Source organism: Alteromonas sp. DYW1 (genome assembly GCF_059752595.1).
This window is the reverse complement of record NZ_CM186038.1, coordinates 2,623,985-2,739,327: the sequence shown is the minus strand read 5'-3', so window position 1 is coordinate 2,739,327 and position 115,343 is coordinate 2,623,985. Positions and strand designations below refer to the sequence as shown.

Annotated in this window: 105 protein-coding genes and 1 tRNA gene (2 of these 106 running past the window's edge); 88 read left to right on the top strand and 18 right to left on the bottom strand. The window is 45.9% G+C overall.

Going from position 1 to position 115,343, the window contains the following annotated elements; all coding sequences use genetic code 11:
* The 6 genes from lpxA to tilS all read left to right on the top strand — a co-directional run.
* Positions 1 to 701, top strand: the 3' portion of a protein-coding gene (gene lpxA / locus AC121Z_RS12285) for an acyl-ACP--UDP-N-acetylglucosamine O-acyltransferase (protein WP_498124312.1). 73 nt of this gene lie to the left of the window's left edge; the window shows 701 of its 774 coding nt (coding positions 74-774); its start codon lies beyond the left edge, outside the window; the stop codon is at positions 699 to 701.
* A gap of 3 nt (positions 702 to 704) precedes the next feature.
* The gene (lpxB, locus tag AC121Z_RS12280; protein ID WP_498124311.1) at positions 705 to 1,892 is read left to right on the top strand and encodes a lipid-A-disaccharide synthase; all 1,188 of its coding nucleotides are present in this window, start codon (positions 705 to 707) and stop codon (positions 1,890 to 1,892) included.
* A 3-nt stretch (positions 1,893 to 1,895) separates the two neighbouring features.
* Complete coding sequence (gene rnhB / locus AC121Z_RS12275) at positions 1,896 to 2,483, top strand: ribonuclease HII (RefSeq protein WP_498124310.1); 588 nt, start codon at positions 1,896 to 1,898, stop codon at positions 2,481 to 2,483.
* Positions 2,484 to 2,564: 81 nt separating this feature from the next.
* A complete protein-coding gene (gene dnaE / locus AC121Z_RS12270; RefSeq protein WP_498128240.1) occupies positions 2,565 to 5,984 on the top strand; it encodes a DNA polymerase III subunit alpha in 3,420 nt (1,139 codons plus the stop codon).
* Positions 5,985 to 6,025: 41 nt separating this feature from the next.
* Positions 6,026 to 6,982 (top strand): acetyl-CoA carboxylase carboxyl transferase subunit alpha, encoded by a 957-nt coding sequence (gene accA, locus AC121Z_RS12265; protein WP_498124309.1) that lies wholly within the window; start codon positions 6,026 to 6,028, stop codon positions 6,980 to 6,982.
* Complete coding sequence (gene tilS, locus AC121Z_RS12260) at positions 6,969 to 8,384, top strand: tRNA lysidine(34) synthetase TilS (RefSeq protein WP_498124308.1); 1,416 nt, start codon at positions 6,969 to 6,971, stop codon at positions 8,382 to 8,384. Before accA ends, tilS begins: the two co-directional genes overlap by 14 nt.
* Before the next feature lie 5 nt (positions 8,385 to 8,389).
* On the opposite strand, the gene AC121Z_RS12255 is transcribed toward tilS, so the two are convergent.
* Entirely contained in the window at positions 8,390 to 9,322 is a 933-nt protein-coding gene (locus tag AC121Z_RS12255; protein WP_498124307.1) for a GGDEF domain-containing protein, read from the bottom strand.
* A gap of 181 nt (positions 9,323 to 9,503) precedes the next feature.
* On the opposite strand from AC121Z_RS12255, the gene AC121Z_RS12250 reads away from it, so the two are divergent.
* Positions 9,504 to 11,447, top strand: a complete 1,944-nt coding sequence (locus AC121Z_RS12250) for a monovalent cation:proton antiporter family protein (RefSeq protein ID WP_498128238.1) — start codon at positions 9,504 to 9,506, stop codon at positions 11,445 to 11,447.
* 85 nt (positions 11,448 to 11,532) lie between these two features.
* Here the strand turns inward: AC121Z_RS12250 and AC121Z_RS12245 are convergent, their stop codons facing one another.
* Positions 11,533 to 11,781, bottom strand: a complete 249-nt coding sequence (locus AC121Z_RS12245; RefSeq protein WP_498124306.1) for a hypothetical protein — start codon at positions 11,779 to 11,781, stop codon at positions 11,533 to 11,535.
* A 211-nt stretch (positions 11,782 to 11,992) separates the two neighbouring features.
* Here AC121Z_RS12245 and tadA point away from each other — a divergent pair, with 211 nt between their 5' ends.
* Positions 11,993 to 12,502: a tRNA adenosine(34) deaminase TadA gene (gene tadA, locus AC121Z_RS12240; protein WP_498124305.1), complete on the top strand. Its 510-nt coding sequence runs from the start codon at positions 11,993 to 11,995 to the stop codon at positions 12,500 to 12,502.
* A 359-nt stretch (positions 12,503 to 12,861) separates the two neighbouring features.
* Here tadA and mltF read toward each other — a convergent pair whose 3' ends face one another.
* Complete coding sequence (gene mltF, locus AC121Z_RS12235) at positions 12,862 to 14,277, bottom strand: membrane-bound lytic murein transglycosylase MltF (RefSeq protein WP_498124304.1); 1,416 nt, start codon at positions 14,275 to 14,277, stop codon at positions 12,862 to 12,864.
* A 153-nt stretch (positions 14,278 to 14,430) separates the two neighbouring features.
* Here mltF and purL point away from each other — a divergent pair, with 153 nt between their 5' ends.
* On the top strand, positions 14,431 to 18,321 hold the full coding sequence (gene purL, locus AC121Z_RS12230; RefSeq protein WP_498124303.1) for a phosphoribosylformylglycinamidine synthase: 3,891 nt from the start codon (positions 14,431 to 14,433) through the stop codon (positions 18,319 to 18,321).
* A 355-nt stretch (positions 18,322 to 18,676) separates the two neighbouring features.
* On the opposite strand, the gene smrA is transcribed toward purL, so the two are convergent.
* Positions 18,677 to 19,288 (bottom strand): DNA endonuclease SmrA, encoded by a 612-nt coding sequence (gene smrA / locus AC121Z_RS12225; RefSeq protein ID WP_498124302.1) that lies wholly within the window; start codon positions 19,286 to 19,288, stop codon positions 18,677 to 18,679.
* Between the two features lie 122 nt (positions 19,289 to 19,410).
* Between smrA and AC121Z_RS12220 the strand changes: the two genes are divergently transcribed.
* Positions 19,411 to 20,811, top strand: a complete 1,401-nt coding sequence (locus AC121Z_RS12220) for a sugar porter family MFS transporter (RefSeq protein ID WP_498124301.1) — start codon at positions 19,411 to 19,413, stop codon at positions 20,809 to 20,811.
* Positions 20,812 to 20,817: 6 nt separating this feature from the next.
* On the opposite strand, the gene AC121Z_RS12215 is transcribed toward AC121Z_RS12220, so the two are convergent.
* Positions 20,818 to 20,893: transfer RNA gene (locus tag AC121Z_RS12215), tRNA-Arg, on the bottom strand.
* A 44-nt stretch (positions 20,894 to 20,937) separates the two neighbouring features.
* On the bottom strand, positions 20,938 to 22,140 hold the full coding sequence (locus tag AC121Z_RS12210; protein ID WP_498124300.1) for a flagella assembly protein FlgT: 1,203 nt from the start codon (positions 22,138 to 22,140) through the stop codon (positions 20,938 to 20,940).
* Positions 22,141 to 22,585: 445 nt separating this feature from the next.
* On the opposite strand from AC121Z_RS12210, the gene AC121Z_RS12205 reads away from it, so the two are divergent.
* Positions 22,586 to 23,017 carry an LPP20 family lipoprotein gene (locus AC121Z_RS12205; protein ID WP_498128236.1) on the top strand — a complete coding sequence of 144 codons (432 nt, stop codon included), beginning with the start codon at positions 22,586 to 22,588 and terminating at the stop codon, positions 23,015 to 23,017.
* Between the two features lie 156 nt (positions 23,018 to 23,173).
* Positions 23,174 to 24,049 carry a protease HtpX gene (gene htpX, locus AC121Z_RS12200; protein WP_498124299.1) on the top strand — a complete coding sequence of 292 codons (876 nt, stop codon included), beginning with the start codon at positions 23,174 to 23,176 and terminating at the stop codon, positions 24,047 to 24,049.
* A 39-nt stretch (positions 24,050 to 24,088) separates the two neighbouring features.
* Here the strand turns inward: htpX and flgN are convergent, their stop codons facing one another.
* From flgN to flgA, 3 genes are all read right to left on the bottom strand, one after another.
* Entirely contained in the window at positions 24,089 to 24,523 is a 435-nt protein-coding gene (gene flgN / locus AC121Z_RS12195) for a flagellar export chaperone FlgN (RefSeq protein ID WP_498124298.1), read from the bottom strand.
* A 22-nt stretch (positions 24,524 to 24,545) separates the two neighbouring features.
* Positions 24,546 to 24,881, bottom strand: coding sequence for a flagellar biosynthesis anti-sigma factor FlgM (flgM, locus tag AC121Z_RS12190; protein ID WP_498124297.1), 336 nt, complete (start codon positions 24,879 to 24,881; stop codon positions 24,546 to 24,548).
* A 120-nt stretch (positions 24,882 to 25,001) separates the two neighbouring features.
* The gene (gene flgA, locus AC121Z_RS12185; RefSeq protein WP_498124296.1) at positions 25,002 to 25,718 is read right to left on the bottom strand and encodes a flagellar basal body P-ring formation chaperone FlgA; all 717 of its coding nucleotides are present in this window, start codon (positions 25,716 to 25,718) and stop codon (positions 25,002 to 25,004) included.
* Positions 25,719 to 25,877: 159 nt separating this feature from the next.
* On the opposite strand from flgA, the gene AC121Z_RS12180 reads away from it, so the two are divergent.
* From AC121Z_RS12180 to flgL, 13 genes are all read left to right on the top strand, one after another.
* Positions 25,878 to 26,798, top strand: coding sequence for a chemotaxis protein CheV (locus AC121Z_RS12180; protein ID WP_498124295.1), 921 nt, complete (start codon positions 25,878 to 25,880; stop codon positions 26,796 to 26,798).
* A gap of 15 nt (positions 26,799 to 26,813) precedes the next feature.
* Positions 26,814 to 27,650, top strand: a complete 837-nt coding sequence (locus AC121Z_RS12175; protein WP_498124294.1) for a CheR family methyltransferase — start codon at positions 26,814 to 26,816, stop codon at positions 27,648 to 27,650.
* Between the two features lie 85 nt (positions 27,651 to 27,735).
* Entirely contained in the window at positions 27,736 to 28,140 is a 405-nt protein-coding gene (flgB, locus tag AC121Z_RS12170; protein WP_498124293.1) for a flagellar basal body rod protein FlgB, read from the top strand.
* Positions 28,140 to 28,565, top strand: coding sequence for a flagellar basal body rod protein FlgC (flgC, locus tag AC121Z_RS12165; protein ID WP_498124292.1), 426 nt, complete (start codon positions 28,140 to 28,142; stop codon positions 28,563 to 28,565). Before flgB ends, flgC begins: the two co-directional genes overlap by 1 nt.
* A gap of 15 nt (positions 28,566 to 28,580) precedes the next feature.
* Positions 28,581 to 29,267, top strand: coding sequence for a flagellar hook assembly protein FlgD (locus AC121Z_RS12160; RefSeq protein WP_498124291.1), 687 nt, complete (start codon positions 28,581 to 28,583; stop codon positions 29,265 to 29,267).
* 12 nt (positions 29,268 to 29,279) lie between these two features.
* The gene (flgE, locus tag AC121Z_RS12155) at positions 29,280 to 30,668 is read left to right on the top strand and encodes a flagellar hook protein FlgE (protein ID WP_498124290.1); all 1,389 of its coding nucleotides are present in this window, start codon (positions 29,280 to 29,282) and stop codon (positions 30,666 to 30,668) included.
* Positions 30,669 to 30,952: 284 nt separating this feature from the next.
* A complete protein-coding gene (gene flgF / locus AC121Z_RS12150; protein ID WP_498124289.1) occupies positions 30,953 to 31,696 on the top strand; it encodes a flagellar basal-body rod protein FlgF in 744 nt (247 codons plus the stop codon).
* Between the two features lie 43 nt (positions 31,697 to 31,739).
* On the top strand, positions 31,740 to 32,528 hold the full coding sequence (flgG, locus tag AC121Z_RS12145; RefSeq protein ID WP_100655855.1) for a flagellar basal-body rod protein FlgG: 789 nt from the start codon (positions 31,740 to 31,742) through the stop codon (positions 32,526 to 32,528).
* A gap of 15 nt (positions 32,529 to 32,543) precedes the next feature.
* On the top strand, positions 32,544 to 33,224 hold the full coding sequence (gene flgH / locus AC121Z_RS12140; protein WP_498128234.1) for a flagellar basal body L-ring protein FlgH: 681 nt from the start codon (positions 32,544 to 32,546) through the stop codon (positions 33,222 to 33,224).
* On the top strand, positions 33,221 to 34,339 hold the full coding sequence (locus AC121Z_RS12135; protein WP_498124288.1) for a flagellar basal body P-ring protein FlgI: 1,119 nt from the start codon (positions 33,221 to 33,223) through the stop codon (positions 34,337 to 34,339). The genes flgH and AC121Z_RS12135 overlap by 4 nt, the downstream gene beginning before the upstream one ends.
* The gene (gene flgJ / locus AC121Z_RS12130; protein ID WP_498124287.1) at positions 34,339 to 35,277 is read left to right on the top strand and encodes a flagellar assembly peptidoglycan hydrolase FlgJ; all 939 of its coding nucleotides are present in this window, start codon (positions 34,339 to 34,341) and stop codon (positions 35,275 to 35,277) included. Before AC121Z_RS12135 ends, flgJ begins: the two co-directional genes overlap by 1 nt.
* A gap of 6 nt (positions 35,278 to 35,283) precedes the next feature.
* Positions 35,284 to 37,407 carry a flagellar hook-associated protein FlgK gene (flgK, locus tag AC121Z_RS12125; RefSeq protein ID WP_498124286.1) on the top strand — a complete coding sequence of 708 codons (2,124 nt, stop codon included), beginning with the start codon at positions 35,284 to 35,286 and terminating at the stop codon, positions 37,405 to 37,407.
* Between the two features lie 11 nt (positions 37,408 to 37,418).
* Positions 37,419 to 38,642 carry a flagellar hook-associated protein FlgL gene (gene flgL, locus AC121Z_RS12120; protein ID WP_498124285.1) on the top strand — a complete coding sequence of 408 codons (1,224 nt, stop codon included), beginning with the start codon at positions 37,419 to 37,421 and terminating at the stop codon, positions 38,640 to 38,642.
* Positions 38,643 to 38,648: 6 nt separating this feature from the next.
* Here flgL and AC121Z_RS12115 read toward each other — a convergent pair whose 3' ends face one another.
* A complete protein-coding gene (locus AC121Z_RS12115; protein WP_498124284.1) occupies positions 38,649 to 39,605 on the bottom strand; it encodes a hypothetical protein in 957 nt (318 codons plus the stop codon).
* Positions 39,606 to 39,841: 236 nt separating this feature from the next.
* Here AC121Z_RS12115 and AC121Z_RS12110 point away from each other — a divergent pair, with 236 nt between their 5' ends.
* The 29 genes from AC121Z_RS12110 (at position 39,842) to AC121Z_RS11970 (ending at position 71,528) form a co-directional block, all read left to right on the top strand.
* Positions 39,842 to 40,681, top strand: coding sequence for a flagellin N-terminal helical domain-containing protein (locus AC121Z_RS12110; RefSeq protein ID WP_498124283.1), 840 nt, complete (start codon positions 39,842 to 39,844; stop codon positions 40,679 to 40,681).
* A gap of 429 nt (positions 40,682 to 41,110) precedes the next feature.
* Positions 41,111 to 41,953 (top strand): flagellin N-terminal helical domain-containing protein, encoded by an 843-nt coding sequence (locus AC121Z_RS12105; protein WP_498124281.1) that lies wholly within the window; start codon positions 41,111 to 41,113, stop codon positions 41,951 to 41,953.
* 465 nt (positions 41,954 to 42,418) lie between these two features.
* On the top strand, positions 42,419 to 43,246 hold the full coding sequence (locus AC121Z_RS12100; RefSeq protein WP_498124280.1) for a flagellin N-terminal helical domain-containing protein: 828 nt from the start codon (positions 42,419 to 42,421) through the stop codon (positions 43,244 to 43,246).
* Between the two features lie 906 nt (positions 43,247 to 44,152).
* Positions 44,153 to 44,992 carry a flagellin N-terminal helical domain-containing protein gene (locus tag AC121Z_RS12095; protein ID WP_498124279.1) on the top strand — a complete coding sequence of 280 codons (840 nt, stop codon included), beginning with the start codon at positions 44,153 to 44,155 and terminating at the stop codon, positions 44,990 to 44,992.
* Positions 44,993 to 45,029: 37 nt separating this feature from the next.
* Positions 45,030 to 45,506 (top strand): flagellar protein FlaG, encoded by a 477-nt coding sequence (locus AC121Z_RS12090; protein ID WP_498124278.1) that lies wholly within the window; start codon positions 45,030 to 45,032, stop codon positions 45,504 to 45,506.
* Positions 45,507 to 45,616: 110 nt separating this feature from the next.
* A complete protein-coding gene (gene fliD, locus AC121Z_RS12085; RefSeq protein ID WP_498124277.1) occupies positions 45,617 to 47,092 on the top strand; it encodes a flagellar filament capping protein FliD in 1,476 nt (491 codons plus the stop codon).
* Between the two features lie 11 nt (positions 47,093 to 47,103).
* A complete protein-coding gene (fliS, locus tag AC121Z_RS12080; protein WP_498124276.1) occupies positions 47,104 to 47,532 on the top strand; it encodes a flagellar export chaperone FliS in 429 nt (142 codons plus the stop codon).
* Positions 47,529 to 47,840, top strand: a complete 312-nt coding sequence (locus AC121Z_RS12075; RefSeq protein ID WP_498124275.1) for a hypothetical protein — start codon at positions 47,529 to 47,531, stop codon at positions 47,838 to 47,840. Before fliS ends, AC121Z_RS12075 begins: the two co-directional genes overlap by 4 nt.
* 1 nt (position 47,841) lies before the next feature.
* On the top strand, positions 47,842 to 51,384 hold the full coding sequence (locus AC121Z_RS12070) for a motility associated factor glycosyltransferase family protein (protein ID WP_498124274.1): 3,543 nt from the start codon (positions 47,842 to 47,844) through the stop codon (positions 51,382 to 51,384).
* A complete protein-coding gene (gene pseB, locus AC121Z_RS12065) occupies positions 51,377 to 52,375 on the top strand; it encodes a UDP-N-acetylglucosamine 4,6-dehydratase (inverting) (RefSeq protein ID WP_498124273.1) in 999 nt (332 codons plus the stop codon). Before AC121Z_RS12070 ends, pseB begins: the two co-directional genes overlap by 8 nt.
* Positions 52,372 to 53,520, top strand: a complete 1,149-nt coding sequence (gene pseC / locus AC121Z_RS12060; protein ID WP_498124271.1) for a UDP-4-amino-4,6-dideoxy-N-acetyl-beta-L-altrosamine transaminase — start codon at positions 52,372 to 52,374, stop codon at positions 53,518 to 53,520. The genes pseB and pseC overlap by 4 nt, the downstream gene beginning before the upstream one ends.
* Entirely contained in the window at positions 53,517 to 54,218 is a 702-nt protein-coding gene (gene pseF, locus AC121Z_RS12055) for a pseudaminic acid cytidylyltransferase (RefSeq protein ID WP_498124269.1), read from the top strand. The genes pseC and pseF overlap by 4 nt, the downstream gene beginning before the upstream one ends.
* Positions 54,215 to 55,213 (top strand): glycosyltransferase family 9 protein, encoded by a 999-nt coding sequence (locus AC121Z_RS12050; RefSeq protein ID WP_498124267.1) that lies wholly within the window; start codon positions 54,215 to 54,217, stop codon positions 55,211 to 55,213. Before pseF ends, AC121Z_RS12050 begins: the two co-directional genes overlap by 4 nt.
* Entirely contained in the window at positions 55,206 to 56,258 is a 1,053-nt protein-coding gene (gene pseI / locus AC121Z_RS12045; protein ID WP_498124266.1) for a pseudaminic acid synthase, read from the top strand. Before AC121Z_RS12050 ends, pseI begins: the two co-directional genes overlap by 8 nt.
* 3 nt (positions 56,259 to 56,261) lie before the next feature.
* Positions 56,262 to 57,275 (top strand): UDP-2,4-diacetamido-2,4,6-trideoxy-beta-L-altropyranose hydrolase, encoded by a 1,014-nt coding sequence (pseG, locus tag AC121Z_RS12040; protein ID WP_498124265.1) that lies wholly within the window; start codon positions 56,262 to 56,264, stop codon positions 57,273 to 57,275.
* Between the two features lie 5 nt (positions 57,276 to 57,280).
* On the top strand, positions 57,281 to 57,841 hold the full coding sequence (locus tag AC121Z_RS12035) for a GNAT family N-acetyltransferase (protein WP_498124264.1): 561 nt from the start codon (positions 57,281 to 57,283) through the stop codon (positions 57,839 to 57,841).
* Between the two features lie 8 nt (positions 57,842 to 57,849).
* Positions 57,850 to 58,092, top strand: coding sequence for an acyl carrier protein (locus AC121Z_RS12030; protein ID WP_498124263.1), 243 nt, complete (start codon positions 57,850 to 57,852; stop codon positions 58,090 to 58,092).
* 12 nt (positions 58,093 to 58,104) lie between these two features.
* Positions 58,105 to 58,833, top strand: coding sequence for an SDR family NAD(P)-dependent oxidoreductase (locus AC121Z_RS12025; protein WP_498124262.1), 729 nt, complete (start codon positions 58,105 to 58,107; stop codon positions 58,831 to 58,833).
* Between the two features lie 18 nt (positions 58,834 to 58,851).
* Positions 58,852 to 60,252 carry an AMP-binding protein gene (locus AC121Z_RS12020; protein ID WP_498124261.1) on the top strand — a complete coding sequence of 467 codons (1,401 nt, stop codon included), beginning with the start codon at positions 58,852 to 58,854 and terminating at the stop codon, positions 60,250 to 60,252.
* A 5-nt stretch (positions 60,253 to 60,257) separates the two neighbouring features.
* Positions 60,258 to 61,364: a LuxE/PaaK family acyltransferase gene (locus AC121Z_RS12015; RefSeq protein WP_498124260.1), complete on the top strand. Its 1,107-nt coding sequence runs from the start codon at positions 60,258 to 60,260 to the stop codon at positions 61,362 to 61,364.
* Positions 61,357 to 62,544, top strand: coding sequence for an acyl-CoA reductase (locus tag AC121Z_RS12010; RefSeq protein WP_498124258.1), 1,188 nt, complete (start codon positions 61,357 to 61,359; stop codon positions 62,542 to 62,544). Before AC121Z_RS12015 ends, AC121Z_RS12010 begins: the two co-directional genes overlap by 8 nt.
* Before the next feature lie 98 nt (positions 62,545 to 62,642).
* Positions 62,643 to 63,548, top strand: a complete 906-nt coding sequence (locus AC121Z_RS12005) for a nucleoside-diphosphate sugar epimerase/dehydratase (RefSeq protein WP_498124256.1) — start codon at positions 62,643 to 62,645, stop codon at positions 63,546 to 63,548.
* A gap of 25 nt (positions 63,549 to 63,573) precedes the next feature.
* The gene (locus tag AC121Z_RS12000; protein ID WP_498124255.1) at positions 63,574 to 64,545 is read left to right on the top strand and encodes an NAD-dependent epimerase/dehydratase family protein; all 972 of its coding nucleotides are present in this window, start codon (positions 63,574 to 63,576) and stop codon (positions 64,543 to 64,545) included.
* A complete protein-coding gene (locus AC121Z_RS11995) occupies positions 64,535 to 65,677 on the top strand; it encodes a DegT/DnrJ/EryC1/StrS family aminotransferase (protein ID WP_498124254.1) in 1,143 nt (380 codons plus the stop codon). Before AC121Z_RS12000 ends, AC121Z_RS11995 begins: the two co-directional genes overlap by 11 nt.
* Position 65,678: 1 nt before the next feature.
* Positions 65,679 to 67,523, top strand: a complete 1,845-nt coding sequence (asnB, locus tag AC121Z_RS11990) for an asparagine synthase (glutamine-hydrolyzing) (protein ID WP_498124253.1) — start codon at positions 65,679 to 65,681, stop codon at positions 67,521 to 67,523.
* A complete protein-coding gene (locus AC121Z_RS11985) occupies positions 67,520 to 69,022 on the top strand; it encodes a hypothetical protein (RefSeq protein ID WP_498124252.1) in 1,503 nt (500 codons plus the stop codon). Before asnB ends, AC121Z_RS11985 begins: the two co-directional genes overlap by 4 nt.
* A gap of 41 nt (positions 69,023 to 69,063) precedes the next feature.
* Entirely contained in the window at positions 69,064 to 69,558 is a 495-nt protein-coding gene (locus tag AC121Z_RS11980; protein ID WP_498124250.1) for an acyltransferase, read from the top strand.
* Positions 69,559 to 69,648: 90 nt separating this feature from the next.
* Complete coding sequence (locus AC121Z_RS11975; protein ID WP_498124249.1) at positions 69,649 to 70,509, top strand: class I SAM-dependent methyltransferase; 861 nt, start codon at positions 69,649 to 69,651, stop codon at positions 70,507 to 70,509.
* A gap of 2 nt (positions 70,510 to 70,511) precedes the next feature.
* Positions 70,512 to 71,528 (top strand): hypothetical protein, encoded by a 1,017-nt coding sequence (locus tag AC121Z_RS11970; protein ID WP_498124248.1) that lies wholly within the window; start codon positions 70,512 to 70,514, stop codon positions 71,526 to 71,528.
* Here AC121Z_RS11970 and AC121Z_RS11965 read toward each other — a convergent pair.
* From AC121Z_RS11965 to AC121Z_RS11930, 8 genes are all read right to left on the bottom strand, one after another.
* Positions 71,525 to 72,391, bottom strand: coding sequence for a sulfotransferase (locus AC121Z_RS11965; protein WP_498124247.1), 867 nt, complete (start codon positions 72,389 to 72,391; stop codon positions 71,525 to 71,527). The genes AC121Z_RS11970 and AC121Z_RS11965 overlap by 4 nt on opposite strands.
* A gap of 53 nt (positions 72,392 to 72,444) precedes the next feature.
* A complete protein-coding gene (locus AC121Z_RS11960; RefSeq protein ID WP_498124245.1) occupies positions 72,445 to 73,437 on the bottom strand; it encodes a class I SAM-dependent methyltransferase in 993 nt (330 codons plus the stop codon).
* A 181-nt stretch (positions 73,438 to 73,618) separates the two neighbouring features.
* Positions 73,619 to 74,650, bottom strand: a complete 1,032-nt coding sequence (locus tag AC121Z_RS11955) for a class I SAM-dependent methyltransferase (protein ID WP_498124244.1) — start codon at positions 74,648 to 74,650, stop codon at positions 73,619 to 73,621.
* A gap of 202 nt (positions 74,651 to 74,852) precedes the next feature.
* Positions 74,853 to 76,403: a glycosyltransferase gene (locus tag AC121Z_RS11950; protein WP_498124243.1), complete on the bottom strand. Its 1,551-nt coding sequence runs from the start codon at positions 76,401 to 76,403 to the stop codon at positions 74,853 to 74,855.
* Positions 76,390 to 77,880, bottom strand: coding sequence for a glycosyltransferase (locus AC121Z_RS11945; RefSeq protein WP_498124242.1), 1,491 nt, complete (start codon positions 77,878 to 77,880; stop codon positions 76,390 to 76,392). The genes AC121Z_RS11950 and AC121Z_RS11945 overlap by 14 nt, the downstream gene beginning before the upstream one ends.
* Positions 77,864 to 78,979 carry a DegT/DnrJ/EryC1/StrS family aminotransferase gene (locus AC121Z_RS11940; protein ID WP_498124241.1) on the bottom strand — a complete coding sequence of 372 codons (1,116 nt, stop codon included), beginning with the start codon at positions 78,977 to 78,979 and terminating at the stop codon, positions 77,864 to 77,866. Before AC121Z_RS11940 ends, AC121Z_RS11945 begins: the two co-directional genes overlap by 17 nt.
* A 6-nt stretch (positions 78,980 to 78,985) precedes the next feature.
* Positions 78,986 to 79,567, bottom strand: a complete 582-nt coding sequence (locus AC121Z_RS11935) for an acyltransferase (RefSeq protein ID WP_498124240.1) — start codon at positions 79,565 to 79,567, stop codon at positions 78,986 to 78,988.
* Positions 79,568 to 80,542 (bottom strand): Gfo/Idh/MocA family oxidoreductase, encoded by a 975-nt coding sequence (locus tag AC121Z_RS11930; protein ID WP_498124239.1) that lies wholly within the window; start codon positions 80,540 to 80,542, stop codon positions 79,568 to 79,570. It lies immediately after the preceding gene.
* A 284-nt stretch (positions 80,543 to 80,826) separates the two neighbouring features.
* On the opposite strand from AC121Z_RS11930, the gene AC121Z_RS11925 reads away from it, so the two are divergent.
* From AC121Z_RS11925 to metA, 34 genes are all read left to right on the top strand, one after another.
* Positions 80,827 to 81,906: a stealth family protein gene (locus AC121Z_RS11925; protein ID WP_498124238.1), complete on the top strand. Its 1,080-nt coding sequence runs from the start codon at positions 80,827 to 80,829 to the stop codon at positions 81,904 to 81,906.
* A gap of 110 nt (positions 81,907 to 82,016) precedes the next feature.
* Entirely contained in the window at positions 82,017 to 82,817 is an 801-nt protein-coding gene (locus AC121Z_RS11920; protein WP_498124237.1) for a flagellin N-terminal helical domain-containing protein, read from the top strand.
* Between the two features lie 144 nt (positions 82,818 to 82,961).
* A complete protein-coding gene (locus AC121Z_RS11915; protein WP_498124236.1) occupies positions 82,962 to 84,425 on the top strand; it encodes a sigma-54 dependent transcriptional regulator in 1,464 nt (487 codons plus the stop codon).
* Between the two features lie 125 nt (positions 84,426 to 84,550).
* The gene (locus AC121Z_RS11910; protein WP_498124235.1) at positions 84,551 to 85,489 is read left to right on the top strand and encodes a choice-of-anchor A family protein; all 939 of its coding nucleotides are present in this window, start codon (positions 84,551 to 84,553) and stop codon (positions 85,487 to 85,489) included.
* Positions 85,490 to 85,733: 244 nt separating this feature from the next.
* Positions 85,734 to 86,906: a sensor histidine kinase gene (locus AC121Z_RS11905; RefSeq protein WP_498124234.1), complete on the top strand. Its 1,173-nt coding sequence runs from the start codon at positions 85,734 to 85,736 to the stop codon at positions 86,904 to 86,906.
* A gap of 1 nt (position 86,907) precedes the next feature.
* Positions 86,908 to 88,257, top strand: a complete 1,350-nt coding sequence (locus AC121Z_RS11900; protein WP_498124233.1) for a sigma-54-dependent transcriptional regulator — start codon at positions 86,908 to 86,910, stop codon at positions 88,255 to 88,257.
* Between the two features lie 162 nt (positions 88,258 to 88,419).
* On the top strand, positions 88,420 to 88,746 hold the full coding sequence (gene fliE / locus AC121Z_RS11895; protein WP_498124232.1) for a flagellar hook-basal body complex protein FliE: 327 nt from the start codon (positions 88,420 to 88,422) through the stop codon (positions 88,744 to 88,746).
* Between the two features lie 11 nt (positions 88,747 to 88,757).
* On the top strand, positions 88,758 to 90,452 hold the full coding sequence (gene fliF, locus AC121Z_RS11890; RefSeq protein WP_498124231.1) for a flagellar basal-body MS-ring/collar protein FliF: 1,695 nt from the start codon (positions 88,758 to 88,760) through the stop codon (positions 90,450 to 90,452).
* A gap of 11 nt (positions 90,453 to 90,463) precedes the next feature.
* Complete coding sequence (fliG, locus tag AC121Z_RS11885; protein WP_498124230.1) at positions 90,464 to 91,504, top strand: flagellar motor switch protein FliG; 1,041 nt, start codon at positions 90,464 to 90,466, stop codon at positions 91,502 to 91,504.
* Between the two features lie 26 nt (positions 91,505 to 91,530).
* The gene (gene fliH, locus AC121Z_RS11880) at positions 91,531 to 92,307 is read left to right on the top strand and encodes a flagellar assembly protein FliH (RefSeq protein ID WP_498124229.1); all 777 of its coding nucleotides are present in this window, start codon (positions 91,531 to 91,533) and stop codon (positions 92,305 to 92,307) included.
* Positions 92,300 to 93,661 carry a flagellar protein export ATPase FliI gene (gene fliI / locus AC121Z_RS11875; RefSeq protein WP_498124228.1) on the top strand — a complete coding sequence of 454 codons (1,362 nt, stop codon included), beginning with the start codon at positions 92,300 to 92,302 and terminating at the stop codon, positions 93,659 to 93,661. The genes fliH and fliI overlap by 8 nt, the downstream gene beginning before the upstream one ends.
* Complete coding sequence (gene fliJ, locus AC121Z_RS11870) at positions 93,661 to 94,098, top strand: flagellar export protein FliJ (RefSeq protein ID WP_498124227.1); 438 nt, start codon at positions 93,661 to 93,663, stop codon at positions 94,096 to 94,098. The genes fliI and fliJ overlap by 1 nt, the downstream gene beginning before the upstream one ends.
* Before the next feature lie 157 nt (positions 94,099 to 94,255).
* Positions 94,256 to 96,238, top strand: coding sequence for a flagellar hook-length control protein FliK (locus tag AC121Z_RS11865; RefSeq protein WP_498124226.1), 1,983 nt, complete (start codon positions 94,256 to 94,258; stop codon positions 96,236 to 96,238).
* 78 nt (positions 96,239 to 96,316) lie between these two features.
* A complete protein-coding gene (gene fliL / locus AC121Z_RS11860; protein ID WP_498124225.1) occupies positions 96,317 to 96,832 on the top strand; it encodes a flagellar basal body-associated protein FliL in 516 nt (171 codons plus the stop codon).
* A gap of 12 nt (positions 96,833 to 96,844) precedes the next feature.
* Positions 96,845 to 97,903 (top strand): flagellar motor switch protein FliM, encoded by a 1,059-nt coding sequence (gene fliM / locus AC121Z_RS11855; protein ID WP_498124224.1) that lies wholly within the window; start codon positions 96,845 to 96,847, stop codon positions 97,901 to 97,903.
* Between the two features lie 15 nt (positions 97,904 to 97,918).
* A complete protein-coding gene (gene fliN / locus AC121Z_RS11850) occupies positions 97,919 to 98,335 on the top strand; it encodes a flagellar motor switch protein FliN (protein WP_100655798.1) in 417 nt (138 codons plus the stop codon).
* A complete protein-coding gene (gene fliO, locus AC121Z_RS11845) occupies positions 98,295 to 98,789 on the top strand; it encodes a flagellar biosynthetic protein FliO (RefSeq protein WP_498124223.1) in 495 nt (164 codons plus the stop codon). The genes fliN and fliO overlap by 41 nt, the downstream gene beginning before the upstream one ends.
* Entirely contained in the window at positions 98,786 to 99,541 is a 756-nt protein-coding gene (fliP, locus tag AC121Z_RS11840; RefSeq protein ID WP_498124222.1) for a flagellar type III secretion system pore protein FliP, read from the top strand. The genes fliO and fliP overlap by 4 nt, the downstream gene beginning before the upstream one ends.
* Before the next feature lie 9 nt (positions 99,542 to 99,550).
* Complete coding sequence (fliQ, locus tag AC121Z_RS11835) at positions 99,551 to 99,820, top strand: flagellar biosynthesis protein FliQ (protein ID WP_100655795.1); 270 nt, start codon at positions 99,551 to 99,553, stop codon at positions 99,818 to 99,820.
* A gap of 1 nt (position 99,821) precedes the next feature.
* Positions 99,822 to 100,604, top strand: a complete 783-nt coding sequence (fliR, locus tag AC121Z_RS11830) for a flagellar biosynthetic protein FliR (RefSeq protein ID WP_498124221.1) — start codon at positions 99,822 to 99,824, stop codon at positions 100,602 to 100,604.
* A gap of 6 nt (positions 100,605 to 100,610) precedes the next feature.
* The gene (gene flhB, locus AC121Z_RS11825) at positions 100,611 to 101,735 is read left to right on the top strand and encodes a flagellar biosynthesis protein FlhB (protein WP_498124220.1); all 1,125 of its coding nucleotides are present in this window, start codon (positions 100,611 to 100,613) and stop codon (positions 101,733 to 101,735) included.
* A gap of 281 nt (positions 101,736 to 102,016) precedes the next feature.
* The gene (gene flhA, locus AC121Z_RS11820; RefSeq protein ID WP_498124219.1) at positions 102,017 to 104,116 is read left to right on the top strand and encodes a flagellar biosynthesis protein FlhA; all 2,100 of its coding nucleotides are present in this window, start codon (positions 102,017 to 102,019) and stop codon (positions 104,114 to 104,116) included.
* 27 nt (positions 104,117 to 104,143) lie between these two features.
* Positions 104,144 to 105,529: a flagellar biosynthesis GTPase FlhF gene (gene flhF, locus AC121Z_RS11815; protein WP_498124218.1), complete on the top strand. Its 1,386-nt coding sequence runs from the start codon at positions 104,144 to 104,146 to the stop codon at positions 105,527 to 105,529.
* The gene (locus AC121Z_RS11810) at positions 105,526 to 106,392 is read left to right on the top strand and encodes a MinD/ParA family protein (RefSeq protein ID WP_498124217.1); all 867 of its coding nucleotides are present in this window, start codon (positions 105,526 to 105,528) and stop codon (positions 106,390 to 106,392) included. The genes flhF and AC121Z_RS11810 overlap by 4 nt, the downstream gene beginning before the upstream one ends.
* Entirely contained in the window at positions 106,389 to 107,120 is a 732-nt protein-coding gene (locus AC121Z_RS11805; RefSeq protein ID WP_498124216.1) for an RNA polymerase sigma factor FliA, read from the top strand. Before AC121Z_RS11810 ends, AC121Z_RS11805 begins: the two co-directional genes overlap by 4 nt.
* 36 nt (positions 107,121 to 107,156) lie before the next feature.
* Positions 107,157 to 107,540: a chemotaxis response regulator CheY gene (gene cheY, locus AC121Z_RS11800; RefSeq protein ID WP_100642107.1), complete on the top strand. Its 384-nt coding sequence runs from the start codon at positions 107,157 to 107,159 to the stop codon at positions 107,538 to 107,540.
* Between the two features lie 33 nt (positions 107,541 to 107,573).
* On the top strand, positions 107,574 to 108,320 hold the full coding sequence (locus AC121Z_RS11795; RefSeq protein ID WP_498124214.1) for a protein phosphatase CheZ: 747 nt from the start codon (positions 107,574 to 107,576) through the stop codon (positions 108,318 to 108,320).
* 12 nt (positions 108,321 to 108,332) lie between these two features.
* Positions 108,333 to 110,603 carry a chemotaxis protein CheA gene (locus tag AC121Z_RS11790; RefSeq protein WP_498124213.1) on the top strand — a complete coding sequence of 757 codons (2,271 nt, stop codon included), beginning with the start codon at positions 108,333 to 108,335 and terminating at the stop codon, positions 110,601 to 110,603.
* Positions 110,604 to 110,663: 60 nt separating this feature from the next.
* Positions 110,664 to 111,779, top strand: a complete 1,116-nt coding sequence (locus AC121Z_RS11785; RefSeq protein WP_498124212.1) for a protein-glutamate methylesterase/protein-glutamine glutaminase — start codon at positions 110,664 to 110,666, stop codon at positions 111,777 to 111,779.
* A 2-nt stretch (positions 111,780 to 111,781) separates the two neighbouring features.
* A complete protein-coding gene (locus tag AC121Z_RS11780) occupies positions 111,782 to 112,546 on the top strand; it encodes a ParA family protein (RefSeq protein WP_498124211.1) in 765 nt (254 codons plus the stop codon).
* A 6-nt stretch (positions 112,547 to 112,552) separates the two neighbouring features.
* Positions 112,553 to 113,320: a chemotaxis protein CheW gene (locus tag AC121Z_RS11775; RefSeq protein WP_498124210.1), complete on the top strand. Its 768-nt coding sequence runs from the start codon at positions 112,553 to 112,555 to the stop codon at positions 113,318 to 113,320.
* Positions 113,321 to 113,347: 27 nt separating this feature from the next.
* Positions 113,348 to 113,842 (top strand): chemotaxis protein CheW, encoded by a 495-nt coding sequence (locus AC121Z_RS11770; protein WP_498124209.1) that lies wholly within the window; start codon positions 113,348 to 113,350, stop codon positions 113,840 to 113,842.
* Between the two features lie 84 nt (positions 113,843 to 113,926).
* Complete coding sequence (locus AC121Z_RS11765; protein WP_498124208.1) at positions 113,927 to 114,367, top strand: DUF2802 domain-containing protein; 441 nt, start codon at positions 113,927 to 113,929, stop codon at positions 114,365 to 114,367.
* A gap of 96 nt (positions 114,368 to 114,463) precedes the next feature.
* On the top strand, positions 114,464 to 115,343 hold the 5' portion of the coding sequence (metA, locus tag AC121Z_RS11760) for a homoserine O-succinyltransferase MetA (RefSeq protein WP_498124207.1). It continues 47 nt past the right edge of the window; only the first 880 of its 927 coding nucleotides appear in the window; it begins with the start codon at positions 114,464 to 114,466; the stop codon falls past the right edge of the window.

The window sequence follows — 115,343 nt, the reverse complement described above, 5'->3', positions numbered from 1 at the left end:
GTTATATCGGGAATGATGTTGAGATTGATGATGATTGTATTATTGAATCTCACGTGGTTATCAAAGGCCCAAGTAAAATAGGTAAAGGCAACCACTTTTATCAATTCGCAAGTATCGGCGAGGCATGTCAGGATAAAAAGTACGCAGGTGAACCGACCCGCTTGGTGATCGGTGATAACAATATTTTCCGTGAGTCGGTCACGGTCCATCGCGGTACAGTTCAGGATCAAGAGTTAACCAAGATAGGCAGTAATAACCTATTGATGGTCAACGTCCATGTTGCTCACGACTGCATGATTGGTGATGACAATATTTTCGCCAATAACGTGACATTAGCGGGCCATGTGCACGTTGGAGATAGTGTTATTTTAGGCGGCTTAGCGGCAATCCATCAGTTTTGTAAAGTCGGTTCGCATAGCTTTGCTGGCGGCGGTGCAATTATTCTGCGTGATATCCCGCCGTTTGTAATGATCAGTGGCACCAAACATATTCCGCAAGGGATCAATTCTGAAGGTCTGCGTCGTCGTGGGTACAGCAAAGAAACTATCATGCAAATCAAACGTGCTTACAAAATTATCTATCGCGATGGCAATACAGCTGAGCAAGCAATAAATCTTCTAAAAGAAATGTCACTGCAAACGCCAGAAGTGGGTTTGTTGGCAGATTTTATCAAGCAATCTGAACGCGGCATTATTCGTTAACCAATGTCAGTGCCACTGCATATTGGCATTATTGCCGGCGAACCTTCCGGGGATGTGCTCGCCGCCGGCTTAATGCGGGAACTCAAAGCTCAGCATCCCCAGGTGCGATTTAGCGGTATCGGAGGGCGGCACATGCTGGCGCAAGGCATGCGGTCGTTGGTCGACATGGATGAGTTATCGGTGATGGGATTGGTGGAAGTCTTATCACGGATATCGCGCTTGTTAGCGGTCAAGCGCCAAGTGATTGAGCACTTCACTAGCGATCGGCCTGATGTTTTTATTGGTGTTGATGCTCCTGACTTTAATTTGCGCATCGAAACGGCATTAAAGCAAGCAGGGATCAAAACCGTGCACTATGTCAGTCCAACGGTTTGGGCATGGCGTGAGAAGCGGATCCATAAAATTGCAAGGGCGACAAACTTGGTCCTCGGCTTGTTCCCGTTTGAGGCAAATATCTACCAGCACTATGATGTGCCTTATCAGTTTGTGGGGCATACTCTCGCAGATACTATCCCCCTTGAGCCTGAACAAGCACCAGCACGGAAACTATTAGACCTGCCAGCGGATTCAACTGTACTGGCTGTAATGCCAGGCTCGCGGCAAGGTGAAGTTAATGCATTGCTCAACGACTTTCTAGCAACAGCATTATTGGTCGCGAGTCAATTAGATATGCATAAACCACTTGCGGTAGTTATTCCTGCCGCGAATGATGCGAGGCTGCAGCAGATAACGGGGATCGTAGACGATTTTAAGCTGTCACAGGATACTTCATCACTGGCGATCCAAATTGTGGACGGACAATCACGTGAATGCTTAATCGCGGCGGATGCGGTGTTAATCGCGTCCGGAACGGCGACGTTAGAGGCCATGTTATGTAAGCGGCCTATGGTTGTGGCCTATAAAATGGCCAAGTTAACACGTTTTATCATGGGTTATCTCTACAAGCCTGACTACTTCTCGCTACCGAATCTGTTAGCCGATAAGGCGCTGGTGCCCGAATTGTTACAAGCTGACGTTAATCCAGAAAATTTAGCCCAGCATTTATTACCCTTGTTTGGCGAGCAGGGTGACTCGCTAAAACAGGCCTTTACCCGTATTCATCAGAGTTTACGCTGCAACGCAGATGAGCAGGCAGCAACAGCGGTGTTGGATTTGGTAGGGTACGCCAAAAATCCAGGCGCGGAGGAATAATTGATGATAAACCAACGTATTGCTGGGGTTGATGAGGTCGGCAGAGGACCGCTCGTGGGTGACGTGGTGACCGCTGCGGTCATTTTGGATGCAAATAAGCCAATCGAAGGACTGACTGATTCGAAAAAATTGTCAGAGAAGAAGCGTCTCGTTTTGGCAGAGCAAATTAAAGCGCGTGCGTTAAGTTGGGCTATCGGCAGAGCTTCTCCGGCTGAAATCGATCGCTTGAATATTTTGCACGCGTCCATGCTGGCCATGCAGCGTGCAGTTGAGGCGCTACCTATTCAGCCAGACTGGGTGCGAGTCGATGGTAATCGCCTACCACAATGGCGCTATGCAGGTGAAGCTGTGGTTAAAGGCGACGCGATCCATGCAGAAATTGGTGCCGCGTCGATACTGGCTAAAGTAACGCGCGACGCAGAAATGCTTGCGCTGCATGAGCAACATCCGGAATTTGGGTTTGATAAACATAAGGGCTACCCAACCAAAGCGCATTTCGCTGCCATAGAACAATTCGGTGTATTAGACTGCTACCGAAAAAGTTTTAAACCAGTACAATCCATCCTTAGCCAATTGAAAGCAGGTAAATAATACATGACGCAGGCCGAAGAACAGTCGCATGCAATGACCACAGCGTCCTTTATTCATCTACGTGTGCACAGTGACTTTTCGATGATGGATGGGCTGAATAAGGTCAAACCTATTCTGGCTCGAACCAAAGATATGGGAATGCCGGCGATTGCGATCACCGACCAAATGAACATGTGTGGTTTGGTTAAGTTCTACTCCGAATCGCATGCGTTAGGGATCAAGCCGATTATTGGTGTGGATATTTGGTTAAACAGTTCCTTTATACCGGATCAGTTAGTGCGCTTAACCTTGTTGGCGATGGATGAAACGGGCTACAAGAATATTACCCATCTGATCTCTGAGGCCTACAAGCGGGGGTATTTACATAACCGAGCGGTTATTGATCAGCAGTGGCTAGCAGAGCATAGTCAAGGCATTATTGCTTTGTCTGGGGGACTACAGGGCGAGATCGGCATTGCATTGGTTAAAGGGAACCAAAGTCTTGCTAATCAGATAGCTGCGTTTTATCAGCAATACTTTTCCGATCGGTTCTATCTTGAGCTAACCCGCACCGGCAGAACGTCAGAAGAAGATTATGTGCACAGCGCGGTCGCCTTTGCTACGCAACAAGACTTGCCAGTAGTGGCCACCAATGAAGTGTGTTTTATCGATCAAGAAGGATTTGAACCACATGAAATCCGCGTTGCTATTCATGATGGGTACACGCTGGATGATAAGCGCCGACCCAAGCGCTACAGTTCCGAGCAGTATCTACGTTCACCGGCAGAAATGCAGGCCCTGTTTGAAGATATTCCTGAAGCGCTCGAAAATACGGTCGAGATAGCCAAGCGCTGTAATGTAACGGTTAAGTTAGGCGAATACTTTTTGCCGAAGTTCCCCACCGGCGGCATGTCGGACGCAGACTATCTGGTTAAAGTGTCGCGCGAGGGCTTGGAGAAACGTCTGGAGTTTCTGTTTCCAAACGAGCAAGAGCGCCTACAGAAACGCCCCGAGTACGATGAACGTTTGCAGATTGAATTAGACGTTATCAATCAGATGGGATTCCCCGGCTACTTCCTGATCGTGATGGAGTTTATTCAGTGGAGCAAGGACCATGATATTCCGGTCGGGCCAGGCCGTGGTTCGGGTGCGGGCTCGTTAGTCGCCTATGCCTTATCAATTACTGACCTCGATCCCCTTGAATTTGATTTGCTTTTCGAACGATTCCTTAATCCAGAGCGGGTATCGATGCCGGACTTTGATGTGGATTTTTGCATGGACCGTCGCGATGAAGTTATTGACCATGTGGCGCAAATGTATGGTCGTGAAGCGGTATCGCAGATCATTACTTTCGGTACGATGGCTGCGAAGGCAGTGGTGCGCGATGTTGGTCGGGTGCTGGGACATCCGTATGGTTTTGTTGACCGGATCAGTAAGTTGATCCCATCAGACCCAGGCATGACGCTGGCTAAAGCGTTTGATGTTGAACCGCGTCTGGGTGAGTTAGAGGCGAGTGATGATGAAGTCGCTGAACTCATGACCATGGCGCGTGTGCTTGAGGGAGTCACGCGGAATGCCGGTAAGCATGCGGGTGGGGTTGTAATCGCACCAACTAAAATTACCGATTTTGCGCCACTGTACTGCGATGACGAGGGCAATAATCCGGTCACTCAGTTTGATAAGAACGATGTTGAAACAGCGGGTTTGGTAAAGTTTGATTTCCTCGGTCTTAGAACCCTTACCATCATTCAATGGGCGATCGAAATGATCGGCGAAGTCGATGGTCAGAAAATTGATATCAGCGCCATACCATTAGTCGATAAAACCAGCTTTGATATGTTGCAGCGGGCTGAAACCACCGCAGTATTCCAGCTTGAATCCCGCGGCATGAAAGACCTGATAAAGCGCCTTCGGCCCGACTGTTTTGAAGATATTATCGCTTTGGTCGCATTGTTCAGACCAGGGCCTCTGCAATCGGGTATGGTTGATAATTTTATTGATCGTAAGCATGGCCGTGAGGCGATTTCCTACCCAGATGAAAACTACCAACACGAGTGTTTGCAGCCAATCCTAGAGCCAACCTATGGGATTATTCTTTATCAAGAACAGGTCATGCAGATTGCGCAGGAAATGGCGGGTTATAGTCTGGGGGGCGCGGACTTGTTACGTCGTGCTATGGGTAAGAAAAAGCCGGAAGAAATGGCTAAGCAACGTGAGGTTTTCGCTGAGGGCGCTAAGAACAATAACATTGACCCAGACTTGGCGATGAAAATCTTCGATTTGGTGGAAAAGTTCGCTGGGTACGGGTTTAACAAATCACACTCTGCCGCTTATGCCTTAGTGTCCTACCAAACCTTATGGTTAAAAGCGCATTATCCTGCTCAGTTTATGGCTGCAGTCATGTCGGCGGATATGGATAATACCGATAAGATCGTGACCTTAGTCGATGAGTGTAATCGCATGGGCTTGACGCTCTTACCACCCGACTTAAACAGTGGTCGCTACAAATTTACGGTTGATCCAGAAGGCCGGATTGTTTACGGCATCGGCGCGATCAAGGGCGTAGGCGAAGGCCCGATTGAAGCGATTATTGCAGCACGCGAGAAACATGGGCGCTTCACTGACCTATTTGATTTTTGTGCCAAGGTCGATATTAAAAAGGTGAATCGTCGGGTGCTGGAGAAATTGGTATTATCTGGCGCTATGGATAATCTCGGACCGCACCGCGCAGCCATTATGGCTTCTTTGCCAGAGGCATTGGCGGCAGCAGATCAACATGCACGTGCTGAGTCTTACGGTCAGTCAGATATGTTTGGCTTGTTGACCACTGAGCCAGATGATGTGAAGCAAGCCTTTGCAGATGTGCCACAGTGGTCTGAAAAGATTTGGCTGGAAGGGGAAAAGGAAACCCTCGGTTTGTATCTCACGGGTCACCCCATTAATCAGTACATTGAAGAACTTTCGCATTATACCGATGGTCGCTTGGTCGATTTAAAACCCACCGGCAGAGACGCTGTCGCATCAGCGGTCGGCTTGGTGTTGGGGGTGCGCGTGATGACCAATAAAAAGGGCAAACGCTGGGCAATTGTCACTTTAGATGATAAAAGTGCCCGCATGGATGTTAGATTTTTCCCCGATATGTATGAACAATACGAATCTATGCTGGAAAATGACAAAATATTGCTGGTAAAAGGACAGGTCAGCTTTGATGAATTCTCTGGGGGCAATACAATTACTGCCAGAGACGTAATGGATATCGTTGCTGCCAGAGAAACGAATTTGGGCGCGATATCGCTGCAAGTTGCTACCGAGTGGTGTAATTTCGACGCAGTGTCTACACTACATAAGATATTAGATAACTATCGTGGCGGCAGTTGTCCAGTCCACTTTATGGTGCACCACCCTGACGTAGAGGTCACGGTTGCTTGTGGTGCCGACTGGTATGTCACGCCAGACGATCAGTTACTGCATGAACTCAAGCAGTGTTTAGGCGAATCGTCTATTGCACTGGAGTTTCGGTAATTGGCTCAGGCTAACGACGCGACGATAAAACAGGATTTGGAATGAACTCACATTTTTTGGATTTTGAGCAACCTATTGCCGAACTAGAGGCAAAAATAAAAGAGTTGCAGTTAGTCAATCAGGACGGCGAATTTGACGTTAGTATTGAAGAGGAAATCACACGCTTACAAGAAAAAAATGTAGAGCAAACGAAGAAGATTTTCTCCAACTTAGGCGCTTGGCAGATTTCGCAAATTGCCCGTCATCCCAACCGCCCTTATACCCAAGATTATATCAATCGCTTATTTAGTGACTTTCAGGAACTTGCGGGCGATCGTGCCTATGCGGATGACAAAGCGATCGTTGGTGGACTAGCAGATTTTGACGGACAGCCGATCATGATCATAGGGCACCAGAAAGGACGTGATACTAAAGAAAAAATCAAACGCAACTTTGGTATGCCAAAACCTGAAGGCTATCGTAAAGCATTGCGTTTAATGAAGTTGGCTGAGCGTTTTGGTTTACCCATCATTACCTTCATTGACACCCCAGGTGCATACCCTGGTGTTGGCGCTGAAGAACGTGGCCAAAGTGAAGCCATTGCTAGAAATCTAAAGGAAATGGCTGAACTTAAAGTGCCGGTTATTTGCACGGTTATTGGTGAAGGCGGTTCAGGTGGCGCATTGGCGATCGGTGTAGGCGACCGAGTGAACATGTTGCAGTACAGCACCTATTCAGTTATCTCTCCGGAAGGCTGTGCATCAATTCTCTGGAAAAGTGCAGAAAAAGCGCCCATCGCTGCTGAGGCGATGGGGGTAAGCGCACAACAGATCCATGAACTGGGTTTGATCAATACCATTATTGATGAACCATTAGGCGGAGCTCATCGCGATTTTGATGGTGCCGCGGCGAACTTGAAGGCCACCATTAAGCAACAACTGGCGCAGTTGCAAGAATTGTCGACTGATGAGTTGCTCGAGCAACGCTATGAGCGATTAATGTCATTTGGATACTGCTAAGCTTTCAATTTCTCAACGCCTTCATGCTAGCCTTGAAGGCGTCTATACCGCCTACCTAGAGCAACTGCCTAGCGCAACACCGGTCGAGTCGATATGGCTGGGGTGTTCTGGAGGATTAGACAGTGTCGCCTTGCTTGAAGTGGCTGTTCCTTGGGCTAAAGCGCGTGACCTGACGCTCCATATTATCCACGTAAACCATCAACTTAGTCGGCATTCTAATGACTGGCAGCAGCACGTAGTTGAGTTGGCTAACGCTCATGCTTTAGCTGTGACTGTGGAATCTGTAAGTGTTCAACGTCAGCCCCGTAAAAGTCTTGAAGATGTAGCTCGACAGGCACGCTACAGCGTATTTGCGAAACAAGTGAAGCAGCATGGCTTGTTGTTACTGGCGCATCACCGCAACGACCAAATAGAAACGCTCATGATGCGATTTTTGCGTGGCAGCGGCCCCAAGGGACTAGCTGGTATGCAAGCCATGAGCAAGCGCACAGTGGGTGAGCAGACATTTTTTCTCGGGCGCCCCTTTCTGTCTGTTAGTCGGACCGAACTGGAAGATTACGCTGCACAACGGGATTTGACTTGGGTCGAGGATGAATCTAATCAAAACTCATGCTTTGACCGCAACTTTATCCGTAATGGTTTGTTTCCCATTATGGCCGGCCATTGGCAAAAACGCTGGGAGGGGATGCAAGTCGCAATGCTTCGTACATCTCAACTATGTGCCGAGCAGCAACAAAGTCTTGAATTTTTACTCGCGGAAAAACTGGCAGAGTCGAGTTGTGCTGGTGGCGCGTTGTCACGCACTAAGCTCACTGCATTACCACACCATCTTGCTAATAACTTATTGCGCTATTGGTTACAGCAGCACAAGATTGTTTTGCCTAGTCAGGCAATACTTCAGCAAATTCAACAGTTACTTTTAGTCTCAAACGATAGCCAGGGGCGGGTGACATGGGGTAGCAATGAAGTCCGCGTGTTTAAAGATAAGTTGTTTGCATTCGCAACGCCATATAAGGCCTTAGAATGCAATGTGGTCTGTACCGATGAGATACAGATAGCTGCGTTTGATGCCCTCGGCCTGAGTTTTAGTTGGCACATTAAGTGGTTATCCAATGCACTTGCGTTAACTGCGGGCACAGGAGTAAGTTTGGAGCTCAGCATGCCACACGTAACGGCGCGTGAGGACACACAACTTTGCATTCGCAACAACATTAGTGAGCATTATTTTACGTTGAATGCCCAGCAGAAAGCCAAACCGCTGAAAGTTTGGTTTAAGGAATGGGAAATACCGACATGGCATCGCAGTTCGGTACTTGGGGTATTTGCCAATCAACAATTATTGGCAGTGCTAATTGATGCGAATACGGTGCATGTGCATGCACGTGTAGCATCCTTTGACTAGCTTAATTATGCCGCTATGTTGACGCCGTTTTTATGCTGGGCTTTTACCCGGTATACAGCTTGGTCAGCTTTATAAAACAACGATTCTAAATTATCCCTGACGGTAGCAATAGCGCCACCAATGCTGGCAGTGATGTCATGTCCTCGCAGTAGCGCAGATTGACGTATGGCATCTAGGATCCGTTTTCCCACTCGCTCCAATTGCTGGTCATCCGCTGCATTAATCAAGCAACAGAATTCGTCACCACCAAAGCGGAAGGGTAAATCTTCATCACGCAATGATGCCCGCAATTGTTCAGCGACCTCTTGTAACACCTTGTCACCTTGCAAATGACCATGGGTATCATTGACCTGTTTGAAATTATCAAGGTCAACAACCAGTAGGCCGAAGGCCAAGCCGTGGCGCTCAAATTGACTGAATGCTCGTTGCAATTGTTGATCGAACCCGGCACGGTTAGTCAAACCCGTCAGAGAGTCCGTCGTCGCTTGATCAAGCAAACGCTGATAGGCGAGGGCATGGCCTAAGGGAATACAGAAGTGGGTATGTAAATCATGTAACACCTGCTGTTCGCTGATACTGAGTCGGCGCACAAAGGAATACTGGATTGCCGTCACCTTAGTATCGGTATGTTTCGCTTTGGCTGCGCACGGCAATACAATGTCAATCAGCTGATGTCCCTGCGTGCCCCAGCTATGTACCTTGTGTTCTTGGGTGAAAACTAGCCGTTTTAGCGGCAATTTCCCACCGAGATATTGATAATAATTTTCGCAGAGTTCGTCGAGTTCAATGGTCGCCAGCATGAGGTTGAGAAAGGCCGTGTACTCAATTGCATGAGTTAATGGTTGTGCATAGTCCTGCTCAATACTCAGCGTGGAGCTAAAAGGGTTGGCCTCAAGTCCATCTGTACGTTCGAGAATAGAAGAATAGGTAAAATCCACAGCTAACTCCAAAATAGGTATTTACAATTGTGTTAGTCCAGGCAATGCAATAGGCTTATGGTGTCAGCAATTTGACTAACCTCGGCCTTGACGTTGACACAAATAATACTCAGCAAGAACTGCGCCAAACCAAAAAAGGAGCTCCGTTTTGACCTCTGAATTTATCAATGTAATTGTCTTGATGGTCATTGCGGTAGTCCTTATTTGGTTACTTAAGCGTGTTGGTTTACCACCGATTTTGTCCTATTTGGTCGCGGGTCTTATTGCTGGGCCTAATGGGATTGCTTTGTTCACTCACCCTGAGCAAATGCATTTGTTAGCCGAGATCGGTATTGTCTTCTTACTATTTTCGTTGGGGCTTGAGTTTTCTTTACCCAAATTAGTGGCCATGCGACATATGGTGTTTGGGGTGGGTATTGGACAGGTAGGCTTGACCACAATTGCCTGTAGTCTCATCGCCCTTGGTTTTGGTCTCGAACTGAATGCCGCGGTTGTGATTGGCGGTATGATCGCACTGTCATCTACGGCAATAGTCATCAAGCAGGTGGCAGAGATGGGGATCTTACATAACCAGCGTACGCAATTGGCGATAAGTGTACTCTTGTTTCAGGATTTGGCAGTTGTTCCCTTTCTGATAGCGATTCCATTAATGTCCGAGCCTGCAGAAGGCGGATTCGCGATTGCAATGTCGTTAGCACTACTCAAAGGTGTCGTGGTTGTATTTATTCTCATGTCTGTCGGCAAGTGGGGTTTGCCACGTTTATTCCGCGAAATCGCTCAAGTCCGCACGGATGAGCTGTTTGTTTTAACCACTATCGTTGTCGCACTGTTAGCTGCGGGTTTGACTTATTGGTTTGGGCTTTCAATGGCACTAGGGGCCTTTTTAGCCGGCATGATGCTGAGTGAAAGCCAATACCGTTATCAATTAGAAGCCGATATCCGTCCGTTCAGGGATATGCTGATGGGGCTCTTTTTTGTCACGGTTGGGATGCAGCTCAATCTGAGTTTTCTACTTTCTCAGTGGCATTGGATTCTGCTTGCTACAGCTGCAATGCTGGTATTGAAGGTACTCCTCATGCAGTTGGCGTCTTGGGTTTTTAACGTTGCATCTCGGGATAGTTGGGCTGCGGCAATTAAGTTATGTCAAATGGGCGAATTCAGTTTTGTGTTAGCCACCTTAGCCGTTAGTCATCAAGTAATCTCGAGTGAAGTCGCATCATTTTTAGTCAGTGTGGGTATTTTAAGTATGGCAGTGACGCCATTTCTTATCGATAAAAGTATGGCCATTGCCATGCGGCTGAGTCAACGGAATTTGGTTTCTTCACTGAATAGCAATGGCGACACTAATTACTTAATTGATGGTGTTAGCAACCATGTCATAATTATTGGCTTTGGTCGGGTGGGGCAAAGCAGTGCGCGTATGCTTAAATTGGAAGGGATCAAGTATATTGCCGTGGACTTTGATCCTATTCGTGTACAAGAAAGCCGAGCGGCAGGCGAACCGATTATTTTTGGTGATGCTACCCAAAAAGATATTTTGATAAGCGCAGGTTTAGCGCAGGCTAAATTGGTATTGATCACCTTTGACCAACCCGATAAAGCGAAAAAGCTAATTGCCGTTACGAAGCAGCTGCAACCCGACATTACAACCATTGTGCGAACGCGCAAAGATAAGCAACTAAGCGTACTGTATGATGCTGGGGCGACACAGGTGGTGCCAGAGTTGCAAGAGGGTAGCTTAATGCTCATTTCCCAGTTATTGCACTATTCAGGGGTGCCGATGTCGCGGATCCTCAAACGGGTGCGGGCTGAACGTAAGGGGCGCTATGACCATATGCATGGCTTCTACCCTGGCGAAACCACTGAAATTAACCCTAACACGCAGGATAAACTGGAATTCTTACACCCTGTTATCGTGGCTCCTGACGCATACGCCAACGGTAAAACCCTTGCAGAATTAGATTTATCCCGCATCAGAGTGACTTTACGTGGTTTGCGGCGCGAGCAAACTGAGTATGAGAGGCCAGACCAAGACACGGTAGTACAAGCGGGTGATGTACTAATTGTGGCAGGCAAGCCGCGTCGTGTGGAACGGGCTGAGCGATTTATTTTGGAAGGGGGATAACCAGAGTCACTATTCTCTTAGCCCATCCCGACTAGGATCGGGATGGCATGCGTGATTTCTGTCGCTGCGGGCGCAGAGTTTTACGTTATGCTGCTCTATCCGAATCTTTACGCAGATTTTCAAATTGACGATTTAAGTCATATTTCTCATCAGTGACTATACGCTCTAGCACTTCGATGCGTTCCTGCATAGCGTCTAATTTGGCTCTTAACTCTGCATTTTCAGCGATAGTTGATTCATCTTGTTTCTCCTTTTTCTTAGTTTTCTTTGCTCCGGTCAAAGAAACAATAGTCCAGCATATAATTGCAACAATCGCTATGGCAGTCATGTTCATGAGATATTCCCTCGTCATCGAATAATTACAGTTTAGTGGTTAACGAGTATTTTGCCCAATTCCGCTTCATGCTATGGTGCGCAGATTAGACAATACTGATGTTTAATTTGCAAAACGCTTACCACAAATAAAATCCAATAAAAACATGCGGTTATGTTTTTTATTGCGAGATGTGGTAAAAATGGCTATAAAGATTTGGCAAAATTGACTAATGATTGAAGAAAATGACCACCAATATTGGATGCAAAAAGCATTACAATTAGCGCATCGTGCTCGGGATCTTGGTGAGGTCCCGGTGGGTGCTGTTGTGGTTAAAAACAATCAATTAATAGGGGAAGGCTGGAATCAACCCATTCAAAGCCATAACCCCGCCGCCCATGCCGAAGTCATGGCTATCCAACAGGCCGCGCGGCATTTACGCAATTACCGCATTCCTGATACCTCGGTATATGTCACTTTAGAGCCTTGCCCAATGTGTGCTGGCTTGATGGTTCATGCACGGATTACACACTTGGTTTTTGGTGCGTTCGATCGCAAAACTGGAAGCGCAGGTAGCCTTATGGATATTACGCGAGATAGCCGATTGAATCATCAAATAAGCGTACTTGGAGGCGTACTCGAAAGTGAGTGCAGTGCGCTGTTATCCGATTTTTTTCGCGAACGCCGCCAACAACAGAAAGCACTTAGACAGCAAATGCGAACGACTTTAACAGGCGATTGACCACTGCTGTACAAGCTCAGCGCGCACAAATTCGCGCCGACGGTGTAAGATTTTTTTCCGCATCCGTTTAAACATTTGCAAACGGCGATTGGTATTGCTCTGCAGTGATCTGCGTTTTAACGGTTTGTTTCTGCGCATAGAATGAAAACCTCCTTATTTATTCTCGTTTTTGGTCATTCTTCTTCAACCTCTACATAAGACTTCACTCGAACATTTTCAAGTTTGCCTATCAGGCTTAAGGTTAAGACCGTATTCAGCTGATTAAGTTCTTTCTACTATGGGGGGGATTCATTACAGTCTCATGACAGATGACTGCAGTGCAGTTGGATGCCGTTGGGCATAAAAGATAGCTCTAGCCCTTACTGCGCGGTGGTGTTCTTGGCAAGTTCGTCTGAGGTGGGGGGCTCGATCTTGTCGTCTTGATGTTGTTCTAACCATACGAGTGTGTCGTAATAACGGCGAATATTATCGACATAGTTTACCGCTTCGTCACCGCGCGCATATCCATAACGCGTTGTCTTGTAGTATTTTTTCTGCCGCAGTAATGGCAGGTGTTGCTTAACATCGACCCACATGTCTGGATTACCACCGGCGCGCTGAGTTAACACGCGGGCATCTTCCAAATGACCTAAGCCCACATTGTAAGCAGCTAACGCCAACCAAGTCTTATCGGGCTCTTGGATCCGTGCTGGAACGCGCCGCAGTAAACTGGCGAAATACTGCGCGCCACCGCGAATACTTTGTTCTGGATCAAGTCGCGAATCAACGCCCATATCCTCAGCTGTGGCTAGTGTCAGCATCATTAAACCTCGTACGCCAGTGGGTGAGGTTGCGTCTGCTTGCCAGTGGCTTTCTTGATAACTCATGGCGGCTAACAAACGCCAATCTAAATTACCCGCGTACTGCTGAAATAAGGGTTTTAGCGGCGGCAGGATATCCTCTGCGGCACGAATAAACTCGCGTGTATCAACATAATCAAAGTTTTGCACGTGCCCAAAGTATTTGTCTTCTAATACGGTGAACGTCCCGTTATCGCGAATGGTGCCAAAGTAATCAATCATGGCAGCGCGCAATGCGTCATCACCATCATCATTGATCGCCCATCCGATCCCTTGTTCTGGAGCAATGGTAAAACCAATACTGATCTGCGGGTAGCGGCGCCTCACGATAGCCAAGATATTTGAGTCCGCGATGGTATAGTCCAGCAATCCCTGCGCCACGAGCTCGAGTAACTCTTCAGCGTCGCGCTCGTCGGTTTGCTGCCATTGCAGCGTATCAGGTAAATCCAACTCAGCTAATGTTTCTGCATGACTGCTACCTTGGACTACGACTAGTTCACCATCCAGCTGAGCCACATTGCGTGGGCGCGTATTCCCCTGTAGGTAGACCAATTTTTGACTGACATCTTGATACGCTGGACCAAAACCAAATTGTTGTAAACGTCGAGGGGTCATGGAGATACCGGCAGCAACAATATCAATATGGTTATTAGCTAGCTGTGGGAAAAGGTCGTCGATGGAATAGTAGGGAAATACTTCTAATTCAACGCCAAGGTAGTCTGCAAAGCCTTTAGCGAGTTCGTACTCGAATCCCTCTTTTCCTGAAACGCCATTATAATATGTGGTTCGCCCATAATTAGTGCCAACCTTAAGCACTCCAGCATTTAAGATCCGTTGCAGAGAAGACACATTTGGTGGTTCTGCACACGCTGATATGACAAGCAGTAAAACGCTTATCACGAGCAATAACCTGTGCTTAACGACTAAATGTTGCATTAATCTTTTTTCTATCCTTTGCGACTTCACTCTTATCAACAAACGCCTTATCGGCTATACTCCGCGCCTACTTTACTCGTTATCACCAACGGCGGCATATTTGGGCTATTTAGCTAGCCTGATTTGCACCAAAACTGTCAGAGAAACCACTGTATGTTAGTACTGCACGGCGCTCCAGCACTTTCCGATTTTAGGTTGCAAAAAATCATTCAGCAACTTGCTCACCTCGGTATCAATGTAACATCTTTAAGCACCGAATGGGTGCATTTAGTCGAGGTTGCTAATGATTTGACTGAGGAGAAACAGCAAATCCTTAAGCAATTGCTGGTGTACGGTCCTAAGAATGCGGAAATCGATCGTGCAGGTGAACTATTTTTCGTGACCCCTAGAGTGGGCACCATTTCGCCATGGGCCTCCAAGGCAACTGACATCGCACACAATTGTGGCCTTACCGAGGTGACTCGTATTGAACGCGGTTGTGCATACTATGTGGTTACAGAAGAGTACCTTACAGCTGAACAACGTGATGTTGTTAAGCGAGAATTACATGACCGTATGACGGAAACCGTGCACGCGGATATCGATGATGCTGCTGCGCTATTTCAAACCGCCCAACCTGCGCCATTGAAAAGTATAGATATCTTAGGGCAGGGGAAACAAGCGCTTGAGCAAGCGAATGTTGACATGGGTCTAGCTTTGGCTGATGACGAGATTGATTATCTTTTTGCTAGCTTCACGGACTTGGGGCGCAATCCTAATGACATTGAACTGTATATGTTTGCACAAGCAAACTCAGAGCACTGTCGACATAAAATCTTTAATGCCGATTGGACTATTGATGGCGAACAGCAAAGAAAATCGCTGTTCAAGATGATTAAAAATACCTATGAGACACATCCTGATTTTGTGACTTCAGCGTATAAAGACAATGCTGCAGTCATGCATGGCTGGGAAGCGGGTCGGTTTTTTCCTGATGTTAATACCCATGAGTACAGTTTCCATCATGAAAATATTGATATTTTAATGAAAGTTGAAACGCATAACCATCCAACAGCAATTTCACCGTTTGCCGGCGCAGCAACGGGTTCGGGTGGCGAAATTCGTGATGAAGGTGCAACCGGTCGAGGCTCAAAGCCGAAAGCCGGCTTAGTGGGTTTTAGTGTATCCAATTTGCAATTACCTGATTTAAGTCAGCCGTGGGAAAAACCTTATGGCAAGCCTGCGCGAATTGTGAGTGCGTTAGATATTATGCTGGATGGCCCATTGGGTGGCGCCGCGTTTAACAACGAGTTTGGCCGTCCTAATCTCCTGGGTTACTTCAGAACGTATGAGCAAACGGTAAATAGCTTTAATGGCGAGGAAGTCCGTGGCTATCATAAACCCATTATGATTGCTGGGGGCTTGGGCAATATTCGTCGCCAGCATACTCAGAAAGGAGAAATTACGGTCGGAGCAAAATTGATCGCTCTGGGTGGGCCTGCCATGAACATTGGTTTGGGCGGGGGGGCTGCCTCGTCAATGGCTTCTGGTCAGTCAAGTGAAGATCTCGATTTTGCCTCGGTACAGCGTGACAATCCTGAGATGGAACGCCGTTGCCAAGAAGTTATTGATAAATGTTGGCAGTTAGGTGAAGGCAATCCGATCCAGTTTATTCATGATGTTGGTGCTGGTGGTTTGTCTAACGCTTTTCCCGAACTGGTCAATGACGGTGAGCGTGGTGGCCGCTTTGAGCTGCGCAATGTTGCGAGTGATGAGCCTGGTATGTCGCCATTGGAAATTTGGTGTAATGAGTCGCAAGAGCGTTACGTGTTGGCAGTAGCGCCAGAAAACCTCGAATTGTTTGAGCAAATTTGTGCCCGTGAGCGCGCGCCGTATGCGATTGTGGGTGAAGCCACTGAGTCTCGTCATTTGACGCTAAGCGATGCACACTTTAACAACAATCCTATCGATATGCCGTTGTCAGTATTACTGGGTAAGCCACCCAAAATGCATCGTGACGTGCAGTCAGCGCAAGTCCAGCCAAAGGCGTTTGATGTCAGTGATATTGATCTTTCAGATGCGGCAGAGCGCTTATTACAATTACCGACGATTGCTGAAAAAACCTTTCTAATAACCATTGGTGATCGCACGGTGACTGGCATGGTGGCGCGCGATCAAATGGTCGGGCCGTGGCAAATTCCTGTGGCTGATGTGGCTGTAACTACCAGCGCTTTAGATACTTATCACGGTGAATCGATGGCAATGGGGGAGCGCACCCCAATCGCGTTACTAAACCATGGGGCCTCTGCACGCATGGCGGTGGCAGAAGCACTTACAAATATTGCCGCCAGTAACATTGGTGATATCAAACGCATAAAGCTGTCTGCAAACTGGATGGCAGCTGCTGGTCACCCTGGGGAAGATGCGGGACTTTACGCAGCGGTCAAGGCTGTAGGTGAAGAGCTTTGTCCGGCCTTAGGGCTAACTATACCCGTGGGTAAAGATTCAATGTCGATGAAAACCCAGTGGCAAGAGAATGGTGAAAGTAAGGCGGTGACGGCACCGCTTTCATTAATCATATCTGCTTTCGGTGCGGTCAAAGACGTGCGTAAAACATTGACGCCGCAATTGCGCACTGAGTTTGGCGAGACGACACTATTATTTATCGACCCCAGCGCAGGACAGCAGCGTTTAGGCGCGAGCTGCCTTGCGCAAGTGTATGGTGAATTGGGGGATACACCAGCAGATGTTGACGACCCAACTCGCCTGGCTGGTTTTTTCAATGCAATGCAGGCTGTGGTTGAACAACAATTGGCGTTGGCCTACCACGATCGCTCTGATGGTGGTTTGTTTACAACGCTTGCAGAGATGGCTTTTGCTGGTCATGTTGGTATTGATATCAATATTCCAGCAAATCAACGTGCCGTAAATTGGTTATTCAATGAGGAAATCGGTGCCGTGGTGCAAGTTAAATCCGACGATCGCGTTGCGGTTATGGAGTTATTTGCGGCTCATGGTTTAGCTGATGCTGTCATTGAGATTGGTTCATTGAATACCGATGATCACATTAGGTTCAGTCAGCAAGGTCATGTGGTATTAGACAAATCACGCGGATACTTCCGTAAACTTTGGGCGAGCACTACCCATGAGATGCAGAAACTGAGAGACAATCCTACCTGCGCAGAAGAAGAATTAGCCATAAAAACCGATGCTAATGATCCGGGATTACATGCTGCTTTGACATACGATATTAATGAAGACGTTGCGGCTCCTTACATTCTTACAGGCGTTCGACCGCAACTTGCAGTGTTACGTGAGCAGGGAGTGAATTCACATGTTGAAATGGCTGCAGCGTTTACGCGTGCAGGTTTTGCAGCTGCCGATGTCCACATGAGCGATGTTCTGGCTGGCCGAGTTGATCTGGCTAATTTTAAAGGGTTAGTTGCCTGTGGCGGTTTTAGCTATGGTGATGTACTTGGTGCTGGTGAAGGCTGGGCGAAGTCTATTTTGTTCAACGCTCAAGCGCGTGATGCTTTTGCACAGTTTTTTGCCCGCAAAGATACCTTCTCGCTTGGGGTGTGTAACGGATGTCAGATGCTTTCAAACCTAAAGGCATTGATCCCAGGAGCGGATTTGTGGCCACATTTCGTTACCAACCGTTCTGAACGTTTTGAAGCACGCTTCTCAATGGTCGAAATTCTTGAGTCTAGATCAATTTTCTTTGACCAGATGACGGGCTCTCGCATGCCAATCGCTGTTTCACATGGTGAGGGAAGGGCTGAATTTGCCACGGATTCTGCACTGGCAGAATTGCAAAAGCAGCAGCAATTGAGCGCACGTTACGTAGACAATTACGGTAAACCGACAGAACAATATCCTGCAAATCCCAACGGGTCGCCACTCGGGGCGACGGCATTTACCAGTGCCGATGGTCGCGCAACAATTATGATGCCACACCCAGAGCGTGTATTTAGAACAGTAGCCAACTCTTGGCATCCTGACGACTGGCAAGAAGACAGCGCTTGGATGCGTATGTTCCGAAATGCGCGTAAATTTGTAGGATAATCCGTAAAAAAGCCCTGAAAACCAGAAAAGTGACATTTTTTTGATGATTTTGTCAAAAAAATGTCACGCTATGGTTGTTTTTTCATAAGCGTTTGTTCTAACATAGAAAAACTAAGGAACGTGCGCTCGGATGCAAAGTTGTAAGTTGCCGTTGGTAATGTTAGTCGTTAATTCGTAACAATAAGAGACGAAAATGAATCGTTCAAGCAAAGGTTTTGGCCTCACTGGCGTCGCGATAGCTGTCGCCGCAATGATAGTGATGGCAGTTTTCAGTACGTCAGCTCGTTCTCACGAGAATAGTGCAGCCTCACCCATTTTAATTCCAGTTCAATCTGAGTGCGCAATAGAATAACAATTATATCCGTTTCTGCTGTCGTTCCCGGTTTATAAGTTTTTGTTCAGGATGCTTCTTGAGTAATACATAGGTGGCTGCCAATCCGCCATGCCGAGGTTGCGCTGAATGGAATGCAATAACTTCATTAAGTTCGGCTAACCATTGATTAACGTAACTTTTGCAAAGTGCGGGAATAGGGTGGCTTTGTGCACCACGACCATGTTTCACCAAAATTGCTCGTACCCCCAATTGATGTAACCGAACGACCTCTTGATACAAGTGTGAGCGAACGTCCTCCATCCTTCGCTGCCGGAGATCAATCACACCCTCAAGCGAGTATTTGCCCAAGCGCAGGTTTTTGAATACACCGTCCTGAATACCCGAACGCTTGAAGCTAAGCATGTCATCTGGCTTGATCGCCTGGCGGAGTGAAACACTCAATGGATTGTTATCATTACTATCTACTTGCGCAAGTGCGGCTCGCTTTAATTGTTTGCTAAGTAGCTCATTACTGCGACGTTGTTGACGCACAGTAGCCGCGGCCGTATCGCCTTGACTTAAGGGCTTAATCTCTTCAAGAGAATCGCCCAACGCTTCAGCAAAGGAAAGGTTTTCTTGGTTGTTTGGATGCAAGTGAAAATTACCCTGTATTTTATCTGTGCAAGTGAATGATAGTTCGTTATTGTGTTGCTACGTTTGATCCAACGATAAAGTTTGCTGGTCTGTATAGCGACTCAACTAATATAAGGGTAAACATGCACGATCCCAACGTACAAGATAATCTCGGTTTTATTATTTTAATCAGCATTATTGCCACTCTGGGTGGATTCTTATTCGGTTTTGATAGTGGCGTTATCAATGGTACCGTCGATGGATTGCAACAAGCGTTTCAGTCTGAAAGTATTGCAACCGGCTTTAATGTTGCAAGCATGCTATTGGGTTGCGCTGCTGGGGCATTTTTGGCCGGTCGCTTAGCGGATCGCTATGGGCGGCGGAAAATGCTTTTGGTGGCAGCGATATTTTTCCTCCTCAGCGCGTGGGGATCGGGTATTGCTGACAGTTCATTGAGTTTTGTGCTTTACCGGATCTTAGGCGGTTTTGCTGTCGGTGCAGCATCAGTGATGACGCCAGCATATATAAGCGAAATTGCTCCCGCAGCCATTCGTGGTAAGTTGGCGACGTTACAACAGATTGCCATTATATGTGGATTATTTATTGCGTTTGTCAGCAACTATTTCATCGCAGATTTGGCGGGTGGTTCAACGCAAGAATTGGCCCTAGGGTATGCGGCATGGCGTTGGATGTTCTGGGTTGAAATGTTACCGGCAGCGTTATTCTACGTCGGCTTATTACTGATCCCAGAAAGTCCTCGCTTCTTGGTTATGTCTGGGGCTACCGATAAGGCAAAGGCGGTTTTACAACGCCTTTACGGGGCTCGTAGTGAAGCCTTGTATGCGCAAATCAATCAAACCGTTGAGCAGCAACAGCAGCCTAAACTCAGAGACCTAATCGATCCCAGTGTGGGTAAGGTGCGTCGAATCGTTTGGGTGGGCATTGGTTTAGCAACCTTTCAACAATTAGTCGGCATTAATGTGGTGTTTTATTATGGTGCGGTCTTGTGGCAGGCGGTTGGTTTCTCTGAATCAGATGCGTTGCTGATAAATATACTCAGTGGTGGCGTTAGTATCGCTGCTTGTGTAGCCACTATTCTGTTAATCGATAAGATAGGTCGTAAACCCATTCTTATGATTGGTTCAGTAGGTATGACCTTAACGTTAGCGCTGATGGTCTTTGCATTTGCCAATGCGCAAACACTTGCCGATGGTAGTCTAGCGCTGGGTGATTACGGCACTCTTGCGTTGCTCGCTGCGAATGCCTATGTGATGTTGTTTAACTTTTCTTGGGGACCCGTCATGTGGGTCTTGCTAGGTGAAATGTTTCCCAATCAATTGCGTGGTTCTGGTTTAGCGGTTGCGGGGTTAGCGCAGTGGGGTAGTAACTTCTTGATCACAATGACATTCCCGATCATGCTCGTGGGGATAGGACTGACCGGTGCCTATGGTTTCTATGCGGTGTGCTCTGCCATTTCAATAGTCTTTGTAGCGCGCTTGGTGTTTGAAACCAAAGGCAAAGCACTAGAAGATATGCACGGGTAGATTGAATGGCGTCCCCACCGCGACTCGAACGCAGATCTAAAGCTTAGGAGGCTCTTGTTTTATCCGGTTAAACTATGGGGACGCTGCACGCAGTATTATGCGGCAGCGCAATGAAAATCAAAACCCCTAAAGTTTTACTACGAAGTCGTTTGGTTGAATATCAGACAACAGAGAACCATCCGCTGCGGCAACAGTAGCGGTTTTACTGTATACCGACTGAACCACAACCGGTGTTGGGTGTAACACATGTTGGCGATAGGATTGTCCAAAGGGATCAACTAGTTGGCGAGTTTGGAAAATCTGCAGTTCGTCGCCGGGTTGCACCGCATGTTGTTGCCCAAGGTTGATTTGCAATTGATTGTTGGCGACTTGCAAAATTCGGCCGATTGAGCGTTCACAACTCAAAACTTCATCTAATTCCGCGACCAAATTGTTGAGCTCCTGCATGATCGACTTACCGTAGGGTGAGTCCCAAAATTCATTGCCAAAGACATCAACATCCGTGAACTTATCAAAAGTCCAAGGCGCCTGAGTGGCATAAGTTTGATCCATGATAATAGTCGAAGACATGGCATCGAAAACCCGAGCACGCAACACAAAATGGCGCTGGGCTCCGGTGTCTTGCCAAAATGCCCAACTAGAGGCAGGTCGATCAACGCTTAGGTCGTCAGCAGAGAGAGCTAATACATATTGGGCGTCGTTATTTTGCGCAAGTTGGAAGGCTTGGGCTTGAAGAGTCGAAATCTCCCAGTTGTAACGTGTTTGCACAATGGGTTGTAACCGCAAATGCATGGCCTGTTCAGCAATGAGTTGCGGAAGTTTATTTGGAATTGCCAGCGAAAGTTTATAAATTTTTCCGTCTTGCGTGTGCTCTGGGGTATTTATCGTCATTAACGAGGTCACCACTGACTTGCGATAAGATGAGGCGCTGCACTGCACTTGTTGTGGAAAAATGTCAGCACGGATGGATACAGTTACATAATCATCGTGATAGATCTCGTTGATTAATTCGAGTTGATTGACTTCACCCTGTGCGCGTATTTCTAAGTGGTCATCTTGCAACAGTCCGTTGGCAAGTTGTTGAATACTGGTTACTGACGCTCCAGCGAATAGTAACGCTTGCTTGATGGCTTCTTTGGTTGCCAGTTGTTTGGCCGTTACTTTATCTCCGTCAACGATCACAGCTTGTCCGCTGGCCTGATACCAGGCGGCATAACTTTGCCCCGGTAATGCCATAAATGTGACGCATACTAAAGTCAGCGTAACTCTCCAATAGTGCTTTGTGGCTTTGCGTAGCGCAACCCACAAATACAACCCTGCTGATTTCATAGTATTAACCTCATATTAAATGTGACGGTTGACACCGTACAAAACTCCGAGTGTCAAAGAAATGACTGCTTTGGCACTTAAAAGTAACCCAATCGTCCATTTCCGGTAACTGTGTAACTTCATATTCAAGGCCTGTGCCAATACATCAGATAAGGTAAAGTCGTAGCAACTGCACGTACGATATTTGGCTAGGTGTGAGGTAGTCCGCCAGCCAACACTTATAACCGTAGCGCAGGGGGAAAGGACGCGATGAGGATATGGAACTAAACGTTGAGAGTTCTAATTTTTTAGTTTTCTCCGAATTGGCGTAAATACTGCTTAGTATTTTTACCAACGGTCGATTAACGTTAACGCTAGATTATTCCGAGGAATGCGGCGGCTAAACTGATAAATGAGGTGGCAAGTGAAAGAGACTAGGTTTATCAAGCTGATTATTCTTGTGAGCATGCTCAGTCTATTGTCGGGTTGTTCAAGCCTGTTTACCAAGCACGTGGAGTGGGAAACGATCGAACCCGATGAGTATCCGGTGATCCGTGCTGTGGGATATGCGCCAATTGATGCCCAACAAGCGTCATCTGATTCAGGCAAGGTGTTAATGGCAATTAAAGCCTCAAAACTTGAAGCTTATCGCGAATTGGCAGAGCAAGTTTATGGGCAAAGGGTTGATGGGAATCAGTCGTTAAAAAACCTTGTCCTCGCTAACACCCAGTTACAGTCTTCCGTTGAAGGCGTTATCCGTGGCGCTCGCGTGGTAAAATCTTATCCCGTGGGTGATGATACGTACGCAACAGAAATGGAGCTGGATTTCAAAGAGGTCTATGACATTTATCTGTCGACCGCAAAGCCTAAGCGGATCAAAGACGTTAGGTATTATTAAGCACAAGGTCGACTATAGCGCAGAATACAGGCATGTTTAGTAAAGTCTGGAAACTTCAGCCGCCACTCTGACTATTAAAAATTTTGATTTCAATCCTCTTGGGTCAAAACTCGTACGCCCATATATATCTATAAAGTGAGCTCTTGAGGTGTTTACATGTTACGCATCGCCCTATTTATCGGCACAAATATCGCTATTTTGGCACTGTTAAGCATTACATTTTCATTGCTAGGCATTGATGGTCTCCTGCAACAAAATGGTGTCTCACTGGATCTCTCTGCACTGTTGGTTTATGCCGCAGTCATTGGTTTCAGTGGTTCGCTAATTTCGCTTTTCTTATCCAAATTTATGGCGAAAAAGAGCATGCGGGTGCAAGTTATCCAACAGCCCCAAAACCAAACAGAGCGATGGTTAGTGGAAACGGTTGCAAGGCAAGCTGAGCAGGCGGGTATTGCAATGCCAGAAGTTGGTATATTTCAGCATCCGTCACCGAATGCATTCGCGACAGGATGGAACAAGAACGATGCATTAGTTGCTGTCAGTACTGGTTTATTGCAAAGCATGAACAAAGCAGAGGTCGAAGCCGTTCTAGCTCATGAAGTGAGTCACGTGAGCAATGGTGATATGGTTACCTTGGCGTTGATCCAAGGTGTGGTAAACACTTTTGTTATTTTCCTATCAAGAGTGATTGGGCATTTGGTTGACCGGGTCGTTTTCAAAGTTGAACGTGGTCACGGCCCGGCGTTTTGGATTGTGTCATTGGTCGCTGAAATCGTTTTAGGGTTTCTCGCTATGGCAATTGTGATGTGGTTTTCTCGCTACCGTGAGTATCGCGCAGATGCGGGTGGCGCAGCGCTTGCGGGAAAGGCCAATATGATTGCTGCATTAACAGCGCTGCAACGGGACCACGCTGCCCCTGCGATACCTGAGAATATGGCGGCATTCGCGATTAATGCAGGCAAGATCCAAAAAATATTTGCCAGCCACCCGCCACTGGCAGAGCGAATTGCGGCGCTAAAACAAAGTTCATAATGACAGTTACGAAGGGGTGAAGTGCTGCGAAGCGTCGCGTTATGCACTGATCCCTTTACCTTTTGTACCACCGTGTGGTTTACCTGAACGATCGTAAGTCAGCGATTCTTTCGCGCGGGTTTCAAGCAATAAATGACGTAAATGCTCTAATTTTAGCTGGCCTTGCTCTACCGCTTTTTGATTAATAGACGTACGGAACTTACATTGTTCAAGCAGTGTTTGAGCTTCTTCAAGGTGCGCGTTAGCCGTTTCACTTAACGGTAATTTACCGGCTTTCTCGAGTTCTGCATGGAGTGCATTAATCTGCTCGTCTTTGGCTTGAATAGCATCGAGAGTTTGTTGCTTTTCATCGAGTAAATTAATTAAGCTCTCGGCGTCGCGAGAGCTTATTAAATGCAGTTCTGATTCAAGAAGAAGCTGAAGATGTTTGAGGTTGTGGAGTTGTTCTGTCAGTGCTTCTTCGATTGTAGACATATTTTGACTTTAATTTAACCAATTATCTGGAGCCAAAAATCTGCCCTTCTAATTTGGCGATTTTGTCAGCCAGCACTTCTGGATTCACACGATACTCACCATTCTGAATGGCTTTCTTCAAACGATCAACTTTTTCTTGATTGACTGGCGCTTCAGACGCACCTTTCTTCTGTGCTTGCGTGAGCTGCTGAGCAGACTGAGTTAGCGACACAGAGTCTTGACGCGGTGCGTTTTGCGCAACTGCTTGTTGTGCAGCCTGCTGAGCGGCATTCCCTTTGTTCTGAGTCTGCTGCTGAGCTACCTTCTGATTGTCAATGGGCGTTTTCGGCAACCCATTGTTAATGTTGTTAATAGCCATAATTAAAATCCACTACCTTTATATCCTCAGTCATGTTATCGGCGAGCACCCTTAATACTTTAACGAAATTTAGGGAAAAAATCTTTTTTCTCGCATCTATTTTATAACCGACTGATATCCTTATATTTCTACAGTTGCTTGATCCACACCTGCAACCTTAGCCAAGACGATTTTTTCTGATCTTCGGTTCATTACGGCTATAGTATCGCCAACGTTCCCGTCTTCTTGAGCAATGCCTTTGGTACTAATTTGCAGACCTTCAGCGCGCGCGCTCAACGTGATCAAATCACCTTTGCAAACAAAGCAAACCATATTCGGTTTAATTGGTTGATCAGGGCGTACTCGGTATTTAATTCTTGCACCCAGAAGCTGTTCAATATTGGTGAAGGTGCTAAAGCGCAACGACTTACTCGCTTTATCGGCAACTCGCAGGTTTTGTTGAGTCAAGATCGTCCCTGGACTCAGGGAATCGGCAGTAACCACAACCGGTTGAGTTAACTCAATTTTGGCATTTATAAACAAATACCATGCAGTCTCAGGGCAGCTGACTTTGACCGCAGCATAACCATTACTCATCGCATTGTCAGGAATCTCATAACTGAACGGAGATGCACATGGCTCTATATTCACTCGCTCATCAAGCGGAAATACATCAACCAGAATTGTCGAATTGTTGTCAGGCGCACCTTGCTGTTCGAGCACACGCTGAATAAAAGATTCGCTTTGTTGTTCGATCACCTGATGCAGTGATAACGTGGTTTCGGCAAGTGTAAAGTGACTCGCGGACGTGAAAAGTAGTGCAATTGCGACTATTTTTCTATTAATGAAATTTTTCATGTTCACTATCCAGCATTTTGACTATGATTAAAGATAATGCCTGCGACCCGGTTGATCATGTGTCAATTTACAGGCACATTTTTAAACCTTATGGGTTTGCAACCGATAATATGGTTTGTAACGCAACGATCGTGCCTAAATTTGACAAAGGGGTGATGTATGTCAGGAATTCTTGATTCGGTCAATCAACGAACACAATTGGTAGGCCAGAACCGGCTTGAATTACTGCTATTCCGTTTAAATGGGCGTCAGCGCTTTGGTATAAACGTATTTAAAGTACGAGAAGTGTTGCAATGCCCACCACTGACATCTATGCCAAAACTCAATCAGCTTGTGCGGGGTGTCGCGCATATCCGTGGTCAAACTATCTCAGTCATCGATTTGAGCATGGCAACAGGTGGTAAACGCATTGAAGATTTAAAGACTGCGTTTATCATCATCGCAGAGTATAACCGTTCAGTGCAGGGCTTTTTGGTTGGTTCGGTAGAACGTATTATCAACACTAACTGGGATGCCATTATGCCACCGCCTCAGGGCACCGGTAGGGCGAGTTACCTTACTGCGGTTACTGAAGTTGACAACGAGCTAATTGAAATACTTGATGTTGAAAAAATCCTGAACGAAATTTCGCCACTGAATACCGATGTTAGTGAAGAAGTTGCAGGGCATGTAGATGTGGGTAAAAGTGAAGGTAAGATTATTTTTATCGCGGACGACTCATCGGTTGCTCGAAATCAGGTTAAAAAGGCGCTAACCGCATTAGGGTTAGAAATAGAAGCTGCAAAAAATGGTCTTGAAGCGCTCAATCGGTTGAAAGAGATAGCCGCGGAAACGGGGGATGTGACTGATCGTGTAGGGGTTTTGGTTTCGGATATTGAAATGCCCGAGATGGATGGATACACCCTGACTGCTGAAATCAAAAATACGCCTGAGTTGCAAAAGCTTAATGTGGTGCTGCATACGTCACTGAGCGGTGTATTTAATCAGGCAATGGTACAAAAGGTTGGAGCTGACGATTTTATCGCTAAGTTCCATCCTGATGAATTAGCCACTGCCGTGCAAAAATGGCTGCGTGATTAGCGGAAATTAGTCACATTGAATGATCGCGAAGTTTCTCCGCGCAGCTACGAAAAGTTTCGTGCCTTTTTAGAAGCTGAAACCGGTATCGTGCTAGGAGACTCAAAACAGTACCTAGTGCGCAGCCGGCTTGTTGGCCTGTTGCATGATTACCCTGATTTGTCATTAGACGGTATCATTGATGTCACGATCCAGGGCAGCGATCGAGTGTTGCGCACGCGTGTGCTCGACTCAATGACTACCAATGAGACGCTATGGTTTCGTGATGCTTATCCATTCAAATTGTTAGAAAACTCTATCTTGCCAGAGCTCTCTGAGTCAGTGTCTAAGTTGCGGATTTGGAGTGCAGCGTGCTCAACCGGACAAGAAGCCTATTCGATCGCAATGACGGTAAAGGAGTTTCAAACGAAACGCCCCAATGCGTTTAAAAGTGGGTTTGAAATTATTGGAACCGACATTTCAGAGCGCGTAGTCAAGCAAGCCACTCTGGGCGAGTATAATGAAATGGCAATTTTGCGTGGTCTGCCCGATCATCTGCAAAAGAAATATTTTGATCGTGCACCCAACAACATCGTCAAAATTAAGCCTGAGATTGCTCGTCATACCCAGTTTAGAAATTTAAATTTATTAAGTTCCTATTCTGCGTTGGGCAAGTTTGATGTCATATTTTGCCGCAACGTGTTGATATATTTCTCAGCGGAAAATAAAAAGCAAATACTGCAACAAATTGCCGCTTGCCTCTCGCCGCATGGAAGCTTGATCCTCGGAGCGTCTGAATCTGCCACTGCGGTCGCAGACTTATTTAAGATGCAAAAAGAGCCTAATGGTTTGTTTTATAAAAAGAAAATCAGTTAGCCTTACATTTCAAACGGGTCTTTTAGCGACCTTAATTTAGATTGGCACACCCTTTGCTGTATCGAACTCAGAGTAGGAGTACGTTATGGCAATAAATCTTGACCGTCTTGTCGGTTTTCATCACAAAGCACTGCAAGTTAGAACTGAGCAGATGGAAGTTATTTCTGGCAACTTGGCGAATGCGAATACCCCAGGATACAAGTCCAGAGCGATTGATTTTAAACAAGCCATGAGCAGTGCTCGCAGCGATCAAACGCATAACTTAACAAAAACTCATGAAAACCACATAGACGGCAAAATGCAACCGCAATGGGACTTAAAGTTCCGCGTACCAACCCAACCGGATACCGGAGACGGCAATACTGTGGATATTCAACAAGAAAGAAATGCTTTCTTAGACGCGGGTATGCGCTACCAAGCAACCGCTGAACTATTAAGCGGAAAAATTAAGGGTATGAAGAAAGCCCTAAGTTCTGGAGGTCAAGGCTAATGGCAACCTTATTTAGAGTGATGGACATTGCCTCAACCGGCATGTCAGCAGAAAACGTTCGACTCAATACGACGGCAAGTAACATTGCGAATGCTAACAGTGTAAGTAGCAGCTATGAGGATACCTATAAAGCACGTCATCCTGTATTTGCAGCGGAGTTGCAGCGCGCCTCGCAGGAGCAGGGTTCCGGAACGAAAGTTAATGTGCTTGGTATCGTTGAAAGTCAGAAGCCGTTGCAAGTTGAGTACGCACCAGGCAACCCTATGGCCGACGAAAATGGTTATATCTATAAACCCAATGTCAACGTTGTGGAAGAAATGGCCAATATGCTTTCGGCATCTAAAGGTTACGAGACCAATGTACAAGTGGCTGATACCACTAAGCGTTTGTTCCGTCGTGTTCTGCAGATTGGTCAAGGCCGTTAATAGAGGATAATTATTGTGGATACGATCAAAAACACCGGTCTCAACTCACAGCTGTATTGGCAAGAAGAAACGGTGCCTGTGGTTGATGGTTCTGAGCAGACCCTAAAACAAGAAGATTTTTTCGCGTTGCTGACTGAGCAATTGTCTAATCAGGATCCGACTAAGCCGGTAGATAATGATCAGTTAGTTGCACAAATGACATCATTTACCACCGCAGATGGTATCAGTAAGTTAAATGAAAAATTTGAAAGTTTTTCGTCTTCTATGACTTCAAATCAAGCGCTACAGGCCTCCAGTCTAATTGGTCAAGATGTGCTAATCGCTGATAACAAAGGCTACATGGCAACTGCTGGCGAGGGCATATCTGGCGTGGTGGTCAACGATCGAACCGCACAAAACCTTGAAATTACTATTACCAATAGTTTTGGCGAGGTGATCAAAACAATTGATGCGGGCACGCAAGCGCCAGGTAACATTGAATTCAATTGGGATGGAACTGACTTGCGCGGCAATCCAATGCCGCCCGGCGAATATTTCGTGAGCGCGCAAGGTGAAGTGTTCGGTGAGGGAGTCGCTATTCCTACCGCGATTAATCGCCATGTGGCTAGTGTAAGTTTGGCTGGCAGCAGTCAAGGGGTCATTCTTAATCTGGATGGCGATATTAGTATCAAATTAGATGATGTCATTCAGATTGGCAGCTAATAGGAGAGAAGTATGTCTTTTAACATAGCACTCAGCGGTGTTGCCGCAGCTCAGCGTGACCTTGACGTCACTGCGAATAACATTGCCAACGTTAATACCGTCGGCTTTAAGGAATCACGAGCAGAATTTGGTGATGTATATGCCGCATCGCTGCTCTCTGGTGGGCGCACCAAGGTCGGTGATGGTGTCTTGACGCAAGAAGTTGCACAGCAATTTTCTCAAGGAAGTTTGCAATTTACCAATACGGCGTTGGATTTGGCTATCACGGGGAATGGTTTTTTTGCCACTGTGCCTGAGATTGACTCCCGTGACTTTTCATTTACCCGTGCAGGCCAATTTAAATTGGACTCAGATAATTTTGTGGTCAATTCGAATGGCGATAACCTACTTGGTTTCCCTGTTAACTCTGACGGTACCTCTGCATCGGTAGCCCTGAGCACCACGGTGCCGGTGAGGATCCCTGACTCATCGGGGTCGCCGCAACCAACCTCTGAAGTTGATTTACGCTTTAATCTTCCCGCTGGGGACCCAGCCAAAGACGTAACGGCGTTTGACCCTACTGATCCACTGACGTATAACGCGGCAACCTCGGTGACCATCTATGATTCTTTAGGTGATAGCCATGTAATGACTTACTACTTTATTAAAGATCAGGCGGCCGGCTCTAACGAATGGTTAATGGTAACTGCCGTTGATGACGTTTTGGTTAATCAAAGCGATACTAACGGGAATGAAGTATTGCCTGGTGCTGCGGTTAATGTTGCGGGGAACGGCGCCAATGCCGTATCGGCTGCACGCTTAACCTTTACGTCTGGCGGTGAATTTTTAGCCGTGCTCGGTGCGGACAACTTGGCGCCAGTTGCGCCACAGGCGAATAAATTACTGACTGCAGAGCTGGGTGGAACGATCTTAGCGAATGGTTCAGATGTTACACAGCGTATTGGCATTGACTTAAACTTTTCCGTCGGTGGACAAACGCCAGAAGAACCCACTCAGTTTGCTTCGGCCTTTGAAGTGACGTCACTAGAACAAGATGGTTTGCCGGTGGGTCGGTTAACCGGTATTGATATTGGTCCTGACGGCCTTGTGCGGGCAACATTCTCAAATGGTACTTCAGAACCTATCGTGCGTGTTGCACTCGTTCGCTTTTCGAATGAGCAAGGCTTGACCCAGCAGAGTAATACGCAATGGAAAGAAAGCATCTTGTCTGGCGAAGCGCTAGCCGGTGAGGCAACGACCGGCACATTTGGCGATATCAATTCATCTGCATTGGAGCAAGCCAACGTTAACTTAACCACAGAGCTTATCGATCTGATCATTGCACAGCGGAACTTCCAGGCTAACTCAAGAGCTTTAGAAGTTAATAACCAGTTGAATCAGACGATCCTGAATATTCGATAACCAATATAAACGCATATTGAACTAACGTGTGTTTCAATCAGGGGCTTTTCGTTAAAGCCCCTTTTTTGCGGATTATTGTTAATCCATTGTCGCTCCTACACATGCTACGGCAGACAATTAAACAGTGAAAACCGTCAATTTTTCGATGCTTAGCAATCCAGCACACGTGAGAGAACAACAAGCATCCGGTCCTGCTTCTGCTAACTAAATCACTCAGTCTACACATCTTGGCATCGCCTTTGCTTCAATCAAAGTTAATCAAGTTATTTCGTCAAGAGTTTGGCATGGATAAGTTCTTATATATTGCAGCAAGTGGCGCCAAGCAAGACCTCCTCGGTACAGCCGTTCGGGCCAATAATCTTGCCAATGCACAAACCACTGGGTTTAAAGCTCAGCTGGAGCAGGCAAGGGCGATGCCGTCATACGGCGAAGGTTTGCCGACTCGAGTGTTTTCCATGACGGAAAGTCCAAGTAATAACTACGACGATGGCGCCATGATCCAAACTAATCGACCACTCGATCTCGCGATCCAGGGAAATGGTTGGTTCGCAGTACAAGATTCGCAGGGTAATGAAGCTTATACCCGCGCAGGTAACATGCGCTTGAGTGCAGAAGGTATCTTAGAAGACGCCCATGGCAATGTAGTGGTTGGCGATGCCGGTCCAATTACCTTGCCTATCCCGCTCGACAATATCGATATCGCCGGTGACGGGACTATCTCATTGCGGCCGCTCGGTGCACCTGAAACGGTGTTAGAAGAAATTGGTCGATTGAAACTGGTTAACCCGGAATATCAGCAGATGCAACGGGGTACCGACGGCTTATTTCGATTAAAGGATGGCAGCATTGCGGATCAGGATGACAATGTGCGGATCCGCAACGGTATGCTCGAAGGCTCTAATGTTAATGCAATTGAAGAAATGGTGAGCATGATCACCTTGCAAAGGCATTACGAAATGCAAGTTAAATTAATGAAGAAAGCAGACGAACTCTCAATGCGCGGCAACATGCTAATGCGCATTATCTAAGTCGAATGATTAACGCAGAGCACTGCGTTTTGTGAGGTGAAATATGCATCCAGCACTTTGGATAAGCAAAACAGGACTCGACGCGGCACAAACTGATGTTTCAGTAGTGTCGAATAACTTGGCGAATGCCAGTACAGTAGGATTTAAGAAAGATCGAGCCATTTTCGAGGATCTGCTTTATCAAAATATTAACCAACCAGGCGGGCGCTCGTCGGCAGATACCGAGTTACCATCGGGATTAATGCTTGGTGCTGGTTCAAAGGTGGTCGCCACCCAAAAATCACACACCCAAGGCAATTTGCTAACCACCGAAAATGCCTTGGATATGTCGATTCAGGGCCGCGGATTTTTTGAAATCCTACAACCGGATGGCAGTATTGCCTACACCAGAAATGGTCAGTTCACGCTAAACGATCAGGGGCAAATTGTAACACCAGGCGCTGGCTTCTTATTGCAGCCTGAAATTGCTATCCCTGAAGATGCTCAACAAATCACTATCTCGCAGGATGGCGAGGTGTCGGCAACACTGCGTGGTCAAGCAGAACCGCAGGTCTTGGGGCAACTCAACTTATCCGACTTTATCAATCCCACAGGATTGCAACCCATTGGTCAAAATCTATTTGTTGAAACTGCGGTTAGTGGAGCACCAATCCAAGGTATCCCCGGATTAGAGGGGATTGGCACTGTGATCCAAGGTGCTTTGGAAACATCTAACGTCAATGTAACTGAAGAATTAGTTAACCTGATCGAGAGCCAACGTTTGTATGAGATGAACTCGAAGGTGATTTCATCGGTTGACCAAATGTTAGGTCAGGTCATTCAACAGCTTTAAGCTGAGGTAAAAATGATGCAGCGGATACTAGTGGTAGGTTTGATGCTTTTGCTCAGTGGGTGCTATTCCACAGCCGACACTCAAATTCGAGCAAATGATCCTTACTATGCGCCAGTCGTGCCTGATATACCCAAAGAAACCATTGTTGAAGACGGTGGATTATTTCATAGCAGTTTAGCGAATAGTTTGTATTCAGACGTAAAAGCGCGGCGAATTGGCGATATCATTACCGTCAATTTGCGGGAAAATACCAACGCAACAAAATCTGCCGGAACAACGACATCGCGGGAGTCAACGCTGGATCTGCAACCGATTGTAGGTTTGGGGGGGAACGCCGTAAATATAGGCAATGAGTCGATTCAACTGGGTATGGACTCATCCAATGAGTTTAATGGTGACGCACAAGCCAACCAAAGCAATAGCCTTAGCGGCAATATTTCAGTCACCGTGATTGAAGTTTTAGCCAATCAGAATTTACTGATCCGCGGTGAAAAATGGTTAACGCTTAACAACGGTGATGAATATATCCGCCTAACGGGCATTATTCGAACTGCTGACATCAGTCCTAATAATGAAATTGACTCAAGTAAAATTGCTAATGCGCGGATCCAATATAGTGGTACAGGGTCATTTTCTACCGCACAAAAGCAAGGCTGGCTATCGAAGTTCTTTTCTTCTGAGTGGTGGCCATTATGAGACTATTTATCCTAGTATTATTGGTTTGCAGCACCGTTTCGCCGTTCGCCATGGCCCAACAAGCTCAGCGTATTAAAGATTTAGCGAGTATCCAAGGTGTGCGTAGCAACCAATTAGTTGGCTATGGTTTAGTGGTGGGTTTACCTGGCACTGGGGAGCAAAGTCCGTTTACTGAACAAAGCTTTAGAACCATGCTAGCGAACTTTGGGATTGCCTTAGATCCGAATCAAAAGCCGAAAATCAAAAATGTTGCGGCAGTCGCTGTGCATGCGGAACTTCCACCGTTTATTAAACCTGGGCAAACCATTGATGTGACCGTTTCATCGGTCGGCGAAGCTAGCAGCCTACAGGGTGGGACGCTGTTACAAACCATGTTGAAGGGCCTAGATGGTAATGTCTATGCAGTTGCCCAAGGGAGCTTGGTGGTTAGTGGATTTGGTGCGCAAGGTGGGGATGGTTCACGGGTTGTCGTGAACACACCAACGGTCGGGCGGATTGCTAACGGAGCCTTGGTTGAACGTGCGGTTCCCAGTGGTTTAATGCAAGGCGATTTTCTTACGCTTAACTTACATAATCCGGATTTTTCCACAGCCAAAGCATTGGCAGATACGATTAATATGCGTTTGGGTGCTTCAGCACAGAATGGTTACAGTATCGCTACGCCACTCGATGCCGCATCAGTTAGGGTTAACGCGCCGCGCGATGTGGGTCAACGCGTTGGCTTTGTAGCAACCATTGAAAACTTTACTTTCGCACCAGCTGACGCGCCTGCGCGTGTGGTGATCAATAGTCGCACAGGCACTATTGTGATTGGTCGCGAAGTACGCTTATTGCCGGCTGCGATTACTCATGGTGGCTTAACGGTGACGATTGCTGAAAATCAGCAAGTATCGCAACCCAATGCATTAGCCGATGGTGAGACGGTTGTGACCACACAGTCAATTGTCGATGTTAACCTTGCTGATAGCCGCATGTTCAAGTTTGACCCGGGCGTTACTCTCGATCAGTTAGTGCGCGCGGTGAATGAAGTTGGGGCGGCTCCTGGTGACGTGATGGCGATTTTAGAGGCGCTGCAACAAGCGGGTGCGTTACAAGGTGAACTGGTGGTGATCTGATGGATAGCTCAGCGGTTAAATCACAACTTGATCTGGCCCGAAATGTCCATGATATGGGCAGTTTGAATCAGTTGCGTAGCGCAGCAAATAGTAATCAGGAAGGCGCACTAGAAGAGGCTGCTGCGCAATTTGAAGCTATTTTTATCAATATGCTGCTCAAATCTATGCGCAAAGCGCAGGAAGCATTAGCCGATGAAGATAGTCCCTTTAATAGCCAACAAGTTAAGTTTTATCGTGACATGCATGATCAGCAGTTAGCCACTGATCTTGCCAGTAACGGCACCTTGGGACTCGCTGATATTATCGTGCGACAATTAAGCAATGAGCATTTGTTGAACAACGCGGGTAGTCACCGCGGCGATGGTGATATTGCGAGTTATAATCGCCAGACCAGCCGCACAGTAGAGGCTGCACAGCGTAATTTCGAAGCACCGTCAATGGCCAGTAAACAAGCCGCTTTTGCATCACCACAAGACTTTGTTGCACAGCTGCTGCCATTAGCTCAGGAGCATGCAAAATCACTGGGACTCGACCCGAAAGCCCTGCTGGCACAAGCGGCAGTTGAAACGGGGTGGGGGCAACATATGATCCACGCAGGGAGCGGTGAAAATGCCCACAATTTATTCGGCATTAAAGCGGATAAACGCTGGCAGGGCGAGAAAGCTGCGGTGAAAACTCTGGAATACAATCAGGGCGTTGCTCAGCAACAACATGCCCAGTTCCGTGTGTATTCATCTTTTTCTGACAGTATGCGTGATTATGTAGAATTTGTTCAGCGCAATCCACGCTACGAAGCTGCGGTACAAAACACGCATGATGCCAATGCGTATTTCAAGCACCTACAACAGTCTGGTTATGCCACCGACCCCAAATATGCCGAAAAGGTGATGGCAGTGTTAAACAGCTCTGTTCTGCAAGACTTTAATGAGTCGGAGTAACCCTAAATGATCCGCAATACCGATTTGTTTTCGATTGCAACATCTGGCCTAAATGCCAGTAATCGTGCGCTCAATACCACGAGTAATAACATTGCTAATGTTAATACAGAAGGATACGTGCGCGAACGCACCGAATTTAAATCGCAGCTTGTGGGAGGTGTTGATCCAGGCACCACTGAGCGAGTCATTAATACCTTTGCACAGAATCAATTACGTCGCGATACAACTCAATTAGGGGAGTTCCAAGCGTATACGCAGAAAACAGATGCAATTAACAACGTATTGGCCAATGAAGCAAACAGCATTGCAGATGGACTAAGCCAATTTTTTGCGTCGTTACAAACCGCCGCTGACGATCCAACAAATTTAGCGAGTCGAGATCTGGTTCTTAGTGATGGTGAGGCACTCCTGCGACGGATGCAATCACTGTCAGATTTCATGCTGGCAAAAGAAAAAGAACTTAATTTAGAGTTCGAGTCGCAAGTTAATCGAGCCAACTCCTTGATCCAGTCGATTGGTGAACTCAATGCAGCGATTATCGTTGCCGAAGGAAATAATCGGTTTGATGATCCAGGCTCACTATTGAATGAACGCGATCTCGCTATCAATGAACTTGCCAGTTTAATGTCTATCGAGGTACGGGAAAGTCCCAATCAGAATGGTTCAAAAGTTGTTAACCTGACCAGCGGTGAATCATTGGTGCTTGAAGATGGTTCGTTCAATATTTTTCAGTTGGGTGGCGATGCAGATCCAACTTTTAAAGAGCTACAACTGCGGACTAGCTTTACTGGAGCGAAGCAAAATACCACATTAAACATATTTGAAGATGAACTCGGTGGCAGCATGGGCGGTTTGTTCCGTTACCGTGACGAAGTCTTGAATCCCGCGCAACGTGATGTGGGTCAACTCGCCTTAGCGTTTGGCGATGCTGTGAATGCGCAGAATCGCTTAGGTATGGATCTTGACTTGCAACTCGGGGCTGATATTTTTAATTTACCTGAATTTCAAGGACTAACCTACGCAGGAACTACACCGACGTTATCAATGGTTGGTCGGGTTACTGCTGGCGAAGGTGCAACCTTAACCGATGCTGACTATAAGATTACCGTAACCAGTGTCAGCGGCGGTGTTCCTGACGAAGTGACTGTCGAATTGATCAATCCTAATGGCACTCCAAAAGTCGATGAGAATAACAATCCGATTGTATTTACGGGCGTAACGATCAATGCAACAGGTTTCACTGAATTAGCTGGCGGTATAGAAATCGATTTCGATTCAACCTCAGGATATGCAGTGGGTAATGAATTTCTCTTACAGCCTACTCGCCGTGCTGCGTCAGACATTACCTTGGCCACTCGCAGAGCCGAAGACTTGGCTTTTGCACTCCCTATCCGGGTTGATTCTAACCTGAATAATTTAGGTGATGTATCACTGGTATCGACCAAGGTGACAAACACCGTGGTCGATAACACGCTAGGTAACGAAGCCTCTGCGTTTTTTGATAATGGCACTTTGCATACAGCAGCGCAGGCACCCGGCGGAACGGTGGGAGCCCCCGCTCAAATTGTGTTCACTTCGGCAACTGCGTATGAAGTACGAGACGGCGCAGGTAATCTGATCAATACCGTTACTGGTGTGACCGACTACAATAACCTATTAGAACAAGCGGCGGCAGCGCCGGGCTGGCCAGCAGCTTTTGCAGCGCTGGATGATTATCCTGGATACGATTTTAGTTTAGAAGGCCAAGCCTCGCCCGGTGATTCGTTTACCATAAGCTATAATACGGATGGGGTGAATGATAATCGCAACGGCTTAGCTATAGGTGCATTGCAACAGGCGAATACTGTACAATTGAGTAGCAATAGCAACTCGACACCGCGCAGTTTTCACGAAGCTTACGCATCCGTGGTGAGTCGTATTGGGGAGGATGCTGCCAGTGCCAATGTATCATTGCGGGCCGCAGAGGCGATGCATGCAGATTCAACCGAGTGGAATCAATCCGTGTCTGGGGTGAGTCTAGATGAAGAGGCAGCCAATTTGATCCGTTACCAACAAACGTACCAAGCGGCGGCAAGGATCTTAAGCACCGCACAAAGCTTGTTTGATACGATTTTGTCAGTCGCACGATAGGGTAACTAGGCATGAGAATTTCAACCAATCAAATTTTTGATCAAAACATTCGCTCTGTATTAGACAATCAGCGCGGTTTGAGCGATACCCAGCAACAACTCGCGACAGGCAAACGGATCAACAAACCCTCCGATGATCCTGTGGGAGCGGCTCAGGTTGTTCGATTAACCGAGCAATTGGACAAAATCACCCAGTATCAGCGTAACAACGATTTACTAACGAGTTCTCTTGAGCAGCAAGAAGCCGTCTTGCGTGGGATAAATGACGCCGTGAATCGAGCACGCGTTTTGGTTATTCAATCCGGTGCTGGTTATAGCACTCAAGCCGATCGAGAAGCGATTGCTTCAGAAATTGAGCAAATTCGCAATGAAGTTTTGGATTTGATGAATGCGCAGAACGCGAATGGCGAATATATATTTGCTGGGTTTCAGTCGGAGTCACAAGCCTTTGAGTTTAATCCTGCTGCAACGGGCAACAAAGTCGTATTCGTGGGTGATGATGGTACGAATAAGGTTCAGTTGTCGGATAGTGTTACCGTGCAAAGCACCTCATCGGGTAAAACGGTATTTGAAGATGTACTTGCCCGATACAACTTCACTGTTACTGGTAATGCGGGGATCACGGTTGACTCAGCAGCGGTGACACAGCAAGGCTCATTTGACAACTTTTTTGAGAAAAACTTCGATCCAGTAACACCGGCAAATAATGTTTTTCGCTTCACTGTACAAGCCGGGGATCAGCTACAGGTGACCAATGTTGGGACCGGCGCAGTGCTGGACACATTGGACTTTCAACCTGGTCAAAAGGTTAATTATCAAGGGATTGAGCTAGATATTGATGGTGCTGTCGGGGCGAATCTTGAAATCACGTTAGATACCCCACAAAAGAAGAACTTGGCAGAAACGCTCAATGATATGTTTTTGGCATTAACGAATGATAATTTTGCCGATACTGACTTTAAAGAAGCGATAAACGATGCTCTGGTTGGTATTGATAATGGGTTGGCGAAAATGGGTCTGGAAAACTCATCGTTGGGGGGACGTCTCAATGTAGCACAGTCAATCAAGGAAACTAATTTAGATTTGGAAATTGCCAATAAGTCGGCGCGTTCCGCGATTGAGGATGTCGATTATGCCAAGGCATCAGCCGAATTTGCTAAACAAGAAACTGCATTGAATGCGGCGTTGGCAACTTTTCCGCGGGTAACGAGTTTATCCTTGTTTGACTTCATTTAACGCTCGTCACGTTATTTTGATTGCTGCAAGGTATATCTCACTGCAGTTATCTTGATGACTTGAGTAGTAACTCACATACAGTGTACTACCTTTCAAGACTAATCCCGGATAACTATTGTCACCCGCACTGGGCAAATCCATTAGCGTTTGTAACAATGCCGTGGCTATATTGAGTTGCCATAACCGTGTAACCATCGTTTTCCCATTCCACGCACGCCCTGCCACAATAAAGTTTTGCTGATCCAATGGAAGCCAAACAGGCCCACCAATGTAACTTCCTAAATCAAACCATCGCCAGCGAGAATATGGCGCTCTTGCCACTCCAAGTTGCGCATGGAATGAGTCAGCATCGCGGCGCACCAGCGCGTACAAGCGGCCGTCATCAGCAATGTGTAGATCACTCTCATTGGGATATCCAAGGCTATGTTGGGCTAGGCTTAATATGCCTTGCTTGATTAAATGCATTTGGCGCATGGGGTTACCGGCATATAAATCAATGCGATTGGCCCGACGATTATAAGCCAGGCCAAATGCTTGGCTATTGGGTTTATCCCAACGGAGCCGCCACAGCCACCATGTATTAGGCCCTAAACTAACTGGACTAGACCAACTCAACCCGTTGGGTGAGCGCCAAACCAAATTGTCCGTGCGCAGCGTACGATTTTCACCATCGGTAAAGCGGGCATAAGCGAGCAAAATTAGCTCGCCGGTAGGCGCAACACTAAACTTAGGATCGCGTAAATCGGCACTGGGTAAATCGATGCTGTAACGCGAGATGAGCTTACCATCATAGTGCAGGTGTAAAATGACAATTTTACCGTCCCCACTCACATGATTGCTCGCTTCTCGAAAGCACAACCAAAGTTGTTGCTGGAATTCGATCAAGTCGGTAAATGCACTGTGGACTTGTCTGAAAGTGGTTCTTTTTAGCCACTGTAAAGAAAATTTTTGTACTTTTTTCACTCAAAAAATAGTCGTAAAACCAGTTAATTACCCTAATTATAGGTGGCAAAAAGTTGCCGCATGGGCAATTTTTTTACTTTTTTTATTAAAGGGATCGTATTGCACGTCGATACAGTTCACGAGAGAGCCAGTTCATGAATCCCGATTTAAGGGGCTCGTGTTCTACTAATTTGAACTAAATGTCGGGTCAAACCGAACGCCAGCGTGCGCTGGACTGAGAGTGTAGGAGTTTCCTTATGTCACTTTACGTAAATACAAACGTTTCAGCGTTGAACGCCCAACGTCAGTTGTATGATGTATCTAATTCGCTAAGTACTTCATTTGAGCGTCTATCATCGGGTTTCAGAATTAATCGTGCAGCAGACGATGCGGCTGGTCTACAGATCACCGACCGAATGACTTCACAGATCCAAGGTCTGAACCAAGCGGTGAGAAATGCCAACGATGCTATCTCATTGGTGCAAACCTCTGAGGGCGCGCTAGGTGAGACCACTGTTGCACTGCAACGAATTCGCCAGCTTGCTGTGCAAGCGCAAAACGGTATTAACTCTTCTGCTGACCGCTTGGCGTTGCAGAAAGAAGTATCGGCCCTTAAAACTGAAATTACACGTATCTCTACAGATACGCAGTTCAACGGCGTAGACCTTCTTACAGGCGGTTTTTCAGCCTCCTTCCTAGTCGGTGCAAACGGTGGTCAAACGATTTCTGTTAACTTGTCTTCAACCAACCTTCAGGGTGTGAATGGATTCAGTGCTGCAGGCCTAGGCCTTGCGGACTCAACCGTTGCCAACGTTGCTGGTGCTTCAGCGGTGTTGACTGCAGTTGATTCAGCATTGTCAGCAATTGGCGGGGCACGTGCCGACTTGGGTGCGCTTCAAAACCGCTTTCAGTCTACCATCCGTAACTTAAGCAACATTGCTGAAAACGTATCAGGTGCACGTTCACGTATCAAAGATACTGACTTTGCTTCTGAAACAGCTGAACTGACGCGTAACCAGATTATCCAGCAGGCAAGTACTACAGTATTGTCGCAGGCTAATCAGCGTCCTCAGACAGCGCTTCAGTTACTCGGTTAATAAATCCGAATTGCTGTTTGGTCATAGCGCCAGGAGGTAGTTTTGGTTTTGCATCAAACAGTCGGGAGTTTGCTCACTCTCTCCTAACGACGAGCACCAGGCCAGGTTTTCCTGGCCTTTTTTATTTTTTAACTAATTGAAATATAAAGAATAAAAAAATAAGTCAAATTTTTTTCTAAAGCATATTCAAATCTCAAACGATAACCAAATCAAAGGCACTCGCAGAAAATAATAATAACAGCGGGGCACTTTACGATTAGGTACCGACTAAAAACAAAAATACCGGACTTGATCAACTAATGACCGACAGCAAACAAGACTGGAAGCATTAGTCGTTACGTATCTGAGCGTTAGTTTCAGAACGTGAACACCAGACGTCAATAATAAAAATAAAGTCTGGCACTAAAAAATCGTTAGGAGATTAGTAACATGTCTTTATTCGTAAGTACGAATGTGTCGTCGTTGAATGCTCAACGACAACTATTCACATCAAACAATCAATTAAATACCGCGTTTGAACGCTTATCGTCTGGTTTTCGGATCAATAGCGCCAAAGATGACGCTGCGGGTTTGCAAATTTCGGATCGTATGACAACCCAAATTAAAGGGCTTGATCAAGCGGTTCGGAACGCTAACGATGGCATCTCGTTATCACAGGTCGCTGAGGGTGCAATGCAGGAAATTACCGTTGCACTACAACGGATCCGCGTATTAGCTATTCAGGCGCAAAACGGTATTAATACCTCAGCCGACCGCGTGGCACTACAAAAAGAAGTGACTGCATTGAAAACCGAGATCAGTCGGATTGCGCAAACATCGCAGTTTGCGGGTGTTGACTTATTGACCGGTGGATTTTCAGCTGCCTTCCTCGTTGGTGCTAATGGTGGTCAATTCATTTCCGTCAATATCTCGGCGGCACAAATTCCAGGTATCAACGGATTTAGTGCTACTGGATTGGGTTTGGATTCCACGCAATCGGTTGAAACAGTGCAAGGAGCGTCTGCGTTATTGACCATTGTCGATGGCGCTTTGTCGGCCATTGGTGGTGCACGTGCTGAGCTCGGTGCTATTCAAAACCGTTTTCAATCAACGATCAGAAACTTAAGTAATATTTCTGAAAATGCATCAGCGGCACGGTCGCGGATCCGGGATACTGATTTTGCTGTTGAAACAGCTGAGTTAACCCGTTGGCAGATCATCCAGCAGGCCAGTACGACTGTACTCTCGCAGGCCAATCAGCGCCCACAGCAAGCATTAAGTCTTCTGCAGTAAGTTATTGATTATGGAGATGATTATGCTTAGTTGGGTTGCTAACGGCGGGGGCAGTAGGCAACACGGTAAGTAAGAGAAAAACGGTCGGAAGGCAATATGTGGGGGCAGACTGCAACCGACCGGTAAGTAAGCAATTTTTTACAAGACAATGGGAGATAAAGGTAAGTTAAACAAATGCGTCTGGTTTAAGGCTGCCAACTGACAAGTATAACGCCAGGAGGTAGTGAGAGGTATGAGGTCTGGAACATCATACCTGCCAGTCAGCAAGAGCAAACGCTCTGTTTAGCTTAGTCTTTCGCTCGACATATGCCTAGCAAAAAATATCAACCTGACATTACATCAGGTGACATTATTGATAAGCATAGGTCGTGCCAATTTTAATTGATTGGTAATCCATTGTTTTCTTGAGGTTAATGTTTTTCAAGTAATGAAAAACAAATTTTAGAAAACGTTAGGAGAGAGACCATGACTATTTATGTCAATACCAATGTCTCGTCATTAAATGCACGCAGACAACTGATCGATTCGGGGGTTAATTTAACTACCGCATTCGAGCGGTTATCCTCAGGCTTTCGCATTAACCGAGCTGCAGATGATGCAGCCGGATTGCAAATCAGCGACCGGATGACCTCACAAATCCAAGGGCTTGACCAAGCCACGCGCAATGCCAATGATGGTATTTCACTTGCGCAAACCACTGAAGGCGCACTCGCCGAGGCCACCACAGCCTTGCAGCGGATACGCGTGCTGGCGATTCAATCCCAAAACGGCATAAATACCTCTGCTGACCGAGTGGCTTTAGAAAAAGAAGTGACTGCGCTGAAGAATGAAATCAGTCGCATTGCTGCCTATACTCAATTCGCCGGCGTTAATGTTCTGGATGGTACCTATTCAGCGGCTTTCCTCGTGGGCGCCAATGCCGGGCAAACCATTAGCGTTAACATTTCTCGCGCAGGTGGGTTTGGTGTTTCAGGCCTCACTAATGGTGCTCAAGTGTCGGTGCTGACGACAGCCTTGGCATCAGCTGCGCTAACAACTATTGATAGTGCGATTTCAACGATAGATGCAAAACGCGCTGATTTGGGGGCCATTCAAAATCGCTTCCAATCCACGATTAGAAATTTGTCGAATATTTCTGAAAATGTTTCAGCGGCAAGATCGCGCATTCGAGATACAGACTTTGCCGCCGAAACGGCAGAATTGACCCGCTGGCAGATCATTCAGCAAGCGAGCACAACAGTGCTTTCGCAAGCGAATCAGCGACCGCAGTCAGCATTGAGTTTATTACAGTAAAAAATAGCAAGAGAGGGTGGAACTGAGAGGCCAACCTCGCCAGGGATGGCGGCCGTAAGGCCAAGATACAGAAGGAATCAATTAAAACGCCGACTAACAGGACCGAGAGTGTAGAATTTATGGTTGAGAGGCCAGTTTAAAATCTACTAATAATCCTGCCAGCCGACTGAAACCGAATTTGCTCCATCTCCTAACGTGAGCAAGTTGGCCGGGTCTTATGACTCGGCCTTTTTTTATTATTGGCGCCAATGAATTGACATCAACGTCGGCTCTTTCGTTTAAGCATGCATTGTGCCAATTTTGTAGCTTCCTTGATTTATTAACCGGAAAACACTTTCTGGCCAACCTTTACAGTTTTAACTGCACTCTGTAGCTATACTCTTAGACCAATAAAGTAACTTACCAGGAAAGTATAATCGGCGAATCGCTTGTCGAAACGAAGTTGAGCAGAACAAAAAATCAATCTGCTAAGGTTCCTTTTTAACACCTTATTGGCATCAACTCAGAGCCCGCCTCTCGACCTTGAACAATGTTTAGATGTCAATTTAGTAGCAGATAAATGGGTTATGTGTCTGCGATTTCTTGCATTTTCAATTTCATCTTCACCTCTAAATTAATCAACTAAAGTGCCTGAAAACCGTTTCTTAAATCAGTTTTTAGAAAAACTTTAATACTAATTTTACATTTAAAAACAGATGGTTATATTTTTTTATTAAAAAATTAAAAAAAAAGCTAAAGACTCTTATGGATTGGCCGATAAAGATGCTGAGGGGTAATTTAATTACTAAATTGTTAAGCGTGTGGTAGCGCTTAACGCTCGAGGGAACTCTGGGTTTTGGCCTTGAGTTTAATGTGGAAGGAATAGCTGGTTCTCTCAAAGCAAGCTGTTTCCCAGGAGGTAAAATTATGACTTTATACGTCAATACAAATGTGTCCGCCATTAATGCGCAGCGTCAGTTGTTCAATTCTGGCCAAGCACTCAGCACTTCATTTGAACGTTTGTCATCAGGGTTTCGTATCAACCGTGCAGCCGATGATGCTGCTGGCTTGCAGATCACTGACCGACTCACATCTCAAATTCAAGGCCTGAACCAAGCGGTTCGAAACGCCAATGATGCCATCTCATTAACGCAAACTGCTGAGGGAGCACTGGGTGAAACAACGATCGCGTTGCAGCGGATCCGTCAGTTAGCCATTCAGTCACAAAACGGCATTAACTCATCTTCAGACCGGTCTGCATTGCAGAAAGAAGTATCAGCGTTGAAAAGTGAGATTACGCGGATCGCTACCGATACTGAGTTTAACGGCGTTAAATTGTTGAATGCAGGTTTCTCTGCCGCGTTTTTGGTGGGTGCTGAAGGTGGTCAAACTATCTCGGTGAACTTATCTGCGGGTAAGATCCAAGGTGCAACAGGCTTTAGTGCGGCAGGTTTGGGTATTACCGATACGTCGGTAACGTCTGCTTCAACCGCGTCTGCAGCGATCGGTGCAATCGATACCGCTATCTCTGCGATTGGTGGTATTCGAGCGGATTTAGGTGCATTGCAAAACCGTTTCCAATCGACCATCCGTAACTTAAGTAACATTTCGGAAAACGTGGCCGCTGCGCGTTCGCGGATCAAGGATACCGATTTTGCTGCAGAAACGGCTGAGCTGACACGGAACCAAATCGTGCAACAGGCGTCTATTTCTGTACTATCGCAAGCAAATCAGCGCCCGCAAGCGGCACTGTCATTGTTAGGATAGACTATACTGGTATGGTAAAGATTAAAGGAGGTTAATTGTGGAAGGTATTAATTCGCAAATTGGCCAGACTTTTGCTGTAACATCACTGACAAGCGCAGCTCAATCGACGCGGAACTTGGCGGCTGAACCGCAAACTCAGCAACCAGAGACGCCGAGTACTGAGTCGCGTGCGGCAGTGAATGATGGCAACTCACCTTTACAGCAGGCGAGAAATGAAGCTCAAGATAGTTTCTCCTCAGCCGATACTGAAAGAGGTGAGCAGCAATCTGATACTCAAGCAGTAGAGCAAGCGTCAAGAGAGATTGAGCAATTCTTACAATCGCAAAATCGCAACTTGAGCTTCTCGGTAGACCAAAGTACACAGCGGTCAGTAGTGACCGTAACTGAAGCGGAAAGTGGTGACGTTATTCGTCAAATTCCGTCCGACGAAGTGCTAAGACTTGCAGAACGACTCCGCGAGTTCCAGACCGACGTCGGCAGCAGTGTAGGGGTTCTGTTTAACAATCAGGTTTAGCCAGCAAAGGAAGTTTAAGCTTTCTGCTTGAGTGCCGTAGATCACCGTAGTGGGTGTTTTGCGGCTTCTTTGTTTTGGTGTGCTGAAAAGGTATGTGATCGAGGTAGGGTATGACAATTCAATCGTTAGGTGTAGGTTCTGGGTTAGCGCTCGATGATCTGGTAACACAGTTACTAGAGGCCGAGCGGAAGCCGAAACAAGACAGACTGGATGCGCGTGAAGAGACGATCGAAGCGCAAATATCCGGTTTAGGCCAAATCAAGTCCAAGCTCAAGGACTTTCAAGATTCGGTTGACGAGTTGCGTCGTGATAATGCGATCAACAAGCGAGAACCAACGATTACAAACCCAACAGAGGATGACGATACTATTTCTGCTGAAGCATCTAATAGTGCGTTGCAAGGCGAGTACTCCATTGCGGTTAAACAGTTAGCTAGCGGTAGTCGAATAGAAACTGCTGATGCGACTAGCGGAGGATTCACCAGCTCTACAGACTCGGTGCTTTCAGCTGGCAGTGGTTCACTTACTTTTAAGGTCGGTAGTACCGGCGATACCTTTAGTGTCAATGTGACTGCAGGTATGACGCTTGCACAGCTGCGCGAAGCGATTAATGCGTCAGATAATAATTTTGGGGTGAATGCCAACATTATTTCAACGGGTACGGCTGCTGGTGCCAAGTTAGTCTTTACTTCTGAAGTGACCGGCGCGGGGAATGACCTTGTGATTGTCAACGACAATAACTTGGCTGATTTAAACCGTGTGGCGACAACTGACTCAGCGGAATTAGCGAGTTACTTAAGCCCCATTAAAAGCGCACAAAATGCGATTGCCACGGTCGATGGGATAGAGGTCCAAAGTGCCTCAAACGAATTCGAAAACACAATTCAAAACGTGTCGTTTACCGCTAATGAGTTGTCTAGCTTTACCGAAACCACGGATCTCGTAAATTATCCCGATGGTAAAATTTATAATGCTTCTAAATTAAATATCGGATTCGATAAGACCGGTCTTGAAGAAAAAATCAATGACTTTGTAAAGAACTACAACAGCGTTATTGAAGAAATTAAAACACTGACTCGATACGGTGAGTCAGAGTTAGAAAAAGATGGCGCACTAGCGGGTGATTCACTGGTCCGAAGCATCCAAAGTGGGTTAGCTAATTTGGTTGGTGGTGCTGTGAACTCCTCTCAGCTTGGCGGATTGTTTAGCATTGGTATTGAAGTAGACCAAGATGGCAAGCTTGAAATTGGCGATCTGGATTTTGGTTTAGGTAGCGGTCAGGACCGCTTAAAAGACGCGCTAGAAGACAACTTTGATGAAGTCGCTAAACTATTTTCAAGTGAGGACGATGGGATTGCGACTCGCTTATACGACTACATCGAACAGTATACGTCTTTCAGTGGTATTTTGAGTACCCGCGAAAGAGCGGCGAAAGACGATAAAGATCAAGTGTTCGATGATCGTGAGCGGTTTGAGTTACGCATGTTAAGTTATGAGCAGGTTTTACGTGATAAGTATCTGAATCTAGATCAGACCGTATCCCGCTTAAATCGAACTGGGCAAGCATTACTGGCATCATTAGGTTAAGGAGACGTTAAATGGCTTTAACAGGTATTAATGCCTATAAAAAAGGTGGACTAAAGCAAAGCGTTGCGAGCGCAGATCCACACAAGCTTACCCTTATGTTAATGCAGGGGGCGTTGGATAAGATGGCTTATGCAAAAGGTTGTATGGAGCGCAAGGATTTTGCCGGACGTTCAGAGCATTTATCGCGTGCAACAGCAATTATTCTTAACTTACGTGACACGTTAGATATGGAAGTTGGAGCAGAAATTTCCGAAAATTTGTATGCATTATATGATTTTATGATTGGACGTTTGACCGACGCTAACGTTGAAAATAGCTTGCAGATTGTGGATGAAGTGATTAGCCTATTATCACCGATTCGTAATGCGTGGCTACAAATTCCTGAGGAAGCAAAACAGCAGGCGTATGAAGCCAAGCGTCAAAAACAACAAGCTGTGTGAATCTTAAAGCCTTAAATCACGCCTTAACTCCAGAGCCTCTTCGCACAATCAATGAAGCGATTAAAAACGTGTTGTGTGAAGAGGATATGAATAGCGAATCCTTATTGGCGCTCGTTGCTGAGCGTGATGATTATATCCAAACTTACCTTAATACGCTTGCAAACGAAGAACGAAAAGCATTTGCCTCCGCCGAGATAGAAATCAACAATCTCCTCATTGCACGAGTTGCAGAAATCGGCAAGAGCACGCTAATCGAAGCAACATCTCAAATTCGTAAGCGTAAAGCGGCAAATAAGTACCTCGAATAATATGCGGCAGCTTATTCAGTTCCACATCGACCAAGATAGTACTCGTCAACAGGCACATGAGAAGGCCTTTGCTGTTCAGATTGAAACCCTTTATCGCCGTAACCTCCGCGCCTTTGAACAATTCATTCCAGGAATGAAAAAAGAGCTTGAATCGGGTCCGCCGGAGCGCATGTCGTTGTTTGTGAATAAGCACGGTGAAGCTAACATTGTCGATTATACTAATGGGCGAGCCCTGTATGGTGAAGCGCCTCAAGTTGAATCGATAAAACATGTTGACGGTTTCATTAGAAACGCACTACGAGTTTCCTTAAGTGATCAGAATGACGAGAACTCAGAGCCGCTCGAGTGGCTTAAAGATTGGCAACCGTTGCCAGAGAAGGTCAATGTGTTGGTCATATTGGGTCTTGGATTAGGCCATGCTTTAGAGTATTTACTGCAACAACATGATGTATCGCATGTGGTGATTTATGAACCTAATCGCGATTATTTTAAGTGCGCCAATTTTGTCAAAGATTGGCGGGCGTTGTTAGCTTTGTGTCAACGAAAATCAACAGCGCTTTATTTTCAAATTGGGGAAAATGGATCTAACCTGCTAGATGATATCGCAGAGTTAGGCCAAGCAGCTAACTTTGATGAGTTCTATCTTTATAAGCATTACAACATGCCGGTGTTTGATGCGATTTGTCATCAACTGGTGAGTAAACCTTGGCATGCACTGATTAAAACTCGATTTAAATTTCAACATCACTATGGGTTTAATGATTGTTGCCCTATGTGGACGCCAGCGCCAGTCAGTGCAGAAATTGCTGCCTTTGATCAGTCATTTGAGCTATTTCAGAAAAATATCGCAGCTTTCCAAGAGTACTTTCCTGACATCGCAAAGCAATTTCGTGATTACACCCCAGTAAACTGGTTTCCTGTAAAATGCGCTGACGGTAGTTTTAATCTGTTAAATAATAAATCCCAGGCACTGTATTTTGATGCTGACTCGACCATGATTGCTGAGCAGGAGTTTGCGTTTTTCAGTCGCTATCCGAACAAGAATGGTCTCATATTAGGGTATACGGGAGAAAAGCTTAAGCACTACCACCATTATCAATTTGTCATCAAAACTGAAGCGTTAATTGAAAGCGTGGAGGAAGAAATCGCTGAGCTACCTGAGCAGGTAAAATCATTTATTTTATTTGGTATTAGTAACGCGCATGTTTTGCAGCAGTTACTTGCTCAGCATCAAGTGGAAAAACTGTTTATTTGTGAGCCCAGTCTTGATTTGTTTTATGCCAGTCTATTCAATTTAGACTGGGCAGCTTTATTACAACAACTCAATGAACAAAACCGGCATGTTTATATCAATGTTGGCGATGATGGCAGTAACCTAACAAAAGATCTGATCAAGCAGTTTTATTCGTTAGGCCCATATCTATTAGCCCAGACCTATATCTATCAAAGTTATGCCAATGAATTGATGGATAGTGCCCTGGTGAATTTACAAGAGCAGTTAAAGCTACTGCTGTCGATGGGCGATTACTTCGATCATGCATTTTACGGTATCAATCACACGCGTCAGGTTATTCAATCCGATGCGCCTATTTTACTGAATAATCCTGATAAGCGGCTTTCGGTCGACGAAAAATCCGTTCCTATAGTCTTGGTTGGCAATGGTCCTTCGCTTGATGAAAGTTTAGGTGCGCTAAAGGAAATTAGCGGTCAAGCAATTATTGTGAGTTGTGGAACGGCACTAAAGACACTTTATGAACATCAGATTACGCCCGACTTTCATTGTGAAATTGAGCAAAATCGATCTACTTTTGATTGGGCTTGCAGGGCAGGTAGCTTTGATTACTTGAAAACTATTTCGCTCATTTCATGTAATGGGATCCACCCGGATACCTGTGCGTTATACAAAGATATTTATCTATGCTTTAAAGAGGGTGAGGCTTCGACAGTTACTTGGTCGTCAGTGATCAATAAAGCAGCTTTGCATTTGATGGAGTTCGCTTTTCCAACAGTAGCCAATTTCGCGCTCGATTTATTTTCATCGTTTAATCCTTACTCCATATACCTCCTGGGGATCGATTTAGGTTATTGCGACCTTAAAAAACATCACTCGCAAAGTTCGGGATATTACGATGAAAATGGAGAAGAGTTATATGATTACGTTTCAAGTAATCACTCAGTCTTACAAATAAAGGGCAACTTTCAACCCTCGGTTTATACTAAGCACGAATTTAAAATTTCTAAAATGGTGATGGAAGAAACCTTACAGGCCAAGCATGTAGAGGTTTACAACTGCTCAAATGGGGCTTTTATACAAGGCACTATTCCGTTAAACATTGACCACATTTTATTGACCAATGAAAGTGAGCAAAAGCGAAATAGCATTGCAGCAATTAAAACTAAGTTGTTTAACAATGACTTTAATCAAACGGCACTGTCACGCTTTGATGCATTGTTGAATATTGATGCAATTGTTGCAGATCTAGACAAGATCATTACGCTCGTTAATGATGCTCTCAGGGAACCGATGGACGCTGATATTGATGCCCTTGTTGATGCTCAGCGTGGAGTGTTAGTTGATTCGGTGCAGCAAAATACATCGCTCATTTTTTACTACTTATACGGTAGTGTTAACTACGCCAGTGCAGCTCTTTCGAAGCTGAACTACTCAAATGATGCAGTGAAGGAAAAGTGTTTACCTGCTTGCTTAGAAGAATGGCGGACATGCCTGATATCGATCCAACAAATGTTTTTGCAAACCCCTTATAGGACCGATGAATCTTCATCTATGCGCTGGTTGCGGGTCACGTCGTTTGTGCGCAATTTTGTGATGCAAAAAAAGTATTTGTTGGTTACAAATTCTAATTCGTTTATTCAGGCACTAGATTTCCACCGTTCACTTCGAGGCTTAAATTATTCACTTGAGGTGGTTTCACTTCAGCAAGCGCTCCAAGAAGATATTGACGCTAGTATGTATGACAAAGTGATCTTTTATGTAACGGGTCAATTTGAGCACCAGGCATTTTGGCGAAAACTAGATGCTCAAAAAAGCCTTCTTAGTAGATATAATTCAGCCATTGTTGTATTGGATACGGTACCAAAAGGTGAGAAATTGCCGAGTATACCAAATGGCAATTACTTAGTGTTGGAGGGTAACATCGATCCAACGAGTACTCAGCCATACAGTCATGCACTAAATAATGCTTTTCATACCACAGCGCTTTTAAGCTACAGTAATGTTGGCAGCATCGTAATACCAAAGGTGATTACAAAGAATGGCATTGAATATGCTTTACCTGATACGGTTACCACCAAATCGAGAATAACTGCTTGGTATGAGTCAAAAAATTGGCTTACGGCCAACACCCTAACAGAGCCTTTTGCATGTCGCTTCGATGGATTTGGTGATTCGATGTATGAAATAGGGGCCAATGAGTTAAGAGCTAAAACCCTGGGTCTTAACATGACTTCGGATGAAATTATGGAGGCGCTTAAGCAAGCTGAAAGCAACACTCCATACATACTTCAGGACACTGAATATGTTTAATAACAAAAGTTTACTCATAACCGGCGGCACTGGGTCTTTTGGTAAGCGTTTTATTACGCATTTATTAGCAAATTACCAACCTAAAAAGATAATTGTGTACTCGCGTGACGAACTTAAACAGTTTGAAATGCAGCAAGTCTATAAAGCTCCCTGCATGCGCTTCTTTTTGGGGGATGTGCGCGATAAAGAACGTTTGAAAGCGGCCATGCGGGATGTTGATTACGTGGTACATGCCGCTGCGCTTAAACAAGTTCCTGCGGCTGAATACAATCCGAATGAATGTATAAAGACCAATATTAATGGCGCACAAAATGTGATTGATGCAGCGATAGCCACGAATGTGCGGCGTGTTATTGCTCTATCTACCGATAAAGCAGCTAATCCAGTTAACCTTTATGGCGCCACAAAATTGGCATCAGATAAATTGTTTGTTGCTGCCAATAACATCAGTGGCGCGTCGGGCCCTCGATTTGCTGTCGTCCGGTATGGCAACGTGGTCGGTTCCCGCGGTTCGGTTGTACCATTTTATCGCCGTCTATTGGCCGAAGGTTGCAAGGCATTGCCTTTAACGCATGAAGAGATGACACGTTTTTGGATCACGCTCGACGAAGGCGTCGACTTTGTTATTAAAGACTTTCAGCGCATGCAAGGTGGTGAGATTTTTGTACCCAAGATCCCATCAATTCGTATTACCGACCTTATTGAAGCAATGAGTGGTAGTAAAGACTACGATTTAGTCGGTATCAGACCCGGTGAAAAACTCCATGAGGTGATGGTACCTGAGGAGATGGCGCATCATTCCTATGAGTTTGACGATCATTACGTGATCACGCCAGCCATTAAATTTTTTGATAAAAACATTGACTATGGATCTAATCGCTTGGGAGAAAGCGGTAAACCGGTGACTGACAAATTTGAATATAACTCCGGCACCAATCCCCATTTCCTAACCGTTGAAGAACTACAAGCACTGGATAAAGTCACCGAATGATCCCGTACGGTAAGCATAGTGTCACGCAACAGGATATTGATGCTGTCGTAGATGTGTTGAAAAATAAATTTTTAACGCAGGGCGAGACAGTTCCAGCGTTTGAAGCGGCGTTGTGTGATTATACGGGAGCGGCGCATTGTGTGGCTGTGAATAGCGGAACGTCAGGTTTGCATGTTGCTTGCTTGGCAGCAGGAATTGGCCCCGGAGACTTGGTTTGGACTTCTCCGAATTCCTTTGTTGCATCAGCAAATTGTGCACGCTACTGTGGTGCAGATGTCGACTTTGTTGACATTGATCCACTGACGCGGAATCTCTCGGTAGCCGAATTGGAAGCGAAATTAGCGGTGGCCAAACAATTAGGTCGTTTGCCTAAAGCATTAATTGTGGTGCATTTTGCCGGACTGAGTTGTGATATGCAGGCGATCCATGCGCTTGCCCAGCCCTTAGGCATTTGTGTTATTGAAGACGCAGCACATGCATTGGGCGGGCAATATCAGGCATTACCGATTGGTCGTTGCCAATATTCTGACATGGCGGTGTTGAGTTTTCACCCAGTTAAGAGTATCACCACAGCGGAAGGTGGAGCTGTGGTAACCAATAACTCATCTTTAGCCAAGCGACTCGTGCTATTTGCTAAACATGGGATCACACGCGACCCAGCCGATATGACCGAACAACAGGGGGATTGGTATTATCAACAACTCTCTCTCGGGTATAACTATCGGTTAAGTGATATACACGCTGCATTAGGCATTAGCCAGCTAACGCGGTTAACCCACTTTATTGCCCAGCGCCGAGCGTTGGCGCATCGTTATCATCTTCTTCTACAAGAATTACCGTTGCAATTACCCATCCCAAATGCTGACGAAAATGATGAAAGTGCCTGGCATCTATACATGATTGAAGTGCTCGAGCATGAACGCAAGAACGTATTTGATGGTCTGCGTAAAGCGGGGATTGGGGTCAACGTGCATTATATACCGATCCACCTGCAACCTTATTATCGTGAACTGGGTTTTAAGCAAGGTCAATTTCCTAATGCCGAGTTGTTTTACCAGCGCGCTATTACTTTGCCGCTATATCCAGATTTAACTGAGGAACACCAGGACAAGGTTGTAAAGGCATTGCATGAGGTATTAGCGTGAATATAGCGATTATTCCCGCACGCGGTGGAAGTAAACGGATCCCGCGGAAGAATATCCGCGAGTTTTGCGGTAAACCTATGCTCTCCTATAGCATTGAGGCTGCCATAAAGAGCCAGTTGTTTGACGCTGTGATGGTATCAACCGATGACCAAGAAATCGCTGAAGTTGCTCGTCAATGGGGAGCAGAAGTGCCTTTTTTACGCCCCGCAGAGCTTGCGGATGATTTTACTGGCACACGAGCGGTCACCAATCAAGCGATGCTAGCCTATGCGGAGCAATTTACGCAGCCTGATTATTGCTGTTGTATTTATGCGACCGCCCCTTTTCTGCAAGCCAAATATTTGCGTGAAGGATATGAGCGATTGTCAGCAAATCCCAATAAGGCCTTTGCCTTTTCAGTAACGACTTTTGCTTTCCCTGTGCAACGCGCGTTAAAACGCGTCGGTGATGGGGTTACCAGTATGTATCCTGAATATGCCGCAACGCGTTCACAAGACTTGGACGAAGGCTTGCACGATGCAGGGCAATTTTATTGGGGAAGTTACGCCGGTTATTTATCGGATAAAGCCATGTTTTCAGAGCACAGTATTGCGGTGGAGTTGCCGCGTTACTTGGTGCAGGATATTGACACTGAAGAAGACTGGGCGCGCGCAGAGCTAATGTATCAAGCTTATATGAATAAAGAAGTTTCGTTATGACAGAACAAGCAAATCAAGCCCCCAAAATTCTGCTTATCCGCATGCTAGGATTGGGAGATGTTACCTGCATCGGACTGCCCGCGCTGCGCTACATAAAGCAACAAAATCCAACCGCAGACATTCATTTTTTGACGTTTGCAGCAGGCAAAGAAATCATCCAACTCGCTGAGCCTGATGTGCATGTCTTTGGTCTAGAAAAAGGCGAATGGCCGGATAATATCGTTTACGCTATGGAGACTTTTCTCGGCTTGGCTGAAACCATTGTGGGCGAGGGATATCAACAGATCATTAATCTTGATACCTGGTTTATGCCATGTTTCTTAGCGCGTTTTCTAAAAGATGCTGGCGAGCCGGTGAAGGGAAATATTATCGGCATGTCGGTCGGGGAGCTGATCAGTCAATTTCAAGCGCAGACGCTTAAGCCAGAATTTGTGAACGAGCCTGTGGCGTACCTGCAAAGCACTTGGTTTAGCATGCACCGTTGGAATACCCCATGGTGGCAAAATGGTTTGGCGCCGGATGGCGGATATCCAGAATTTTATCTTAAGACATGCTGTAGCTTTACAGGGATTGAGTTAGACATGCATATCGCGGTCGCAGCCGATCCCGCGCTTGAACGTTTGCGTAAACAAGGCCAGCCCATCGTGGCTCTGGCTTGCGACGCGCGGACACCAGAGCGTCACTATCCCTACGCTGATGAAGTTCAGGCATTGCTGGAAGCTAAAGGTGTGCATGTTTGGACAGGGTTTGACGGTTCAGTACCGCTTGCGCAAACCTTAGCGATGCTGAAAAGCACGGATTTGTTGATCACCGTTCCGTCGGCACCGCAATGGTTGGCAACAACAGTCGGTTGTCCGACACTCGTCATCACCGGGCAGGTTGATCCTCGTACATTAATGCCAGACTACGCCACGGATATGAGCGATAAACCCATCGAGCCAGAAATCCTTATTGACGGGATAATGACGATCTTGGAGGGAAATACAGATGCATGATGTTCGGATCAATAACCGGATCATTGGTTTCAGTGATGAGCCTTTCATTATTGCCGAGTTAAGTGGTAATCATGGTCAAGATTTAACTACGGCGATCGCTATGATTGATGCGGCAGCCGACGCCGGGGTAGATGCGATAAAGTTGCAGACCTATACCGCAGACTCCATGACCTTAAATGTTGAGAGTGATGATTTTATCATCCAAGAAACGGATAGTCTTTGGCACGGCGAACGTTTGCATGGGCTCTACGCTAAGGCAGCCACACCCTATGAATGGCACAAACTTTTATTTGAGCATGCAGCAAAACGCGGGTTGATTGCATTTAGTTCTCCCTTTGATGAACACGCCGTAGATTTTCTTAACGATTTAAACGTTCCGTGTTTTAAGATTGCGTCGTTCGAGTTGACTGACTTGCCTTTGATTGCCAAAGCCGCGAGTAAAGGCAAACCTCTGATCATGTCAACTGGGATGGCGTCGTTAGCAGAGATCGAAGAAGCCGTTAATACGGCTAAGAATGCCGGTTGTGACGATATTATTCTATTGAAATGCACCAGTACCTATCCCGCTGATGCCGGCAATACCAATCTACTGACCATTCCCCATATGCGGGACGCGTTCGGGTGCCAAGTGGGATTATCTGATCATACTCGTGGTGTTGGCGTGGCAGTTGCCTCTGTTGCACTTGGAGCGACGGTGATTGAAAAGCATTTTGTATTGGATCGCAATGCTGGTGGTGTAGATGCGGAATTTTCCTTGGAGCCCCATGAACTCAAATTGTTGGTTGAAGAAACCAAGCGTGCGTGGCTCGCGATGGGGCATGTCCGCTATGGTGGCGTGGTCTCAGAAGAGAAGTCAAAACAGTATCGCCGTTCTATTTATGTTGCTGAAGATGTGCAAGCTGGCGAAACGTTAGACCGCAGTAACTTGCGTATCGTTCGCCCAGCGTTTGGTTTACAACCTAAGCACTGGGAGTCGGTGCTTGGCAAAAAAGCTAAACAACCACTGCCCAAAGGGAAGCCACTGCACTGGGACGATTTCGAGTAATTTATGCGCTTTGTTTTTTTGGTACAAGCATCCACGCAAATGGGTCTTGGTCATTTGATGCGCTGTCAGGCACTGGCGCAACAGATCATTGCGGATGATATGGACGCGACTTTTTTACTTGACCAAACGACGCATGAATTCGCGTTAAGACGCCATGATTGGCAAGGGCAAATAATCAATCACGACTATACGCTCAGTGTTGCTGAGCAATACCGTGCATTTACGGATGGTACTTCAGGCCCCGTGGATTGGCTTATTATCGATGGCTATCAGTTTTCGGCGGCCTATTGTCAGTATTGGCGAGCAGCAGGGTTTAAAGTGGCGGTATTTGATGATGGCGTCAGTACTGAACCGCTCCAAGCTGATGCAATTATGAATGCTGCGGCGCAGCCAGATGCTGATCCGGCCCATTTGTATGGGGCTGAATTTCGACTGCTACGGCGTGAATTCGCAATGGTCACGCCGCTCCCTGTAGAGCAGCGTCATCATTTGACCATCAATTTCGGCGGTAGTGACCCTATGCAGTTGACCATTCCTGTCTTGCAAGGGTTAGAATGCGCAGGTTTTAGCGCGCCGATTAGAGTTGTCACCGGTGCCGCTTTCCCAGCATTAGACGCACTCACTAGCTTTATCCAATCAACCCAATTAACCATGCAACATGTGCATGATGCACAAGACATGGCTGACGTATGGAGCCATGCCAAGTTAGCGCTTTCCGCAGCCGGTGGCAGTCAGTTTGAACTTGCCGTATGTCGAACGCCCGCCGTAATCGTCGTGGTTGCAAACAATCAGATGGCTGCAAGTCACCAAGCGCAAGCTGAGGGATGGTGTAAAGTATTTGAGTTTCAGGGCCTATCAGGGGCAGAGCAAGAAAATTGGATAACCAGAATAGTGAGCACGATTGGTGAGCTTTGGTCACAACCAGAAAGGTTGGTCGAGATGCAACAAGCAATACCGAGTACGTATAATGCCAATGGCAGTGTGCACGTATTAAATGCATTAATGGCGTTGAGCTGATGCGTGTGGATAAACCTTTAACTGGATACCAGGTGATCCTGCGTAACGTCGAAGCTAGTGATCTTGAGCAATTAAGAGAGTGGCGTAATAGCGAACATGTAAAGCGATTTATGCTAACCACCAACACGATTACTCACGAACAACAACAGGCCTGGTTTGAGCATATTGGTCGCGCGAAGAATCAAATCCATTTCGTAATCGAGTATCGTGGTGAGGCTATTGGTTCATGTAATATTAAGACTCGCGGGCAAGGCGTCGATATTAATAGTGCTGAACATTTTGAGTTGGGCTTATATATTGGCGAGCCACGTTTTGCCAGTAATCTGATCGCTTTTTCGCCGACGTTAGTCATGAACGACTATTGTTTCAGTGAGTTAAATGCAAAAGTATTACATGCTGTCGTAAAGTCAGATAATGTGGCCGCATTGCGCTATAACGAGCAATTGGGGTACACGGTGACTCAGCGAGGTGAATTGGTTGATTTGATTTTGACCGAGGATAACTATACCGATCAGAGTAAAACGTTAAAGGCACTACTCAACCGGCCGCCGCGAAATAAAAATTAAGGGGTATCATGGCAACAAATCAACAAGAACTAACGGCTGTTTTTGCTAACGCGCTTGGTATCGATGCGGGGCAGGTGTCTGATGCATTGACCTACAATACGATCCCTGAATGGGATTCAACCGCGCATATGATCCTAATTGCAGAGCTTGAAGATAAGTTCGATATTATGTTGGATACCGACGATATTATTGATATGAGTTCGGTCGCTAAAGCCAAAGAAATTCTGCAGAAATATGACGTAACGTTTTAACGGGAGTGCCACTTGTTACATAACAAAGTGATACTGGTAACTGGCGCCAATAAAGGCATTGGCTTAGCGATAGCGCAGACCTGTGTGCGGTTAGGCGCAATTGTGTTGTTGGCGGGCCGCAATGAAGTTGAGTTAGATCTCGTCGCTGAACAGTTAGGTGAAAACGCCATTGCGATGAGTTATGAACTCAGCGATGAAGCCCAAGTCAAAGCGGCGTTTGCGCATATAAAACAACATATTGGTCATATTGATGGCTTGGTGAACAATGCCGGCAATATGCATACCGGAGCGTTAGCGATGACCCGGCTATCCGACCTGCAACAGCAACTGGAAATTAATACCGTGGCCGCGTTTCAGCACATGCAACTTGGGGCCCGCCTGATGACGCGTCAGGGTGCAGGTAGTATTGTGAATTTGTGTTCTATTGTGGGTGAGCAAGGGGCTGCTGGTCAAACGGCATATGCTGCCTCAAAAGCGGCGCTGTCTGGGATGACAAAATCGTTAGCCAAAGAATTAGCGAGTAATAATATTCGCGTGAACGGCGTAGCTCCTGGCTTTATTGACACCGCCATGACTGCCGACTTTAACCCTCAGCAACGGCAATCGATACTTGATTCCATTCCTTTAGGACGGGCAGGGCGTCCGCAAGATATTGCCGATTTGATCAGTTTCCTTCTGTCCGATCACGCGAGTTATATCACCGGGCAAATTATTGGTGTCGACGGTGGTATGCGTTTATAGAACCGGAGGAGGTTAGGGGTGTTTTTTGATGCGTTAATTCCTGCGCCGGATAAGCCAGCCTTAATTACTATCAGCGCAAGCGCAGATAAGTCATTGCTGCACACTCAGCATAGTTATGCAGACCTCATTGACGCAGTGCAACAAGCACAAGAGCGCCTAGCTCTACAGTTTCCGCCTGCAAATAGCAATTTGCGTTATCTTGTGGGGTTAAAAATGCACAGTGATTACACCAGCATTGTGCAGTACTTGGCGTTATTATCGGCACGCATTGTTGTGTTACTGGTGGATCCTCAATGTTCGGCTGATAAATTGGTAGCGTTACAGCAACGCTTCCATCCTAATGCGTGGATAGAGCACGATCAGCTCGAAACTGTGCATTCAGAACCAACCCCAATCGATGATAAAGTAGCCCTTCTACTTCCGACATCAGGTTCAACCGGAGCCGCCAAAACTGTCGTGTTAAGCTACACAAACTTGCACAGCAATGCCGAGGCCATTTGTGAGTATCTGCCGATTGTGGCAACCGATCGGGCTATCAATACACTACCGCTGTTTTATTCTTACGGTCTGTCAGTGCTTAATACCCATTTGCTGCGTGGAGCCTGTTTAGTGCTTTCCGATTTCTCGGTCGTAAACCGGGAGTTTTGGCAGATCATGCGTGAATACCATATCAATTCATTCGCCGGTGTACCGCACACCTACGAGATGCTTCACCGGCTGCGTTTTGAACGCCAACAATTGCCTGATTTGCGCTACTTTACTCAAGCAGGGGGCAAGTTAGCGCCCGAATTGGTAACCTACTTTGCAAACTATGCGCAAACGCATAGCAAACAATTCTTTGTTATGTACGGACAAACTGAAGCGACTGCGCGGATGGCCTATTTAAACCCAAACAAATTGCGCAGCAAGCCCGCAAGCATCGGGCAGGCGATCCCGCAAGGTGAGTTTAAACTAGACGCGGGTGAGCTTTGTTACCGTGGCCCTAATGTGATGTTAGGGTATAGCGATAATCGAGCGGGTCTTGAGCATTTAAAGTCCGCTGATTGGCTATATACAGGTGACTTGGCGGAGATTGATGACGACGGTGATTATCGAATTGTTGGTCGCAAAGCACGATTTTTAAAGCTAAACGGCGTACGTACCGATTTAGATGCTGTAGAGCGGAATTTGCAGGAGTTAGGTATGCATACGTTATGTTGTGGCGATGATCAGTGTTTACTCATTGGGGTAGAAGTAGCGCCTGATCAAGAGCCAGCGACTATCACTGCCACCATAAAACAGCACTTACATCAAATAATGAAAATTCATCCTTCTTTAACCCGCTTGATATCGTTAAGCTCTTTACCATTAACAGCCAATGGTAAGCCCGACTATCAAGCGGTCGCGCGTGCCTTTGAACAACCCACTGATCAGGGGTAGGCAATTTGACGGACCTAAGCCAATTTGAACACGCATTTAGCGAGCTCGCACAACACGATGTGTTTGGTTGCGAAAAAAATGATAAAGCTACGGTGCTCTATAAGGCCTTAAATGAATTGCATCAATGGCACTGCGAGCACTGCGCGGAATACCAACGCATCGTTGCTGCAACCCCCAATGTGAATGCTAATACCTGCATGAGCTCGTTTCCGTATATTGCCGTTAGATTATTTAAACTATTAGCTTTGAAAAGCATTCCTGATGAGGCGGTATTCCGCGTTTTACAATCATCGGGTACGACTTCTCAAGTAACCGCTAAAGTCTATTTAGACAAGGCAACCAGCCAACGTCAGTCCAAAGTATTGGTAGCCATTTTACAGCAAGTGTTGGGCAAGAATCGCTTACCTATGCTTATCATCGACGCACCCTCCACGGTAAAAGGATCGACTTTTAACGCACGCGCTGCGGGTATTCAGGGCTTGGCATTTTTTGGGCGTCACCATACCTATGCGATGCACGATGATATGACGCCTAATTGGGAGGCGATTGATGAGTTCTGCGCTCAGTATGGGAATGCTCCAGTTTTGGTGTTTGGCTTTACCTTTATGGTATGGCGATATTTTATTCAGGCCTTACAACAATCCCACCGCAGGGTAAGTTTACCGCATGGGATCCTATTGCATAGCGGGGGTTGGAAGAAGTTGCAGCATGAGCAGGTGACTAATCATGAATTCAAACAGCAGTTGTCAGAGCACGCTGCAATAACTAAAGTGCATAATTTTTATGGCATGGCAGAGCAGGTGGGTTCTGTGTTTGTGGAATGCGCGCAGGGCTATCTGCATGCGCCGAGTTATGCCGACGTTATCGTACGTAACACGCGTGACCTTTCCGCTTGCGAAAACGGTGAATCAGGACTCATTCAAGTGCTCTCGGCGATCCCTAGCAGTTACCCTGGTCACAGCATTTTGACTGAAGACTTAGGGGTTATTCACGGTGAAGACGATTGCGTCTGCGGATGGTCGGGTAAATATTTTTCTGTGACAGGGCGTTTACCTCAAGCCGAACTTAGAGGATGTAGTGATGCACATGCCGCCGGAGTGAGCAATGGATAATAGTCTTGAGGTTTTAGTTTCTGACAATGCAGGTATAGAGGCGTTGCTTGCGGAAATAGCACAATTACCTCCATTACATCCAAATAATCCGATGATCACACAGCTGCTGGGCGATTTGAGCACAGCGTTGCTAAGCGCTAAATATAAAGCTCATCCGGAGCTTGTTGCGCTTGGATTTTGGTTGCGGCGTGTGCTGCGAACAGAGTCTTTAAAACTCCAAAAAGAATCTAACGTAATAGTTAAAGCATTGGGGCTTGCGGTTCATTTTACTCCCAATAATGTCGACACCATGTTCATGTACAGCTGGGTATGCAGTGCATTGATAGGAAACAGCAATATTGTTCGTCTCGCGTCTCAAGCAACACCGGTGCAAGCCTTGCTATTGTCAGAGCTTCAAGCGCGTTTTGGTATGGTGCAATATCAAGCGTTAGCGGCCAGAAACTTATTTGTGCGCACAGATAAACAATCGGATTGGTCAGCGCGGTTGAGTCTCCTAGCCGACGCCAGATTACTCTGGGGAGGAGATGACAGTGTACAAACCATTCGCGCGTTACCGAGTAAGCCGAGAACGCGAGATGTCAGTTTTGCTGATCGGTATTCAGCAGCACTCATTCATAGCGACGCGTTCACTTCAGAAGCTGAGACTAAGGCAATTGCACAGCAGCTGTGGTCTGATACGCAACCCCATTTGCAGCAAGCTTGTTCTTCACCTCGTGTGATTTATTGGTTGGGGGATAAAGCATTACTGTATCCATTTTTTGAATTGCTCGATAAGTTGGCATTGCAGCATATCCAACCCGCGCCGAATCTCCGTAACGAGCAACTAATTTACCGCCAATATGCAGCGACCCAGGGCATAATTCAGTGCCACCAATTTGGCCTTCTTTCGGTGTTGGAATGTGACGACCCACACTCACTCATCGACATGCATGCTGGCCAAATGACCTATTTGTTGGTCCACCTTAAATCCATTGAGGAGCTGTCAAGGACGGTAACTGAAAAGCAGCAAACACTGACTTATGCAGGGATTTCCAAATCAGCATTAGCAGACATAATAGCGCGCCCTGAACTAGCGGGTATTGACCGAGTAGTACCGCTAGGTCAGGCCTTAGACTTCGAAACCCTCTGGGATGGTATAGACTTGACGACGTCACTAAGCCGTCGCGTTGTTGTTCGATGATTAACGTTTCAAGTTGCTGTGATATGGACAATGATCCAGTTTTATTCTGGGTGGCCGATACATGAAAGGCATAGATCAGTAGTAGGTGAGCGGTTCATATGGTTGATGGTGAAGGTGTTAGGGCAATAAAGCAAACTGCGTACATTTTTGGCGCTGGCATGGCTGGACAGCGTGCGTATGAAAATTTGCAGCAAGATTATCATGTGCTTGGGTTTATCGATAATGATGAGCGTAAACAGGGGAGTTCTCTGTGCGGCATCACGATTCACGCGCCTGAAGCTATCTATGCACAGCCTAGCGACAAAATATTTATTGCCAGCGAATTTTTTGAACAAATTCAGCGACAGCTTACCCGATCTCTAAAGATTAACCCTAATCAGTTGAGCCCGTTACCTGCTCGCATGCTTGCAGCGAAAAGGTTTGAGCATGATGAAGTTTCAATTGGACAGTCACTTCAGCTACTGAACATTTGTTGCCAGTTATTGCATCGCATTGCAGTGACTCATCATATCGATGCTGGCACATTGTTGGGCTTATACCGCGATAAGACGTTAATCCCCTGGGATGATGATCTGGATATTGCAATTGATGCCACAGGTGTCTCCGTTGTCCAAGCGAATCTTCACCGTTTTCAAGAAGAGTTGTCTGATGTGTCAGGAGAAAGGTGGCGCGTTGATACATGCTACGCTGATAGCGCATTTGGTAATGTTCCTGCAAAGGCGATTCGGGCATTTAAATTTGTATCTGAAGCCGAAAAGCCGTTACCGTCTATCGATTTTTTTGTGAAATATCGGTCTGATGAATTCAGCGATTATTGTCTTGCGTCGCGGGGGATCCGTATGCGGGCAAGATATACTGATTCAATCGCCAAGTTGGCGAGTGCTGGCTATGAGTGGCCCATTCCGCAAGACACAGAGGGTTACCTGACATACCATTATGGGAATTGGCAAGTGCCGGATCCCAATTGGTGCTTACAAGACTTGAATAATACTGAGGTATTTTAGACATGGCCTCTGGGGAGTAATGGCTTTGAATTTATCAAATAAACGTGTCGCAGTTATTGGTGGGGCTGGCTTTATTGGCAGCCACGTCGTGGAAGAATTATTGAAAACCGATGTTGGTGAAGTGGTTATTTACGACAACTTTACCCGCGGTCAAAAATCCTACATTGAGCCTTTTTTATCAGATCCACGTTGCACACTGTTTGCCAATGGCGGTGATATCCGTGATGTTGATGTATTGAATGATGCTTTGCAGGGAGTCGATGGTGTATTTCTGCTGGCTGCTATGTGGCTCCTTCATTGCCGAGATTATCCACGTACTGCATTCGACGTAAACGTACAAGGCACCTTCAATGTATTAGAAGCATGCGTAAAAAATAATGTTAAACGACTGGTTTACTCATCTTCAGCGTCGGTTTATGGCGATGCTGTTGAAGTGCCGATGAAAGAAAGTCATCCGTTTAACAACCGCAATTTCTATGGCGCGACAAAGATTGCCAGTGAAGCTATGTGCCGCGCGATGTATGACCGTTATGGTTTAGATTACGTCGGATTGCGCTATATGAATGTGTATGGGCCTCATCAGGACCAAACCGCAGCCTATACTGGCGTCATCCCTATCGTGTTAAATAAAATTGATGCTGGCGAGTCGCCCACGGTGAATGGTGATGGCTCTCAAGCCTACGATTTTATTGATGTGCGTGACGTAGCACGTTGTAACGTGTTAGCCATGCAAAGTGACGCCACCGACGATTTCTATAATGTAGGAACCGGCATTCAAACCTCGATTAGAACTTTATGTGAAACCATTTTGTCGCTACGAAACAGTGACTTAACTATCCAATATAATCCGTATAGTGAATCTGATAGTCGTGCGTTGGTACAAAATCGGATTGGTTGCCCTGAAAAAGCATTTTCTGACTTAGGTTTCAAAAGTGCTATAGAGTTGACCCAAGGCTTACAACACCTGATTGATTGGAGAGCTAAGCATGGCGCGTAATATTGCGATCGCAACGCCTAGTTTAGGGGACGCAGAATGGCAAGCCACTAAAACCTGTTTTGAGTCGGGTTGGTTAACGACTGGGCCAAAGGTCAGGGAGTTCGAACAGGCATTTGCAGATTATCATCAAGTAACATCTGCTATCGCTACCACCAGTTGCACAACAGGTTTACATTTAATGTTAGCCGCACTCAATATTGGGCCTGGCGATGAGGTCATCGTGCCGGCGTTTACCTGGGTATCGACGGCGAACGTCGTTTTGTATTGCGGAGCAACTCCGGTCTTTGCCGACGTTGACTCCCATACTTACAATGTCTCGCCAAAGGAAATCGAAGCCAAGCTTAGTGCGAAAACGAAGGCAGTGATTGTTGTTCATTTATTTGGTTTGTGCGCTGACATGGATGCCATAAAGTCAGTCATACCAGCCAATGTAGCGTTACTGGAAGATGCCGCTTGTGCCTCCGGTGCGAGTTATAACGGAACCTTTGCTGGTGGCCTGGGCGATGCGGCCGCGTTTTCTTTTCACCCGCGCAAAATCATTACTACCGGTGAGGGCGGAATGGTGACGACGCAGAATTCGGCCTTAGCTGAACGCATGTTTTGCTTGCGTAACCATGGTGCCAGTATATCCGAAGAGCAGCGCCATCATGGCCCCAAACCGTATATATTACCTGAATTTGGCGAAGTGGGTTTCAACTACCGCATGACTGATATGCAAGGTGCTATCGGCTGTGTGCAGTTAACCAAGCTGAAGACGTTAGTGGAGCAACGCAATGGTATGGCGAACTTCTATCGTGAACAACTGGCTGATATAAAGGGGCTTCAGTTACCTTATTTCCCAGCACACGGTGGTTGTTCTTGGCAATCTTTTGTTACTGTCGTGGACAACGCTAACTCACCGGTTGAGCGGAATGAATTGATGGAGCGGTTGCAGGACCGAGGTATTTCTACGCGGCCGGGAACTCACGCAGTACATATGCTGCAGGTTTACCAAGAACAATTTGGGTTAAAGAGGCAAGACTTTCCAAATGCTGCAATGCTGAATGATCAATCTCTTGCTATACCTCTACATAATGAAATGAGTCAGGATGACTTATATTATGTCGTAGATAGCCTTCGAGAATTAATGTGATATGTGTGCAATCGTTGGATTACTAGATCGTCAACAACAAGCAATTTCAACGGTGGTCGTTGAACGCATGCGGGATACTATGATCCATCGAGGACCTGACGGAAAAGGAAGTTGGGTTGAAAACAGCATTGGATTTGGGCATCGCCGTTTATCTATCGTTGACTTAAGCTCTGCAGGGCAACAGCCTATGGTCAGTGAGAATGGACGTTTTGTGCTGACTTACAATGGTGAAGTTTATAACTTTAGAGAACTGCGCGCAGAGCTACAACGATTAGGGCATCATTTTTTCTCAGATTGTGACTCCGAAGTGGTGTTAAATGCCTTAGTTGAATGGCGAGAAAACGCATTAAAGAAGTTTAATGGCATGTTTGCGCTAGGTTTCTACGACCGTCAAACGGGCGACTTAATACTTGCAAGAGATCGCTATGGTATTAAACCACTGTATATCTATGAGAACGAAAAATATTTCTCGTTTAGCTCTGAACAGCGCGCATTTTATGAGTTACCAGGTTTTGATTCTCAGCTGTGCTACACGGCTTTAAAGGAATACTTCACCTTTCAGAATATATACTCGCAACATACCCTTTTACAGGGTATTACCGTACTACCCGCGGGGCACTTCCTAATTACTAACTCAAAAATGAAGAGTCCCACCTATTCAATTAAGCAATACTGGGATTTCTTGTTTGTAGAGCCAGCTGAATCTTTGACACTAGATGAATATCAGGAAGAGGTTGCTCATTTACTCCATCAGGCGGTAAATCGGCAATTAGTTGCGGATGTTGAGTTGGGAAGCTACTTGAGTGGTGGCATCGACAGTGGTCTGATCGTTGCCATTGCAAGTCAAACTTACTCTCACATGAAAACTTTCACCTGTGGTTTTGATTTAAGTTCTGCGACTGGTTTGGAGCAAGCATTTGATGAGCGAAGCGTTGCCGAGCACATGTCATATTTATTCAAAACTGAACAGTATGAGATGGTGTTAAAGGCTGGCGATATGCAGCGGTCGTTACCGAAGTTAGCTGCACATTTGGAAGAACCCAGAGTTGGGCAGTCTTATCCAAATCTACATGCAGCAAAGTTAGCCAGTAAATTTGTCAAAGTCTGTTTGAGTGGCGTTGGAGGCGATGAAATTTTTGCCGGGTACCCATGGCGGTATGCCGCGGCAATGGATAGCACTAATTATGATGAATTTAACCAGCGTTACTATACCCAATGGCAAAGATTATTAGTCGAAGAGCAATTAAACAAACTGCTGTCACCTATAGACTCTCATGTAAGAGATTATTCTCCGCGTCAAGCGTTTGATTCGATAGTTGCAGGTTGCAACAATTTCTCACAGTTAAACAATCTGCAAAAGGCCTTATATTTTGATGCGAAGTCTTTTTTGCCGGGATTATTACACGTCGAAGATAAACTGAGCATGGCGTTTGGGTTAGAAGTAAGAGTTCCTTTTTTAGATAATGATTTAGTCGATTTTGCCTTGCAAACACCCACTAAATATCTGATTGATCGGTCACACAAAGATATTGCATTTGGGGGTAAGCAGTTGCTCCGAAAATGTGCTAGTCGATATATGCCAGCTAGTATAGCGAATGCAAGAAAGCAGGGATTTTCTGCCCCAGACTCAAGTTGGTTTAAGGGTGAAAGTATGCATTTTGTGCAACAGCAATTACTCAAGAATGAGTCACCTTTATTCGACATTCTCGACCGTTCACTTGTGCATAAAACCGTAAAGGAACATCTTGCGGGAAAACAAAATCATCGCTTGTTAATTTGGTCTCTTTTAAATTTCAATGAGTGGTTTAACCAGACCTTTTCTCAACAGCAGGGTCAATCACTGTGAGCGTCTTACTGACGGCCATAGTTGTATTGTGGATATATCGTTGGTACTCATTATATTACGAGCGAAAATATACCCCTGAACATTATGGTGATGATCTCACACACCTCAGTATCGTAAAGGAGTATAAACGTACCGGCGGCGAACCACTTGACATGGGGTGGTTGTATCCACTTGGCGCATTTGATTATCCATCGGGCTTCCATAAAGTTGTTTACTGGGCCGGACCCAGCATGGCCTGGTTAGAACGCTATGGCGGCATTATTCCAACCATTTTTGATTCTCTTTTGCTTGTCGTCGCTTATGTACTGCTGAGACAACAAGAGGTAGACCCTGGGCTATGGTTTATTATATTACCGCTATGCAGAACTTTCTTTGCTCACGATGGCCGTTCCATTCATTTTGGTGAAAGAGCATTTGGAATTTTGTTTGGTAACTTATATTTGCTTTGTTTGGTATCACTGGTTTATTTCGATGCAGATCCATGGTTGCATGTATTAGCAATTACTGCGTTCTTGTTTTTTAGTACATCCTCCAAGTTCGCGTGGCAAGCAACATTCTTTTTTACTCTCGGTCTCTCTCTCTTCTTTATGAGTTGGGCATATTTGCAGTTTTACCTATATCACTTTTTAATCTCCGCGTTTTTAAGCGGTGGCTACTCGATGCGAGTACTAAGAGGGTTAGTAAGACACAGTTACTTTTATAGGACAGTCTTAATTCACAAGCACCCAACGGTTAAAGATCACTATGTGGATTTGTTCTTGCAATTGACTAACCCAACAAAGGCTTCTGGGCCGTTGATGAATAATTCACTGGTTCGCATTGTAATTGATTTCCCGCTTGTGATCGGCGCACTGTATTGCATGGCATTAACGCCAATTTCTATTTGGGGTTTAATTATAATTATAGGGTTTGCTTTGACCCTGTTGACTGCATGGAAACCTTTAGGCTTTTTGGGAGAACCAGAACGTTATTTAGATTTCGCTCTGTTACCTTCATTGGTAGTCTTTATGACAAATCAATCTCTTGTGCCTGGAGTTGTTCAGTTGCTTATTGTAACGCTGGTTGTTTATGCCTTTATCAAACATTTTATTGAGTTTCAGAGACGTTGTAATGCGCAAAAAAACGTGCATAGCTACCTGCCCCTTATTCGCGAATGGTTCGCGGATATTACTGGGTCTACTATATTACCTATTCCTTTTCGCTATGGCTTGTATATCGGCTATGACATGTCGCCAGAGTGTAATAACAAAATTCTAACCTTGCATGCCAATATCGGTGAAGGTGAAAACTACACGAAATATAATAAACTTCTGGGCGTCAGATATCCCTATCCAGATAAAGATATCGACGAACTAGTCCAAGCATTTAACATTGATTATTTATTAGTAGACAAAGCGGCCGTGGCGCATCTACACAAGGAATTCCCTGAATATTACGAACGCTTTAACAAGTATTCGATTGTTAAAGAGTCGCCAATCTTTATGTTGGTTAAACCTTGAGTTGCACAAGCCACTCCATTAACTGTTGATTAGGTGTAGCAATGAATTTTGAGCAAGAGTTGCAGGCGTTTATTCGTGATAAACGAACGGAGATGAAAGATAAATTTCAACGCCATGTTTCGATTCAGGATTTGTTTTCAGATCGCTGGGAAACAGCCAAGTTTTATGGTTTTGGGGAAGGTACCAGTTGTTATAATAACGTGCTTATTCTAGGTGATGTAAAAGTTGGTAAGCATGTATGGATAGGTCCTAACGTTATTCTTGATGGTTCCGGTGGTTTGGAAGTTGGTGACTATGTATCAATAAGTGCTGGCGTTCAAATTTACTCTCATCATACGGTTGCTTGGAGTAACTCTTTGGGCGAGGCTGAGGTTGAGCGCTCGCCAACGCGCATCGGTAACGGCGTTTATATAGGCCCAAATTCAATTATTCAAATGGGCGTGAACGTAGGAGATAAGAGTCGCATTGGAGCGATGAGTTTTGTCAACAAGGACGTGCCCGTGAATGCTAGTTGGTTTGGGCACTCACTTAAGTAGAAGAAAAGTTAATATGACCACCTTATTAGTTTAGAATCATACGCAATGGTCGATACATTAAGATAGGCTATTGAAATAGAGGTAAATGGTATGTTTTCAGTATCTCCCAACGTGAATTTTCGGAATTTTGGTTATATACCCAGAAGTAAATTTAAGGAAAACTTAAGCCGTTGGTTATTTGGCGAAGCTAATTTATTTAAGCGATTGCAAGCTCGAGATATTATGCAATGTCTAGACTTAAAGAAGACTGACCGAGTTCTAGATTTAGGCTGTGCCAATGGTTACCTGAGTGTTGAAATGGCGAAGCAAGCAAAACACGTGACTGCTATCGATATCAATCCTTATGTTAAGAAGATTCAAGTTCCAGAGGTACTACAAACAAAGTTAACGTTTGTGCATGGTAGTGGAGACAAAATTGAGCAGGCTAGCGCTTCTTTTGATGTTGTGTTGGCGTCAGAAGTATTGACCATGATCACCACGCCAGAGGCGTTTTTGGCAGAAATTCGTCGCCTTCTCAAACCAAACGGTCGCGTGGTTTTTGTTAATGGCATTGGGCGGCCAAATATTCAGGCCATGTATGAACAAGAACCTCAGAAACTGCAAAAATATATTGAGAAATATGGTGATGCGGTCCCGAGCAGTTATGATGATTACATTCAAAAATTAACCCGTTCATTTGGCACCGCTATTCATAAAATGATAAGTGAAGAAGACTATAAAAAGCTTATTAGTAGTAATGGGTTCACTATCAAAAATGCAATTAATAGCCCAAAAAGGATTGCCGCAGATAAGATATTTTTGGAGCAATTTGAGCGCTTTGTTAAAACTGGGAGTGGATTATCGAGCGACTGGTTTCCAACAAAGTTCATGTATCTAAGTTTTTTGTCTATGTTTGATAGTGAAGGTAGTAAATCTGGCTCAATCATACTAGCGGAAAAAAGCAACCTGTAAATGTGAACATACGTAGCTCAGCACTAGAACTAGATAGTATTCCGCCTTCTGAAAGATTGTGGATATTTGGCAACGGACATGGTGCAAGGGTTATCTGGCATTGGGCTCAAAAGCACCTAAAGTCTTCGGTGAGTGGTTTCGTTTGCGAGAATGGTCGCTCACTGTCAGGACTGCCATCCATTTCAGAGGATAACGTCCTTTCGCGCGACCATATTCTGTTGGCAAGTCAATATGCCGACGACATTAAATGGCGTTTGCAAGATAAGGGGGTTCAACACATATACGATATAAGCACTGAGTTATATCGAGAATTGCAGTTTTCGCAATTAGCTCTCTCTTTTGAGCGTTTACATACGGAATCGACGCCGTTTTCATTATCTCTATACAAAAAAATGTTGGAGCAATTGAGGCTTCTAAGTGAGTTTACTCCTTACTGGGTGCAAAACCTGAATAGTGTCAACAGTCGATCATTTCATCGCTTTGATATTGATACTGAGCGCTGCAGAGTGAATATGCCATCGATGTTAGATGTTGCCTTAGAGGTTGGGGTTGTACCAACTGTATTTATCCGTACAGATGGTCTCGATTATAACCCCGAGCAAATGACACTTGATGTTGCGAAATACAGCGCTCTTGGAGTGGACTTTGGACTACACACGAGCTGTTATGCTATGCCGCAACCGCACCAAGCGCTTGCATCTGAGTTGGATCGTTTTCGGCAATTATTTGGTATTGAAGAACCAGGTCTTACTGTACACGGGCTAGGGACGCAATTCTCACTACAACGCGAGTCCATGGGGAAATTCATTGCGTCGAATACCGATGATTTGGGCCTTGCCTACGCTGATATTCCAAATCATTTTAGACATCACCACTATGTGATCCAAGACTGTCACCTAGATCAGAAAACAGGGCAGCGCTATTTACTTAATGATGTGGGGCAAATTTCGTTAATAGCTGAGCAATACGTTGATTTTTTGTTACTAGTGCACCCGTGTTACTGGAGCCGAAGAGTTTAACAAGCCGCCACCTTGGAATGGTCGGCGTTCACATCAGCAAAATTAAACATTTCGTCCCAATACTTAATTCTTGGGTCTTCATCTATCTGAGCTAATTCCGCTGGCGTGAAATAATCCAAGTACTTATCATCTAAAAATACACCAGTATTGGATTCATACTGACGCAATCGAACGGCGGACTGCTCCTCTCTCGCCGTTGGCCATTGCTTTGTTGCCAGATAAATAGGGCCCGCATTCCCTCCAATTTGGTGATGTTGCACATCAAAACAGTGTAACGTACTGCTCTGATGAGATTTGCTTACCAAGCTCAATATACTATTAATTGTTTGCTTATTGTTGATGATTAAATCTTCATAGTGAACCACTGTATAAGGGCCTTGACGTAAATAATTTAAGGTATGCCGATAGAACCCATCAAAAGTATTAATCATAGTATTTAAAGCATCACCTTTATTATCACGTCCTATTTTTGCATTAATTAACAGTGAGGCAAGGTGTCTGTAAGGGTGCTTAACCAACAAAACATTATGGTTGTAAACGTCGGGCTCAGCGATGCGCCGCCGTTGCTTAAACCAATCAAGATTTTTAGATGTATCAACTAGTGTATCGGATGCTGTGAGTTGAGCAATATATGTGTAAAACCTATTGGACGGCACCGTCTGGGTTGCCGATGGCGTCCATACTTTGCAATCTGATTTGCAATGAGTGCAATGGGCTTTATATCCGGCTTCAGGTTGGTGTTGAGTTAGCAGCCAATGTAGCTCGCCACCACCGTACACCGACGGTACGCAGTCCAACATAAAATTAAGCAGGGTGCTTCCAGAATAGCTCATGCCGAGGACATTGATGACATTTATGCTCATTTTCAAACCTCTCTACCGACTTAAATAAGGTTATCGGCCGATTATGCTAATTATCAAGCATTAAGGCTTTTTAGGCTCCGGTGCTTGAATCGACCAGCATAGCAAGCTTCCTCTCGATGGAAAGTAATATCCTGCATGTTGTTAATTTTGAGTAGGTCTTTAACCTCTTGCTCACTAAATCGTTTCGCGTTGGACGGACTGTACCAGTCAAAGTTAGTGACAACTGAAGTATTGTGACCAAGCTCAGCATTCCAAAAACATTTAAGCAGATTCCAATATATGAAACGCTGTAAATCTTGTTTACCGCCTTTAATGCCCAGAGCAGGAATATCCGGAACTTCGATCTGTATATTTAGTTCAGACAATGTTCGCCCCAAGGCAGTAAGCTGTTCGGACATCGCCCAAAGTTCTGCACTCGACATGGATTTGCATTGCGTGCGAAAGTAGTCGTCTAACAGCTCTCTAGGTAAGGCTTTTTTGGCGTAAAAATAACACGCAAATTGTCCAGTACGAGGCTCTGTTATACGGCAAAGTTCACTAAATGCTTGTTCAGGAACCTCAGTATGCATAATTACTTGGTCACAACTGACATAACTAACTGCACCGGTTTTTATTTTTGTGTTGGCAATATCGCCCTGGACAAAAAATAAATTACTAATATGTTTGTATGCGGAGGCTGCTTGAAAGGCTGAATCCGAATAATCAATTCCGATCACCAGCGCTTGAGGTGCCAATTCAGCAAACCAAGCAGCTTTATAGCCCATGCCACAGCCAGCGTCTATGATCACTGTTTGTGTGTTTAAAAAATCTGCTAAATGCTGCTCATCTTTGAATCCATATAGCTCAAGGTACCAACGCTTTTGAAAGTCGTAGAGTTTATCTGAATCATATTGAGTGCCAAATGACTTCCACTTCTCACTAAAAACCTCACTGGTCTGTTGCTCGTTTTCAGCTGCCAATTGTGAGGCTAATCGGATCAGGTTTTCATGTAATTCAATAGGTTGTTCGAATAAATCATGAACGCATTGTGCAGAAGAAAGTGACATTGGTGTTATTATTCTCTTTAAGTTTTATGCCTATATATTCGCGCTAAGCATGGGGTTATTTATAACACGCAAACATACCACAAAGGACGAATAATCCGGAGCCCGCTAATATTCAATTGGCAGCAGGTTTAAAGAAGATTACCTCTGAAAACCTGCTCCAGTTAAACGAAATTACAAATAATTACCAAACCTTTCGACCAAGTATGCGAAAGCTCTCTTTTGCTCCACGCAGGGAATCAGGCTCTTCGACCATTTTTTTGTAATAATTATACTCATCCATAAAGTAGTCAACTTTTGACAATAGGCTGTTACCGCTCTCAGGCTTGCGCCGTTCAGGTAACATCTGTTTGGCGAAAATTCCATATGTAAACAAATGTTTCTCTAATGCTAATGGGTGAAATGTGCGCTCCATTACGACCCCTCCAGACTCTGGATTTGTTGGATAGGTGCCAGAACGGTAGGGACGCTCTATAAGCTCGCCAGTGTTATCGTAATCGATGATGATTTTTTTCAATGTCTCACCAAATAGTCCGCTAGTATTCATGGCAAGATAATGAACTTTATCTTCAGTCAGCTCAGGTATTAGCTCTCTTATAATGTCTTTGCGACGAGTAAGGTAACTTTTAGCCACATGATCTCTATCCGTGCTACGACCATCCGGCCCATTCTCCCATGCTTCATACAACGGTAATAGTTTCTTCAAACATAATTGACTCGCTGCATTGTTGCCGTCAGAGATGAAAACTATGCCACCCATTTTTAGAATTCGAGCCCACTCGCTAAATACAGTGTCTAAGTAGGCGGGGTTAACATGGGAGATAACCTCATTGACAAAAATAATGTCAACTGTGTTAGGTTGCAGGGGGATCAGGCCGTCAATTACTAACTCACATTGACAATTTGGAAGGACATTTTCGAAAACGGTCTTTGCCATGTCTACATACTCAGGTTCAGCATCTAACCCGATAACTTTACTGGCTCCCTTAGCTACCATATAAGGCAATAGATGGCCGTACTTGCAACCAAAATCAAGCACCACTTTATTGTTGAAGTCAATAGGGATGGAGTCGATTAAAGGAGTGTATTCTCGCCACCGCCCTTCATAAAACAATTTTGATTGCACCAGCATGTAATCAGGTACGTTGCCTTTTTCGCAATACTCAACGACTCGCTGGTACTCTTCGGTTAGTGCTTCTTCTAAAGGTTTATTCAATGCCGTGCTCCTTGTATTTGCAGACTAACGTACTAAATTTTTCTTAATGTCTGTTTAGTTAACGACATTTCTCAGCATTGCTTTAACGGCCACGCATAGCGATTCCCGTGATAGTTCAACAAAGAATTTAAATGATCAACTAGTTCGAATTCACAACGGGCCTATTGAATGTATGAATAACATGATCAATATCAAAAAACTGTTACAACATCAGCTCAGAAATTATTCTCACCACCTGCTGCGCTGAGTAATGTTGTTCAATATGACTAAAACCAGCGCGAAGAAGACTTTCTTTTTGTTCTTCAGTAAGATTGATAAGGGAAATTATATTTTTACTTAATGCATCGATATCGCGCGCATTACAAATATAATCGTGGTATTCACTTGCGATCGCATCTCGGGTACTACCCACGTCGGTAGCCACAACCAAGCAGCCATTGGCTTGACCTTCAATTAAAGCATTAGGAAGCCCCTCAATCAGTGATGTTTGCAGGAGAACATCAGCCTTTTGGAGAATTGGGGTTGGATCAGCTATAAACCCTGCAGTTTCAGCTATGTTAGTAAGCGAATGTTTTACTAATAAAGATTCAACCGGGGCTCGCATTATGCCATCTCCGATTAATACGGCTTTAAACTCTAGTCCTTTTCTCTGCAAGGCAGCCAAAACTCGCACAAAGTCATCGGGTGCTTTTTCTGGAGAAAGGCGCATTAGCCCTATAATGAGGGGGACCTTCGACTGTGAATTATTAATAAGCTCAGGTTTATTTAAATTTACAATATTGGGAATGTAATGGATGCTTTTACCCGATACGTTCAGCCAATTGGCGTAGCTTCTAATGCCCTCTAAGGCATTTGCGGCGAGGTGAATATGATTATGTTTCTGCCACTCTCTATAACGGGCAGCCATGCTATCTGGGTCTAGACAGAATCCTGATGTTTCGCTTTTTTTAATTAGTTCTGCCGGAGATAAAGAGCGAAAAAACAAAAGCGTAGATATTTTGCACATGTTGGCCGACAAATATCCACAGACCATATTTGCCTCATCTAAGAAGCTTATAATCGCGCTCGGCCTTTCTTTTTTTAACCATAAATACATTTCATAGATGTAATGTTGTCCACGCAGGGAAAATCTATGAAATGTTGGTTCTTGAATTAATAGAGAGAACTCTTCGTTGCGAATGTCTGGGGCAATTAAATCATTAAAGTTAGTGTATCTGATGTTATTCACTAAAAGCTTTTCTTCATATGTAGGCTGATTAAAGCTAACTGCGGATAAGCCAATCAAGATCACCGTTTTCCCTACTTCCTTTAGGGCCAGCGCCAGCATCATTGCTTGTTGCTCAGCACCGCCCACAGCTAGCCGTGGAAGGACAATCGCTACTTTATTTTTGTCGGTAATGAATTTATCTAATTTGTGTTTTGAGTTAGGAGTCTCCGAAAGCTCAACACTAACTCGCTCACAAAACTCCCGATAATCAATACAATTAGTGCAACCAAGACTATTTGCCATTGCTTGGATTGTATCGCCGAAGCGCTGCGCATCAGCACAAATTACTACCAATGTATTAGCAGCGATTACATCCAAATTATCGACAGATTCAATGATGGTATTGGCGAATAAATATTGACGTTGTTGAGGATTTTGGTCGACCACCGTCCAGGTCAGTTTGAGATTCTGGCATATAATTGATGCATAAACGGCGGCCCGATTGGCACCCCACAAGACAATTCTTGAGTAATCACGTAATGCCATAACGGCTAGCCTTAAAATCGGAATTAGTTATCGGCAAGGTGAGAAGCCTTATAACTTGATGTAATACCTGTTGGTTTGAATTATGTACTGTTGCATTATTGCTTGCGTCTATCAGTGCTGTCGCTAAGCCTTGCTCGCAACAAAAACGAGTCATTCCGTCTACTAAGCCCTGTGTACTATTTTCAACTAATAGCCCGGCCGTACCATTTTCTAGTATTTCTGCATTACCTCCGCAATTGGTCGCTATTACTGGAAAACCAGACAACAAAGCCTCTGCTACCGCTAGAGGATGTCCTTCCGTATGTGAAGCAGATACAAAACAAGTAAAACCAGTTCCCAGAGTAAACGGCGAATCTACAAAACCGGCAAACATAACCGCAGTGTCTAAGTTAAGCTTTTGTGCCTGACTGATCAGTTCTTCTCGCTCTGGCCCATCGCCGATTAGTGTCAGCTTAGCGTTTTTATGTTTATTCAACAAGTGTCGAAAGGCGATCAATAAACGGTCATACCCTTTAACTCTCGCTAGTCGGCCAACCGAAAAAAAATGTGGTTCAGCGTTTATCGTGTGAGCCCCTTGGCGCTTGGCTGGGGTAGCGATAAAGTTCGCAATAACATGCTGTCGCTGACTATCGATACGAAATGTTGCATTGAATCCCTTACGAGCATCATCAGAAACAAATACTAAATCCTCAATTGTCGTGTAGCAATCTCGCTCTTGCTCTAGCGCTTGGAAGCAATAATTCTGCGTCCAGTGATTGGTTTGTAAATTTGTATGACACCAAGCAATGGTTCTAGGCGCCTGGCTGTAGGCGACAACTTTGGTGGCCCATCCTTCTAGATAGGCAATATCGAGATCGAATGCCTGAGCGCCGAACCATTGATTTATCTGCTGACTGTCGGCTATCCGCAAGGCCAACCTAACGACGTTTTGGTTACTAGCATAATCACTGAGGCATATAAGGTTTATATGGTCGGGAAGTTTGTTGCGATAATGGTTGTTGTCAAACAAGGAAAGTACCGTAATGGCGTAGCTTGATTGCGGCAATGCTCCGATTAAAGATAGCAGCGATTTTTCTGCGCCACCAGCACCCAAAGAGTTGATCACAAACCGAATGTTAAAAGTCGCTGGATCAGCAACGGACATTGGTTGTATGGCACGTGCGGCGGCGTTGATGTATGCATTGGCGGCGGCAATGATTTCTGGTACTTCGTGTAAGGCCTTAATTCGTTTGCGCGATACGTTGCGTTTGAGTAACTCGGTGGTGATAGCGTCATGGAAATTACTGGCTACGATCACAAATGACCATTCTACTGTGTGTATATCGTCAACGCTTATTATTGAGTATTCGCCAATGACAGCTTGTTTTGGCTGAGTTTCTACAATATTTACAATTTCAAAGTGTGCGCTAATAAAGCCAACAAAATCTTGGAACAGTTGGCCAGCCCCATACACCAGAACTTTAGGTGATGCAGCCATTGAGAGTCTCCACGATAAGATCAAGCTCTGCGGCAGTCAGATAAGCATGGGTCGGAATACTGAAAATTTTCTGACTCATGGCAATGCTGTTTGGTGTCGATGCACTTGGTGCGTGGCAAAGTGCAGTTTGCTGATTTAACGGGATCGGATAGTAAATAGCGTGTGGAATATCCTGCTCAGACAAGTGTGCCAAGATAGTTTCACGCGGTATTTCCGGATGCCAGATCGAATATTGTGCCCACGCACTTGAAAACCTATTAGGTATGTGTGGTGTTACAAACGAACGGTCTAAATGACGGCTTAAAAATGCAGCATTGCGTTGACGAACGGTGCATTCGTGGTCAAAAATTGAAAGCTTCTCCAATAGTATTGCCGCTTGTAATGTATCTAAGCGGCTGTTTAAGCCAATGCGCACATTCTCATACTTATGCGTACCTTTGCCGTGCAAACGAATCGACTGACAACGCTCGGCTAAGTTTGAGTTTGCGGTAAATATTGCGCCGCCATCACCAAAGCATCCCAGAGGCTTTGCCGGGAAAAAGCTGGTTGTGGCGATATCGCCAAATCCACAGGCTTTTTGGCCATTAATTGCACCACCAAAACCTTGCGCACCATCTTCAATTAGATGCAAACCATAATTTTCACATAACGCACTAATAGCAGGGTAATCAGCGGGCAAACCAAACAGGTCTACACTGATTACCGCTTTTGGGGTTAAGTGTTTGTGCTGCGCGGATTCTACGATTGCTTTAGCTAGGCTATTGGGACACAGGTTAAATGTGTCTTTATTAATATCAACAAAATAGGGGGTAGCACCAACGAGCGCTATTACTTCAGCCGTGGCAAAGAATGAAAATGCGGTGGTAAATACAATATCACCAGGACCAACACCAAGTGCCATCAGCGCGATTTGTAGCGCGTCGGTGCCATTTGCACAGCTAATGCAATGTTCGATTCCAACGTAACTCGCTAATTCCGCCTCTAACTCTTTAACTTCGGGGCCCATAATAAACTGGCCATGCGCGAGCACAGTTTGCATGCGATTGTCGATAGCCGGTTGGAGTGTTTGTAATTGTGCGTTGAGGTCAATTAATTGCATAGTGAACTAACCGAGTTTGGTAACCCGTTGGTTTTGCAATTGATAAACACTACCAGAATGTGGACAGGTAGCTTGGCCAACACCATCAACATTATTTGTAAACTTCAGCTGCTCACCGTACTCACTCATCCAGCCAATTACTTTGCCGGGCACACCAACAACAAGTGCGTAATCGGGGACATCTTGTTTCACCACAGTACCAGCACCGATAAATGCATATTGGCCGATGGTTACGCCACACACAATGGTACAATTAGCGCCAAGCGTTGCGCCACGCTTTACCAGTGTTTTACGATACTCATGCTTTCTGGATATTGCCGAACGCGGGTTATAAACATTGGTAAAAACCATCGATGGTCCGCAAAATACATCATCTTCTAAGGTAACACCCTCATAAACCGAGACATTGTTTTGTATTTTGACGTTGTTGCCAATAGTGACCTGATTTGCAACAAAGACGTTTTGGCCTAATGAACATTGCTCGCCAATAATTGCTGAGGAACACACGTGCACCCAATGCCAAATAGCAGTACTGCTGCCTATTTGCGCGCCATCGTCAATGATTGCAGTAGGGTGCACATTGGGCATCTAAGATACGCTTACAAGGAATGGATGGGCGAGGGCGCTACTGGATTTGGTCGCCATGTTGCGGATGTCGGCCACGGTATTGATCGCCACCACGTTGTCTTCAAGTCCAAAACCCTTACCTGCAAGAATGGCTTCATAGCTACGTGTGTGTAAATCGGTGAAGCCACCTGAAAACTCAATTTCTTCGCCGTTGAGGGTAATGCTGCGATAAGTGCGTTGACCTTGTAGTCGGGCTGTAGCTGGCAATTGCTCAAAATCCGTGGATAAAAACCAGCGTACTCTTGCGTGCTCATACTCTAAAAAACCAGAGGCGGTTTGTGCAGATGAATGAAACAACTGATTATCTTGTAGGTCACCAAACAAAAAATGCAGCATATCAAAGAAATGAACACCAATATTGGTAGCGATACCGCCAGACTTCTTTTCATCACCCTTCCATGAGGTTTGATACCAATGTCCGCGCGAAGTGATATAGGTTAGATCTACGTCATATTTCTTTTTACGTGGCGACTCACCCGCGATTTGCTTCTTTAATGCAATGATCGACGGATGCAAACGCAACTGCAAGATAGTATTGATACGCCGGTCATAATCGCGCTCGAACTCTTTTAGCGCATCGATATTCCATGGGTTAAGCACCAGGGGTTTTTCACAAATAGCATGACAGCCAGAGCGCAGCGCGAAACGAATGTGTGAGTCATGCAAGTAATTGGGCGAGCAAATTGACATATAGTCAACTTTGCGTTCGCTGCGCTTGCGCTTGTCAATGTGACGATCAAAGCGCTCGAATTCGGTGAAAAAATGGCAATTTGGGAAGTAACTGTCGAGGATCCCGACTGAATCACTTGGGTCGAGTGCCGCTACCAGGTCGTTCCCGGTAGTCTTAATCGCTTGCATATGTCGTGGCGCAATATACCCCGCAGCGCCCATTAAGCCGAATGTACTCATTGTTTGCTCATCTATCGTTCGGATCATGATGTATTACTGTTATCGGCGGAATCGACACACTCTTGAACTTAACGCAAGGATGGCAAATTATGCCTAACTACGCAATATTCATGATATTTTTAAACCATTAATGAATTGCAAGACATGGGCCAGTTTACAGTCAAACAAATGGCGCAAAGACACCTTAGACGTGTCGTAAAATTAAGTTTTTAAGCAAATTACCGTTAATTCAGACAGTTGAAATTGCTAGGTAGCTGGTTTACAGAGGTGAAACCACATACTATTTAGCATAGATTAAAATGGAAATGTGCATGAGTATGAGTCTCAAACATCCGATTGATTTTGTTGTTACTTGGGTCGACGGTAATGATCCTGAGTGGTTAGCGCAACGCAATCAATATTCGCCTCAGAATCAACAGATGAATGGGACTGAACGTTTTCGAGACTGGGATAATTTGCAATTTTTGTTTCGGGCATTTGAATCCTTTACCCCATGGGTAAATAAAATCTATTTTGTGACTTGGGGCCATCTACCGAGTTGGCTGAACACTGACCACCCTAAATTGCAGATTGTTCGTCACGAGGATTTTCTTGACGCAAAGAATCTACCTTTATTTAACATTAATGCTATTGAGACTAATTTTCATCGGATCCAAGGATTAAGTGAACACTTTGTTTACTTCAACGATGACACTTTTTTACTCAAACCTTTAGCTCCAAATGTATTTTTCAAAAATGGTTTACCCGTCAATGCAATGATTTCTAACATTATGCATGAGGGAGTTATCGCACCTATTGTGCTTAATGATATAGAGCTCATTAACAAGAATTTTAATCGCCACAAGGGAGAAAAATTAACCAAACGTGGAATCGCCATGAAGCATTTTTGGAAATGGTTTTATCCCGGATATGGTCTGCGTCTGCTTGACACCTTGCTGCTGATGTATTGGAAAACCTTTAGTGGTTTCGTGAATTACCATCATGCACAACCTCTGTTAAAGTCTGTTTACGAAGAGGTGTGGGACAAAGAACCAGAGGTCATGGAACAGGTCTCCGCGTCTAAATTCAGAGCTAATACGGATGTTAATCAATATCTTTTTCGCTACTGGCAATTTGCCACTGGGCAGTTTACGCCTGATTCGATCAACAATGCATTTAAACGACGAAAATACGTTGAGTTACGTTCTGTGGAAGGCGTTGAGACCGCTTGCGCTGAGATTGTCTCAGGGAACTATGAAATGTATTGCCTCAACGACTCAATGTCCAAAGGCCGCTTTACAGAAAGAGATGTATCGCCAGCAGAATTTGAGTACTGTAAAAGCGCCATACAAAAAGCACTATCAAGTGTGTTACCGAATGCAAGCGAGTTTGAGGCTGTGGGGAACAAGTAAACAAATTTAATCGTATACAAAGGTATGCGATCAAATACCTATCGGAACCTGTTTTGCTTACATTTTGCACAGCGTTTGCTATACTCCTTGGGAGGTATGAGGGGGAAATTATGATTAATTTCAACACAGATTCTAACGCATCGCTGCTCCAGCAAGTGCAACAAAAGCAAGAGACCTTGTTTGAGCGCTTAGCCAGTGGGCGTCGCGTAAATAGTGCTGCAGATGACTCTGCGGCACAGCAAATTATTGATCGCTTAACGTCGCAAGTCGAAGGTAATCGGCAATCAATCCGTAATGCTTATGACGGTATTAGCGTGGCCCAAGTTGCCGAGAGTGGACTTCAGGGGATTAACGAAGACGCCCAGCGAATTCGTGAACTAACGCTGCAAGCTGGCAATGGTACGCTCAATGACGCCGATCGCAGAGCGATACAATCTGAGATTTCACAGTTGCAGGAAAATATTTCGCAAACCGTTGAGCAAACTAACTTTGCTGGTCGTCCGTTGTTAAGTGAAAACGGAAACATCGACTTTCAGGTTGGCGCCAATGCGGGCCAGCAGATCGGCCTGCAAACCCGCGACATTCAATCTGAGTTAGAAGGATTGCTCAATGCTGATGTGACTACCTCTGGTGGCATTCAGGAAGCGCTAACTGCCGCAGATGAAGCACTTAACGTGATAGGCGGAGCGCGTTCAGATTTGGGCGCGACACAGAATCAATTCGAAAGCGCTGCGCGCAACTTATCACAAGCTGATGTGAACGCTGCAGCGGCTCGAAGTCGTATTCAAGACACTGACTACGCGCAAGCGGCGTCTGAAAACGCTGCAGCTGGGGTTTTAGGGCAATCAGCACTTAGCGTGCAAGCGCAAGCGAATCAGCAGCAAGGGCAAGTATTAGCACTCTTGAGTTAGATGATTAGTGAATGAGCAGAAAAAGACGGCGATAGCCGTCTTTTTTTATGCTAACTGGTTAATCTAGTTGCGTAAAAATCGGTTATGGTTACAATCAAACTAGCTGCATAACAATAATAATTTACTCATGCGCTCGGGGAACCAATGAACCACATTCTGATTGTCAGCGACAATTCGGCAGTTTTTCAGACATTGCAAACGGTGCTGCAGTTCCTTTCTGAACCCTTCAGCACAAGTTCTCAAGCACAAGGGCCAGAGGTCTTAAAAAATAACCCATCAGGTACGATTGTGATTTTGGATTGTACCGACCAACATAGCCATGATGCATTCTTACGGGCCTTTCCAAGTACCCCATTTTTGAGTGTTGGTGCCTCAGAAAGCATACTATCCGCGCATAAGAATATTGTTGCTAATCTGGTTCTACCGGTTACCTATCCAGCTTTAACTCAAGCGCTTTACCGAGGGCAGGAATACCTTAAGCGACATCCCAGCAACAACAAGCAGGTGCAAAGCAAAACCCGCTTATTTAGAAGTTTGGTGGGTAAGAGTGCACAAATACAAGCTGTCCGGAAGTTAGTTGAGCAAGTCGCACCCACCGACGCGAATGTTTTAGTGCTGGGTGAATCCGGCACGGGTAAGGAAGTTATCGCGCGAAATATTCACTTTTTGTCAGCCCGCAAAGACAATCAGTTTATCCCGATCAACTGTGGTGCTATTCCCGGTGAGCTGCTTGAAAGTGAGCTTTTTGGTCATGAAAAGGGCGCGTTTACTGGTGCAGTTAGCAGCCGTAAAGGCCGTTTTGAGTTAGCTGAAGGCGGAACCCTTTTCTTGGATGAAATTGGCGATATGCCCTTGCAAATGCAAGTTAAGTTGCTCCGGGTACTGCAAGAACGAACGTTTGAGCGTGTAGGCGGGACAAAGCCCATTGCCTGTAATGTGAGAATTATTGCAGCAACGCACCGCGACTTGGAGAAAATGATTGAGCAAGAGAAGTTTCGTGAAGACTTGTATTATCGTTTAAATGTATTTCCAATTGAAAGTCCTGCGTTGCGTGAGCGTCAAGAAGACATTCCTTTATTATTGCAAGAGCTAGTTGCACGATTACAAGACGAAAGTGAAAATTCACAGACGGTAAAATTTACTGAACAAGCCATTCGTTCGCTGATGGAACATCCCTGGCCCGGTAATGTGCGTGAACTCAGTAATTTGGTCGAGCGTTTAACTATATTGCACCCCCAACAACTCATCGATGTTAGTGAGCTGCCGGTTAAATACCAGCATGGAGACATTGAGTACTATGAGCCAGACTATCCGGAAGAAGTTTTAGAGCGACAGGCATTTAATGAATTGTTCGCTGAGAGTGCTGAACAGGACGAGATTGCGGTTGATACCGACACACGTTTGCCACAAGCAGGAGAGACCGAATTGCCTGACGAAGGAGTCAATTTGAAGGAATATCTCTCTGAGTTAGAAATCAATCTCGTGGTTCAAGCGCTTGAGCAAGCAGAGTGGGTAGTCGCGCGAGCTGCCGACAAGCTTGGCATGCGCAGGACCACCCTGGTTGAAAAAATGCGCAAGTACAACATTCAGCGTGAATCAGACGTCTAGTTTGTTAATCACTATTCCCGGTGCTCTGCATACGTATGCAAGTAAAACCTTGGCGTAAAATGCCCTATCAGTAACTCATCGTACCAGTATAATCCGCGCGGTTCTTGTCGTGAGATTTATGGTTAATGAAAAACATTGTTTTAATACTTTCTTGTTTAGTACTTGTGAACGCAGGTTCTGCCCTAGCAACACCGATTTTGTTTGATGATATGGGAGATGCAAATGCTTATGTGTTTGGTGACTTCTCTGCTGCATACTCGGACAGTCAAAACGCGTTATGGGTGGGAGGAGATGCGACACTAAACGGGTATACAGTCGCTACCCTTAATGATTGGAATGCTATTGCATTACATGTTCGTGGGGATCTAACCATGGTTGGTGGCGACATTAATGGATTGGCAGCAGTTGAAGGAGGAACCACAGTGTCACAGAGCTCTGCGCTGCGTCAGGATACGATCACTCACCGGTTTGACCAAGCCTACTTCAACGCGCTTGCGACGCGTTTAAGTGAGCAAGAGGCGGTGCAAACATACATTCAGCACGGTGCCTTCACCGCACTAGGTTCAGCCAACACTGACACTTTATTTATCAATGTAAACCAGCAATTACTTGATTCTGCTTGGGGACTTTTTACCCGGGACTTAACTGCGGGTTCACGGATTATATTCAATGTTGCGGGCGAAGACGTCACTCTTAGTAGTCAGAAAGACTGGCTAGTAAAAGACGTAAATTACGCATTTACTCATGCCGCCAACAATGTTTTATTTAATTTTTACGAAGCGAAGAGTTTAAATATTAGTGGTGGAATATATGGGTCCATTCTTGCGCCTAACGCTGACGTAACTACTGGCTATGGCGTGCTAAATGGGCAGCTTATCGCAAATAGTTTTGCTGGTAATATCCAACTCAATGATGCGCCGTTTAGCGTCGACTCACCAGCGGCATCAGTGCATGAGCCTACACCTTTGTTTTTATTCATGGCGGGATTAATCAGCTTTATTTTCATGCGGGTTTACAGCACTTACAGTGATAAGAAAATAAAACGATTGGGGTACTCTAACTAATCTGCAACCGGCGGACTGCCCACCTCGCATATTTCACTGTGGAAACTTAACAAGGCGTTTCGACAACCCCTTCTTCAATCCGTATTCGGTCGCTTGGTGGACTTTTGTCCACGTGAAAGTCTTTTGCTTTTTTTATGCTTTTTCGGGTGTAATTAACTGATATTTATACAATAAAAATATGGCATGGCTCGTGCTTTTACCTCATTAGATAAAACCAGTGACAGGTTTTTGACACGAGGTAGTCATGTTATTCGAAAATCGCACCATCGAGCACAACATTAGCGAAAATTTTTCTTCTTCCTCAGCGTATGAGGAAGGTTCAGACAAGCAAAGTTCAGTTGCTGTCGATATCGCTAGTTATCAATCGTTAAAGCGTCAATCCCAACGTCTAGAAAGGCTTCTGCAGGTCATGCCTGCGGGAGTTATTGTTATTGACGGCAAAGGTATAGTGCGTCAAGCCAACAAGCTAGCGCGCCAGTTGCTCGGTGAACCGTTAGAGCAAGAGGTTTGGCGTGACATCATCGCCCGCTCTTTTAATCCACGGGCTGATGATGGTCATGAGGTGTCGTTACACGATGGTCGACGGGTGAAGTTGTCTATAACGCCTTTGATTGATGAGCCGGGACAACTGATCGTAATCACCGATCTTACTGAGACCCGTCAACTACAAGCACGGATCAGTCATATGCAACGACTGTCATCACTTGGGCGTATGGTTGCCTCTTTGGCCCACCAGATCCGCACGCCGCTATCCGCGGCCATATTGTACGCAGCCAATCTTGGACAAGAGTCGGTTAAACCTGCGATGCGGAGTAAATTTGTGGCGCGCTTAATTGACCGCCTCCATGAGTTAGAGTCGCAAGTAAATGATATGTTGCTGTTTGCCAAAAGTGGGGAACAACAAGTGGTGGCTGATGTGAATGTTGCAGAGTTGCTAGAACAGGTGGAATCTAGCTGCCAATCTTTGCTCACAAAAGCACAGGTCAATCTACGTTTAAAAGTACACGACAGTGCAGCTTCTGCATTTATCGTTGGTAATGTCACTGCACTGCAAGGCGCATTAGTGAATCTTGTTGATAATGCGGTACAGGTATCACGAGCAAGTGATGAAGTCTCAATATCCGCAGTAATTGATAGCGAAAATCATGAAGTCGTCATTACCTGCAGTGATTCAGGGCCAGGCATACGACCTGCGCAAATTAAGCGTATATTCGAGCCTTTCTATACCACCAAGACCAACGGCACGGGGTTAGGGCTTGCGGTGGTTGCCCAAGCCGTCCGTGCTCACCGCGGGCGGATCAAAGCGAGTAACAGTGAACAGGGAGGGGCAATTTTTACCCTCTGGCTTCCTCTCAAAGGTAATTCACAACAAGCGAGTCAGCCCAAGTCGTTGCGCTTGGCAGATGTGGAGAATTAGTATGTCAAAAACTCAAATTCTGATTGTTGAAGACGATGCCGGTCTGCGTGAGGCCTTGACGGATACGCTAGAACTGGGCGGATATGCAGTAATCGAGGCTGAAAGTGCTGAAGCCGCGTTAATAGCCCTGCATCAACACACGGTTGATCTGGTGGTCAGTGATATTCAAATGGGGGAAATGTCAGGTCTCTCTTTATTACGCAGCATAAAAAGCCGTTACCCACAATTACCGGTATTGTTAATGACCGCTTTTGCAACGATTAATGATGCAGTACAGGCGATGCGTGATGGCGCAACTGATTATTTATCCAAGCCTTTTGCACCGCAAGTGTTGTTGAATTTAGTCGGGCGCTACGCGCCTGCACAGAAAGTGATTTCACGTACCCCTATCGTAGGTGATCCAAGTAGTCATTCCCTGTTGGAACTGGCCGCTAAGGTGGCGCGTTCGGATGCTACAGTAATGGTTTTGGGGCCGTCCGGCTCAGGTAAAGAAGTATTGTCGCGCTACATCCATGACTTGTCACCACGCGCCAAAGAACCCTTTGTGGCAATCAACTGTGCGGCTATCCCAGAAAATATGTTGGAAGCAACACTTTTTGGCTATGAAAAGGGAGCATTTACCGGGGCAATTCAAGCTTGCCCTGGTAAGTTTGAGCAAGCGCAAAACGGTACGTTATTGCTCGATGAAATCACTGAGATGGATATGTCGCTGCAAGCGAAGCTGCTCAGAGTCCTACAAGAGAAAGAAGTCGAACGGCTGGGGTCACGCAAGACCGTGGCACTTGACGTGCGGGTGATTGCTACGAGTAACCGTGATTTACGGCGTGCCGTTGAAAACGGTGAATTTAGAGAAGATCTCTATTATCGCTTGAACGTGTTTCCAATCACATGGCAACCATTGTGTCAGCGTACTGGGGATATTCTTCCACTGGCCGAACACTTGATCCAACGGCATGCGACGGCTAACGGAAATGCCGTACCTAAATTGTCTGCTGCTGCACGCAATAAATTACTCAGCCATGACTGGCCGGGTAACGTGCGTGAACTAGAAAATGTTATACAACGGGCGCTTATCCTAGCGGCACCCGAACAAATTGATGCAAATGATTTACTTATTGAATTTAATGATGGCCCTTCGTTAGCTCCTAAAGAGGGAGTTGTCACCCATTCAGAGGATGCTAACCTGCTCGGCTCTGAGTTACGGCAGCAAGAGCATCAAATCATATTGGATACCTTGGTTTCTTGTAACGGTAAACGTAAAGAGGTGGCGGAAAAGCTCGGCATCAGTCCACGTACGTTACGTTATAAACTTGCACGAATGCGTGAAGATGGCATTGATGTACCCGCGTAACTAGCGCTGCGTTAGCCCCTGAACCGCGATCATCAGTATCGCGGTTTTTTTTGTCAAAAAAATGACATTTTATAATTAAGTTATTGTAATTAAAGAATAAATTAAGTTGGCGTGGCTTTTGCTAAATATTCCAGTGAAGTCAACAATGTGTGAGTACAACTGATGGATATCAAAGCAAACGCACTCTATCAAGAAATGCAGTCCATGGCGCTTGAAGCTAGACCCACCATGGAGCAAGTGCCGGGAGTCAACCTCAATAAGAGTGGTGATAACTTCGCTGATATGTTGTCGGATGCAGTCAACAATGTAAATGACATGCAGCGCCAATCCAGAGAAGCGCAAAAAGCCTTTGAAATGGGCGCGCCCGGTTTGAGCTTAGCGGATGTGATGGTGATGAAAGAGAAATCAGGCATCGCATTCGAAGCCACTCTTCAAGTTCGTAACAAGTTACTTGAAGCCTATAAACAAATCATGAATATGCCAGTATAAGGTGAAGCATCGTGGCTGAGGCAACCAGTACAGAACTCGCCGTCAGTGGTGGTTATGGAAATGACACTGAGGTAGAGCAAAAATCCGGTTTCATGGATGCGTTAGGCTCAACCGACATTATGCGCCAGTTGATGTTGGTTGTTGCACTAGTGATTTGTGTCGCTATTGCGGTGTTTATTTTAATGTGGACACAAGAGCCTGATTATCGGCCATTAGCCAAAATGGAAACTGCCGAACTTATTGAAACCCTGGACTATTTTGATCAAAACCAAATCGATTATCGCCTCGAAGGAAATACCGTATATGTGCGGGAAGATCAGGTGCAAAATATCCGCTTAGGGATGGCTCGCCAAGGGATTTCGCAAGAGGCATCGCAGGGCACTGATATCATTATGCAGGACATGGGGTTTGGTGTCAGCCAGCGGGTAGAGATGGAGCGTCTTAAGCATGCCCGTGAACAACAGATCGCGCGAACGATTGAAGATATCGCTGCGATATCAAAAGCCCGCGTGCTGCTAGCGATGCCGAAAGAGAATGTATTTGCCCGCCGCGAGAAGAAGGCGAGCGCGACGGTGGTCTTAACCGCTAAACGCGGCTCGGTCATTTCCGGTGAAGAAGTTGATGCGGTTGTGGATATCGTGGCGTCAGCGGTGCAGGGGATGGAGCCCAGCCGAGTCACTGTGACCGACAGTAATGGACGGTTACTCAATTCAGGTTCACAAGATTCAATGAGCGCTCGAGCGCGCAAAGAATACGAAATTGAAAAAGCGCGTGAAGATGAGTATTTGGCCAAAATCGATTCGATCTTAATTCCAGTGTTAGGCGTGGGTAATTACACTGCTCAAGCTGATGTCACTATGGACTTTACTGCCGTAGAACAAACCCAGCGTCGCTATAATCCTGATTTGCCTGCCGTGCGCAGTGAAATGATTGTAGAAGAAAACAGTGTAGGCTCAGTGGTAGCGGGGATCCCTGGTGCCTTAACTAACCAACCGCCGTTGGATGCCAATATTCCCGAACAAGCCACTGGCAGCAGCGCCCAACAAAGCGTGCCTGGTCGCAACAGCAAAGAGCAAACCCGTAACTATGAACTTGATACTACGATCAGTCATACCAAACAACAGACCGGTGTCATACGACGGCTGAGTGTATCAGTGGCGGTTGATTACGTATCCAGCACAGCCGAGGATGGCACGGTGACTAATGCTCCCCGTGAACAAGCCGAGTTGTTGAATATTCGGCGGTTACTACAGGGTGGCATTGGCTTTGACGTAACGCGCGGTGATAGTCTTGAAGTTGTCAGCATTCCATTTAGTCGCATGGATACTGGAGATGTGGTGGAAGTGCCGATTTGGGAGCAGCCCCAATTCATGCCTATACTTAAAGTTGTCGTTGGTGGGCTGGTGATCATCGTCTTGATCTTAGCTGTTGTTCGTCCAATGCTGCGCAAGTTAATCAATCCTGATGAAGACATTGATGCCGATGGCTTTGATGCTGATTCAGCACTTGATCTCGGTGATGAAACCATCAGTATGTTGTCGCAAGAATTTGATGAAGGTCAGGTTGGATTTGCTCCAGACGGTTCGCTAATGCTGCCTGACTTACATAAAGATGAAGACGTGCTAAAAGCGGTACGTGCGCTAGTAGCCAATGAACCAGAGTTGTCAGCCCAAGTAGTGAAAGGCTGGCTACTGCAAGATGAGTAAAGGGTTTTAAGATGGCAAACGATCTCGCAACCACCGATGATTCTGGCTACGATGTTGGTAAATTAGAAGGTGTCGATAAAGCCGCAATTCTATTGCTGAGCTTGTCAGAAGAAGATGCGGCACAAATTCTCAAGCATCTTGAGCCAAAGCAGGTACAAAAGCTGGGTACAGCAATGGCCAAAATCGATGATATGACACAGCCTAAGATTACTGCTGTGCATAAACATTTCATCGAAGAGATCCAGAATTACAGTACCATCGGGTTCCAAAGCCAAGACTTTGTCAAACGCGCGTTAACCGCAGCGTTGGGTGAAGATAAAGCAGCCAATTTGATTGACCAAATTTTGATGGGTTCAGGAGCAAAAGGCTTAGATTCATTGAAATGGATGGACTCCAAGCAGGTGGCAAGCATCATTCGCAATGAGCACCCGCAGATCCAAACGATTGTTATGTCTTACCTAGAGCCTGAACAATCGGCTGAAATCTTATCGCAATTCCCAGAGAAGGTGCGTCTTGACTTATTGATGCGGGTTGCCAATTTGGAAGAAGTTCAGCCAGCAGCACTGCAAGAATTAAACGAAATCATGGAAAAACAATTTGCCGGTCAAGCCGGTGCTCAAGCGGCGAAAATGGGCGGCTTGAAATCAGCTGCCGACATAATGAACTATTTGGATACCAACATCGAAGGTCAGTTGATGGATGCTATTCGTGAGCAAGATGAAGAGATGAGTCAACAAATTCAAGATCTTATGTTTGTATTTGATAATCTGGTGGACGTTGATGACCGTGGTATCCAAGCTATTCTGCGAGAAGTTCAACAAGAATCGTTACTTAAAGCGATCAAAGGGGCAGACGACGAGCTCAAAGAGAAAATTACTAAGAATATGTCCAAGCGGGCAGCCGAAATGTTATTGGATGATCTTGAAGCCCTTGGACCGGTGCGGATCAGCGAAGTTGAAACAGCGCAAAAAGAAATCTTGTCTGTGGCACGCCGGCTTGCTGATGCAGGTGAAATTATGCTTGGTGGTGGCGGTGGCGATGAGTTCCTGTAGTTGTGAACTCAAGGTAGGTTTGAATTATGGGTAATACACCCTTTAATCCTGATACTGACGAAGATATTCGTTCCTGGGAACTGCCTTTTGTTGAAGCAGAAGAGCATGTGGATGAGAGTAAAACTAACGCGTTCAATCGTCGCTCGGATTGGAAATATGAGCCGCCAGAGCCGGAAGAAGAAGTCTTACCCCCCACGGCTGAGGAAATTGAGGCGATTAGAGCCGCTGCTTATCAAGAAGGCTTCGATGAAGGCAAGCAGGCAGGGTTTCAGGAAGGACATGCTGAAGGCCTAGAGAAAGGTCATGCAGAGGGTTTGGCTCAAGGAGTTGAAGAAGGCACCGCCCAGGGATTGACTGAGGGGCAAGCGCAAATCGACAACTTATCCGAGCAATGGCAAGCCTTGATTGAAGAATTGCACACGCCCGTGTTAACTACCCATAAAGAAACCCAAAAGCAACTGGTAACATTAGCGGTTGCGTTAGCCAAAGCGGTAATTCGCCGTGAAGTAGTCACGCAGCCAGAAATTATTTTGACCGCCCTAAATGAAGCGATAAAAACCTTACCTATTAATGACCGTATTATTCATATTCGTTTACATCCAGACGATTTGGCTATCGTAAAAGAGACGTTTGACGAAGACACTATTAAAGACCATCAGTGGCAACTTATCGCGACCCCAGAAATGGCGCGTGGCGGTTGTGATATCAGTACTGAGAGTAATGCTGTGGACCATTCCATAGAGCGTCGCAGTAAAGCCGTACTTGAAACCTTTCTATTACAACAGGGATTAGGTGATGTCTGACGCTTTATTGCAGGATCCGATCGCGCCATTTAGCGAACACCTCAATAAACTGGCGAAACAAATTCCCCAGTCCGCCCCTTTGTGTGCCGGTAAGCTGGTTCGAGGGATTGGACTTACCCTCGAAGCTGTCGGTTGTCAATTGCCGGTGGGCAGTCAATGTTTGGTACAAACCATTGACGGACAACTTGAAGCGGAAGTCGTTGGGTTTGGCGAACATATTACCTACTTAATGCCGACTGAAGCGGTTAAAGGTATTGTGCCAGGCTCACGGGTTGAACCGCTGTCTCGAGAGCCTGGATTACCTGTCGGGTTGGGGCTGCTGGGGCGCGTTGTTGATGCAAACGCCCAGCCTCTTGACGGTTTGGGCGCGATTGAGGCGCAGACACGAGTATCCACCAATAAACCACCGATCAATCCACTCACTCGTCGCCAAATCGAACAGCCATTGGATGTTGGGGTTAGAGCGATAAACAGTATGATCACTGTTGGTACCGGCCAGCGTATGGGACTGTTTGCCGGCAGTGGGGTGGGTAAGAGTGTTTTACTAGGGATGATGACACGGGGCACAAGTGCCGATGTTGTAGTCGTCGGCTTGGTTGGAGAACGTGGCCGAGAAGTGAAAGAATTTATCCACGACATTCTGACTGAAGAAGAGCGGCAGCGAGCTGTTATCGTTGCGGCACCGGCGGATACTTCACCCTTAATGCGCTTAAAAGGCTGCGAAACTGCTGTCACTATTGCTGAGTATTTTCGCGATCAAGGCTTAAATGTGCTGTTACTGATCGACTCCTTAACCCGCTATGCGATGGCGCAGCGTGAAATTGCGCTCGCAGTCGGTGAACCGCCCGCGACAAAAGGTTATCCACCCTCTGTGTTTGCTCGTTTGCCCGCATTAGTCGAACGTGCAGGCAATGGCGGTGAGGGGCAGGGCTCTATTACGGCATTTTACACGGTGCTAACAGAGGGGGATGATTTACAGGATCCGATTGCTGATGCAGCCAGGGCGATCCTCGATGGCCATATTGTGTTATCACGCGACCTGGCTGATAGTGGGCACTACCCCGCGATAGATGTACCTGCATCGGTTAGTCGAGTCATGCCTCAAGTGGTTAGTGAAGAGCACCTAGAGTCGATGCGACGGATCCGCCAAGTCTATTCCCTGTATCAGCAAAATCGTGATTTGATTGCCATCGGTGCTTATTCAAAAGGCGCTGATCCACGCATTGATTTGGCGATTCAAGCTGAACCAGCAATTAATGCTTTCTTTCAACAGGGGATGCAGCAAGTGATCCCGTACGATGAATGCATGCAGGCGATGCAAGCATTAGTATCAGGGTTAAAGGTTAGCGTCTAATGTCGCAACATCAATTACAGAAAGTGGCTGATTGGGAACAGCAGAAAGAAGACCGCTGTGCCGGTGCGTTTCATCAGGCGCAACAATATTTGCACCAGCAACAGCAACGCTTGAACAGTATTGAACAATATCGCCAGGAATACATTCAGTCGATTACTGCCAACGGTAAAGGCGGCCTCGGCGCGCGCACCTATACTCAGCATTTGGCGTTCGTGGCACAATTGGATCAAGCTTGCCAACAGCAAAATACAGTAATTAGCCAAGCCATACTCGTGGTGGATCAACGTAAACGCGAATGGTTAGCACAACAGCGCAAGCGCAAAGCAATTGAATTCGTGATTGAACAAAAACGCTTGGCCAAAGCAAAACGGATTGAGCGCTTTGAGCAGCAGCAAGCTGATGAGTATGCGTTACAACGATTCATCCGCAGGGCATGAGCAATGTGCATTACAGCCTCTGTCTATTCCCCTCTGCAAGACTCTCAACGCAGATTGGAACACTACTTGCAAAGTTCACAGGTAACTGTAAATGCTATCGCCGTTAAAAATCATAACCTATTGAAAAATATGATTTTTGCAAGTTGAGGAAATCAGAATGATGCAACAAATTGCCCCTCTGCAAACAGATATTGCCGCTAAATCTGACGTCAGTTTTGATGTTGATAAGCAGTGGTTAGGCAGCGCGTTCGAGAACAATCGCGAACAGCAGAAATTTGGCAACATGCTAAGTCAAGAGCGGGCATCGCAAGAGCGCGTTAAGCCAGTTGCTTCGCAATCAGAGCAGGCAGCTCAGCCGGAGCGGGCATCTCAGCCAGAGCCAGAGCGCGCGGAGCCGCGAGCGTCTAATTCGAGCTCTAATGCTTCTTCCGCTAATGACAAAACTGCTCACTCAGCAGCGGATGACAAACGAACTGACGATACCAAACGTGAGGAATTTGCTAATCAGGCGGAACAAAAGAAAACCAGTGAAGCATCACCGCCCGTTGCAGATCATGACAAAACGGGTAAAGACACGACTACAGAGGTTGTTGTTGAAAATCACTCTGACGATGCAGCAACCGCTGCTGTAAAGACTGGACAAGGAGCAGAAGATTCAATTAACTGGGTTGATTGGGTCGAGCAAGTCAAAGCCCTCAATAAAAATAATGCTGATGGTGACATTCAGTGGGATGGAGAAATTGCCGAAATGCAGGCCAAGTTTGACAGTGATCTGCGTTTTGAAATTACTACCACGGAAGCCGGAGAGATGATGCTTACCGTGATATTTCCTGAAGACGTAACGGAAAATAGCGAGCTAAACATTGCCCTTGATAGCATTACTAATGATTTAATGAACTTGTTGCAGGCCGAAAGCGACAAGCAAAAAAACATCCAAAATGATTTATTCGTATTGCCACAAGAAGCATTGAATAATGTAGTGGTAGGCGGTTCTGAGCTGGATAATCAAGCGTCACCAAATTCTGAGCAAACGTTGCAACAGCAGTTGCTTGCAATATTGCTAGGTGCCGGAGCTAGTGACAAGGCTTCTGAACAGGATATGGCTGCCAGTGCTGAGCAAGCTGATGTTAAAGCCGAGCCTGAAGCGGAGCTTATTGACGGCATAACATCAGAGCTACTTCCAGAGGTTGAGGTCGAGGGTGGAAGCATCGCTGCGACGGAAGATAATACCGTCACCTTGCCGACATCGGCTGCTTCTGTGACCGTCGTTACAAACCCTACTGAACTTTTGCGCGATTTAGCCGAACTGCCAGATGAGCAACAATTGAAAGCAATTGAAGCACTGACTGATACGCTACTGCGCCAATCTCCAACTCCGGTAACTCCACAGCAACAGCAATCGTTTGTAGCCGCGCTTCAGGGCTTGTTGGATGAATACAAACAGCAACTTAATCAAGGTCGCGAGCCAGGTCTTAGTGTGAAAGCATTACTCACAGAAGCCCTTGCTGAGGCGGGGTTAAATAATCAAGAACAATTGCAGGTTGCAGCGAATAGAGTCGCCGAACAGGTCATCCAAACACTGACTGTTGTCGATGCGGCGAAACGTGCACGCGGAGTGGCTGAGGATATGTTAGCGCAAGTGCAGCGCACAGATGCCCCGAAAATGGATGCTGTTGCGCAATTAGAGGCGCAGCGTTCTTCTTCGACTCAAGCCATATTAGACAAGCCGGTTAATATCAATAAAGCTGAAGGGCAGACCCAATTTGCAGAAAAAATCCGCTGGATAGTTAATGCGCGCTCTTCTTTTGCTGAGATCCGCCTCGACCCACCTGAGCTAGGCTCGGTTAAAGTTCGCGTCAATATGAACGGTGAAGCGGCACAAGTGAATTTTGTCGTGCAATCACCACAAGCCAGAGATGCGTTAGATCAAGCTATCCCGCGTTTGAAAGACATGCTCAATCAGCAAGGGATAGAGCTAGGGCAGTCATTTGTGCAACAAGACAACCAACAGCAACAGGGTGAGCAGCAAGGTGAGTTTAGCCGGGGGCAAGGTGATGATGCAATGGAAGAGATTGCTTCTGAAGTTATTGAACAACGCGTGGTTAATGGCAGTGCCGGTGGTATAGATTTTTATGCGTGATACACAATGGCTGACAAACATTGTGATTTTTTCACAAGCTACCCATAATACGCTTACACAAAGCGTGCGAGAGTAGTTATGGCTGAAGAAGAGTTAAAAATCGAAGACGGCGGTAAAAAAGGCAAATTGATCCTCATTATTGTGGTTGCATTGGTTGTGGTTGGTGGTGCAGCTGCCGCTTACTTTATTATGGGAAGTGATGATGCGGACATGGCTGAAGTCGAAGCTGTGCAAACGGGTGGTGGCGGTGGCGCACAGGCGTCAGCGAACACTGGGACTGCGCTATATGTTGCCATGCCAAGGCCATTTGTACTGAATGTCCCTGGCAGTGGACGTGACCGATTAGTCGAGATCAAAGTGCAATTGATGGTGCGTGGCTCTGAGAGTGAAGAAATAGCTAAGTCACATATTCCACTTATCGAAGGTACTTTGCTGCAAGTGTTTAGTAGCAGTAATGCGGATGATTTAGTGACAGAAGCCGGGAAAATAGCCTTGCGTGAGCAGTCAGTTAAAGACGTGCAAGCTAAAATGCAAGAGGTGGCGGGGCAAAATATTGTCGAAGAAGTCCTGTTTACCGGTTTTGTGATGCAATAACAGAGGTGATTTGTGAGCGATTTATTATCTCAAGATGAAATAGATGCATTGCTCCATGGTGTCGATGATGTCGAGGAAGAAGATGTCGGTGAGGGTGAGGTAGACTCATCCGCGCTTGAATATGATTTCTCCTCGCAAGATCGTATCGTGCGTGGACGTATGCCAACGCTTGAGATTGTAAACGAGCGTTTTGCCCGGCACATGCGGGTGAGTCTGTTTAATATGATGCGTCGCTCCGCCGAGGTTTCAATCAACGGCATCCAAATGATCAAGTTTGGTGAGTACATTCACACCTTGTTTGTGCCGACCAGTTTGAACATGGTGCGCTTCCGTCCGTTAAAAGGTACCGGACTTATCACCATGGAAGCCCGTTTGGTCTTTATTTTGGTTGATAACTTTTTTGGTGGAGATGGGCGTTACCATGCCAAAATTGAAGGGCGTGAATTCACCCCCACCGAAAGGCGGATCATCCAAATGCTGTTGAAGCTTATCTTTGAGGATTACAAAGAAGCTTGGGCGCCCGTCATGGATGTTTCATTTGAGTACCTGGATTCTGAAGTTAACCCGGCAATGGCTAACATCGTGAGTCCAACGGAAGTCGTTGTGATCAGCTCCTTTCACATTGAACTTGATGGTGGCGGCGGTGATTTTCATGTCAGTTTGCCCTATTCCATGCTCGAACCGATCCGTGAGTTGCTCGATGCAGGTGTGCAAAGTGATAAAGAGGATACTGATTTCCGTTGGTCGAAAGCGCTGCGCGACGAAATCATGGATGTGAAGGTTGAACTCAGCACACATATGCTGGATGTGGAAATTCCGTTACACAAGATCATGGAACTCAAAGCCGGCGACATTATCCCCATAGAAATGCCGGAACACATCACGGTGTTAATTGAAGAATTACCGACTTTCAGGGCTAAACTCGGTCGCTCACGCGACAATATCGCGCTGAAAATTACCGAAAAAATTGAACGTCCTACGTCAGTTAAGTCAGAACTGCAATTGTTGACTCGCGGCGGACGGGTGATTGATAACGACGCTGAGTTATCAGTATTAGAAGAAGATTTGTAACTAGAGGATAACGTCATGAGTGAAGAAGACGGTATGGACGATTGGGCTGCGGCTATGGCTGAACAGGCTGAATCTGAAGAAGCAGAAGAGGCTGAAGGCGCTGAAGGTGATGACGTCCAAGTCGCTGAATTAGATGAATTGTCTGATGACGAACCGATTACTCCGGCTGAGAAAAAGAAATTAGATACCATTTTGGATATTCCGGTAACCATCTCGATGGAAGTTGGTCGCTCCTCAATTAGTATCCGAAATCTCTTGCAATTAAACCAAGGTTCAGTGGTTGAACTGGATCGAGTTGCAGGCGAACCGTTAGACGTATTAGTGAATGGCACGTTGATTGCTCATGGAGAAGTAGTAGTGGTCAACGATAAATTCGGTATTCGGTTAACGGATGTTATTAGTCAAATCGAGAGAATCAAAAAGCTCAGGTAGCTTAAATAAAAAAAGCGTAGTCAAATCAATTGGCTACGCATTCATTTCCTGTCTCCTTTGGGCGTTCAGCTCACACGTTTTAAGTGCAGATAACAATTCTGGCTTCTCCGGCAGTGGTTCGGCAGCGTCAATTTTTCTATCACTTTTAGTGGTGATTGGGGTTATCTTCGCATTGGCCTACGTGATGCGTCGGTTTAATGTCGCTCATACGGGCAATGGTGATCTAAAGGTTGTTGCCAGTATGGTGGCAGGGACCAAAGAACGCGTGATGGTCGTTGAAGTCGGCGATGAGCAATACCTACTCGGCGTGACAGCGCACAACATTAGTCACTTAGCCACGCTGCCAAACAAAATTACACCGAAAAAATCAGAAGTTGCTGACCAGTTTAAACAAAAGCTAGTGCAAGCCATGGCAGGTAAAATTAATCCGGCGCGCGTTGGAGACAAATCATGAAGATTGTCAGACTATTGACGCTTGTACTGGTTTTATTAGCGCTAGCAGCACCAGCCTGGGCCCAGCAGGGGATATCTGCGGTGACTGTAACAACCAACGCAGACGGTGCGCAAGAATATTCAATGACATTACAAGCGCTGTTTATTATGACTGCGCTCAGTCTCATTCCTGCGTTTGTGATGTTAATGACATCCTTTACCCGCATCATCGTCGTGTTATCAATTCTGCGTCAGGCGATTGGTTTACAGCAGTCACCGTCTAATCAGATCTTGATTGGGGTTAGCATCTTTCTCAGTATGTTCATTATGGCGCCGGTGTTTGATGAAATTAATGCAACAGCGCTGCAGCCTTACCTATCTGAAGAAATGACCTCTAAACAAGCGTTTGAGGCGGCAAAATTGCCCATGCGTGAATTCATGTTGTCGCAAACACGAGTCAAAGATTTAGAAACCTTTGTGCGCATTGGTGGCTATGAAGACCAATTTGATGATCCTGCGGATGTACCGATGACGGTTTTAATACCCGCGTTTGTCACCAGCGAATTAAAAACTGCGTTTCAAATTGGCTTTATGTTGTTTATACCATTTTTGATCCTCGACCTTGTGGTGGCGTCTATTCTCATGGCAATGGGTATGATGATGTTGTCACCCATGATTGTATCGTTGCCCTTTAAGCTTATGTTATTTGTCTTGGTGGATGGCTGGAATCTGATTTTTGGCACCCTGGCTACCAGCTTTGGTATGGGAACTTAGGAGAGCAATATGAGCCCAGAAGCCTTCGTCGAGATCCTCCGTGAATCCATGTTTATTGTGATCTTGCTAGTCTCGGCGATTATTGTACCGAGCTTACTGGTTGGTTTGGTGGTTGCTGTATTCCAAGCGGCGACCTCAATCAACGAACAAACCATGAGCTTCTTACCCCGCTTGATAGTGACACTGTTAGCCTTGAGCTACGGTGGTAACTGGCTAGTTCAGAAGTTGATGGATTTTACCTTCACGTTGGTCGATCAGATCCCACAGGTTGTTGGCTAAAATGATCATCCCTGAAGCGACAATCATGCAATTTTTGGCAGATTACTTACTCGCGTTTTGTCGCATTTCGGGAATGTTCGCTAGTATGGTTGGGCTTAGTGCTAAAAGTATTCCTACACCAATTAAGTCGCTGTTAGCCATTATGTTAACGTTTATGTTAATGCCCATAATCCCTGCATCACCGGTAACCGATTTGGTCAGTGTTGGCTCATTTGTTGAGGCGGGCAAACAACTGATGATTGGGATCGGATTGGGATTTATTTCTACCCTAGTCCTGAATACGTTTGTTTTGGCCGGTCAAATCGTCGCGATGCAAACCGGTTTAGGGTTTGCATCCATTGTTGACCCTGTCAATGGGATCAACGTGCCTGCAGTGGGGCAATTTTATTTGATCCTTGCGACGCTGTTATTTTGGACTCTGGATGGTCATCTCGCCATGATCCAAATGGTCGCGATGAGCTTTCAAGCATTTCCTGTGGGTGAGGGTTGGTGGCAGGCTGAACAGTTCCAAGCAATTGCGCATTGGGCGGGCTGGATGTTTACTTCTGCAGTGATCATGACACTGGCACCGATTGTTTCTTTGTTAATAGTTAATCTCGCCTTTGGTGTAATGACCAAAGCTGCACCGCAACTGAATATATTCAGCATAGGCTTTTCGATTGCCCAGATCATGGGCCTTGTGATCATCTGGATCACCATGGCTAACTTTACCAATCACTTTGAACAGCAGTGGGAACGCGCTCAGCTGATGATGTGTCAGTTAGTGCGGATCTGCGGAGTGTAGGCTGGCATGGCTGATTCATACGAAAAAACCGAGGAACCCACACAGAAAAAGATCCAAGATGCGCGCAAGAAGGGGCAGATCGCTCGGTCGCGCGAGCTGTCGACGGCGTTGGTTTTAATCGCCAGTGCAGTAGCATTTATGCTGATGGGGTCATATATAGCCAGCGCGTTGTTTCAGATCATGCAACGCTCGTTTACTTTATCGCGGGATGAAACCTATGATTTGAATCATATGTTTCAAATCTGGGGGCAAGCATTCTCAGAGGTGAGTACGCCGGTTTTGTTTTACATGATCATTGCAATGGTGGCCGGCATCTATGGGTCAATAGCCTTAGGGGGCTACAATTTCACCTGGGAATCTGCGACACCAAAAGCTGAGAAAATTAATCCCATTAATGGTTTTAAACGCATGTTTGGTGTGGAGGGTTTGGTCGAGCTATTAAAGGCTTTGGGCAAGTTTATCGTAGTTGCGGGCGCAGCGTATTTATCCTTGCTCTTGTTTCGTGATGAAGCGCTGCACTTGGATCAGGAGCTCTATCCCCTGAGTATTTTTCATGCTTTAGATATGATCGAGTGGGCGTTCTTGATCATGTGCTGCGCGTTGATCCCAATCGTGGCGATTGATGTGCCCTATCAAAGCCATAAGCATCATGAACAAATGAAAATGACGAAGCAAGAAGTCAAAGATGAACGTAAAAATGCCGAGGGTGATCCACAAGTTAAAGGGCGTATTCGTAAACTACAATTTCAAGCTGCAGCAAGGCGCATGATGCAAGAAGTACCGAAAGCCGATGTTGTGGTTACTAACCCAACTCACTATTCGGTTGCTTTAAAGTACGATGAAGATGGTAATCGAGCGCCAGTCGTGGTGGCTAAAGGGGTTGATGAACTAGCGATGCATATTCGGAAAATCGCCACCGCCAGTGACGTACCATTAATTCCATCGCCGATGTTAGCGCGGGCTATTTATTACAGTACCGAAACAGATCACGAGATCCCTAACAAGCTGTTTATGGCGGTAGCCCAGGTGTTGGCTTATGTTTATCAACTCAAAGCCTTTAAAGCCGGTAAGGGCGCGCGACCAAAACCATTAAAACGTGACCTACCTATTCCGCCGGAATATCGTCGCTAGTTAATCTTCACTTAATCTAATTGTGTAGTTGGTTTAATGAAAAAAACGCTAAAAGCCCGTTGATGGTGATTGTCGTCAGTTGGCGATTGTGGTCATTGCTTGCTGCGTAAACCCTACCTGTTTGCTCTTGTTCGGGACAATTGCTGGCGGACAATTTTGCAAAAATTAGTCACTAAAATAAAAAATTACGCCATAAAGCAGAGACTGGCACAGTTGTTGAAATACATCTTGAAACCGTAATTTTTGCGTCAAAATTCCGTTATAGGGGAGTGGCTGTCAGGATGGAATTAACCGCTAAATGGCGAAATTTCGATAAGAACCAACTCAAGCGCTTTACGTCAGGGCTTGGCGCGCCCATGGTTTTATTGGCCATTATGGGCATGGTTATCTTGCCCATGCCACCCTTCTTGCTTGACGTGCTGTTCAGCTTCAACATAGCGCTATCGTTGGTGATCATTCTGGTTGCCGTATTCACGCAAAAGCCGGTTGATTTCGGTATTTTCCCCTTAGTTTTGCTTATCGCAACAGTCTTACGATTGGCACTTAATGTTGCTTCAACACGGGTTGTTTTGCTGTACGGGCATGAAGGTGGCGATGCTGCAGGTAAAGTGATCCAAGCCTTTGGTGAAGTCGTTATCGGCGGTAACTTTGCCGTGGGTGTGGTCGTATTCGCGATCTTATTGATTATAAACTTTAAAGTTGTGACCGCGGGGGCCGGACGTATCTCTGAGGTAAGTGCTCGTTTTACCTTGGATGCGATGCCAGGCAAGCAAATGGCTATCGACGCTGATTTGAATGCGGGCTACATCGATCAAGATGAAGCCCGTAAACGACGTGAAGAGATCACTCAAGAAGCTGATTTTTACGGTTCAATGGATGGTGCTTCAAAGTTCGTTAAAGGTGATGCTATTGCAGGCCTATTTATCATGCTTATCAATATCGTAGGCGGCTTGTTTATCGGCTTAGTGCAGTATGACCTGCCGTTCAGTCGAGCACTTGAGGTATATACCATTCTGACCATTGGTGATGGTTTGGTCGCTCAGATCCCATCGTTATTGTTGTCAGTGGCAACTGCGATAATCGTTACGCGTGAGAATGAAACCCAGGAAATGGGTCAGGAGCTGGATAAACAGCTCACCAACCCTCGAGCTTTGTCTATTGCGTCGGGTATTCTATTCGTTATGGGTATTGTCCCTGGTATGCCACACCTCGCATTCTTAAGTTTTAGTGCGCTTGCAGGGGGATTGGCCTACCTCAAAACACGCCAAGCCCAACAACCCGAGAAAGTTGAAAAAACCGGCGAAGTGTTACCGGCTGACAGTCAAACCCCGGCAGAAATTAAAGAACTCGGTTGGGATGACGTACAGCAGGTCGATACCATCGGACTAGAAGTGGGTTATCGTTTGATCCCCTTGGTGGATAAAGCGCAAGGTGGCGAGCTGTTGACGCGCATTAAGGGAGTTAGGAAAAAGCTTTCGCAAGAACTTGGCTTCCTGATCCCGCCAGTGCACATTCGAGACAATCTTGATCTCAACCCGACAACTTACACAATTGCCATGTTAGGCGTAAACGTCGGGGAAGCAGATATTAATCATGACAGCGAGCTAGCGATTAATCCAGGTCAGGTCTTTGGTAAGCTTGATGGTAAACCGACGAAAGATCCTGCCTTTGGTTTAGATGCTGTTTGGATCAAACCAGCCCAGCGTGAACATGCCCAAACATTAGGCTATACCGTGGTTGATACCGCCACAGTTGTGGCAACCCACTTGAGTCAATTGTTGACAACTAATGCCTATCAACTACTCGGGCACGAGGAAGCTCAACAACTCTTGGACATGTTAGCCAAGAGTAATCCAAAACTGGTAGAAGGGCTGATCCCTGATATTTTATCGCTCAGCACGGTGGTTAAAGTCTTGCGCACGTTGCTGTACGAAGGTGTACCTATTCGTGATATGCGCACGATTGTACAAACGTTGTGTGAATATGGTCCGAAAAGTCAAGATCCTGACGTATTAGTCTCAGCCGTGCGGATCGCTTTGAAGCGTTTAATTATCCAAGAAATCAATCACGGCGGGGCCGAGCTGCCCGTCATTACTTTGGCGCCAGAGTTGGAACAAATACTGCACAAGTCATTACAGGCAGGTGGCGAGGATGGCGCTGGTATTGAGCCTGGACTAGCTGACCGGATCCAGCAATCGCTCAGCGAGGCGACTCAGCAGCAGGAGCTGGCAGGAGAACCATCAGTATTGCTGACGTCAGGCATGTTAAGACCGGTATTATCGCGTTTCTTAAAACATGCGGTGACGGGTTTGCATGTCCTGTCCTATCAGGAAATTCCTGATGATAAGCAAATTCGAATTGTAAGTGCCGTTGGGCAATAAGCAGATAAGTGAAGTGGAGCATAAGCGATGAAAATTAGACGATTTGTCGGTAAGGATATGCGCGAGGCATTGCGTCAAGTGAAAGAAGAGCTTGGTGCTGATGCCGTAATCATGTCGACCCGCAAAACCGGCTCAGGCATTGAACTCGTTGCCGCTTACGACCCACATACACAAACACCGCCAACGTCAGCCAAAACGATTAAAGCGGAACCTCGCCAACGCACGCCAACTCTGAGTGAAATTATTGGCGATGATGGTCCGGATAGTTTGAAGCAGTTGCTTGAAAAGCAACAAGCGGCAAATGCGAAGCAGTCAGCAACGGCGAGTACCGAGCGAGAAACTACCAAACCTAATCGAGTGTCTGCGAAAGCTGAGCCTTATGCGCAGACTTATGCTGAAAAAGCGCCCAATGTGCAGGCGACACCGTCGGTAGAGAGCAATCAATCCGGTGCCGCGAACGCAACCGCTCAGCATCATGCAGACGTACCGCAGCAACTGGCGGATATGCATCAAGAATTGGCGTCGCTGCGTAACATTCTTTCATTTCAAGTCGCGGCATTGACAGAGCAACGCAAACAGTTGAAAAACCCATTGCATGGTTATTTATATGAACAACTTCAATTAATGGGAATTGAAGAATCACTCAGTGATCAATTAATCAATTATTTGCCAGCAGAAGCCAATGAGCGTGATGCTTGGTTAATGCTACTCAAATTATTAGCTAATCGAGTACACGTAGGCGGCCAGCATTTACTTACGCAGTCTGGTGTTGTCGCAATGGTTGGGCCTACTGGTGTGGGGAAAACGACAACAATCGCAAAACTGGCCGCGCGCTATGCTCAAAAACATGGCGCCGAACAGGTCGCTTTAGTGACTATTGACAGCTATCGTATTGGTGCGTTCGAGCAATTATCAACCTACGGTAAGATCATTGGTTGTACTGTTAAGAAAGCCCACAACGGTGAAGAATTGGCAAATGTTATTCATCAACTACGAAATAAGCGAATGGTACTAATCGACACTGCAGGCTTCTCGCAACGAGACGCGCGCTTAATTGGTCAGTTGCAAGAGTTATCGCGTGGGATTAACATGCCAATTAACTATTATTTGGTTGCGCAAGCAAATGCCCAATATGCCAGCCTGCAAGGCGTTGTGAATGCGTATAAAAACGTACCACTGCAAGGGTGCATATTCACAAAGTTAGATGAATGCTATTCATTGGGTGAAATGCTAAGTGTTGCTATAAACTATAACTTACCGCTAAGCTTTGTTACGGATGGTCAGAAAGTACCGGAAGATATTGCGTCTGCAAGTGGAAAAAATCTGATTTCTCTTGCAGCAAGGCTTTATAAAAAGTACAAGTTGCACCATACTAGCAACCATATAGCGGCAAATACAGCAAAAGCAGTATGATTGAAGATCAGGCTAGCGGCTTAAGAAGAATGAAACAATCACGTTTAATTAAGGTTATTGCGGTCACCGGTGGGAAAGGGGGTGTTGGTAAAACTAACATTACACTGAATACTGCTGTGGCAATGGCGAAGCAAGGGCAGCGGGTGCTGGTCTTGGATGCTGACTTGGGGCTGGCTAACGTTGACGTGATGTTAGGCTTGCGGGTCGACAAAAATTTGTCGCACGTTTTATCTGGCGAATGTACGCTCGACGAGGTGCTTGTGACTGGACCTCACGGAATTAAAATTGCACCAGCCACATCCGGCTCACAAAGCATGACGGAATTAACACCGACCCAACATGCTGGTCTGATCCGAGCCTTTAGTGAATTGAAAACCCCTATCGATGTCTTAATTGTCGATACTGCTGCAGGCATTTCAGATATGGTTCTGAGTTTTAGTCGCGCGGCACAAGATATTCTAGTCGTGGTATGTGATGAACCAACCTCACTCACCGATGCCTACGCACTAATAAAAATCCTCAACCGTGAACACGGCGTGTTCAAGTTTAAAGTCGTAGCCAATATGGTTCGTAGTGATCGTGAAGGGCGCGAATTATTTAATAAACTTTCGAAAGTCACTGGGCGATTCCTGGATGTTGCACTAGAGTTAGTGGCAACGGTTCCGTTTGATGAAAATATTCGTAAAGCGGTGCGTAAACAAACACCGATTGTTGATGCGTTTCCTGCTTCTCCAGCAGCCCTTGCAATCAGTGATTTGGCGCGTTCCGCAAGCCATTGGCCTATTCCCGAACAACCGGGCGGGCATTTGGAGTTTTTCCTAGAGCAGTTGTTAACTCGCAAGGCGGTAGGTGATAACGGGTGAGTAGTAAGGTGGCAGCATATCAACAGAGTGTCGATTTAAACGCTATTGTGGAGCGCCACGCGCCGCTAGTTAAGCGTATTGCTCACCACCTCATGGCGCGCTTGCCAGCCAGTGTGATTGTCGATGATTTGATCCAGTCAGGCATGATTGGCTTGTTGGAAGCTGCGAAAAATTTCGATGGATCCAAAGGCGCTAGTTTTGAAACTTTTGCAGGGATCCGAATTCGTGGTGCGATGTTAGACGAAATTCGCAAGGGCGACTGGACACCGCGCTCAGTGCATAAAAACAGTCGCACTATTATGGAAGCGATAGCGCAAGTCGAAAGAGAAACTGGTGGCGACGCGCGTGATGTGGATATTGCCGCTAAACTGAATGTATCTCTGGCGCAGTATCACCAGATGCTAAATGAAGTGAACGCAGGTAAGCTAGTCGCAATCGAAGATTTAGGCGTGTCTGAAGATGTCATCGGCGATGAACAGAGCAAAGGCTCCGACGCCCCCTTTGAAGATTTGATGCAAGGGGCATTTCAAAAAGCCTTGGCGCATGCAATTACGACACTGCCAGAGCGAGAGGCAATTGTCCTTTCGCTATACTATGATGAAGAATTGAATTTACGCGAAATTGGCGAGGTTTTAGAAGTCAGTGAATCGCGAGTGAGTCAAATACATAGTCAAGCAATGCTAAAGCTGAAAGCGCGGATGCAAGCTTGGCGAATGACTGAAGCTTAACAATAACAATGATAATGTTCCTCAGTGGAGGCTGTTTTGGATAAAAATATGAAAATTCTTGTTGTTGATGATTTTTCAACAATGAGACGCATCATAAAGAACCTGCTTAAAGATCTCGGCTTTACGAATATTCAAGAAGCAGACGATGGAAGCACGGCGTTACCCATGTTACAACAAGGTGACTTTGATTTTGTTGTTACCGATTGGAATATGCCGGGTATGCAGGGTATTGATTTGTTGCGCGCTATCCGTTCAGATGATGGTCTTAAGCACTTGCCGGTGTTGATGGTAACTGCTGAAGCCAAAAAGGAACAAATCGTAGCTGCGGCACAAGCCGGAGTAAATGGCTATGTGGTTAAGCCATTTACCGCTGCTACCTTAAAAGAAAAGCTCGAAAAGATTTTCGAACGCTTAGGTTAATCCAGACGGTCTTTCAACAAAAGGAGACACTGGATGCCTGATAAATCCACAGTTCCAATTTCTTTAGAAGAAGCGAAACAGCTCGTCACCTATCTTGAGGAGGGCGATCACGAGTCGGCTAATGCGATTCTTGAAGTTGCTTCTATGAAAGAGTCTATCGAGTTGTTTGCTGAAGTCGGTAAATTAACACGTCAACTCCATGACTCCCTCAATAGCTTCCAAATTGATGATCGTATCAAAGGCTTAGCGAGCGAGGAGATCCCAGACGCCCAGTCACGTCTGTTGTACGTCATTGAAGAAACCGAAAAAGCGGCTAATACTACAATGGATGCGGTTGAAACGAGCATGCCATTAGCAGAAAAACTCAATGAGCGGATCAGCGCGGTGTTGCCAGAGTGGAAAAAGCTCATGACACGTCAAATTGAGTTGGGTGAGTTTAAGACTTTGTGTGCGGACTTGGACAAGTTGTTGGAAGATGCTTCAACAGATTCAGCAAAGCTGACTTCACTGATGACTGAAGTGCTTATGGCTCAAGGTTATCAAGACTTAACTGGGCAAGTGATTCGGCGAGTAATCGAGTTGGTAAAAGAGGTCGAGGACAGTTTGGTTAACATGTTAACCATGTTTGGTGACCCGGAAATGAAGCAAAGTCCTCAAAAATCTGAGAAAAAGACCGATAACGTGGAAGCGGAAGGTCCAATTATCGATGCTGACCAACGTGATGACGTGGTAAGTGGCCAAGATGATGTCGATGACCTGTTATCGAGCTTGGGATTTTAGGAGAGCGTATTAATGGCGTTTGATGTAGACGAGGAAATATTGCAAGACTTTCTAGTGGAAGCTGGAGAGATACTTGAACAATTACAGGAGCAGCTCGTTGATTTAGAGAATAATCCTGAAGATAAAGATCTACTGAACGCGATTTTTCGCGGTTATCATACGGTCAAAGGTGGTGCCGGGTTCTTATCACTCACTGAACTCGTTGATATTTGTCACGGCGCGGAAAACGTTTTTGACGTAATGCGTAACGGGCAGCGTACGCTAACGCCTGATTTAATGGATGTCATTTTGCGCGCCACAGATGTGGTTGTGGAAATGTTTGACAAGGTTAAAGCGCGTGAACCACTTGAGCCAGCAGAACCCGAACTTATCGATCTATTACATAAACTCAGCCATCCTGAATCTCCTGATGAAAACATTTTCGATGGCGATGCCAGCGCAGCAGAACCAGCATCCGATAGTGCTGAGGAAATAGAGTTCGCTGTGGAAGATTCGCCAGCGGAAAGCAATGAGCCGGTTGCGTCCAGTGCAGATGAAGGCGGTAGCATCGACGAAATCACTGAGGATGAATTTGAAGCGCTGTTAGATGAACTGCATGGTGGTGGAGCACCTAGTGCGCCAAAACCCAAAGCAGAAGCAACACCTGCGGCAGAATCGTCATCGAGTACTTCTGGTGATGATGATATCAGTGATGACGAGTTTGAAGCGTTACTCGACCAGTTGCATGGTAAAGGTAAGTTTGAAGCGGGTAGCAAAACAGCTGAGGCACCTGCAGAGAAAGCCAATACAAGTCCAACAGCAGACGCTAGTAGTGATGAAATCACTGATGATGAGTTTGAATCTTTGTTGGATCAGCTGCATGGACAAGGCCAAGGTCCGGGAGCGAAGGCAGAGCCAGCTAAGCCGCAAGAACCAGTAAAAGAAGATAAACCTACAGCAGCGACTCAGGCACCGCCAGCGAAGTCATCCTCTGCTGGCGACGAAGCCAAAAAAGCTGCACCAGCGGCTAAGCCTGCTGCCGCAGCTAAAGAAGCGCCGGCAGCGAAGGCTCCGGCAAAACCGGCTGCGAAGAAAGATGATAAAAAAGCGGCCGCAGCGGCGCCACCTGCTGAGACCACTGTACGTGTTGATACCAAGAGACTCGACCAAATCATGAATATGGTTGGAGAGTTAGTACTTGTGCGTAACCGCCTGTTAAGCTTGGGGATTAACGTTAACGACGAGAGCATGAGCAAAGCGATTGCTAACCTCGACGTGGTAACCGGGGATTTGCAAGGTGCGGTAATGAAAACCCGCATGCAGCCAATCAAAAAGGTCTTTGGTCGCTTCCCTCGCGTTGTCAGGGACTTAGCACGGAGTCTGAAAAAAGAAATTACCCTCGAGCTGGAAGGTGAAGAAACGGATTTAGACAAAAATCTGGTTGAAGCGTTGGCCGATCCGTTAGTGCATTTGGTGCGTAACTCGGTTGACCACGGTATCGAAATGCCGGATGACCGCCAAGCCGCCGGTAAGCCTCGTATGGGTACAGTTAAACTCTCTGCATCCCAAGAGGGCGATCATATTTTGCTGACCATTGATGACGATGGTAAGGGAATGGATCCCGATAAATTGAAAGAGATTGCGATTAATCGTGGCGTGCTCGATGCAGATGCTGCCGCTCGAATGTCTGATGTCGAAGCTTTTAATCTGATTTTTGCGCCAGGGTTCTCGACCAAAACTGAAATCAGTGACATTTCAGGCCGTGGTGTTGGTATGGATGTGGTTAAAACCAAGATCAACCAACTCAATGGTAGTGTAAATATTGATTCTCAGCTTGGTCGCGGCACACGCTTAGAAATTAAGGTACCGTTAACTCTCGCGATATTGCCAACATTGATGATTATTGTTGGCGAGCAAACTTTTGCGTTACCACTTGGTGCGGTTAACGAGATCATCAATATGGATATCTCTAAGACGAATACCGTTGATGGTCAGCTAACCATGATCGTGCGTTCCAAAGCGATACCCTTGTTCTATCTCGGTGAATGGTTACGTCGTGGTAATCGACAAGTAGAAAAGGATAAAGGCCATGTGGTCGTTGTCCAAATCGGTACACAGCAAATGGGCTTTGTGGTTGATGCTTTGATTGGTCAAGAAGAAGTCGTCATAAAACCGCTTGATGCGCTATTACAGGGCACACCTGGAATGGCTGGCGCTACCATAACCTCAGATGGTGGTATCGCATTGATCCTTGATATTCCTGGGCTGCTTAAGCGGTATGCGCGCAAGGCTTTGAATAAATAGACGGTGAAATCGCTGTTTGGCTTACTGGCCAAGCAATGAATGACAGGAAACTAAATAGTAATGACACTCAAGGTGTTGGTGGTCGATGATTCGTCGTTTTATCGACGCCGGGTGCGGGAAATCCTTAATCAGGATCCAGCACTCGAAGTTGTTGCTGAAGCGAACAATGGTCAAGATGCTTTAAACAAACTAGCGACCTTTGCACCGGACGTAATTACTATGGATGTTGAAATGCCGGTAATGGATGGCATTACGGCAGTGCGTAAAATTATGCAGACCTCACCGGTGCCGATTTTGATGTTTTCCTCTATTACGCAAGATGGCGCTGAGGCGACTATCCAAGCGTTAGAGGCCGGTGCGCTTGATTTCCTTCCGAAGAATTTTGAAGATATCGCTCGCGACCGTCGTGAGGCGACCATGGTGTTGCGTTCCAAAGTGCGCGCTATCGCCAGTCGGCCAATGCGAGCGCGCGGTATATCTGCGCCGCCACTCAGTTCGCCGGGCCGTACGCCGGCGACACAAAAATTCTTTAAGTCATCCTCAGTATTAAGTGGCCCTGCAACTTCATCTCCACCGGTCTACCGCAGTAAAAACAAGCGCTATAAACTCTTGGCGATAGGCTCTTCAACGGGTGGACCCGTTGCCTTGCAGAAAGTGCTGCAGCCGCTACCAGCGACATTCCCTGTGCCAATCCTATTGGTTCAACATATGCCAGGAACGTTCACAACGGCGTTTGCGCAGCGCTTAAATAGCTTGTGCAACATTAGCGTATCTGAAGCTCAAAATGGCGATGTACTTAAGCCTGGGCATGCGTATCTAGCGCCAGGTGGTAAGCAAATGTTAGTCGAAGGTACAAGTGGTGCTGCTCGGGTCAAAATCGTCGATTCGGTTCCAGGAGAAAATTTAACCTATAAACCCAGCGTTGACTTAACCTTCAAGGCGTGCGGTCAAGTGTTCGGGGGCGACATTTTGGGTTTAATTCTCACCGGTATGGGCGCAGATGGAAAGTTGGGTAGTCAAGAGATCAAAGCATTAGGCGCGACGATTTGGGCGCAGGACGAAGCCAGTTGCGTGGTTTATGGCATGCCGCAAGCGGTTACCGTAGCGAATATTTCAGAGCGTAGCTTACCGATTGAGCGGATGGCCACAGATGTTATGACAGAAGTCAAAGGCTAACCATGAAAATCTGGACCATAGCCAACCAGAAAGGCGGTGTCGGTAAAACGACAACCACTGTAACGTTAGGCGGTATTTTGGCTGAACGCAAACAGCGAGTATTGTTGATCGATACTGATCCACATGCATCGTTAAGTTATTATTTTGGTATTGATTCTGAAGAGTTAACCAAAAGTACTTATGACATCTTTGTTCATGATGGACCATTAGACAAAGAGCTAGTACTTGATTGCTTGTGTCCCACTAAGTTAGACACCTTGTTTGTTTTGCCTGCGACGATGAATCTGGCAACACTGGATCGTAAATTGGGCGCGAAAACTGGCATGGGGTTAGTACTGACGCGTGCACTGCAGGCGGTTGAATCTGAGTTTGATTATGTCTTGATTGATTGTCCACCCGTGCTTGGAGTATTGATGGTTAATGCGTTGGCAGCGTGCGATCGAATATTGGTTCCCGTACAGACTGAATTTTTGGCCCTCAAAGGTTTAGACCGAATGATGCATACACTCGAAATTATGAGCCAGTCACTGCGTAAGACCTTTGATGCGTTAATCGTGCCGACCATGTTTGACAAGCGGGTAAACGCCGCTTTAGAGGCGCATAATACTCTGAAGCAAGAGTATGGCGAAAATACTTGGAAAAGTACGATACCGGTAGACACTCGCTTTCGCGAAGCAAGTCAGGCCCAAACACCGCTGTCCTTGTATGCACCGCGTTCGCGGGGGGCATACGCATATACCAAATTATTATTAGAGTTAGAGTCGTAATAGACCATGAGTAAAGGAAAGAGCTTCGCTAAAGAAGAGATCATGCAAGAATATTTAGACGGCTTGCTCGTCGATTTGGCTGATCCTGTCGAAGCCACGCAACGCGTAGCAAAATTGTTAGAGCAAGCCACAGTCACACCGGTAATAACCGATCCTGCGCCACAAGAGGAACCGCAAGTCAGCATGGTTAACGCACCTGAACAGGTTGCGACTGAAGCCCCTGAGGCTGAGGAAATCATTGTTGCGACTAAAGAAGCGCAAAATGCAGCCGAAATAGCTAATATAAACAATGAGAAAGCGTCTCATCAAGCGCTGAAAGAGCGTTTAGATAAACGTTTCCAAGCGTTATTTTTTGATGTCGCAGGATTAACCATGGCGGTTCCGTTAATCGATCTTGGAGGCATTCATCAGATTGATAAGATCGGACCGTTGTTTGGTAAGCCAGATTGGTTTATGGGCGTTATGCTGCATCGCGATGAAAAAATAAATGTAGTTGATGCGGCAAAATGGGTAATGCCGGAAAAATACGCACAAATTGAAGAAGACAAGCTACACTACAAATACATCATTATGCTTGCAGATAGTGAATGGGGATTGTCGAGTAACGCCTTAATCAATACTATCGAATTGGAAAAGCAAGATGTGAAGTGGCGAGAATCCGACGGTAAGCGCCCTTGGTTAGCGGGTATGGTGAAAGAGCGGATGTGTGCTTTAATTGATGTATCACAGTTAACTGATTTATTGAACGCTGGCTTGAATAGTCATCAGAAATAATCACCGTCAGTGTCAGGAGCATGAAGGATGAGTGAAAAAAGTACGAATAGTAATACGGTCGTAGATAACAACGATGAGGTTTTGCAATGGGTCACCTATCGCTTAGGTGAAGAAACCTACGGCATTAACGTAATGCAAGTGCAAGAAGTCCTTCGCCATACAGAAATTGCACCGGTGCCAGGTGCTCCTGATTATGTGCTCGGGATCATTAACTTGCGCGGTAATGTTGTGACGGTCATCGACACGCGCGCACGCTTCGGCTTGCCACCAACGGATATTACAGACAACACGCGCATTGTCATTATTGAATCTGACGAACAAGTGGTCGGTATCTTGGTTGATAGTGTGGCAGAAGTTGTTTATTTGCGTTCTTCTGAGATCGATAGTGCACCGAATGTGGGTACTGAAGAAAGTGCTAAGTTTATTCAGGGCGTTAGTAATCGCGATGGCGAATTACTGATTTTGGTTGACTTGAATAAACTGCTGTCTGATGAAGAATGGGACGAAATTTCCAGTCTGTAAAACGAGCGCCAAATACCTGCGGCAAACGCCTGTTTGTCGCACTTCGTTTATCGATAGCTATAACCTAGGCTCACCTTATTCTGCATGCTAGATCTAATCGCTGCACTTACTATTCTTAATTTGATTGCACTTGTTTTTTTGGTGTTTTGGTTTACGCGTTCCCTACGCCAGCAGCGTGACCGTGTTAGCGCTCGACAAGAGCAGTTAGAACAGCAACTGATGTTGCAAATGAACCACATTCAGCAACAAGCCAAGCAAAGTCAACGCAAGCAGCAGCAATTGATCGACGAGCTGTATGATAAGGCGGCAGTCAATGCCAATACCGCACAAAAGCTGCAACAAGAAATTGTATTGCTCAACAATCAAGTGAACGATTTAGAGTTAAAAGATCCAGAAGTAAAACTGTATCAACAAGCCCGCCGGTTGATTGCTTCTGGCGCTGATATTGACGATATCATCGACGCATGCGGAATCCCTCGAGCCGAGATTGAACTGTTGATGGCGGTTGATAACGATCACAGATAAAACATCTGAACGTTTAGACGTCTAGACGTAAATAAGTTGACAATCTAGCTAGATCCGGCAAACTGTTGCGTCAGCGTAACAGTGAGAATGAGATCAATGCCAATCAGAATACCCAGTGAATTGCCTGCACAAGATGTTCTTTCGCAAGAGAATATTTTCTGTATGGACGCCGAGCGCGCAGCGCAGCAGGACATTCGGCCGCTTGAGGTAGGTATTCTGAATCTAATGCCAAATAAAATTGAAACGGAAGTTCAACTGCTGAGGTTACTATCTAATACGCCTTTGCAAATTAATGTGGATTTGATCCGGATTGATGAGCAAGTATCCAAGCATACGCCTGAGCAACACATGAATGCGTTTTATCATGCCTTCAGTGAAATCGCACACAAACGCTATGATGGCCTGATCATTACCGGCGCACCGCTGGCACATTTAGACTATCAAGACGTAAAGTATTGGCCGCACATTACACAAATTATGGCGTGGGCTAAGCGTCACGTGCAGTCGACCTTATATTTGTGCTGGGCCGCACATGCTGCAATGTATCATTTCTATGGGCAACACCGAGCTTTACGTGATGAAAAACTGTGTGGCGTATATGAACACCAAGTGCTAGTGCCGACGAATGAGCTGGTGCGTGGTTTTGATCCGGTGTTTTATGCTCCGCACAGCCGTTATGGCATTATCGACGAGGCCACTTATGACGCTGTGCCTGGTTTACAAGTTATCGCACGGTCAGCCCAGACCGGTGCCTATTTAGTAGCATCTGAAGACAAACGTATGGTGTTTGTCACTGGGCATCCAGAATATGACGCGGATACGCTTTTACAAGAATATCAGCGGGATATTGCCGCTGGCCTTGCACCCAAAATGCCAGTCAATTATTTTCCTAATGATGACGCACGGCAACCGCCAATGGTACGCTGGCGGAGTCACGGAAATTTACTGTTTACCAACTGGCTAAATTACTTTGTTT

Bases quoted from the DNA above. Each gene is read 5' to 3' on its own strand.
- AC121Z_RS11950 (WP_498124243.1), bottom strand. From the start codon at position 76,403: ATGGCATTACGTGATTACTCAAGAATTGTCTTGTGGGGTGCCAATCGG.
- AC121Z_RS11915 (WP_498124236.1), top strand. From the start codon at position 82,962: ATGAACCACATTCTGATTGTCAGCGACAATTCGGCAGTTTTTCAGACA.
- flgB (WP_498124293.1), top strand. From the start codon at position 27,736: ATGGCAATAAATCTTGACCGTCTTGTCGGTTTTCATCACAAAGCACTG.
- flgA (WP_498124296.1), bottom strand. From the start codon at position 25,718: ATGAAAAATTTCATTAATAGAAAAATAGTCGCAATTGCACTACTTTTC.
- accA (WP_498124309.1), top strand. From the start codon at position 6,026: ATGAACTCACATTTTTTGGATTTTGAGCAACCTATTGCCGAACTAGAG.
- AC121Z_RS12050 (WP_498124267.1), top strand. From the start codon at position 54,215: ATGACAGAACAAGCAAATCAAGCCCCCAAAATTCTGCTTATCCGCATG.
- AC121Z_RS11920 (WP_498124237.1), top strand. From the start codon at position 82,017: ATGATTAATTTCAACACAGATTCTAACGCATCGCTGCTCCAGCAAGTG.
- lpxB (WP_498124311.1), top strand. From the start codon at position 705: ATGTCAGTGCCACTGCATATTGGCATTATTGCCGGCGAACCTTCCGGG.
- AC121Z_RS12095 (WP_498124279.1), top strand. From the start codon at position 44,153: ATGACTTTATACGTCAATACAAATGTGTCCGCCATTAATGCGCAGCGT.
- asnB (WP_498124253.1), top strand. From the start codon at position 65,679: ATGTGTGCAATCGTTGGATTACTAGATCGTCAACAACAAGCAATTTCA.
- fliJ (WP_498124227.1), top strand. From the start codon at position 93,661: ATGTCGCAACATCAATTACAGAAAGTGGCTGATTGGGAACAGCAGAAA.
- AC121Z_RS11940 (WP_498124241.1), bottom strand. From the start codon at position 78,979: ATGCAATTAATTGACCTCAACGCACAATTACAAACACTCCAACCGGCT.
- mltF (WP_498124304.1), bottom strand. From the start codon at position 14,277: ATGCAACATTTAGTCGTTAAGCACAGGTTATTGCTCGTGATAAGCGTT.
- AC121Z_RS11930 (WP_498124239.1), bottom strand. From the start codon at position 80,542: ATGATCCGAACGATAGATGAGCAAACAATGAGTACATTCGGCTTAATG.
- pseC (WP_498124271.1), top strand. From the start codon at position 52,372: ATGATCCCGTACGGTAAGCATAGTGTCACGCAACAGGATATTGATGCT.
- flgM (WP_498124297.1), bottom strand. From the start codon at position 24,881: ATGGCTATTAACAACATTAACAATGGGTTGCCGAAAACGCCCATTGAC.
- pseB (WP_498124273.1), top strand. From the start codon at position 51,377: ATGTTTAATAACAAAAGTTTACTCATAACCGGCGGCACTGGGTCTTTT.
- flgJ (WP_498124287.1), top strand. From the start codon at position 34,339: ATGGATAGCTCAGCGGTTAAATCACAACTTGATCTGGCCCGAAATGTC.
- AC121Z_RS11780 (WP_498124211.1), top strand. From the start codon at position 111,782: ATGAAAATCTGGACCATAGCCAACCAGAAAGGCGGTGTCGGTAAAACG.
- htpX (WP_498124299.1), top strand. From the start codon at position 23,174: ATGTTACGCATCGCCCTATTTATCGGCACAAATATCGCTATTTTGGCA.
- flgN (WP_498124298.1), bottom strand. From the start codon at position 24,523: ATGTCTACAATCGAAGAAGCACTGACAGAACAACTCCACAACCTCAAA.
- AC121Z_RS12210 (WP_498124300.1), bottom strand. From the start codon at position 22,140: ATGAAATCAGCAGGGTTGTATTTGTGGGTTGCGCTACGCAAAGCCACA.
- AC121Z_RS12100 (WP_498124280.1), top strand. From the start codon at position 42,419: ATGACTATTTATGTCAATACCAATGTCTCGTCATTAAATGCACGCAGA.
- flgL (WP_498124285.1), top strand. From the start codon at position 37,419: ATGAGAATTTCAACCAATCAAATTTTTGATCAAAACATTCGCTCTGTA.
- tadA (WP_498124305.1), top strand. From the start codon at position 11,993: ATGATTGAAGAAAATGACCACCAATATTGGATGCAAAAAGCATTACAA.
- AC121Z_RS12220 (WP_498124301.1), top strand. From the start codon at position 19,411: ATGCACGATCCCAACGTACAAGATAATCTCGGTTTTATTATTTTAATC.
- flhA (WP_498124219.1), top strand. From the start codon at position 102,017: ATGGAATTAACCGCTAAATGGCGAAATTTCGATAAGAACCAACTCAAG.
- flgE (WP_498124290.1), top strand. From the start codon at position 29,280: ATGTCTTTTAACATAGCACTCAGCGGTGTTGCCGCAGCTCAGCGTGAC.
- fliE (WP_498124232.1), top strand. From the start codon at position 88,420: ATGGATATCAAAGCAAACGCACTCTATCAAGAAATGCAGTCCATGGCG.
- AC121Z_RS11995 (WP_498124254.1), top strand. From the start codon at position 64,535: ATGGCGCGTAATATTGCGATCGCAACGCCTAGTTTAGGGGACGCAGAA.
- AC121Z_RS12250 (WP_498128238.1), top strand. From the start codon at position 9,504: ATGGTCATTGCGGTAGTCCTTATTTGGTTACTTAAGCGTGTTGGTTTA.
- AC121Z_RS11935 (WP_498124240.1), bottom strand. From the start codon at position 79,567: ATGCCCAATGTGCACCCTACTGCAATCATTGACGATGGCGCGCAAATA.
- AC121Z_RS12110 (WP_498124283.1), top strand. From the start codon at position 39,842: ATGTCACTTTACGTAAATACAAACGTTTCAGCGTTGAACGCCCAACGT.
- AC121Z_RS11900 (WP_498124233.1), top strand. From the start codon at position 86,908: ATGTCAAAAACTCAAATTCTGATTGTTGAAGACGATGCCGGTCTGCGT.
- fliQ (WP_100655795.1), top strand. From the start codon at position 99,551: ATGAGCCCAGAAGCCTTCGTCGAGATCCTCCGTGAATCCATGTTTATT.
- flgF (WP_498124289.1), top strand. From the start codon at position 30,953: ATGGATAAGTTCTTATATATTGCAGCAAGTGGCGCCAAGCAAGACCTC.
- AC121Z_RS11910 (WP_498124235.1), top strand. From the start codon at position 84,551: ATGAAAAACATTGTTTTAATACTTTCTTGTTTAGTACTTGTGAACGCA.
- purL (WP_498124303.1), top strand. From the start codon at position 14,431: ATGTTAGTACTGCACGGCGCTCCAGCACTTTCCGATTTTAGGTTGCAA.
- AC121Z_RS11790 (WP_498124213.1), top strand. From the start codon at position 108,333: ATGGCGTTTGATGTAGACGAGGAAATATTGCAAGACTTTCTAGTGGAA.
- AC121Z_RS11765 (WP_498124208.1), top strand. From the start codon at position 113,927: ATGCTAGATCTAATCGCTGCACTTACTATTCTTAATTTGATTGCACTT.
- fliS (WP_498124276.1), top strand. From the start codon at position 47,104: ATGGCTTTAACAGGTATTAATGCCTATAAAAAAGGTGGACTAAAGCAA.
- pseG (WP_498124265.1), top strand. From the start codon at position 56,262: ATGCGCTTTGTTTTTTTGGTACAAGCATCCACGCAAATGGGTCTTGGT.
- flhB (WP_498124220.1), top strand. From the start codon at position 100,611: ATGGCTGATTCATACGAAAAAACCGAGGAACCCACACAGAAAAAGATC.
- AC121Z_RS11945 (WP_498124242.1), bottom strand. From the start codon at position 77,880: ATGGCTGCATCACCTAAAGTTCTGGTGTATGGGGCTGGCCAACTGTTC.
- AC121Z_RS11810 (WP_498124217.1), top strand. From the start codon at position 105,526: ATGATTGAAGATCAGGCTAGCGGCTTAAGAAGAATGAAACAATCACGT.
- AC121Z_RS12005 (WP_498124256.1), top strand. From the start codon at position 62,643: ATGGTTGATGGTGAAGGTGTTAGGGCAATAAAGCAAACTGCGTACATT.
- AC121Z_RS12205 (WP_498128236.1), top strand. From the start codon at position 22,586: ATGCTCAGTCTATTGTCGGGTTGTTCAAGCCTGTTTACCAAGCACGTG.
- AC121Z_RS12135 (WP_498124288.1), top strand. From the start codon at position 33,221: ATGAGACTATTTATCCTAGTATTATTGGTTTGCAGCACCGTTTCGCCG.
- AC121Z_RS11775 (WP_498124210.1), top strand. From the start codon at position 112,553: ATGAGTAAAGGAAAGAGCTTCGCTAAAGAAGAGATCATGCAAGAATAT.
- AC121Z_RS12070 (WP_498124274.1), top strand. From the start codon at position 47,842: ATGCGGCAGCTTATTCAGTTCCACATCGACCAAGATAGTACTCGTCAA.
- fliG (WP_498124230.1), top strand. From the start codon at position 90,464: ATGGCAAACGATCTCGCAACCACCGATGATTCTGGCTACGATGTTGGT.
- fliH (WP_498124229.1), top strand. From the start codon at position 91,531: ATGGGTAATACACCCTTTAATCCTGATACTGACGAAGATATTCGTTCC.
- flgC (WP_498124292.1), top strand. From the start codon at position 28,140: ATGGCAACCTTATTTAGAGTGATGGACATTGCCTCAACCGGCATGTCA.
- flgH (WP_498128234.1), top strand. From the start codon at position 32,544: ATGCAGCGGATACTAGTGGTAGGTTTGATGCTTTTGCTCAGTGGGTGC.
- AC121Z_RS12245 (WP_498124306.1), bottom strand. From the start codon at position 11,781: ATGAACATGACTGCCATAGCGATTGTTGCAATTATATGCTGGACTATT.
- AC121Z_RS12105 (WP_498124281.1), top strand. From the start codon at position 41,111: ATGTCTTTATTCGTAAGTACGAATGTGTCGTCGTTGAATGCTCAACGA.
- AC121Z_RS12010 (WP_498124258.1), top strand. From the start codon at position 61,357: ATGGATAATAGTCTTGAGGTTTTAGTTTCTGACAATGCAGGTATAGAG.
- AC121Z_RS11905 (WP_498124234.1), top strand. From the start codon at position 85,734: ATGTTATTCGAAAATCGCACCATCGAGCACAACATTAGCGAAAATTTT.
- AC121Z_RS11925 (WP_498124238.1), top strand. From the start codon at position 80,827: ATGAGTATGAGTCTCAAACATCCGATTGATTTTGTTGTTACTTGGGTC.
- dnaE (WP_498128240.1), top strand. From the start codon at position 2,565: ATGATGGATGGGCTGAATAAGGTCAAACCTATTCTGGCTCGAACCAAA.
- fliI (WP_498124228.1), top strand. From the start codon at position 92,300: ATGTCTGACGCTTTATTGCAGGATCCGATCGCGCCATTTAGCGAACAC.
- AC121Z_RS12180 (WP_498124295.1), top strand. From the start codon at position 25,878: ATGTCAGGAATTCTTGATTCGGTCAATCAACGAACACAATTGGTAGGC.
- AC121Z_RS11975 (WP_498124249.1), top strand. From the start codon at position 69,649: ATGTTTTCAGTATCTCCCAACGTGAATTTTCGGAATTTTGGTTATATA.
- flgG (WP_100655855.1), top strand. From the start codon at position 31,740: ATGCATCCAGCACTTTGGATAAGCAAAACAGGACTCGACGCGGCACAA.
- fliR (WP_498124221.1), top strand. From the start codon at position 99,822: ATGATCATCCCTGAAGCGACAATCATGCAATTTTTGGCAGATTACTTA.
- fliO (WP_498124223.1), top strand. From the start codon at position 98,295: ATGTTATTAGTCAAATCGAGAGAATCAAAAAGCTCAGGTAGCTTAAAT.
- AC121Z_RS12030 (WP_498124263.1), top strand. From the start codon at position 57,850: ATGGCAACAAATCAACAAGAACTAACGGCTGTTTTTGCTAACGCGCTT.
- flgK (WP_498124286.1), top strand. From the start codon at position 35,284: ATGATCCGCAATACCGATTTGTTTTCGATTGCAACATCTGGCCTAAAT.
- flhF (WP_498124218.1), top strand. From the start codon at position 104,144: ATGAAAATTAGACGATTTGTCGGTAAGGATATGCGCGAGGCATTGCGT.
- fliN (WP_100655798.1), top strand. From the start codon at position 97,919: ATGAGTGAAGAAGACGGTATGGACGATTGGGCTGCGGCTATGGCTGAA.
- AC121Z_RS11770 (WP_498124209.1), top strand. From the start codon at position 113,348: ATGAGTGAAAAAAGTACGAATAGTAATACGGTCGTAGATAACAACGAT.
- fliL (WP_498124225.1), top strand. From the start codon at position 96,317: ATGGCTGAAGAAGAGTTAAAAATCGAAGACGGCGGTAAAAAAGGCAAA.
- pseI (WP_498124266.1), top strand. From the start codon at position 55,206: ATGCATGATGTTCGGATCAATAACCGGATCATTGGTTTCAGTGATGAG.
- fliP (WP_498124222.1), top strand. From the start codon at position 98,786: ATGAAGATTGTCAGACTATTGACGCTTGTACTGGTTTTATTAGCGCTA.
- fliD (WP_498124277.1), top strand. From the start codon at position 45,617: ATGACAATTCAATCGTTAGGTGTAGGTTCTGGGTTAGCGCTCGATGAT.
- AC121Z_RS11795 (WP_498124214.1), top strand. From the start codon at position 107,574: ATGCCTGATAAATCCACAGTTCCAATTTCTTTAGAAGAAGCGAAACAG.
- AC121Z_RS11965 (WP_498124247.1), bottom strand. From the start codon at position 72,391: ATGAGCATAAATGTCATCAATGTCCTCGGCATGAGCTATTCTGGAAGC.
- AC121Z_RS11980 (WP_498124250.1), top strand. From the start codon at position 69,064: ATGAATTTTGAGCAAGAGTTGCAGGCGTTTATTCGTGATAAACGAACG.
- rnhB (WP_498124310.1), top strand. From the start codon at position 1,896: ATGATAAACCAACGTATTGCTGGGGTTGATGAGGTCGGCAGAGGACCG.
- AC121Z_RS11865 (WP_498124226.1), top strand. From the start codon at position 94,256: ATGATGCAACAAATTGCCCCTCTGCAAACAGATATTGCCGCTAAATCT.
- AC121Z_RS11785 (WP_498124212.1), top strand. From the start codon at position 110,664: ATGACACTCAAGGTGTTGGTGGTCGATGATTCGTCGTTTTATCGACGC.
- AC121Z_RS11960 (WP_498124245.1), bottom strand. From the start codon at position 73,437: ATGTCACTTTCTTCTGCACAATGCGTTCATGATTTATTCGAACAACCT.